Origin of the sequence: Brevibacterium casei CIP 102111 (genome assembly GCF_900169275.1) — a bacterium.
GTDB lineage: Bacteria > Actinomycetota > Actinomycetes > Actinomycetales > Brevibacteriaceae > Brevibacterium > Brevibacterium casei.
In genome coordinates this window covers 55803-170618 of record NZ_FXZC01000005.1, presented here as the reverse complement: position 1 = coordinate 170618, position 114816 = coordinate 55803, and the positions used below count along the sequence as shown (strand labels likewise).

At 67.4% G+C, this 114816-nt stretch carries 97 protein-coding genes (1 of these 97 cut by a window edge); 39 read left to right on the top strand and 58 right to left on the bottom strand.

What is annotated here, in order from left to right; all coding sequences use genetic code 11:
• The first annotated feature begins 17 nt into the window (after positions 1 to 17).
• On the top strand, positions 18 to 755 hold the full coding sequence (locus tag BC102111_RS13005) for an MgtC/SapB family protein (protein WP_009374787.1): 738 nt from the start codon (positions 18 to 20) through the stop codon (positions 753 to 755).
• A 24-nt stretch (positions 756 to 779) separates the two neighbouring features.
• Here the strand turns inward: BC102111_RS13005 and BC102111_RS13000 are convergent, their stop codons facing one another.
• The 3 genes from BC102111_RS13000 to BC102111_RS12990 all read right to left on the bottom strand — a co-directional run bounded on the left by BC102111_RS13000 (position 780) and on the right by BC102111_RS12990 (position 4017).
• Positions 780 to 1970: a M20 metallopeptidase family protein gene (locus BC102111_RS13000; RefSeq protein WP_101624549.1), complete on the bottom strand. Its 1191-nt coding sequence runs from the start codon at positions 1968 to 1970 to the stop codon at positions 780 to 782.
• Between the two features lie 73 nt (positions 1971 to 2043).
• Entirely contained in the window at positions 2044 to 3345 is a 1302-nt protein-coding gene (locus BC102111_RS12995) for a metal-dependent hydrolase family protein (protein WP_180960645.1), read from the bottom strand.
• Between the two features lie 51 nt (positions 3346 to 3396).
• Positions 3397 to 4017: a TetR-like C-terminal domain-containing protein gene (locus tag BC102111_RS12990; RefSeq protein ID WP_101624548.1), complete on the bottom strand. Its 621-nt coding sequence runs from the start codon at positions 4015 to 4017 to the stop codon at positions 3397 to 3399.
• A gap of 493 nt (positions 4018 to 4510) precedes the next feature.
• Here BC102111_RS12990 and BC102111_RS12985 point away from each other — a divergent pair, with 493 nt between their 5' ends.
• Positions 4511 to 5212 (top strand): MBL fold metallo-hydrolase, encoded by a 702-nt coding sequence (locus tag BC102111_RS12985; RefSeq protein WP_180960644.1) that lies wholly within the window; start codon positions 4511 to 4513, stop codon positions 5210 to 5212.
• 225 nt (positions 5213 to 5437) lie between these two features.
• On the opposite strand, the gene BC102111_RS12980 is transcribed toward BC102111_RS12985, so the two are convergent.
• Complete coding sequence (locus BC102111_RS12980; RefSeq protein WP_180960643.1) at positions 5438 to 7459, bottom strand: HNH endonuclease signature motif containing protein; 2022 nt, start codon at positions 7457 to 7459, stop codon at positions 5438 to 5440.
• A gap of 1387 nt (positions 7460 to 8846) precedes the next feature.
• Between BC102111_RS12980 and BC102111_RS12975 the strand changes: the two genes are divergently transcribed.
• Entirely contained in the window at positions 8847 to 10220 is a 1374-nt protein-coding gene (locus BC102111_RS12975) for an SLC13 family permease (RefSeq protein ID WP_009374773.1), read from the top strand.
• A 4-nt stretch (positions 10221 to 10224) separates the two neighbouring features.
• On the opposite strand, the gene BC102111_RS12970 is transcribed toward BC102111_RS12975, so the two are convergent.
• From BC102111_RS12970 to BC102111_RS12950, 5 genes are all read right to left on the bottom strand, one after another.
• Entirely contained in the window at positions 10225 to 11160 is a 936-nt protein-coding gene (locus BC102111_RS12970; RefSeq protein WP_223289843.1) for an SDR family NAD(P)-dependent oxidoreductase, read from the bottom strand.
• Between the two features lie 133 nt (positions 11161 to 11293).
• On the bottom strand, positions 11294 to 12343 hold the full coding sequence (locus BC102111_RS12965) for a helix-turn-helix domain-containing protein (protein ID WP_101624545.1): 1050 nt from the start codon (positions 12341 to 12343) through the stop codon (positions 11294 to 11296).
• A gap of 120 nt (positions 12344 to 12463) precedes the next feature.
• On the bottom strand, positions 12464 to 13438 hold the full coding sequence (locus tag BC102111_RS12960; RefSeq protein ID WP_101624544.1) for an alpha/beta hydrolase: 975 nt from the start codon (positions 13436 to 13438) through the stop codon (positions 12464 to 12466).
• 125 nt (positions 13439 to 13563) lie between these two features.
• Positions 13564 to 15069: a succinyl-CoA:acetate CoA-transferase ScpC gene (gene scpC / locus BC102111_RS12955; RefSeq protein ID WP_101624543.1), complete on the bottom strand. Its 1506-nt coding sequence runs from the start codon at positions 15067 to 15069 to the stop codon at positions 13564 to 13566.
• Between the two features lie 78 nt (positions 15070 to 15147).
• The gene (locus tag BC102111_RS12950) at positions 15148 to 15837 is read right to left on the bottom strand and encodes a FadR/GntR family transcriptional regulator (RefSeq protein WP_101624542.1); all 690 of its coding nucleotides are present in this window, start codon (positions 15835 to 15837) and stop codon (positions 15148 to 15150) included.
• 190 nt (positions 15838 to 16027) lie between these two features.
• Here BC102111_RS12950 and BC102111_RS12945 point away from each other — a divergent pair, with 190 nt between their 5' ends.
• On the top strand, positions 16028 to 17878 hold the full coding sequence (locus tag BC102111_RS12945; protein WP_101624541.1) for an FAD-dependent oxidoreductase: 1851 nt from the start codon (positions 16028 to 16030) through the stop codon (positions 17876 to 17878).
• A gap of 30 nt (positions 17879 to 17908) precedes the next feature.
• Positions 17909 to 18616 (top strand): DUF998 domain-containing protein, encoded by a 708-nt coding sequence (locus BC102111_RS12940; protein ID WP_223289842.1) that lies wholly within the window; start codon positions 17909 to 17911, stop codon positions 18614 to 18616.
• Between the two features lie 12 nt (positions 18617 to 18628).
• Here the strand turns inward: BC102111_RS12940 and BC102111_RS17825 are convergent, their stop codons facing one another.
• Together BC102111_RS17825 and BC102111_RS12935 are read right to left on the bottom strand one after the other, a co-directional pair.
• Positions 18629 to 18775 (bottom strand): GPGG-motif small membrane protein, encoded by a 147-nt coding sequence (locus BC102111_RS17825; RefSeq protein ID WP_180960642.1) that lies wholly within the window; start codon positions 18773 to 18775, stop codon positions 18629 to 18631.
• A gap of 33 nt (positions 18776 to 18808) precedes the next feature.
• On the bottom strand, positions 18809 to 19816 hold the full coding sequence (locus tag BC102111_RS12935; RefSeq protein ID WP_101624539.1) for a hypothetical protein: 1008 nt from the start codon (positions 19814 to 19816) through the stop codon (positions 18809 to 18811).
• Positions 19817 to 20018: 202 nt separating this feature from the next.
• Here BC102111_RS12935 and BC102111_RS12930 point away from each other — a divergent pair, with 202 nt between their 5' ends.
• Genes BC102111_RS12930 through BC102111_RS12920 form a run of 3 tightly spaced genes read left to right on the top strand, consistent with a single transcriptional unit; the run spans position 20019 to position 22283 of the window.
• On the top strand, positions 20019 to 20924 hold the full coding sequence (locus BC102111_RS12930; protein ID WP_101624538.1) for a macrolide 2'-phosphotransferase: 906 nt from the start codon (positions 20019 to 20021) through the stop codon (positions 20922 to 20924).
• Between the two features lie 12 nt (positions 20925 to 20936).
• Positions 20937 to 21485 carry a GNAT family N-acetyltransferase gene (locus BC102111_RS12925; protein ID WP_101624537.1) on the top strand — a complete coding sequence of 183 codons (549 nt, stop codon included), beginning with the start codon at positions 20937 to 20939 and terminating at the stop codon, positions 21483 to 21485.
• A gap of 9 nt (positions 21486 to 21494) precedes the next feature.
• Positions 21495 to 22283, top strand: coding sequence for a fructosamine kinase family protein (locus BC102111_RS12920; RefSeq protein WP_101624536.1), 789 nt, complete (start codon positions 21495 to 21497; stop codon positions 22281 to 22283).
• Between the two features lie 8 nt (positions 22284 to 22291).
• Here BC102111_RS12920 and BC102111_RS12915 read toward each other — a convergent pair whose 3' ends face one another.
• The 10 genes from BC102111_RS12915 to BC102111_RS12870 all read right to left on the bottom strand — a co-directional run bounded on the left by BC102111_RS12915 (position 22292) and on the right by BC102111_RS12870 (position 32312).
• Positions 22292 to 23710 (bottom strand): TRAP transporter large permease subunit, encoded by a 1419-nt coding sequence (locus tag BC102111_RS12915; RefSeq protein WP_101624535.1) that lies wholly within the window; start codon positions 23708 to 23710, stop codon positions 22292 to 22294.
• On the bottom strand, positions 23707 to 24939 hold the full coding sequence (locus BC102111_RS12910) for an NAD(P)/FAD-dependent oxidoreductase (protein ID WP_180960641.1): 1233 nt from the start codon (positions 24937 to 24939) through the stop codon (positions 23707 to 23709). The genes BC102111_RS12915 and BC102111_RS12910 overlap by 4 nt, the downstream gene beginning before the upstream one ends.
• Positions 24936 to 26204, bottom strand: coding sequence for an NAD(P)/FAD-dependent oxidoreductase (locus tag BC102111_RS12905; protein WP_101624533.1), 1269 nt, complete (start codon positions 26202 to 26204; stop codon positions 24936 to 24938). The genes BC102111_RS12910 and BC102111_RS12905 overlap by 4 nt, the downstream gene beginning before the upstream one ends.
• The gene (locus BC102111_RS12900) at positions 26201 to 26536 is read right to left on the bottom strand and encodes a (2Fe-2S)-binding protein (RefSeq protein ID WP_101624532.1); all 336 of its coding nucleotides are present in this window, start codon (positions 26534 to 26536) and stop codon (positions 26201 to 26203) included. Before BC102111_RS12900 ends, BC102111_RS12905 begins: the two co-directional genes overlap by 4 nt.
• A complete protein-coding gene (locus BC102111_RS12895) occupies positions 26533 to 26835 on the bottom strand; it encodes a (2Fe-2S)-binding protein (protein ID WP_101624531.1) in 303 nt (100 codons plus the stop codon). The genes BC102111_RS12900 and BC102111_RS12895 overlap by 4 nt, the downstream gene beginning before the upstream one ends.
• A gap of 125 nt (positions 26836 to 26960) precedes the next feature.
• Positions 26961 to 27962 carry a LysR family transcriptional regulator gene (locus BC102111_RS12890; protein ID WP_101624530.1) on the bottom strand — a complete coding sequence of 334 codons (1002 nt, stop codon included), beginning with the start codon at positions 27960 to 27962 and terminating at the stop codon, positions 26961 to 26963.
• Positions 27963 to 28149: 187 nt separating this feature from the next.
• Positions 28150 to 29454, bottom strand: a complete 1305-nt coding sequence (locus BC102111_RS12885; protein ID WP_101624529.1) for an MFS transporter — start codon at positions 29452 to 29454, stop codon at positions 28150 to 28152.
• Between the two features lie 9 nt (positions 29455 to 29463).
• A complete protein-coding gene (dgoD, locus tag BC102111_RS12880; RefSeq protein WP_101624528.1) occupies positions 29464 to 30612 on the bottom strand; it encodes a galactonate dehydratase in 1149 nt (382 codons plus the stop codon).
• An 87-nt stretch (positions 30613 to 30699) separates the two neighbouring features.
• On the bottom strand, positions 30700 to 31332 hold the full coding sequence (locus BC102111_RS12875) for a 2-dehydro-3-deoxy-6-phosphogalactonate aldolase (RefSeq protein ID WP_101624527.1): 633 nt from the start codon (positions 31330 to 31332) through the stop codon (positions 30700 to 30702).
• Complete coding sequence (locus BC102111_RS12870) at positions 31329 to 32312, bottom strand: 2-dehydro-3-deoxygalactonokinase (protein WP_101624526.1); 984 nt, start codon at positions 32310 to 32312, stop codon at positions 31329 to 31331. The genes BC102111_RS12875 and BC102111_RS12870 overlap by 4 nt, the downstream gene beginning before the upstream one ends.
• Before the next feature lie 76 nt (positions 32313 to 32388).
• Here BC102111_RS12870 and BC102111_RS12865 point away from each other — a divergent pair, with 76 nt between their 5' ends.
• Positions 32389 to 33198 (top strand): IclR family transcriptional regulator, encoded by an 810-nt coding sequence (locus tag BC102111_RS12865; RefSeq protein WP_101624525.1) that lies wholly within the window; start codon positions 32389 to 32391, stop codon positions 33196 to 33198.
• 21 nt (positions 33199 to 33219) lie between these two features.
• Here BC102111_RS12865 and BC102111_RS12860 read toward each other — a convergent pair whose 3' ends face one another.
• The gene (locus BC102111_RS12860) at positions 33220 to 34092 is read right to left on the bottom strand and encodes a DUF4352 domain-containing protein (protein WP_223289841.1); all 873 of its coding nucleotides are present in this window, start codon (positions 34090 to 34092) and stop codon (positions 33220 to 33222) included.
• Positions 34093 to 34567: 475 nt separating this feature from the next.
• On the opposite strand from BC102111_RS12860, the gene BC102111_RS12855 reads away from it, so the two are divergent.
• A complete protein-coding gene (locus BC102111_RS12855) occupies positions 34568 to 35911 on the top strand; it encodes a sensor histidine kinase (RefSeq protein WP_232252565.1) in 1344 nt (447 codons plus the stop codon).
• Positions 35912 to 35978: 67 nt separating this feature from the next.
• Positions 35979 to 36671, top strand: coding sequence for a response regulator transcription factor (locus BC102111_RS12850; protein WP_009374749.1), 693 nt, complete (start codon positions 35979 to 35981; stop codon positions 36669 to 36671).
• Positions 36672 to 36852: 181 nt separating this feature from the next.
• Here the strand turns inward: BC102111_RS12850 and BC102111_RS12845 are convergent, their stop codons facing one another.
• Positions 36853 to 38202: an MFS transporter gene (locus BC102111_RS12845; protein ID WP_009374748.1), complete on the bottom strand. Its 1350-nt coding sequence runs from the start codon at positions 38200 to 38202 to the stop codon at positions 36853 to 36855.
• Positions 38203 to 38317: 115 nt separating this feature from the next.
• Positions 38318 to 41386 (bottom strand): cytochrome P450, encoded by a 3069-nt coding sequence (locus tag BC102111_RS12840; protein ID WP_101624522.1) that lies wholly within the window; start codon positions 41384 to 41386, stop codon positions 38318 to 38320.
• Positions 41387 to 41500: 114 nt separating this feature from the next.
• Here BC102111_RS12840 and BC102111_RS12835 point away from each other — a divergent pair, with 114 nt between their 5' ends.
• A complete protein-coding gene (locus BC102111_RS12835; RefSeq protein WP_101624521.1) occupies positions 41501 to 42421 on the top strand; it encodes a LysR family transcriptional regulator in 921 nt (306 codons plus the stop codon).
• A gap of 145 nt (positions 42422 to 42566) precedes the next feature.
• On the opposite strand, the gene BC102111_RS17820 is transcribed toward BC102111_RS12835, so the two are convergent.
• The 3 genes from BC102111_RS17820 to BC102111_RS17815 form a co-directional block, all read right to left on the bottom strand.
• Complete coding sequence (locus BC102111_RS17820) at positions 42567 to 42728, bottom strand: hypothetical protein (RefSeq protein ID WP_180960640.1); 162 nt, start codon at positions 42726 to 42728, stop codon at positions 42567 to 42569.
• Between the two features lie 159 nt (positions 42729 to 42887).
• Positions 42888 to 44150 carry a Na+/H+ antiporter NhaA gene (nhaA, locus tag BC102111_RS12830; protein ID WP_219618476.1) on the bottom strand — a complete coding sequence of 421 codons (1263 nt, stop codon included), beginning with the start codon at positions 44148 to 44150 and terminating at the stop codon, positions 42888 to 42890.
• Positions 44151 to 44293: 143 nt separating this feature from the next.
• Positions 44294 to 44455, bottom strand: coding sequence for a hypothetical protein (locus BC102111_RS17815; RefSeq protein ID WP_162909073.1), 162 nt, complete (start codon positions 44453 to 44455; stop codon positions 44294 to 44296).
• An 86-nt stretch (positions 44456 to 44541) separates the two neighbouring features.
• Here BC102111_RS17815 and BC102111_RS12825 point away from each other — a divergent pair, with 86 nt between their 5' ends.
• From BC102111_RS12825 to BC102111_RS12785, 9 genes are all read left to right on the top strand, one after another.
• Positions 44542 to 44952, top strand: coding sequence for a VOC family protein (locus BC102111_RS12825; RefSeq protein ID WP_101624520.1), 411 nt, complete (start codon positions 44542 to 44544; stop codon positions 44950 to 44952).
• On the top strand, positions 44924 to 45433 hold the full coding sequence (gene rraA / locus BC102111_RS12820; protein WP_101624519.1) for a ribonuclease E activity regulator RraA: 510 nt from the start codon (positions 44924 to 44926) through the stop codon (positions 45431 to 45433). The genes BC102111_RS12825 and rraA overlap by 29 nt, the downstream gene beginning before the upstream one ends.
• Before the next feature lie 277 nt (positions 45434 to 45710).
• The gene (locus BC102111_RS12815; protein ID WP_009374741.1) at positions 45711 to 47021 is read left to right on the top strand and encodes an enolase C-terminal domain-like protein; all 1311 of its coding nucleotides are present in this window, start codon (positions 45711 to 45713) and stop codon (positions 47019 to 47021) included.
• 63 nt (positions 47022 to 47084) lie between these two features.
• The gene (locus BC102111_RS12810) at positions 47085 to 48473 is read left to right on the top strand and encodes a sugar porter family MFS transporter (protein WP_101624593.1); all 1389 of its coding nucleotides are present in this window, start codon (positions 47085 to 47087) and stop codon (positions 48471 to 48473) included.
• A 26-nt stretch (positions 48474 to 48499) separates the two neighbouring features.
• On the top strand, positions 48500 to 48916 hold the full coding sequence (locus tag BC102111_RS12805; protein ID WP_101624518.1) for an RbsD/FucU family protein: 417 nt from the start codon (positions 48500 to 48502) through the stop codon (positions 48914 to 48916).
• Positions 48913 to 49806 carry an amidohydrolase family protein gene (locus tag BC102111_RS12800; RefSeq protein WP_101624517.1) on the top strand — a complete coding sequence of 298 codons (894 nt, stop codon included), beginning with the start codon at positions 48913 to 48915 and terminating at the stop codon, positions 49804 to 49806. The genes BC102111_RS12805 and BC102111_RS12800 overlap by 4 nt, the downstream gene beginning before the upstream one ends.
• Positions 49803 to 50795: an aldo/keto reductase gene (locus BC102111_RS12795; RefSeq protein WP_095375659.1), complete on the top strand. Its 993-nt coding sequence runs from the start codon at positions 49803 to 49805 to the stop codon at positions 50793 to 50795. The genes BC102111_RS12800 and BC102111_RS12795 overlap by 4 nt, the downstream gene beginning before the upstream one ends.
• A gap of 63 nt (positions 50796 to 50858) precedes the next feature.
• The gene (locus tag BC102111_RS12790) at positions 50859 to 51740 is read left to right on the top strand and encodes a fumarylacetoacetate hydrolase family protein (RefSeq protein WP_095375658.1); all 882 of its coding nucleotides are present in this window, start codon (positions 50859 to 50861) and stop codon (positions 51738 to 51740) included.
• 68 nt (positions 51741 to 51808) lie between these two features.
• Complete coding sequence (locus BC102111_RS12785; protein WP_197907841.1) at positions 51809 to 52570, top strand: SDR family NAD(P)-dependent oxidoreductase; 762 nt, start codon at positions 51809 to 51811, stop codon at positions 52568 to 52570.
• A gap of 10 nt (positions 52571 to 52580) precedes the next feature.
• Here BC102111_RS12785 and BC102111_RS12780 read toward each other — a convergent pair whose 3' ends face one another.
• The 5 genes from BC102111_RS12780 to BC102111_RS12760 form a co-directional block, all read right to left on the bottom strand.
• On the bottom strand, positions 52581 to 53288 hold the full coding sequence (locus BC102111_RS12780; protein ID WP_101624516.1) for a FadR/GntR family transcriptional regulator: 708 nt from the start codon (positions 53286 to 53288) through the stop codon (positions 52581 to 52583).
• 100 nt (positions 53289 to 53388) lie between these two features.
• A complete protein-coding gene (locus BC102111_RS12775; RefSeq protein WP_101624515.1) occupies positions 53389 to 54357 on the bottom strand; it encodes an ABC transporter substrate-binding protein in 969 nt (322 codons plus the stop codon).
• A gap of 70 nt (positions 54358 to 54427) precedes the next feature.
• Entirely contained in the window at positions 54428 to 55474 is a 1047-nt protein-coding gene (locus BC102111_RS12770) for an ABC transporter permease (protein ID WP_101624514.1), read from the bottom strand.
• Positions 55475 to 56998, bottom strand: a complete 1524-nt coding sequence (locus BC102111_RS12765) for a sugar ABC transporter ATP-binding protein (RefSeq protein WP_101624513.1) — start codon at positions 56996 to 56998, stop codon at positions 55475 to 55477.
• A gap of 153 nt (positions 56999 to 57151) precedes the next feature.
• Positions 57152 to 57874 carry a VIT1/CCC1 transporter family protein gene (locus BC102111_RS12760; RefSeq protein WP_009374730.1) on the bottom strand — a complete coding sequence of 241 codons (723 nt, stop codon included), beginning with the start codon at positions 57872 to 57874 and terminating at the stop codon, positions 57152 to 57154.
• 182 nt (positions 57875 to 58056) lie between these two features.
• On the opposite strand from BC102111_RS12760, the gene BC102111_RS12755 reads away from it, so the two are divergent.
• Positions 58057 to 58977, top strand: coding sequence for a VOC family protein (locus BC102111_RS12755; protein ID WP_063250236.1), 921 nt, complete (start codon positions 58057 to 58059; stop codon positions 58975 to 58977).
• Positions 58978 to 59002: 25 nt separating this feature from the next.
• Here the strand turns inward: BC102111_RS12755 and BC102111_RS12750 are convergent, their stop codons facing one another.
• Positions 59003 to 61210 carry a heavy metal translocating P-type ATPase gene (locus BC102111_RS12750; RefSeq protein WP_101624512.1) on the bottom strand — a complete coding sequence of 736 codons (2208 nt, stop codon included), beginning with the start codon at positions 61208 to 61210 and terminating at the stop codon, positions 59003 to 59005.
• Between the two features lie 179 nt (positions 61211 to 61389).
• On the opposite strand from BC102111_RS12750, the gene BC102111_RS12745 reads away from it, so the two are divergent.
• The 4 genes from BC102111_RS12745 (at position 61390) to BC102111_RS12730 (ending at position 66129) form a co-directional block, all read left to right on the top strand.
• Positions 61390 to 62853 (top strand): GntP family permease, encoded by a 1464-nt coding sequence (locus BC102111_RS12745; protein WP_009374727.1) that lies wholly within the window; start codon positions 61390 to 61392, stop codon positions 62851 to 62853.
• Complete coding sequence (locus BC102111_RS12740; RefSeq protein WP_095375651.1) at positions 62850 to 64238, top strand: four-carbon acid sugar kinase family protein; 1389 nt, start codon at positions 62850 to 62852, stop codon at positions 64236 to 64238. Before BC102111_RS12745 ends, BC102111_RS12740 begins: the two co-directional genes overlap by 4 nt.
• A gap of 53 nt (positions 64239 to 64291) precedes the next feature.
• Complete coding sequence (pdxA, locus tag BC102111_RS12735; RefSeq protein WP_095375650.1) at positions 64292 to 65338, top strand: 4-hydroxythreonine-4-phosphate dehydrogenase PdxA; 1047 nt, start codon at positions 64292 to 64294, stop codon at positions 65336 to 65338.
• Between the two features lie 65 nt (positions 65339 to 65403).
• Positions 65404 to 66129 (top strand): DeoR/GlpR family DNA-binding transcription regulator, encoded by a 726-nt coding sequence (locus BC102111_RS12730; RefSeq protein ID WP_095375649.1) that lies wholly within the window; start codon positions 65404 to 65406, stop codon positions 66127 to 66129.
• A gap of 6 nt (positions 66130 to 66135) precedes the next feature.
• On the opposite strand, the gene ligD is transcribed toward BC102111_RS12730, so the two are convergent.
• The 4 genes from ligD to BC102111_RS12710 form a co-directional block, all read right to left on the bottom strand.
• A complete protein-coding gene (gene ligD, locus BC102111_RS12725) occupies positions 66136 to 67047 on the bottom strand; it encodes a non-homologous end-joining DNA ligase (RefSeq protein WP_095375648.1) in 912 nt (303 codons plus the stop codon).
• Positions 67048 to 67125: 78 nt separating this feature from the next.
• Entirely contained in the window at positions 67126 to 68022 is an 897-nt protein-coding gene (locus BC102111_RS12720; protein WP_009374722.1) for a hydroxyquinol 1,2-dioxygenase, read from the bottom strand.
• A 55-nt stretch (positions 68023 to 68077) separates the two neighbouring features.
• Positions 68078 to 69157 (bottom strand): maleylacetate reductase, encoded by a 1080-nt coding sequence (locus BC102111_RS12715; RefSeq protein WP_095375647.1) that lies wholly within the window; start codon positions 69155 to 69157, stop codon positions 68078 to 68080.
• The gene (locus BC102111_RS12710; RefSeq protein WP_101624511.1) at positions 69154 to 71043 is read right to left on the bottom strand and encodes an FAD-dependent oxidoreductase; all 1890 of its coding nucleotides are present in this window, start codon (positions 71041 to 71043) and stop codon (positions 69154 to 69156) included. The genes BC102111_RS12715 and BC102111_RS12710 overlap by 4 nt, the downstream gene beginning before the upstream one ends.
• Before the next feature lie 155 nt (positions 71044 to 71198).
• Between BC102111_RS12710 and BC102111_RS12705 the strand changes: the two genes are divergently transcribed.
• The 5 genes from BC102111_RS12705 (at position 71199) to BC102111_RS12685 (ending at position 77162) form a co-directional block, all read left to right on the top strand.
• Positions 71199 to 72164 carry an AraC family transcriptional regulator gene (locus tag BC102111_RS12705; RefSeq protein WP_176472436.1) on the top strand — a complete coding sequence of 322 codons (966 nt, stop codon included), beginning with the start codon at positions 71199 to 71201 and terminating at the stop codon, positions 72162 to 72164.
• A gap of 106 nt (positions 72165 to 72270) precedes the next feature.
• The gene (locus BC102111_RS12700; RefSeq protein ID WP_009374718.1) at positions 72271 to 73149 is read left to right on the top strand and encodes a VOC family protein; all 879 of its coding nucleotides are present in this window, start codon (positions 72271 to 72273) and stop codon (positions 73147 to 73149) included.
• Between the two features lie 44 nt (positions 73150 to 73193).
• Positions 73194 to 74036, top strand: coding sequence for a fumarylacetoacetate hydrolase family protein (locus BC102111_RS12695; RefSeq protein ID WP_095375644.1), 843 nt, complete (start codon positions 73194 to 73196; stop codon positions 74034 to 74036).
• Positions 74037 to 74156: 120 nt separating this feature from the next.
• Positions 74157 to 75323, top strand: coding sequence for an acyl-CoA dehydrogenase family protein (locus BC102111_RS12690; protein ID WP_101624510.1), 1167 nt, complete (start codon positions 74157 to 74159; stop codon positions 75321 to 75323).
• Positions 75324 to 75437: 114 nt separating this feature from the next.
• Positions 75438 to 77162, top strand: a complete 1725-nt coding sequence (locus BC102111_RS12685) for a class I adenylate-forming enzyme family protein (protein ID WP_095375642.1) — start codon at positions 75438 to 75440, stop codon at positions 77160 to 77162.
• A gap of 78 nt (positions 77163 to 77240) precedes the next feature.
• Here BC102111_RS12685 and BC102111_RS17580 read toward each other — a convergent pair whose 3' ends face one another.
• From BC102111_RS17580 to BC102111_RS12675, 3 genes are read right to left on the bottom strand one after another with little or no spacing between them, the layout of a single operon-like run.
• Positions 77241 to 78419 carry a hypothetical protein gene (locus tag BC102111_RS17580; protein WP_141236329.1) on the bottom strand — a complete coding sequence of 393 codons (1179 nt, stop codon included), beginning with the start codon at positions 78417 to 78419 and terminating at the stop codon, positions 77241 to 77243.
• 17 nt (positions 78420 to 78436) lie between these two features.
• On the bottom strand, positions 78437 to 81115 hold the full coding sequence (locus BC102111_RS12680; protein WP_095375641.1) for an AAA family ATPase: 2679 nt from the start codon (positions 81113 to 81115) through the stop codon (positions 78437 to 78439).
• Positions 81112 to 82236, bottom strand: a complete 1125-nt coding sequence (locus tag BC102111_RS12675; RefSeq protein ID WP_095375640.1) for a metallophosphoesterase family protein — start codon at positions 82234 to 82236, stop codon at positions 81112 to 81114. Before BC102111_RS12675 ends, BC102111_RS12680 begins: the two co-directional genes overlap by 4 nt.
• 152 nt (positions 82237 to 82388) lie before the next feature.
• Here BC102111_RS12675 and BC102111_RS12670 point away from each other — a divergent pair, with 152 nt between their 5' ends.
• The 3 genes from BC102111_RS12670 (at position 82389) to BC102111_RS12660 (ending at position 86523) form a co-directional block, all read left to right on the top strand.
• Positions 82389 to 83294, top strand: coding sequence for an ABC transporter ATP-binding protein (locus BC102111_RS12670; protein WP_176472435.1), 906 nt, complete (start codon positions 82389 to 82391; stop codon positions 83292 to 83294).
• 71 nt (positions 83295 to 83365) lie between these two features.
• Positions 83366 to 84403 carry an ABC transporter substrate-binding protein gene (locus BC102111_RS12665; protein WP_101624509.1) on the top strand — a complete coding sequence of 346 codons (1038 nt, stop codon included), beginning with the start codon at positions 83366 to 83368 and terminating at the stop codon, positions 84401 to 84403.
• Positions 84400 to 86523 carry an iron ABC transporter permease gene (locus BC102111_RS12660; protein WP_095375637.1) on the top strand — a complete coding sequence of 708 codons (2124 nt, stop codon included), beginning with the start codon at positions 84400 to 84402 and terminating at the stop codon, positions 86521 to 86523. Before BC102111_RS12665 ends, BC102111_RS12660 begins: the two co-directional genes overlap by 4 nt.
• 87 nt (positions 86524 to 86610) lie before the next feature.
• Here the strand turns inward: BC102111_RS12660 and BC102111_RS12655 are convergent, their stop codons facing one another.
• Together BC102111_RS12655 and BC102111_RS12650 are read right to left on the bottom strand one after the other, a co-directional pair.
• The gene (locus tag BC102111_RS12655; RefSeq protein ID WP_095375636.1) at positions 86611 to 88008 is read right to left on the bottom strand and encodes an SLC13 family permease; all 1398 of its coding nucleotides are present in this window, start codon (positions 88006 to 88008) and stop codon (positions 86611 to 86613) included.
• Between the two features lie 87 nt (positions 88009 to 88095).
• The gene (locus BC102111_RS12650; RefSeq protein ID WP_223289791.1) at positions 88096 to 89244 is read right to left on the bottom strand and encodes a PrpF domain-containing protein; all 1149 of its coding nucleotides are present in this window, start codon (positions 89242 to 89244) and stop codon (positions 88096 to 88098) included.
• Between the two features lie 113 nt (positions 89245 to 89357).
• On the opposite strand from BC102111_RS12650, the gene BC102111_RS12645 reads away from it, so the two are divergent.
• Positions 89358 to 90278, top strand: a complete 921-nt coding sequence (locus BC102111_RS12645; protein ID WP_063250222.1) for a LysR family transcriptional regulator — start codon at positions 89358 to 89360, stop codon at positions 90276 to 90278.
• On the opposite strand, the gene BC102111_RS12640 is transcribed toward BC102111_RS12645, so the two are convergent.
• Positions 90275 to 91180 (bottom strand): LysR substrate-binding domain-containing protein, encoded by a 906-nt coding sequence (locus BC102111_RS12640; RefSeq protein WP_095375635.1) that lies wholly within the window; start codon positions 91178 to 91180, stop codon positions 90275 to 90277. The genes BC102111_RS12645 and BC102111_RS12640 overlap by 4 nt on opposite strands.
• A 113-nt stretch (positions 91181 to 91293) precedes the next feature.
• Between BC102111_RS12640 and mqo the strand changes: the two genes are divergently transcribed.
• A complete protein-coding gene (gene mqo / locus BC102111_RS12635) occupies positions 91294 to 92862 on the top strand; it encodes a malate dehydrogenase (quinone) (protein ID WP_095375769.1) in 1569 nt (522 codons plus the stop codon).
• On the opposite strand, the gene BC102111_RS12630 is transcribed toward mqo, so the two are convergent.
• Positions 92819 to 94231 (bottom strand): APC family permease, encoded by a 1413-nt coding sequence (locus tag BC102111_RS12630; RefSeq protein WP_095375634.1) that lies wholly within the window; start codon positions 94229 to 94231, stop codon positions 92819 to 92821. The genes mqo and BC102111_RS12630 overlap by 44 nt on opposite strands.
• 38 nt (positions 94232 to 94269) lie before the next feature.
• The gene (locus BC102111_RS12625; RefSeq protein ID WP_095375633.1) at positions 94270 to 95961 is read right to left on the bottom strand and encodes an amidohydrolase; all 1692 of its coding nucleotides are present in this window, start codon (positions 95959 to 95961) and stop codon (positions 94270 to 94272) included.
• Positions 95962 to 96088: 127 nt separating this feature from the next.
• Between BC102111_RS12625 and BC102111_RS12620 the strand changes: the two genes are divergently transcribed.
• Positions 96089 to 96688 carry a TetR/AcrR family transcriptional regulator gene (locus tag BC102111_RS12620; protein ID WP_095375632.1) on the top strand — a complete coding sequence of 200 codons (600 nt, stop codon included), beginning with the start codon at positions 96089 to 96091 and terminating at the stop codon, positions 96686 to 96688.
• A 74-nt stretch (positions 96689 to 96762) separates the two neighbouring features.
• On the opposite strand, the gene BC102111_RS12615 is transcribed toward BC102111_RS12620, so the two are convergent.
• Positions 96763 to 97692 carry a helix-turn-helix domain-containing protein gene (locus BC102111_RS12615; protein WP_223289790.1) on the bottom strand — a complete coding sequence of 310 codons (930 nt, stop codon included), beginning with the start codon at positions 97690 to 97692 and terminating at the stop codon, positions 96763 to 96765.
• An 18-nt stretch (positions 97693 to 97710) separates the two neighbouring features.
• On the opposite strand from BC102111_RS12615, the gene BC102111_RS12610 reads away from it, so the two are divergent.
• On the top strand, positions 97711 to 98121 hold the full coding sequence (locus tag BC102111_RS12610; protein ID WP_009374580.1) for a VOC family protein: 411 nt from the start codon (positions 97711 to 97713) through the stop codon (positions 98119 to 98121).
• A gap of 63 nt (positions 98122 to 98184) precedes the next feature.
• Here BC102111_RS12610 and BC102111_RS12605 read toward each other — a convergent pair whose 3' ends face one another.
• The 10 genes from BC102111_RS12605 to BC102111_RS12560 form a co-directional block, all read right to left on the bottom strand.
• Positions 98185 to 99333, bottom strand: coding sequence for a DUF8462 domain-containing protein (locus tag BC102111_RS12605; RefSeq protein WP_176472434.1), 1149 nt, complete (start codon positions 99331 to 99333; stop codon positions 98185 to 98187).
• Positions 99334 to 99427: 94 nt separating this feature from the next.
• Positions 99428 to 100009, bottom strand: coding sequence for a hypothetical protein (locus BC102111_RS12600; protein ID WP_095375629.1), 582 nt, complete (start codon positions 100007 to 100009; stop codon positions 99428 to 99430).
• Positions 100002 to 101540, bottom strand: coding sequence for a sodium/proline symporter (locus BC102111_RS12595; protein ID WP_009374575.1), 1539 nt, complete (start codon positions 101538 to 101540; stop codon positions 100002 to 100004). Before BC102111_RS12595 ends, BC102111_RS12600 begins: the two co-directional genes overlap by 8 nt.
• Positions 101537 to 101752: a hypothetical protein gene (locus BC102111_RS12590; RefSeq protein WP_176472445.1), complete on the bottom strand. Its 216-nt coding sequence runs from the start codon at positions 101750 to 101752 to the stop codon at positions 101537 to 101539. The genes BC102111_RS12595 and BC102111_RS12590 overlap by 4 nt, the downstream gene beginning before the upstream one ends.
• A 271-nt stretch (positions 101753 to 102023) precedes the next feature.
• Positions 102024 to 103670, bottom strand: coding sequence for a molybdopterin-dependent oxidoreductase (locus tag BC102111_RS12585; protein WP_095375627.1), 1647 nt, complete (start codon positions 103668 to 103670; stop codon positions 102024 to 102026).
• Positions 103671 to 103673: 3 nt separating this feature from the next.
• A complete protein-coding gene (locus tag BC102111_RS12580) occupies positions 103674 to 104003 on the bottom strand; it encodes a hypothetical protein (protein WP_095375626.1) in 330 nt (109 codons plus the stop codon).
• Positions 104004 to 104044: 41 nt separating this feature from the next.
• Entirely contained in the window at positions 104045 to 104830 is a 786-nt protein-coding gene (locus BC102111_RS12575) for a Bax inhibitor-1/YccA family protein (protein WP_095375625.1), read from the bottom strand.
• Between the two features lie 203 nt (positions 104831 to 105033).
• Complete coding sequence (locus BC102111_RS12570) at positions 105034 to 106617, bottom strand: AbgT family transporter (protein WP_009374565.1); 1584 nt, start codon at positions 106615 to 106617, stop codon at positions 105034 to 105036.
• A 236-nt stretch (positions 106618 to 106853) separates the two neighbouring features.
• Positions 106854 to 107939: an inositol-3-phosphate synthase gene (locus BC102111_RS12565; protein ID WP_009374563.1), complete on the bottom strand. Its 1086-nt coding sequence runs from the start codon at positions 107937 to 107939 to the stop codon at positions 106854 to 106856.
• Between the two features lie 131 nt (positions 107940 to 108070).
• Positions 108071 to 109663 (bottom strand): peptide chain release factor 3, encoded by a 1593-nt coding sequence (locus BC102111_RS12560; RefSeq protein WP_009374561.1) that lies wholly within the window; start codon positions 109661 to 109663, stop codon positions 108071 to 108073.
• A 155-nt stretch (positions 109664 to 109818) separates the two neighbouring features.
• On the opposite strand from BC102111_RS12560, the gene BC102111_RS12555 reads away from it, so the two are divergent.
• Entirely contained in the window at positions 109819 to 110193 is a 375-nt protein-coding gene (locus tag BC102111_RS12555) for a hypothetical protein (protein ID WP_101624508.1), read from the top strand.
• A gap of 39 nt (positions 110194 to 110232) precedes the next feature.
• Here the strand turns inward: BC102111_RS12555 and hrpA are convergent, their stop codons facing one another.
• Both hrpA and BC102111_RS12545 read right to left on the bottom strand, forming a co-directional pair.
• A complete protein-coding gene (hrpA, locus tag BC102111_RS12550) occupies positions 110233 to 114534 on the bottom strand; it encodes an ATP-dependent RNA helicase HrpA (RefSeq protein WP_223289789.1) in 4302 nt (1433 codons plus the stop codon).
• A 146-nt stretch (positions 114535 to 114680) separates the two neighbouring features.
• Positions 114681 to 114816, bottom strand: the final stretch of a protein-coding gene (locus tag BC102111_RS12545; protein ID WP_101624507.1) for an Nramp family divalent metal transporter. The gene runs 1172 nt beyond the window's last position; 136 of the gene's 1308 nt are visible here — the last part of the coding sequence; its start codon lies off the right edge, out of view — the gene reads right to left on this strand; it ends in the stop codon at positions 114681 to 114683.

Genomic DNA, 114816 nt, shown 5'->3' with positions numbered 1-114816 from the left:
CTAAGGTGAGTTCCATCATGGGCTCCTACACCGATTTTCTGGGACCGACCGCGCTCACCGAGGCAGTGCTGCTGCTGGCGAGCTTCGTGCTCTGTTCGCTCATCGGCTTCGAACGCCAGTTCCGGCAGAAGAGCGCGGGCTACCGGACGCATGTGCTCGTCGGCATCGGCACGTGCGCGTTCACGCTCGTCTCCGCCTACGGTTTCTCCGGTGTCCTCGACAGCGACGTCCAGCTCGACCCCTCGCGGATCGCCGCGCAGATCGTCTCTGGCATCGGCTTCCTCGGCGCAGGTGTGATCTTCAAAGGCCGGAACATGGTCCGCGGGCTGACGACGGCGGCGACGATCTGGGTGGCTGCTGCCGTCGGCATGGCGTGCGGGGCGGGAATGCTCGGGCTCGCGACGATGCTCACGGCACTCCACCTCCTCACGCTCTTCGTCGTCGCGCCGCTCATCCGCAGGATCCCCGACAGTGATCACGGGAAGCTCCTGCGCATCGTCTACCGTGACGGCGGTGGGATCCTCCGAGAGATCCTCGCCGTCGCGAGCTCGATGGGATTCAAGAACACGATCCTCGACTCCCAGCGGTTCGAGGACGAGGACGGGGTGACGATGGTGCGCATCGATGTGAGGTTCGACGGCAAGCGCCCCCTGCACATGCTCATCCCGATGATCATGGAGCTCGACGGGGTGGACAAGGTGAGCATGCGCGAGGACCGTGTCCACTCCGTCGATTCCGACGGCGACCCGTTCTGAGCCGACTCCGACTCCGGGGACTGCTCAGCCGCGCAGCGACCGTTCCCACGCGAGCGTCGCCAGAGCCGCTGCCTGGTCGGGAAGGTGGGCATCGTCGAAGAGGACCTCGGGCGAGTGGTTGACCGCCGCGGTTTCGGGGTCGACGCCGTCGGGGGTGACGAAGAGGAAGACGAAGGCACCCGGCACCTCCTCGAGGACATACGAGAAGTCCTCCGAGCCCATGACCGGATCGGGAGCTTCGACGACGCGGTCGGGCCCGAAGGCCCTCTGCAGGGTCTCAACGGTGAAAGCGGCCTCAGCGGCGTCGTTGACGGTCACCGGGTACTGCTCGTTCCACACCACCTCGGCGGTGCAGCGATGGGCGGCGGCGATCGATTCGGCCAGTCGCGTGGCGAGCTCCGGAAAACGCTTCGTCGTCTCGGCGGAGAGCGTGCGCACGGACATCGCCAGGGAGGCGGTCCCGGGGATGATGTTGACGGCGGATCCGGCGTTGAGCTGGGTCACCTCGGCGACGATGGGGTCGAAGACGCTGAACGATCCGGTGACCATCGAATAGATGGCCTGCCCGAACTCGAGGAGAGGCCGGATGGGGTCGACGGCGTCCTGCGGACGCGAACTGTGCCCGCCTTTGCCGTGCATGGTCAGGTGGAAGGTGTTCGCTCCGGCCATGATCGTGCCCGGTCGGGTGACGAAGGTGCCGGGCTCACCGGGGGCGACGTGGATCGCGTAGGCGGCGTCGGGGGTCGATCCGATGGTGTCGAACATGCCCTCGTCGATCATGTCCTTTGCGCCGCCGAGGCCCTCCTCGCCGGGCTGGAACATGAATGCGACGGTTCCGGCGAGCTCGTCCTGGTGCGCAGACAGGAGCTTCGCGGCTCCGACGAGGCCGGAGACGTGGAGGTCATGACCGCACGCGTGCATGTTCCCGTTGGTCGAGGCGTAGTCGAGGCCGGTCGTCTCGACGACCGGAAGGGCATCCATGTCGCCGCGGAGCAGGATCGTCGGGCCCGGCCGTCCGCCGCGGAGGACGGCGATGACCGAGGTCAGCCCTTTTCCGGTCGTGATCTCGAGCGGCAGGCCGTCGAGTGCGTCGAGGATGGCGCGCTGGGTGCGGGGCAGGTCGAGTCCGAGTTCGGGGTTGCGGTGGAGGTCGCGGCGGAGCTCGATGAGCTCGGTGCTCAGGGCTGCGGCTTCGGTGGTGAAGTCGATCGTCATGGTTTCGTGGTCCCTTCTGCGGTGATGTGGGTGGTCATCGGGTTGTTCGGTGCCGGTCGGCGGGGTGCGTCGGTCATCCGGCGAGGAGCGGGCGGGAAGGTTCGTCGCCGAACCACCCGGCGCTGTCCTTGACGACGGCACCACCCTGGACGATGGCGGTGACGTTGTCAGGATCGGCGAGCGGGGTGATGTCCGTGACCGGATCGAAGTCGACGACGAGGAGGTCGGCGAGCTTGCCCGACTCCACTGTGCCGAGGTCGTCGTCGAGGCGGAGCAGCGCGGCCGCGTTCTTCGTGCCAGCGACGATCGCCTCCATCGGAGTGAGACCGAGTTCGACGGCGTGGACGGGTTCGCGGAGGTTCTCACCGTGGGGGCAGACACCGGAGTCGGTGCCGAGTGCCACGCGGACGCCGGCGGCGAAGGCGGCGGCGAGGCGTTCCCGGGCGATCGCCGACCAGGTCACCTTCTTCTCGTACAGGTAGCCGGGCACCAGGGCGGGGTCGGGCACGCGCAGTGCGCTGCTCAGGGTCGGGACGAGGAAGGTCCCGTGTTCGAGCATGAGGTCGATGCCCTCGTCGTCGATGCCGTAGCCGTGTTCGACCGAACGCACTCCCCCGCGGATCGCCGCCTTGATCCCCTCCGGGCCTTGAGCGTGAGCGGCCACCGGCTGACCCGCGCGTTTGGCGGTCTCGGCGACGATGAGGCGGACATGCTCCTCGGGGACGCCGAGGTCGTCGGGAGTGTCCGAGGGGCTCGAGACGCCGCCCGTCGTGCACACCTTGATGGCATCGGCACCCCCGCGGATGAGGAGGCGTACGGTGCGGCGGACGTCGTCGTCGGTGTCGATGATCGGGTGGACGGGCATCGGCATCGGGACTTCGCGTCCGTTGGGCAGGGTGAAGTCGGTGTGCCCGCCGGTGGGTGAGAGCGCTGAGACGGCGATGTGCAGACGGGGCCCGTGGATGAGCCCGGCGCTGATCGCATCGCGCATTCCGCGGTCGATGCCGCCGAGGTCGCGCGCCGTCGTCACTCCCGCCATGAGCGTCCGGCGGGCGTTGAGCGCGGTGCGCAGGGTGCGTTCGGAATCGAAGCGGGCGGCATCGGCCGCCTGGTCCTCGATCGAGAGCCCGAGGTGGACGTGGGCGTCGATGAAGCCGGGCAGGATCGTCCTGCCCGTGAGGTCGACGATGCGTGCGGCTGGAGGCCGCTGCTCGTCGTCGGCCCGGCGCGGACCGGCGTAGACGATGCGCCCGTCGGCGATCTCGAGCTCGGCGTCGGGAAGCGGCGGACCCCCGGTCCCGTCGATGAGGGTGGCTCCGCGCAGGAGGAGTCGGTCGTCACCAGGAACAATGGGTGGGACGAGTGCCGCGGCCATGGTGTCCTTTCGTCGGTCGTGCATTCGTGATCGCAGGTCGAGTCGTGATGGTCAGGGGTCGGTGGTCCGGGCCCGCGCGCCGGTGGCTCCGACGAGCGACCTCACGAGCGTGCGGTAGGTGTCCTGGATCTCGGCATCGGTGCCCTGTGGTCTGTCGGGACGGAGCGTCAGCCGGAAGAGGGTGATACCGGCGAGAGCGTCGAGGATGAGATCGTGATCGAGGTCGGGGCCGATCTCCCCGCGATCGACGGCGCGGTCGAGGATCGCCGTGCCCATCGCGTGTCGTCGCTCCATGAAGCCCTCCGAGATGAGCGGGATGACGTCCATGTCGAACATCGCGAGCAGGAGACCGTTGCCGCGGGCGCGGGCATCGTGTGAGCGGCGGACGTTCTCGACGTTCTGCCACGCGTGGGCGACGAGGTCCTCGACGACGTCTCCCGTATCTGGTTGCTCGCCGAGGTCGAACGTCTCAAGGATCGCTGCGGCGACGAGCTCGGGCTTGGTCGGCCAGCGCCGGTAGATCGCGGTCTTGCCGCACCCGAGTGTCGAGGCAAGCTGCTCGATGCGCAGGTTTGTCAGCCCGTTCGCCTCGACTTCCGCGCGCACGGCGGCGAGCACTCTGGCAGTGAGCTCGGCGTCGAGCGGCCGCCCCTTCGTTGTGGGCTGCGTCATGGTCGGAGCCTCTCACGTCCACGTCGCTTTACGCAACACAGCGTTTCGTTTTGAGACGGTGGCAGATTCCCAGAAGCCGACTGGCTTCAAGACTCTGGGCAGGCCTCGAAACGCCGACAAGCTCCCCAACGCTGACGAATTTCCAGACGTCGGCTGCCTGAGTTCCCGTCGACTCGAAGCGGAGAGGTCGTAGGCTGGGTTGCGAGAAAGGATAACGATGACGACTCCCCCGAACAGCGCCAACGGCAGCAGAGCCGACCGCTCCTTTCGTCGAGACGATGCCAGACGTCATCGCAGCGGTGAGGGGCGCCGTCACAGCGATGCCGGGAGCCGACAGGACGGAGTCAGCGGCCATTCCGGAGGCGACAACCACCGCCTCGCTGATGTCCTGATCTGCCGCAACTGTGGCGTGGAGACCGGCCCCACTCCCCCGCCGATATGCCCGATCTGCGATGACGAACGGCAATGGGTGCCGTCATCGGGGCAGGAATGGGTGAGCCGATCGCAGCTCGCCGCCGAGGGCCACACGGTTGTCATCACCGAACGCGAACCGGGGCTTCATGCTTTGCGGGTCGAGCCCCGTTTGGCCATCGGCCAGACGTGCTATCTGGCTGCGACCGACCAGGGCAATCTGCTCTTCGACGTTCCGCCCTTCATCGACGACGAGGCGGTCTCAGCGATTCGGGAACTCGGTGGGATCGCCGCGATCGCACCGAGTCATCCGCACATGTTCGGCATGCAGCTGGCATGGAGTGCGGCGTTCGACGATGCCCCGGTCTATGTCTGCGAGGCAGATTCGGAGTGGGTACAGCGGCATGGCCCGGCGATGACCTACTTCGACGCCGATGCCACTCCCCTCCCGGAGATCCTGCTGCGCAGAGTCGGCGGTCATTTCCCCGGCAGCGCAATCGCATTGTGGCCCGGTCACGACGGCCACGGAGTGATGCTCAGCGGCGATTCGATCGGCCCAGTCGCGCGATCGGGGTGGGTGACATTCATGCGGAGCTTCCCCAACTACCTTCCGCTCTCCGGCGCGGTCGTCAGGAGGATCGCCGCCTCGGTGGCCGATCTCGACTTCGACAGGATGTACGGCAACTTCGGGCAGACCATCCCGGCCGGCGCGTACGATGCAGTGCAGTCATCGGCGGACCGGTACGCCAGGTGGCTCTCCGGGGAGTTCGATCATCTGACGTAACTTCGATGACCTGCCGTGAGCGGCACTGTTCTGCCGTAAATGGAGCTGCCCTGCCGTGCACGATGTGAGTCTCGGTGATCTGAGGCGAACATCGACAGCGAGAGTCGAGACCCGACAGCCAAAGGCGAGGTCTGATGGCCAGAGCCGAGGTTTGATGGCCTGAATTGAGTATCGATGGGCTGTGATGCGGTCGAGGCCGGTCGCCCAGCCCGGTCCCCCGAGGTATCAGAACGGCGGCGGGTCGTCTTCGTCGTGATCCCATTGCACGCAGGTCGCCGTCCATGCTCGCGAGCTTTCCCAGAACTGGTCGAGCGGCTCCGTCCACTCGTCTCCGGCCTCGTCCCTCCGCCGCCAGATGGAGTATGCCGATTCCCGTTTCCCCGGCATCAGTCTCTTCATCGTCACCGGATCCGTTCCCGGCGGCAGGCACGCCTGGTGAGTGACATTCGGCCAGTCGAAGCAGTCCAACAGCCTCTTCCGTCGTCGAGCGTCGATTGATCGCGCGATGCTCTCTGCAAGGAGCCGGTCACGCTCCGCCGCCTCTTCAGCACGACGGATCGCGTCATCCCGTTCACGCACGGCGTCCTCATCAGGTGGGACCTCGACCGTGTCCTTGGCTGGTGGAATCAGATGTTCGGGGATCGGAACTTCTCCGGGGCTGAGGCAGCACAGTTCGCTGAATTCCAGCGCGTGGGCGACATCAATCGGCTGGTCAGGTGCCCGGGATCGGGTTGTGACTCCGTGTCGGAACTCGTATTCGACGGTTCCCGTGTCGAGCATGCGCACGCGGAACCGGTCGGCCGTCTTGATGGCGTGGTGGCGTTTGCACAGTGGGTGGAGGTTGCCGAACCTCGTCAGCCCGCCTTTGAGCGGATCGAGGTGGAAGAACGGAATGATGTGATCGATCTCCGAGGTGACCGCTTTGCGAGTGCACCCGGGAACGGAGCAGACTGCCCATTTGGAGATGAGTGTCCTGCGGACGTTGTTCGGAATCCGGTACGTCGTCGCTTTCGCATCAAGTGGAGTGCCGGTGGCGGGATCGGTGAGGATCCTCGTCATCGTCGAGCTGTAGCCGGCGATACGTCGAGCGGTCTCAGCCGGAATCGGCGATCCTTCGGGGAGAACGCCCGGAAGATCCGACTCACCGCAGACGGTGAGGAACGGAACGGTGACGACCACGCCGGCCTGCCAGTAGAGCCACCAGTGATGCGTGGGCATCGCGATGACGACCCTGCTGTCGATGATCCGCGAACCGTTGAGCGGGGAGGCTGAGAATGCGCTCCCCCGCCGGGAGTCGTCAGTTCCGACCGCATCCCCAGCGACGCCAGATGCGGCGGCGCGGAGGCTCCCATCGCCTCCGGCGCCGGTGGCGGCCACCTGCCCGTCGTGCATGACGATGGCTCCGTCGGGGTCGATGTCGAAGAGCAGATTTCCCTTGTCGTCGAGGAGCGGCTCTTCGCGTTCGGTTTGCACCCCGGTGACCGGATCGATCGATCGCACTCGGATGCAGAGTCTGGGCTGAGGCCGGGACAGGATGTCGTACTCGAGAGCCTGGATCGAACGCTCATCGGCGATCTCCACACCAGGTGGCAGGTCGAATGCAGCCCCACGACGTGCTCGCACTGCCCGCGCCATTGCTTCGACTCGTCGGTAGCAGGCGTAGAGCTCATCCGTGGGACCGATGAGTGACAGGCACGCCGATCCGTTCTTGTAAGCCTGGAAGTCGACGCGGCGGCGTTCGGCGGCCGTCTTCGACCGGTCCTCGGCCGGCTGGAGCACTGTGATGAATTTGCGCAGCGCCGTGCGCAGCCGGTCGCAGGTCACGTCTGCGCGTCGTTCGGCGAGATGTTCGTCGATCCGTGGAAGATACCGGAACGCGACGGTTCGGCAGAGATCGGCAGCCGCCTGGACATGGGCCATCGTGAACTCGCCTGCCCGGACGCGATCGGCGAAACGCGGCAGTCCGTGGATGATCGTCATCGCGATGCCCAAGTGACGGTAGGTCTTGGCGATCGAGAGGCCGAGGATCGAGGCGGTCTCAGCGACATCCTCGGCGGGCACGTTGTCGCTGATCCAGACCGACATGTCCGTGTCGAGGCCGAAGTCCGGGAAGTCGAGGCGATCACTGTCGGTCTCGGCTTCACCGTCGCTCTCGCATTCGGCGTCCGCGTCAGTAATCGCCGACGCGCCAGGACGGTCCGATTCTCGACCATCATGCGCCTCATCGGCCGCGCTCTCAGTCGACACTGACTGCATCGTTGCGAGCAGCGACCACTGTGCGCTGAAGTCGGCATCGAATGAGAGCAACTCGGTCGGCGACTGACGGATGATGACAAGCTCGGTGGATGCCGCAGGCGGGGAGGCCTTACCTGTACACACCAGACATTCGGGGTCCGCGCAGGGGCCGAAAGGGTCACGGCGAGATTCGGACGAACTCGGTGAAACGGGACGGCCCAACGACGAGGAAGCAGCGCCGTCCGATGAGGAGGCTAAGCGGTTCGACGACAAGGTGGACGTCGACACAGCGTCGACAGTCGAATTGCGAAGGTCACCTGCAGCAGGCTCGCCCTGGGAATCGCGTGGGGAGGTAAGTTTGCCCACGCCGTCGATACCGTCGCCGTCAGCACCCTGATCGATGGCCGCGGGTCCGACGATGCCTTCGTCGACGCTGCCGTCTTCCTGACCGCTATCCTCATTGTCACTCTCGCCGCGGCCGTCACGCTCGAGACTGCACGCGACAGAGGCGGCGATGGTCGCGATCCGGAACGGCGAGTCACCGTCGGGAACGGCGTTGCCCCACGCACGGACAGCTCGTTCAAGGGTCAGACCGGCGGTCGCTTCGAGGACCTTGAGCTGCACCTGGTCCGATTCCGCTGAGATCACAGCGAGCGCACTCGAGCTCGAATCGAGGCGGACGGTCGTCTGAAAACGGGTGTGCGAGCCGTGCTCCGCGCCCTCGTCACCACCGGCAGGTCCGCTGCCGACGCGGGCATCACGAGGTGAGGCCGCTGCGCTGTTCGCAGACTGCCCGTTTCCTGTCGGGATGCCTTTCACGGTGGTTCACCTGCCTCGGACGCCATTGTCGAGAAGTGTTGGTCGCATCGAACTATCTAGTACGTCAATAATAACTGATTCGAATAGAGTATGTGAATACCTGATTGCGAAATACTCTCAAGTATTTTCACTCCATCGGATCCCTACTGTTGTTCCATGTCACCCATTGTTGCAGTCAGCACTGACACGGAATCGGCGCGTCGGGCGCAACGTGAATGTCGAGTGAAACCGAGGCGCAGTGAACCGCCGGACGAGTGTCGGCCGCGGCGTGCCGAGGGGGATAGTCGGGGTCGACCGCGGCAGTCCGAGCGGCAGGGTCGGCGCCGGCGGACCACAGAATAGTCACGGCCGGCGGCAAACCGGAACACGCCGGTGATGAGACTCAGGCGCAGGTGGTCGCGGTGCGCGGCTAGTCTCGAACAAGCAGGTTCGGTCGAGACCGCTCTGCGGATGTGTGCCCGCCGGCGATGCCGCCCTCGGCGCACGTGCAGCTCTCGACCGAAAAGCGTGCACCGCTGCGCCGCATCCCGGCGCACGGCCGACACAAGGCAAAGGGCCGACACAACGCAAAGGAACGGCAATGAGCGTCGAACTCGTCTGCGTCATCGTCCTCGGTCTGATGTTCATCATCGGAACGTGGCGTGACATCAACATGGGACTGCTCGGTTTCATCGCGGCAGCCGGCGTCGGAGGACTGCTCCTCGATCAGGCACCGGAGGAGTTCCTCGCCGGGTTTCCCGTCGATCTCTTCCTCACGCTCGTCGGCTTGACCTATCTCTTCGGCTTCGCCCAGAACAACGGCGTCATCGAGGTCATCGTCAACTGGTGCGTGAGACTCGTCGGGGGTCGAACCGCGCTGATGCCATGGATCTTCTTCCTCCTCACCGCGGTCCTCATCGCGCTCGGCGCACTCTTCGCCGTCGCCATCATCGCCCCGCTCGCCCTCGACTTCGCCAGACGCCAGAGGATGAACCAGTTCATGGTCGGTCTCCTGGTCGTCCACGGCGCACTTGCAGGCGCCTTCTCCCCCATCAGCGTCTACGGCATCTTCATCAACGACTACCTCGCCAAGAACGGCCTGACACCCGCCCCGCTCACACTCTTCCTCGCACCGTTCGTATTCAACTCGGTCTTCGCTCTCGTCGTCTATCTCGCCCTCAGGCATCGTCCGGGCCTCCGCGCCGACGCGGACGAAGCCCGCGCCCACGCGGACAAGGCCCTCGCTGACGGACAACGAGCTTCCCAACGCAGGCCCGCAGCAATCGGCACCTCCGGCGAGGATCCGGCAGAACGGGACGCCGCGATCACCCGGGCGACCACCTCGGCGAGGGCGACGGAACGGAAAGTGCGGCTCACCCCGCGCCAGGTGCCCACGCTCATCGGACTCATTGCGATGACCCTGGCGGTGCTTCTCTTCGGATGGGATGTCGGACTGGTCACGATCACGATCTCGATCGTGCTTGCCGCAATCAACCCGACGGCCGGCAAAGCGGCGATGTCGAAGGTGTCGTGGCCGGTCGTCATCCTCATCTGCGGTGTGCTCACCTACATCGGCGTGCTCCAGGCGGCGGGCACCGTCGAGTGGGTGTCGACTGGGATCTCGGCGATCGGGATCCCCCTGCTCGCCGCGCTACTCCTCTTCTACCTGGCCGGGTTCGTCTCCGCGCTGGCATCATCGCTGGCGATCATCGGCGTCGTCATCGCCCTGGCAGTACCTCTGCTCGAATCCGGAGACATCCACGCCGGCGGATTCGTCGCAGCCCTGGCGATCGCGTCGACGATCGTCGACATCAGCCCGTTCTCTACGAACGGCGCCATGCTCCTCGCGAACGTCCACTCGTCGATCCGCGACCGCTACTACCGGCAGATGATCGGCTACGCAGGCCTTATGTGCCTCCTCGGCCCCGGCCTCGCGTGGCTCATCGCCGCGGTGCCGACGTGGTTGGGCGCCTGAGGGCTCACGTGCTCACCGGGTTCCCACCCTGGACGAGAAGGGCCGCAGCCGCATCGGAGCCGTGACGACCGTCGAAGTCCTCGAACGCGGCCTCGATCTCGTGGTGCAGGCGGCGCACGATGGGCAGGAACTCCTTGTGCGTGACGATGAGGAACTGTCCGTCCGCCATCGCCTCGACGACCTGCCGCCCCACGGCGTCGGGGTCGGCCCCGCCCGAGAGCATCCGCGTGTTGGCCTCGACCGCCCGAGCGTCGGCCCCGACACCGAGCCGCTGCGCCTGCTGCACCGCCGCAGACTCCGCGATGCGCGTCGCAACGGTTCCGGGACAGAGCACGGAAACCCCGATGTCCGTACCCTCGAGGTCGGCGCGCAGCGACATGGAGAATCCGACGCTCGCGAACTTCGACGCCGCATACGCCGAGACATCGGGCATCGGGATGATCCCCGCCATGGACGCGGTGTTGAGGATGTGCGCCCGCCTGCCGAGGCGGCGGAAGCGCGACAGGAAGGTCGTAGCTCCGAGGAACTGCGCATCGACATTGATCGACTGGACCCACCTCCACATCTCGAAGGTCGTGTTCTCCGCCGAGCTGCCGCCGTTGACGCCGGCATTGCCGCACAGGATCGACACCGGACCGAGCTCGGCCTCCGCCGCGACTGCTGCCGCCTCCCAGCCCTCGGGGCCGCTGACGTCGAACCGGACCGTCGTGACGACCCCGCCCGCATTGCGCAGCTCCTCGGCGGCCGCGTCCAATCGGGCGTCGTCGATATCGGCGAGGGCGACGCGTGCACCGGCTCTGACCAGGGCTCGGGCGATCCCGAGTCCGATCCCCGAGGCGGCGCCCGTGACGAAGGCGACCTCCCCGCGGGGCCATTCGTCTGCGTGCGTCCCATGTCCGGATTGTGCCGGAGCTTCGGTTTCTGCTGGGATTTCGGGCATGACTGTGCCTGCTCTCTGCATCGGTGGTGATCCTCAGGCGACGAATGTCGCCGAGGTGGTGGTGCTCAGACGGCGAATGCCGCCGAGGTCGTGGTCCTCAGATGGTCGTGCTGCTCATGCGCGGATGAGCCGCTCACCCGCCGAGGCGGCGGAGGAATTCCGCGCACATGTACCGCAACCGCCCCGCCGTCGACCGCGGGTCGTAGCCGAGGCGCGCGGTGAGGCTCTCGTGCCTGGCCTGCACGGTCGAATGGTGCATGCCGAGCGTCGCCGCCGCAGCGCGGATGCTCTCGGCGTCGACAAGCGTGCGCAGGATCTCGGCGGTGAGGTCGTCGAGTTCGGTGAGTGCGATGACATCGGGATGCGGATCGGTGGGATCGTAGGCGCGGGCGAGGAGGAGCATGCCCCCGAGGTCGGTCGCATCGAGAATGTGCTCCGGTCCCTCGCCGAGGAGGCGGTGCGCAACGAGCGCAGCCTCCCACGACTCCGGTGCGCGGTCGGCACGCACCCATGTGCCGATGCCGACCCGTGACTGTGCGCCCGCGGATGAACGGGAAGCCCCCGGCGCCGAGGTGGGCCCGGCTTCCGTGCCCACCTCGGTCGCCCGCCCGGCGGTGCGTTCGCCGCCGCGGCTGACCTCGAGCGTCGTGTGGAGGATGCCCGACGGGGTCGCCGTCGGCGCCGTCCACCGCGATTCGGGTCCGAGCTCGTCATCGCTGACGATGACGCGCACGGAGTCGGTCGGGTCAATGCCGAGGCGAACGAGCGCGGTCATCCTCTCCGCCTGGGTCCGCTCCCCGTCGACGACCACTTCGACCTCACGGGTCGATCCCTGCCCGGAGTCGAGCGCTTCGATCGCGAGGGCGAGCCGCTCGGTGATCATCGCGTCGCTCGCGTTCCCCTTCCCGGCCCGCTCGAGCCAGACCGAACCGAGGCGGAACTCGACGAGGGATCCGAGGTTCTCATCGGCCGCCTCGGCGAGGCGATGACCATCGGGATCGTACGCGGTGACCTTCCCTCGGATCTCGGCCGCGGCGGGCACGCCGGCGAGGACGGCGGCGGCGCGCAGCAGTCCGCCGAGGCCGACCCCACGCGAGGTGAGGGCATCGAAGTACCCGACGACCCGCAGCGACTCCCGCACATCAGGGTCGAGGGAGGTGAGCTTTCCGAGCAGATCGCGCATGTCCCCTCCCTTCGGTTACCTCATGTTAGGACTCGGCGACGCCGGGCTCAACGCCCGGCACAGACCGAGGCTCAACGCCGCGGCTCACCGCCGCGCCGGAATCCGCGCCGACACCCCGCCTCACCGCTGCCCGATGACGCGCTCAACCCAGGAATCCCGAGCGGCGATCGCCGCGCGGCTGACCGCGGCATAGGGGGCGAGCATGTCGAAGCCGTGGAATCCGCCGGCCCACACGTGCAGCTCCGCGTCGACGCCGGCCTCCCACAGCTTCGCGGCGTAGGCGACGTCCTCGTCCCGGAAGACCTCGGCGGCGCCGCAGTCGATGAAGGTCGCAGGCAGTCCGGTGAGGTCCTCGGCCCGGGCGGGCGCGGCGTAGATCGAGACGTCATCGGTGCCGGCGCGCTCCCCGAGCAGGTTCGACCAGCCGAAGCGGTTGCTCCCCCGCGACCACGTCGTTCCCTCGGTGATCTGGGCGGAGGAGACGGTGCGGTCACGGTCATCGAGCATCGGACACACGAGGAGCTGCCCGATGAGCGCTGGCCCCTGCCGGTCACGGGCGAGCAGCGCGGTGCCGGCGGCGATCCCACCGCCGGCGCTCGCTCCCGCGATGAGGATCGACGCCGGGTCGACGCCGATCTCGTCTGCGTGCTCGGCCATCCAGACCAGCCCCGCATAGGCATCCTCGACGGGATAGGGGTCGGGGAATTCGGGGGCGAGACGGTAGTCGACGGTGAGGACGACCGCGTCATGGTCGACGATCCACGGCAGGCAGACGTCGACGCCGAGCAGACGATGTCCGGAGACCATCCCACCGCCGTGGACGTAGTAGATGCCGGGTCCGGTGTCGGCGTGGTCGGTGCGCTTGAGGATCGTCGCCTTCGCCTCGCCGCCGTCGGAGACGGGGATGGTGAGGTCGGTCCGGACGATGCCCATCGACTCGAGCGCCTCGGGTTCGATGGCCGGCAGCGGGCTGCCGTTTTCGTCGCGCATCGCGATGACGGTCTCCATCGTCATGTCGCCGGGCGGCAGGGTCTCGAGCAGCACATCAAGTGCGGCACCGAGCTCCGGATCATGGGGCGGTCGGGTGAGAGTCATGGCTCCTCCTCGGGGAGTTCGTGGTGACGTCTCCATCGTCTCCTCGCCGAGGCGGCTGCCGGAACCGCCGAATGCGCCGAATTCATGTGTTCCGGACCCGCCGTTCGCGCGGTCGGACCGACCGCTCACATGTGCCCGGTCGCCTGGAACCTCTCGTGCCACGACAGCGCCTCGCCGAGGACGTGCGGCGTGTGCCTCCCGTGTGGGTTCGCTGCGATCGCCCGCTCGAGGTAGTCCTCGAGCCGGTCGCGGTAGTCCGGATGGGCGCAGTTGGCGATGATCCGCCTCGCCCTGGCCACCGGGGAGATGCCGCGCAGATCCGCGAGTCCCTGCTCGGTGACGAGGATCTGCGTGTCGTGCTCGGTGTGGTCGATGTGGCTGGCGAAGGGCACGATCGAGGAGATCGCCCCGCCCTTGGCCAGCGAGTTCGAGACGAAGAAGTTGAGGTAGGAGTTCCGGGCGAAGTCGCCGGACCCGCCGATGCCGTTGATGATCGACGACCCCATGACGTGGGTCGAGTTGACGTTGCCGTAGATGTCGGCCTCGACCATCCCGTTGATCGCCACCACGCCGAGGCGGCGGACGGCTTCGGGATGGTTCGACATCTCCTGGGTGCGCAGGAGGATCCGCCCCTTGTACGCCTCGATGTTCGCGTTGAAGTCCGCCGCCCGCTCGGCAGACAGCGAGAACGCCGTCGCCGAGACCGAGGTGAGCTTGCCGGAGTCGATGAGGTCGAGCATGCCGTCCTGGATCACCTCGGTGTAGGCGCGCATCCCCTCGAACTCGCTGTCGGCGAGATCGGCCATAACGGCGTTGGCGACATTTCCAACCCCCGACTGCAGGGGCAGCAGGGACGGCGGGAGACGGTCGGCGCGGATCTCGTGGCGGAGGAAGTCGACGAGGTGGGCGGCGATCGCCTTCGAGTCCTCGTCGACGGGTTTGAACGGCAGGTTCCGGTCGGGGCTGTGCGTCTCGACGACGGCGACGACCTTGGCCGGGTCGACCCGCAGGTAGGGGTCGCCGATGCGCTGCATCGGCTCGAGGAGCTGGATCGGCAGACGCTCGGGCGGTCGCCGCGTGCCGTAGTAGACGTCATGGAAGCCCTCGTACGCGCGCGGGTGCCACGAGTTGACCTCGAGGATGACCTTGTCGGCGAGGTCGAGCCACGACTTCGAATTGCCCACAGAGCTGCCGGGCACGAGCAGTCCACCGGGCAGGATCGCCGCGACCTCGACGACGGCGACGTCGAGGTTGCCGTAGAAGCCGAACCACGCCTGCTGCGCGGAATGGCTGAGGTGGGTGTCGATGTACTCGGTGTTCCCGTCGTTGATCGACCGCCGCATCTCCGGATCGGATTGGAAGGGAAGGCGCTTGCTCACGGCCCCCGCCTCGGCGAGGACCCCGTCGAGCTCCGGAGCCGTCGACGCCCCGGTCCACAGTTCGATGCGGAAGTCCCTACCGGCGTCGTGTTCGGCCCGCGCATGCTCGGCGAGCGCGCCCGGGACCGCCTTGGGGTAGCCGGAGCCGGTGAAGCCGCTCATGGCGACGCGGTCGCCGTCGGTGATGTGCGTGGCCGCCTCGGCGGCGGTGACGACCCGTGGGGAGAGGGTCGGACAGGAGATCCTCGACATGCCAGCCAGTCTATCGAGGGGTGTGTTCCGGTCCGCCGTCAGCCCCGGTCAGGACCGGTGCGCTCGGTGCGGTGGCGCTCAGCCTCCCGCGTGCACCCGCATGAGCTCGGCGGTCCGATCACGGTCACGGGCCTCGATGGCCTCGACGATGTCGATGTGCAGCTGCAGGCGCTCGGCGATGAAGGATTCGAGCGGAGTGTCCGCGACGGGCAGGACGTCGAGCGTGTGGTCGTCGATGATCGCCATGAGGTTGAGGTAGATCGAGCGCAGCAGCTGGTTCGGGGTGATCTCGGCGATGCGCCGATGCAGCGCCCAGTTCGCCTCGAGGAACCGGTGGGCGTCCTCGGCCTCGACGGCGGCGCGCATGTGCTCGATGCGCTCCCAGAGGTCCCGGACGTCCTTGAGCGAGCCGTGGTCGACGGCGTCGGAGGCGAGCAGCGGTTCGAGCGAGTCGCGCACCCGCATCGCGTCCTCGACCGTCGTCGAGTCCGCGTCGAGGGCGAGCAGCGAGTTGCCCAGCCTGGCCATCGGCGTCGGCTCGGCGGCGAAGAGTCCGCCTCCGGGCCCGGGGCGCAGGGTGATGATCCCCCGATGCTGGAGCAGGCGCAGGGCCTCGTTGAATGTCCCCTTCGAGACGCCGCACTCGACCTGGAGGGCGCCCTTCGTCCCCAGTCGCTGTCCCGGCTCGAGGCGACTCGCGCGGTCCGAGACCAGCGCGACGGCCCTGTCCACCGGCGAGGTCGTCAGGGCTCTGGTCTCGCTCGTCATTGTCCTTCTCCCCTCTGCTCGACAGTGCCTGGCACGAGGTTACCCGACGTGCTTGACATCACGGTCCCTGACCGGGCACTCTTGAAGCCACAAATTCATCATGATTAATTATACCGAATTGGCGCGACGGTGTCCCGCCCTCGCCGAGGCGGTCGCCCCGTCCGCATTCTCGTCCGAAGGAGAACGAGCAATGACCCCTCCTCCCGCTCCCTCCCGCACCGATGTCCTCGTCGTCGGGGCCGGCCCGACCGGACTCACGCTCGCGGCGATCCTCGCCCGCGACGGCATCGACGCGATCACCATCACCCGCTATCCGACGACCGCGCACTCGCCTCGGGCGCACATCACCAACCAGCGCACGATGGAGGTCTTCCGCGATCTCGGCATCGAGGACGACGTCATCGCCGTGGCCACCCCGAACGCGTTCATGCGCAACAACGTCTGGGCGACGAGCTTCGCCGGGCAGGAGATCGCCCGTCTCGAGACGTGGGGCACCGGCAGCGCCCGCTCGGGTGACTACGAGATCGCCAGTCCCAGCGCGATGTGCAACATCCCTCAGCACATCCTCGAACCCGTCATCGCCGAGGCGGCCCGCAGTTTCGGGGCCGACCTGCGGTTCTCCACGGAGCTCGTCTCCGCGGTCGAGACGCCCGAGGGCGTCGAGGCGACCGTGCGCAACCGCGACACCGGGGAGGAGTCGCTCATCCTCGCGCAGTACATCGTCGGCGCCGACGGCGGTCGCTCGACGGTCGCCGAGGAGTTCGACTTCTCCTTCACCGGCGAGTCGGGGCTCGGCGCGGCGCTGAATATCTGGCTCGACGCCGACCTCACGCAGTACTGCGACTACCGGCCCGGCACCCTCTACTGGATGGCGCAGCCGGGCAACGACTACTGGGTGGGCTCGGGGACGTGGATCAACGTCAGGCCCTTCACCGAGTGGGTCCTCCTGTGCATGTACGACCCCGCCGAGGGCGAACCTGACACGAGCGACGAGGCGCTCGTCTCGCTCGCCCAGTCGACGATCGGCGACCCCGAGGTCGAGGTGAGCATCAAGCAGGTCTCGAAGTGGCAGATCAACCACGTCGTCGCCGACGAGTACCGGAAGGGCCGGGCCTTCCTCGCCGGCGACGCCGCCCACCGGCACCCGCCGGCCAACGGCCTGGGAACGAACACCTCGATCCAGGACGCGTACAACCTCGGGTGGAAGCTCTCGGCGGTGCTGCGCGGGGAGGCCGAGGTGGGACTGCTCGAGACGTACAGCCAGGAGCGTCAGCCGGTCGGGCGGCGCGTCGTCGACCGGGCGATGAAGAGCGTCGTCGACATGGGACCGATCGCGCAGGCGCTCGGCTTCGCCCCGGGTCAGACCGCCGAGGAGGGGTGGGCCAGCCTCAACGGACTCTTCGACGACCCGGCTCGGCGCCGCGAGCTCATCGAAGCCGTCGAACTGCAGAACTACCAGTTCAACGCCCTCGGCATCGAACTCGGCCAGCACTACGTCTCCGATGGCATCGTGCCCGCCGAACCCGGCGACGAGGAACGGGGCCGGTCCGACTCCGAGCCAACGACCGCCTCGGCGGGGGCTCGTTTCTCAGCCGCAGCACCCGACCCTGACCTCGACCACGTACCCTCGACCCGACCCGGGTCGCCGCTGCCCCACGCCTGGGTCGATCGCGACCGGCAGCGGCTCTCGACGCTCGACCTCGTCGGCTCCGGCGGGTGGACGCTCATCACCGGCCACGACGACGCCGGCTGGGCGGAGGCTGCCGAGACGGTCGCCGGCGAGCTCGGGGTCGCCCTGCGCACCGCGCAGGTGAGCATGGGCGGGGAGTGCAACGACGTCCTCCACCGGTGGGCGGCGATCAGCGACCTCACGGACTCCGGCGCCCTCCTCGTCCGACCCGACCGGATCATCGCGTGGAACTGCCCGGTCCGCCCCGCGGACCCGACCTCAGCCCTGCGGACGGCGATGATGACGGCGACAGGGCGCGGTCGTCCGGACGCCTCGGCGGATCCGGAGACTCTGGCCGCAGCCACACGATAGGGACGCGCCGGCAGGTCTACCATGGTCGGCATGAGGGAAAGTCTCCTTGTGCCGGAACGCCGACTGCGGATCGCCGGAATCTGCTGGGCGGGGGCGGGTCTGGTCTATCTCCTCGCCGAGGCGGCCGCAGCGTCGGCGTTCCCCGACTATTCGTACGCGGTCAACTACGTCAGCGACCTCGGCGTCCCCGATGTCGAGGTCCTCGCTGGTCGTCGCATCGACTCCCCGCTCTGGCCGGTGATGACGCTCGCCTTCGTCGTCCAGGGCGTGCTCTTCGCGCTCGGGGCGGTGCTCGCCGTCCGCAGTTCCCGACAGCCGCTGGGTCGTGTGTTCGTCGTCTTCGCGCTCGTCCATGGGCTCGGGATGGTCGTCATCGCCGCCGTCCATGGCGGTCAGGCGACCATCGCGGCCGGGCTCGGGTGGGTCCACCTCCTCGGCGCCGGGCTCGCGCTTCTCGGCGGTCAGGCAGCGGTGATCGTCGCCGGCGCAGCACTTCTCCGCCGTCGCGGGCGGACCTCCACCGACGTCCGCCTCGGCGCGGTGAGCATCGTGCTCGGAGTCGTCGGATTCCTCGGGATCGTCATGCTCGAGGTCGACGTCAGGGCGGTGGCGGGCACGATCCTCGCCGACGGGGTGTGGGAGCGGATCGGGTTCTACGCGATAATCGCGTGGGAGCTGCTCATCGGTGTCGCGCTCACAGCACGGCGCCCCGATCCGAGGGGAATCGGGGCGCCGTGAGCGGAGGACCGGCTAGGCGAAGATGCTCACCCCGCCCGGTCCGACGAGGAGTCCGACGACGATGAGGACGACACCCCAGAGGATCTGCTTCCTGAAGATGGCGAAGATTCCTGAGATGACGAGGATCGCGGCGATGATCCAGAGGATGGTGGCGAGCATGATGACTTCCTTTCGTTGGGGTGGTTGGGGGTCTCAGTGCCTGGGGGCATTCGGGTTGCGGCCGTCGAAGTCGTCAGGCTGATTCGGGTCGAGCCGGCGCGGACGGGTCGGGTCGACCGCGTTCGGGTCGCCCTGGTTGGGGTCGTAGTTCCCGTTGACATCGCCCTGATTCGGGGCGAACCGGCGGTCGGCGTCCTGATCACCGGAGTATCGGTTCGACTCGTACGGGTCGGCGCCGCGCGGGTCGCGGCCGTCGTAGCGATCGGAGCCGACGCCCTGTGCTCCGCGGGGATCACGACCATCGACGCCGTCGGCGGCGAGGCCGTCGGTGCTGCCGTAACCTGCGTTGCGGTCGTACCTGCCGGCACCGCCCGCGTCGCGGTCGTACTGGTCGTCGCGATCGCTCACACCGGCAGATCCGACGCCGCGGCCGTCCTGATCGCGGTCGCCCCAGCCGCGTCCGTCGCGGCCGTCCTGATCACGATCGTCCCAGCCGCGTCCGTCGCGGTCACGGGTGCTCTGGTCGTCCCAGCCGCGTCCGTCTCGGTCATTGAGATTGCGACCGTCCTGATCGCGGTCATCGACGTTCCGGTCGCGAGCGTCGGCGTCGCGGTCGGTCCTGCGCTCTCCTGTGCGCTCATCGACATCGGGGTCGAGCTCGTCGGCGCGGCGGAGGTCGCGCTCCTGCTCGAGCCGCGACTTCTCTGCGGACTGTTCGAGGTGGCTGGCCGAGACGTCGTACTGCTCGGCCTTTGCCGCGGCCTCCTGTGCCTCGGCTTCGCGCTGACGGGCCTCCGCCGCCTTCGCCTCGGCCTCCGCGTATGCCTGATCTGCGCGGGAGCGGGCGGTTCCGGCTTCAGCTTCGTAGGCCTCGGTGCGCGGGCTGGACTCGGCGACATTCTGGCGGATCTGCGCTGCCTCCTGACGCTGAGCTTCGCGCTTCTTCGCCGCCGCCTTCCGGCTCACCGCGACGATGACGATGATGGCGACGATGACGACGACAGCTGCGACGACGATCCAGAGGATTGTGGATCCATTCATGCGCCCAATTCCTTTCAGTGCGGTCGACCCTCTTCGGCCGGCTCGACTACTACATCGGTGCTCCTCTCATCGTTGCACGGCACCTCCATACCGGCAAGCGTATTTGCGAATATGTCTTGCCGTATGACACAACTTCGTCACAGCCAGGCATCTTTCCGCCAGTCTGCTGTACTTCGTGTCGCGGGTCGGCGACAGTGGTGGGATGCACCCCAGCCCCGCCCCCACCATCCCCATCAGCGACCTGGCCGCCGCCCACGGCCTCGAGATCGACCCGTCGACGATCGTCGTCAGCGAACTCGGCCTCGACTTCCGTGTCGCCATCGCCGAGGCGGCCGACGGCCGTTCGTGGGTGATGCGGATCCCCCGCCGTTCGGATGCCGCCGACCGCGCCCGCGTCGAAGGACGCCTGCTCGCTGCCATCGGCCCTGAGCTGAGCTTCTCGGTCCCGGATTGGAAGATCCACACCGACGACCTCATCGCCTATCCCCTGCTCCCGGGTTCTCCGGGGCTGTCAATCGATGACTCGGGACAGCCTCGATGGCATTTCGACCTCGAATCCGCGGACTATGCACGCTCCCTCGGCGACGTCCTCGCCGAACTCCACGCCGTCGATGAGGAGATCGTGGCCGATTCCGGCATCCCCATCGAATCCCCCGCGGAGGTGAGGGCGCGCAAACGCGAGGAGATCGCCGCCGTCGCCGCGGAGTTCGAGGTCTCGCCAGAACTCCTCGACAGGTGGAGGGCATGGCTCGCCGACGACCGGTACTGGCCGACGTGGACGACCGTGACTCACGGTGAGATCTATCCCGCACACCAGGTCATGGAGGGCCCGACGATCCTCGGACTCCTCGATTGGACGACGGCGGCCGTCGGCGACCCCGCCCGCGATTTCGCCTTCCACCAGGCCAGCGTGTCGCCGGAGGCCTTCGACCTCACGGTCGACCGCTACGTCGAGAACGGCGGGAAGGTGTGGCCGAAGCTCGCCGAACACTGCGCGCACCTGTTCTCGACGGCGGCCGTCGACCTCGGACTCTTCGCGCTCGAGACGGACGATGAGGAACATCTGGCGGCGGCGCGGGAGCAGTTGGGCACCGGGCCGAGAGGATGAGGGATAGCGTCGATGGCCGAGGAACTGCTCACCGCTCGTCTGCGCCTGCGGCGACTGGTACCCGGCGACGCAGCCGTCGTTCGGCGCCTGTGGTCGGAACGTGATCCGCGAGTCCCCGCACGGCGTCGCCTCGACGACCGGGGACATCCGACGGTGGCCGAGCTCGCCGAGTCACTCGCCGACCGAGGCAGCGAGACCGAAGACTCGACGCTCGGGCTCATGGCGCTCGAGACGCGTGCGACGGCCGAGTTCGTCGGTTACTGCGGCACCGTGATCGGAGGGGCATCCAGGGCAGAGCCTGAGATCGCCTTCGAGATCGCCGCCGAGTTCCAGGGACTCGGCTATGCGACCGAGGCGGCCCACGCGATCGTACAGGTGGCGCGAGCAGCGGGGACGGCCCGACTGTGGGCATCGGTTCGCGAGTGGAACGCCCCATCGTTCCGCGTGCTGGAGAAGGTCGGGTTCGTCGACAGCAGCGTTCGCACCCCCGACACGGTCCACGGCGATTCGATCTGGTGGAGCATGGATCTCTGTCCGGGCCAGCAGGACCGTGGCCGTTAGCCTGGGGCCATGAGTGATTTCCTCAAACAGCGCTCAGGTGCCCCTCACGGGTTCTTCGCCGCCGAGGCGGCCTGCCTGAAGTGGCTCTCCGCATCCGGGGTCATTCCCGTCGTCGACGTCATCGACGTCGGCGAGGGATTCCTCCGGCTCGAACGCCTCGGTTCGGTGCCGCCGAGTCCCGATGATGCCGCGGAGTTCGGCCGCCGGCTCGCCCAGCTCCACGACTCCGGAGCACCGGCTTTCGGATGGGCGCCGGCGGAACCCGCATGGTTCGGACCCCTGGACTCCCCCTTCGAGGTGTCGGTGGAGCCGACGTCGTCGTTCTCCGACTTCTGGGTCGCCCAGCGCCTGCAGCCGGTGGCCGACGACATCGCCGCTGAGCTCACGCCCGAGGAGAACGCCACGGTCGCCTCGGCGATCACAGCAGTCGGGACAGGAGCCTTCGACGGCATCGCCGGCTCCGGCACGGAATCCCCCTCTCGAGTCCATGGCGACCTCTGGTCGGGCAACCTCATGTGGACTCCAGCCGGCGGGACGCTCATCGACCCGGCGGCCCACGGTGGGCACCGCCTCGAGGATCTCGCGATGCTCGCGCTCTTCGGCTCTCCGTTCCTCGACGAGATCTTCGCCGGGTACGAAACAGTCCATCCGATGCCCGAATCGTGGCGCGCGGACCTTCCGGCCCACAACCTCTTCGCTCTGCTCGCCCATGTCAGGCTCTTCGGCCGCGGCTTCCTCGGTCAGACGTTGAGTGCTGCCCGCGCGATCACCGACCGTGCAACAGCGTTGGGGTCGTGAGGCAGCGGTCAGCTGAGCAACAGGAAGAGGAGACCCAGGAATATGAAATAGAGAGAGTTCGGCAATGCCAGGACCATGACTTTGATCGGATCGACCTTCGTTTTCAATGTGGCGCCGACGAGCCCACAGATGACGAAGGCAGTGAGACCGACTGGCGGAAGGTTCTGCGATGCAGCTGCGATATGACTCATTCCGACCGCGATATTCGTCGGGTCGACGCCCGCGTTTTCCAGGATGGGCGCAGCGAAGGGCACCACAATGGTCTGTGCCGCCGTCTGTGATCCCACCAGCATTCCGAGGACCATGAGCGCGATCGTGCTGATCACCGCGACGCCAGAGCTTGCGACGTTCTCCGCGAGTCGGGCAACAGTGTCGACGGCCCCACTGGCATAGAAGCAACCGACGAGGAACGCCGCGCAGAGTTGGATGACGACGGTCTGTCGGACGTTCTTTAGGCCGGCGCTGATCGTCGCTGCCGGAGCACTGCGTACCGCAGGATAGAATAACGCGACAACAGTGGCCACGATGATCGCAAGCACCACGGGGAAAGCGATGCCGTTGAGGATCGGCACCGTAGCCATCCATGCCGTCATTTCACGAACACCTGGAATCTCAGCGAAGACGTCAAAGCCCAATGCCGTACGCAGCAGCACGATGACGACGAGCACTGCCAACGGCATCATGCTCGCCCACCTTTTCCGAATCAACGACCGGAGCTGACTGACGCGACTGCCCTCGCGCTTTTCGGTGAGCGCCCCTCCGTCGTGTCCGCTGAACAATACGTCCTCGCTAGTCTCAAGACGTTCCAGTCGGCGCCTGCTTACGAACCGGAACGACTCGACAATCGCGAGGACGAGTCCGATCGTCACCGTGATGTAGGAGATGAGGGTGACTGGGTCGGGGTTCGTATCGACGAGGGAAGCTGAAAGATAGACTGCCTGGCTGATCGGCGGCATAAGCGATCCAAGCGAAGCTCCGAGGAGGATGATCATGCCGATCTGCACGGGAGACAGCTTCATCTGCGCAAGTGCATGGATGACAAGGAACCCGATCACTGTGGCAGCGGCGATTGCGTCTCCGAGCAGAGATCCGGCGAGTGTGAGTGTGACGAACGTCGCTGCGATCAGTCCCCGGGGAGACTTCCCGAATACGAGTTGAAGGAACTGCATGGTGGTCGTCATGGCACCGATGCGGACCTGAGTCTCGGCGTAGATGCTGCCGAAGATGCTGAGCGCGATCACCCACGCCAGTTTGTCGAGACCGTCAACAGTTGCCGTGAGATAGTCGATGGGGGCCATTCCGGAGAGCAATGCGGCAGCGAGTCCTCCTCCGACAAGGGCCGCAGGGATGTTTCCACCTACAAACGGGGTCTTTTTGATCAGAGCGATGGCGAACAGCACCACAAGGGATCCTATGACGATCATCATGACGTATGTCTCCGTGTTGTTGGTGCCGAACCGGCGCTTGGAGCCTCCGCCATCGGAGGCGCGGGAAGAGTGTCCCTGTCACCAGACAGGTGCGGTAGGAAGTCGCCGGTCGTTCGTTCGCCGGTGACAAGGTCGCGAACGAGGACTCCGGTGATCGGTGCGAGAGCGATGCCATCGCCTTCGTGGCCGGCCGCAGTGATCCACCCTTCCACCTCAGGTGCTCGGCCGATGATCGGAAGCCCGTCTCCTGTGTAGGGGCGCAGACCGGTCATCGCGCGGATGATCCGAACGTCTTTCAAGGCCGGAACGATCCTGGACGCGTGAGACGCGATATGTGCGAGAACATCCAACGAGGGACGTTTGTCGAAGCCCGCGAATTCACGGCTGCCTCCGATGAGCAGAGTTCCCGACGCAGTCTGACCGAGAGAGAGTCCGATGCCATGTCGCGGTTCGGTCCCTCCGGGCAGAGCCCCGAGGTGTTTTGAAGCGACGTACTGGGCGCAGAGCAGATTGCCCGCGACCATCTTCGGCTGCGGTTCGGAGATGAGAATGGTGCCGCGCCTTGGCCGGATCGGCGTGCGCACACCGGCTCTGTCACCGACGACACCGGCATACGGTCCCGCGGAGTTGATGACCAGCCTGCAGGTGATCGACCCAGTCGATGTCTCCACCGATTCGATGCGATCACCTCGGCGCGTGATCGCGAGGAACTCGCAGTGGCGCCGAACGTGCACGCCAGCACGAACAGCGGCGTCAACCAATGCGGCATTGAGCGCCAGCGGGTCGACTTCTGCATCATCAGGACTGTAGCTTGCGCCGAGGACATGAGGAGCAAGCTCTGGCTGCCGTTGTCTGGCGCTGTCACCGTCAAGCAGTTCGACACGGATTCCAGCTGCCCGCTGTGCGCTGATGAAGGTCTCCATGAAGGCTCTGTGCGCTCCGGTTTCGATTGCCACCATGCCGCCGCTTGGATGGAAGTCGATATCGGCGTCGAGCTCGTCAGCAAGTGTCGCGTACATGCTCCGGGATTCCCGGGCAAGATGCATCGGCACTCCGGGACGCTTGGATTGAAGGAATATCGCCTTGTCGCACGAACCCGACGCGCCGGCACCCGGAGCCGACGCGTCGATCATCGTCACGCGTAGACCCGCTTGTGCGAGTCGCCACGAGATACAGGCGCCAATGACACCAGCCCCGATGACGACGACGTCGCACTTTTCAGTGTTCACGACCCAACTACCGAACCGGCGTAGGACTGCCAGAGCTCATTCATTCTTCGGCGTCCCTCGATGATCCCGGGAAGGAACGAGAGCGGAGCTGATCGTCGCGCAGAGTCGACTTGCGACCTGGCCTCCTCGAGGTCGTCAGTGCCTTTCCCACCCAGAAGGTCACGGGCAATGGCCGCACCGGCAAGGAACCCCTGCTTCTTCGCCACCTCGGCGGACTCGACTCCCGTGACGTTCCCCGCAAGATGAAGTCCATCGACTGTAGTCTCGAGATCGGGACCGACCAGCGGCACACGACCTCCGAGCTCGGGGATGTCGACGTGTTCGCATTCGCGGGTGAGATCCAGCAACGGTGTCAACCCTCCGCTGATGCAGACCGAATCAACCGGTAAGAATCGCTCTGTGCCACTGGGCATACCCAGTGAGTCGACCGTCGCGGTGCGGACGCCTGTCACTGCATCGTCACCGTCGATGGCCACCACGCACTCACGCAGATGTAGAGGCAGGCCGGCGATCGTGACTCCCCGGTGCGGCCAGACGCGTGCGGCGAACTCAGCGAATCGAGGCAGAGCCAGGGCGCCCATTCCCAATGCGGCCAATCGAGTCGGCGCGAACGCTCGCAGCGCGGCAAGCCGTTCGATGACTGCATGCGGAGGTTCAGGGTCGGGTGACGTCGGTGGCGGGAGATATATTCCCGAGACCGACACTCCGGCAGCGGCAAGCTCATCCGCGATCGCCAACGAGAGCGGGTCGACCCCGATGACCGCCATGCGTTCGCCGGGTAGGACTCGGTGAAGGTTGATCATGGATTGGACGGCACCGACTGCGAGCACTCCTGGAGTCGTCCATCCTTGCATGCCGATCGGGGTTTCCGTGGCCCCCGTCGCAATGACGAGATAGTCCGAGGTGAGAACATCTCCTCCCTCCAGACCAAGAGAGAATCGCGCAGAATTCCCGCCAATCGATGGCCCTGATTCGCTCGGTGGCGACGGGCGGTGGAAAGTTCGACTGGTGACCGACCAGACCTGTACTCCGGAGAGAATTCTCACGCCCAGATTCTCAGCACGTTCGCTCAGAATGCGAGCGTGGTTCGAGCCGATGAACCAGTTGCCGTTCTGGCGATAGAGTTGTGCCCGAAGCCGGCCCCCGGCGATAGGCCCTTCGTCGACCACGGTCACCGACGAATCAGTACGTTCGCTGATGCTGATTGCAGCGCCGAGACCCGCCGGTCCACCTCCGACGACAGCGACATCGACATGGCACTTCATTCCGTGTTCAGTTCTCGTTCGGGCGCTGCGTGCACCGATGATGTCCGGACCCTCAGACCAGGTTCGACAGGAGTCAGACACGTGCGAACTTCGGACTCGCTGCCTTCATCACCGACGACGATCATGCGGCATTCCCAGCAGTGCCCGATCCCGCAGTACATTCCCCTTGGCATCCCCCTGCGACTCCGGCGCAGTACCCTCTGTCCGTCTGCCCACAGCGCTGTCGCCACGGTTTCGCCGGCGCGCGCGCTGACCGTGCGTCCGTCGACGACGAATTCGACGACTTCTCGGTCGTCTTCTCCCAACGCGGGGTGGCCCTCGATGCGGTTCATACGCGGTTTCTCCCCGATCCACCATCGCCGGCGGAGGTCTCGTCCGAATTCTGCGCTGCTGCCATATCGGCCAGCAGAATCGGACGCACGACGAAACTGCGATCAAGTGATCCCTTCGCCGCAGTCCCAAGGCTGCGTTTGAGAAGCAAGCCGCACGTTCGCCCCTGACACATGCCCATACCGAGACGTAGGCGGCGCTTGGCTTCAGCGAGATCGACGATTCCATCCTCGTCGACGCACTCTGTGATCTCGCCGAAAGTGACATCCTCACACCGGCAGACGATGACGGCGGAATCCATGGTCGATCCTCTCCTTGCAACCCTGACGACGATGTCGGGACTACGTACGGTGTTGACTCACCATTCAAGCGCAATATCGACCCCGGAGCATGATTCCGGAGAGTTCGAATTGCTCGAAGCGAGCTTCAGCGCTCCTCAATCTCAGGTCTGACGCTGAGCATCGGAGTGGTGAAAGAGACCTGAAATGCCGTCAGGGACCACGTGAGGAAGTCTTCGGCTGCTCTGTGGAACGCTGAGATCGCGTGAGAGATGAGCGGGTTGTCGTCGGTGCTCCGGTGGATCAGCAGCACCCGCCGGAATGCGGGGACCTCTCGTAGTCGATAGAGCTGAATTGAGTGGTCAATCCCGAGGGCGAGGATCGGAACGAGAGCAATGCCCAACCCTTGACCTACGAATCCCCTGATCACATCGAGGTCGTCGCTGCGGTGAACGATACGGGGATGGAACCCGAAGGCATCGCCGAGGCGACATAGCAGCTCGTCCTGCACACTTCCGACGCTGCCACACACCCAAGGGGAACCAGCGAATTCGCGAATGGACTCCCGTTCGCCGGATTCTCCAGAGTCCCGGCCGAGAATCACCATCTCTTCGCGCAGCAGCGGAATGCGAACCAACCCGACTGCGTCGTCCTCGGGAAGAAGACTGTATTCATAGGTGACACCCAGGTCTGCTGACCCTGTCCGCACAGCTTGCACGATGTCGTCGTGCGCTCCGGGGACGACAAGGCTGACATCGGCAGAGGGGTGAGTCTGAACGATCCTTGCTACCGCGCGCGGCAACAGTTGAGCCGCCGCGCTGCCGACAGCCGTGCATCGCAGGCGCCCTGCATCTCCTGACGAATAGGTCTGCATGGTGTCCGCGATGCCGGCGAGCGACTGAAGCAGTTCGCCACTGAGCTCATACAACCGACTACCGGCGGCGGTGATTGTGATGCTGCGAGGTCCTCGTTCGAAGAGGCGGACACCCAGTGCCTTCTCCAACGCTGAGATCTGCAGCGAGATCGCCGAAGTCGTATAACCGAGCTCTTTGGCGGCCCCACTGAGCGAACCGTGATCGACGACTGCCCGCAGTGCTCGAATATGGAGGAGGTTCGGGTTCAGCGCGGGAACCGGTTGGCGTTCAGTCAACGTCGCCGTCCTGCACAGTTGACCGGCTGGAAGCGCCGACCGGCTGTCGAATCCGAGTGGCTTCGCTTCGTACGGTTGTCATCGCCGATCAGTCTCCTACCCCACGAGGAGGGCACAGCTGTCGTAACCATCAGTCCGAGATCGGCCGACTGCTGCCGGGTGTGGTGAAGTCAACGATAGTCGAGAATTACTCCTCGACCCGTTCGACCCGACCGACGAGGAAGATATAGGAGAGGACTCCGACCAGTGTCACGACGGCCATGTAGACGAATGCCGGAGCGAAATCCGTTGCCGAGACGAGGAAGCCGATGACGATCGGTGTGGCGATCGACGAGAGATTGCCGATGAAATTGAACATCCCTCCGGTGAGTCCGAGCAGCCGTGCCGGAGCCAGTGCGGAGACGAGCGACCACGTGATCGAAGCGAAGCCGTTGCCGAAGAAGGCGATCGACATGAAGACGATGACGAGCCCGCTCGAATCCGTGAAGTTCGCGCCGAGCATGAACACCGTCAAGGCGAGGCCGGTGATGATCGGAATCTTCCGCGCGGCACCCAAGGAGCGTCCGCGCTTGACCATGAAGTCGGAGACCCAGCCGGAGAGGAGAACGCCGACGAGGGCGGCGATGAACGGCAGGGACGCCATGAAACCGGACTGCACGTAGTCCATTCCGCGGTAGTCGACGAGGTAGGTGGGGAACCAGGTGAGGAAGAACCACAGTGTCGAGGTCAGGCAGAACTGTCCGATGTAGATGCCCCAGAGCTTCCGCTTCGACAGGACAACAGCGATGTCCGCCCACGACAGCTTCGGCTTCGCCTTCTGACTGGTGCTCCGGTCGGCATCGACGAGGCCTCCGCCTGCGGAGATGAAGTCGATCTCGGCCTGGTTGATGCCCGACTTGTCTCGAGGCTCGCGGTACACCAGCCACCAGATTCCGGCCCACACGATGCCGACGACTCCGGTGAGGATGAACACCCAGTGCCAGGTGAGAACGGTCTGCAACCAGGAGAGCACCGGAGTGAGCAGAGCCAGCCCGATGAACTGACCTGACGTGTAGAACGCGATGACGCGTCCGCGCTCGCTCTCAGGGAACCAGGTCGTCGCGACCTTGTTGTTGATCGGGTATGCCGGTGCCTCGAAGCCACCCACGAGCAGACGGAGGATGATGAGCGCGGCGAAGCCTCCCGCCATGCCCATGAAGAGCGTCGCCAGTGACCACAGCACAAGACACGATGCGTAGAGTACCCGCGGTCGGATCCGATCGACGAGCCACCCGCCGGGGAGCTGCATGACCGCATAGGTCCACCCGAACGCTGAGAGCAGCAGTCCCTGCTGCCCGGTGGTGAGGTTGAGTTCGTCGGAGAGCGCAGGCATCGCAATCGACAGGTTCGCTCTGTCCATGTAGTTGATGACGACAGTGATGAAGAGCAGGATCGCGATGATGTAGCGCATCCGCGTCGGACGCGCGTGGGTGACAGCGGTGAGTTTCGACATCAGGGCACCTCACCACTCTGCGAAGGAGCCGTCGGCATGGCGCCAGATCGGGTTGCGCCACCGGTGGCCTTCGGCTGCGCGTTCGAACACATATTCCTCGTTGACCTCGATACCGAGACCGGGACTGTCTGGGATGGCGAGCATTCCGTCGCTGTAGTCGAACACGGAAGGATCGGTGACGTAGTCGAGGAGGTCATTGCTCGTGTTGTAGTGGATGCCCAGACTCTGCTCTTGGATGAAGGCGTTGTAGCATCCCGCATCGACCTGCAGACAGGAGGCGAGCGCGATCGGTCCGAGCGGACAGTGCAGCGCGAGGGCGACATCGAAGGCCTCCGCCATATGCGCGATCCGCCTGGTCTCGGTGATGCCGCCTGAGTGCGAGACGTCGGGCTGGATGATGTCGACGGCACCTGAGGCTACGATCTCGCGGAAGTCCCACCGAGAGTAGAGACGCTCCCCCAGGGCGATCGGTGTCGACGTCGTCGCAAGCACGTCCTTGAGGGATCCGACGTGCTCGGACAGAACCGGCTCCTCGATGAACATCAGCCGGAAGAACTCGAGCTCTCTGATGAGGATCTTCGCCATCGGTTTGTGGACGCGACCGTGGAAGTCGACTCCGATGCCGAAGTCCTCGCCGACGGCGTCGCGCACGGCTTGGACGTTCTCGATGACCTGATCGATCTTGCGATGCGAATCGATGTACTGGAGTTCTTCGGTCCCGTTCATCTTCACCGCGGTGAAGCCCCGCTGCTTCGTCTCAAGAGCTGCTGCGGCCGTATCAGCCGGCCGGTCGCCGCCGATCCAGGAATACGTCCGGATACGATCCCGCACCTTTCCGCCGAGGAGCTGGTGAACCGGTTGACCGAGCGACTTGCCCTTGATGTCCCACAGGGCCTGATCGATTCCCGCGATCGCGCTCATGAGGATCGGTCCTCCGCGGTAGAAGCCACCGCGGTACATGATCGTCCAAAGGTCCTCGATGTTCGAGGGGTCCTTTCCGATGAGCAGATCCGAGAGCTCCTCGACGGCGGCAGCGACGGTCGCTGCCCTGCCCTCGACGACAGGCTCTCCCCAGCCGACGATGCCCTCGTCGGTCTCGATCTTGAGGAACAGCCACCTCGGCGGCACCATGTACGTCGTCATCGACGTGATCTTCATTGTCTTTCCGTCTCTGTAGTTCGGTCAGGGGTGGTGGGGTTCGAGTGCGCCGTCCCGCACCTCGTCGGAGAGGGCCGGCACGGTGGATCAATCGGCTGAGGATCGGTGGACGGCTGCCCACGCCGAGGCGATCGCCTCCGCCCGAGCGCGCACGGACTCCGGACTGTCGCCTCGGCGATAGACGGCGGAGCCGATGCCGAAACCGGCCGCGCCGGCCTCGTGCCAAGCGGCGATGTCCTCGGGCCCGACTCCCCCGACAGGAAGGAGACGGACGTCCGGGGGCATGACCTCGCGCCATGCCCTCATTCCGCTGATGCCGACGGCCGCAGAGGGGAACACCTTGATCCTCCGAGCGCCCGCCTTCAGGGCGGCGAAGGCCTCCGTGGGTGTGGCCGCTCCCGGGTACGGGGTGAGGCCGCGGTCGAGCGTCCGCGCGATGACGGCAGGGTCGACATCCGGGGAGACGATGATCTCGGCACCCGCGGCAGCGCATTCATCGACCTGGTCAGCGGTGAGCACGGTACCGGCACCGACCTCGACGCGGTTGCCGAACTCCCTTACGAGGGAAGCGATCGAATCCAGCGGATCGGGTGAGTTGAGCGGGACCTCGATGGCGGAGAATCCTGCCTCGACGATTCCCGCCGCGACGTCGACGACCTCATCGGGTCGGACGCCGCGAAGGATCGCGATGAGGCCTGCGGGGATGTCGTGGGCGGTCATGAGCTGGGATGCTCCTTCCTGCGCAGCAGTTCCGTCTGCGCTGCGATGCGGTGGAGTCCTGAGGCGCTCGCCGAGGTGTCGGCGGCTGCAGGTGAAAGTCCGTGCCGTCTCAGAGCACGGCTGTAGCGTTCGGTCAGCGTCGGGCTGCCGCAGACGATGAGGGGGGAGCTGACAGGGATGGGATGCGACTGCAGATGGCCCGCGACTTCGGCTCCGATGAGGATGCCCGAGAGGTAATCGGCGACTTGGTTCCCGGCGAGTCTGCCCTCGAGCGCCCACGTGCGTGCACTGAAGATCGACGCGATCATGCCTGCGGGGTCGCGCTCCCCAACGCTCAGACCCCAGTCGAAGGCCGCGACGTCGAAGGCCGTCGTGGGGACAATCGAACGGCCGAGGATCGACGAGGAGGCAAGCAGTCCGAAGACCTCTCCGGTCATCGTCGTGATGAAATCGGTGACCGTGCAGCCGTCGAGAATCGCCCATTTCGTGTGGGTTCCCGGTAGGACGACGTGCTGACGGACATCCGCATCCGCGGCGGCAAGCCCGGCCAGCTGTGTCTCTTCACCGCGAATGACGTCCGGCGCGGTGTAACCCGATCCGTCCTTGCGGATTCCCGGCACGATATGGAGCTCGCGCTCCCCCAGCCGGGCTGTCGTGAGGTGCTCGGCAAGTCCGGCCAGATCGGTAGGCAGGTCCAGGTATCCTGCCTCGGCGAGGCCCTGATCCGAGCCGATCATGCCGCATGCGAAGAGCGGCAGATCGCCGTATGCCTCGAGCCATGCGCCCACCATCGTCTCGGCCGTTTCGGCGAACGCGAGGCCGGCATCGTCGCCGCCCGGGGCCACAGAGAGGATCCCTCCCGGGCGCTGGCGGCCATCGAGGACTCGACCGTCGTCGCCAATGAGAAACGCTCGCAGCGAACTGGTGCCCCAGTCGAATCCGATCATCGCCGGATCCGCGACTGTGCTCTGTGTCTCCATACCAGCCACTATGAGCGGGAGTGTTCACATGTGCCACTCACATCCCTATATGTGGGATACGTGGCATACTGGGGTGATGACGACGACCCCGCAGACAGACCGTGCAGGCGACAATGACGACATTCCGCGCGGCACACAGACCTTGGATCGCGGTCTCGACATCGTCGCCGCGGTCGCGTCCGGCGCCTCGAGCCTCAAGGAGGTCGTCACGGCGACGAGCATCGGACGCTCGAGCGCACATCGGATGATCCAGCTGCTCACGCAGAGGGGGTATCTGCGCTTGGGTTCGGACCAGGAGCTTCTCCTCGGCCCGACTCTCATCGAGTTCGGATTCACCGCGCTCAACCAGAACCCTCTGCCGGTGGTGGCCCGCGAGAGTCTCGAGCGGCTGTCGGCCAAGACACAGGACACGATCCACCTCTCGATCGAGGATGGCGGATCCGTGCTCTACCTCCACAAGATCCCCGGCACGCGTGGGGCCGAGATGCGATCGCGGATCGGTCACCGGATGCCGATGACCCGGACCGGCGTGGGCAAGGCCCTTCTGCTCGGGCAGGACTCACGATGGGAGAGCATCTACCGCGCCGAGAATCCTGGCACTGATGACGCGGCCGTCGCTGCGTTCATCGGACGGATGGAACGGTACACCCGCGACGGCGCGTCATTCGACATGGAGGAGAACGAACCCGGCATCAGATGTGTGGCGGCTCCCGTTCGGGACGGCAGTGGGAGCATCGTCGCCGGAGTCTCGCTCTCGGCGACGAGGCCATTCATGCCGCAGAGCAGGATGCGGGCCCTGGTGCCGGTGATGAAAGCGACTGCCCACGAGATCTCGGTCAACCTCGGCTATTCGGGGCCCAGCACACAGCTGCGGTCCGACCACTGATCGGACCGCAGCTCGCTCGCTCTACTTCAGCGAGATCTCCACGGGATCGGAGAAGATGCCGCCTTCGAAGGTGAGTCGGTCCGGGGTGACGTCCTCAGGGACGTCGAAGACGAGCACGCCCTCAGCGGTGTTGCCCGGGTTGATCTCCTCGAGGAAGAGGATCGAGTCCTCGTCGGCGTAGATGCCCGCCTCCGAGTCCGAGGAGTACGTATTGCCCTTGTCGTCGCCGAGTTTGATGTTGTCCTCGAAGAAGTACTCGGGTGAGCTCTTCGTGTTCTTCACCGACAGGGAGACCGTGACGAACTGCCCCTGCGCCTCGGTGTTCAGATACTCCGAACCTACGCTCGAGACTCCGTCCTCGACCTTATTCACGGTGATCTCCCACCCATCGGCGGTGACGGCATCGCCGATGCCGTACTCGGGGGCGGCCTCGGCCTTCTCCTCGGCGGGCTTGTCCTCCGCAGGCTTCTCACCGGTGTCCTGCTCCTCTGCCGCACCACCGTCGGAGCCACCCTGCGACGAGGTCGAGCCTGTGTCCTCGGTCGAGTCTCCGCCGCCTCCGGAGATCGCACTGAAGAAGATGATGACGACGAGGACGACGAGGAGCCAGAACCACCAGCGCTTGAGCAGGGGCTTCTTCTGCTTCGGAGGCTTCTGCCCCGGGTGCATTCCCGGATAGCCGCCGGGGCCGGCCGGCGGCTGCTGGCCCCATTGGGGAGGCTGACCGGGCTGCGGCTGACCGGGCTGCCTGGCGTACTGCGGTGCCGCGTACTGCGGCGACCACTGAGTCTGACCTGATGGCTGGGGACCTGCCGGATGCTGGGGACCGGGCGGCTGGGGAGAGTTCTGCTGAGGACCGGACTGCTGGGGATATGGGTCGGGCGGATTCGACATGATGCTCCTTGCAGGGGCGAATGATTCTGACCCGTTCAGCCTCGGGGAATTCTCAGGATTGCGCGTCCGCCCATCGGATCGAACAGGCGAGCCGATCGGTTGATGCTCTTCACCCGATCGGTGGACTACGCGTGTCAGACCCTGCCGATAGGATTCATCTGTGTCAGGTCAACCACCCCCGCCGGAGCAGCACCGGCCGCAGCCGGCCCGGGCTCCGCGCGCTCCTCAGCACCCCGGCAGCATGCTGCCGAGCGGTCAGCGCCCCGCGATCCGACAACCTGCGCTCAGCATTCCTCCGCGGCCACCCCGGAACCCGGGCCCGGAAGCACCCAGCCTGCACGGATCCCCCATGACCGGCGCACAGCAGCCCCGGGTGACCCCCACCGGTTCAGCGTTACGCCGAGGCGCGCCCGCCGGGGCACCCCTCCCGACGCCGTCTCACCGCAGCCCGATCCCGCGCTGGCTGCGAGTCACCGTGAGCATCCTCGTCGGCATCGTCATGTTCGTCGTGGGAAGCCTGCTCTCGATGATGGCGACGACAGCGAATCCGCTGGCGTTCAACGACAGCGGTGCCATCACCCTCTTCGGAATCTTCGCCGTCATCCTCCTCCTGCCGTTGTGGGCAACCGTGTTCGTGCGCCAGAGATGGCCCTGGGTGCCCTTCCTCGCCGGGCTTGCTCCCGCGCTGCTGTGGGGTGACTGCCTCCTCCTGCTCATCGGCACCTTCCACCTCATCGCCCGCGGTTCCCGCCGCAGCGCGATCATCGCCTCGGTGACCGGCACGGTCGTCGTCATCGGTTCGATGGTGCGCCACTGCCTCTCACCGGCGGACCTCAACCCCTTCGGCTTCTTCGTCGTCGCACCGATGGGACAGCAGAGCGGTCCAGGTCAGGCCGCCCCTCCTGCCGACTCGATTCTGGCAGCCAATCTGGTCACGCTGTTCATCGGCACCATCGCTCTCGGTCTCAGCCTCGGACTGGGGTATCTCATCCGACGCACCCAGCGGATGAGAGCTGTCGAAGCCCGCGCCGATCGAGAGGCACAGCGCAACGAATCGCTCTCGGCCGAACTCGCCCGCCAGTCCGAACGCGAACTGCTTGCGCGCGAACTCCACGACACGCTCTCCCACCGTCTCTCCGTCATCTCCCTCCACAGCGGTGCCCTCGAACTCGGCAGCAAGGACGGCGCCGATGTCGCGTCGACCGCCTCGGCGCTTCGGCAGGAGGCGCACGCCTCCCTTGAGGATCTGCGCGAGCTCGTCGGCGGAGTCCGTGAGGGCACGCTGGCCGGCGCCGGCCCGCACAAGGAGCAGTCGACTCCCCCGAGCCTGGCCTCGATGCGCTCGATCCCCCAGCTCATCACGTCGGTGCAGGCCACCGGCACGATCGTGCGCCCCTCGATCATCATCCAAGACGTCGAGAGCGCATCGACGAGCTTCGACCGGGCGGTGTACCGGATCGTCCAGGAGTCACTGACGAACGCGATGAAGCACGCCCCCGGAGCGCCAGTGACGGTCGAGGTCTCGGTCTCCGCCGACCGCGGGGGCCATCTCATCATCGTCAATCCGGCGCCTGCGGCGGGTCCTCGTCACGGCCATCGCGACACCGGCGCCGAGGTGCTCCCTGCCCGACCGTCGGCCCCGCCGTTCTCCCGCGGTGGTGCCCCGGCGAGCCGTCCACTGTCCACGTCCGGTTCGGGATCCGGCCTCGAGGGCATCCGCGAGCGGGCCGCCATGCTCGACGGCGAGGCGCACATCGGTATTCGTGACGGCGACTTCGTCGTCGAGGTGATCCTCCCGCCCTTCCCCCGCCGAGGCTGAAACCGACTGACCCGGCCTGATACCGCAGTCGTCACCGGTGTCATCACCCTCCGGTAGTCTGTCGTCCATGACCCAGACCGCCGATCCCATCCGCGTCATCGTCGTCGACGACGACCCGATGGTCGTCACCGGGATCAAGGGGATCCTCAGCACGACGGACGACATCGAGACGGTCGGGTCGGCGCTCAGCGGTGAGGACGCCCTCGACCAGGTCGCCCTCCACTTCCCCGACATCGTCCTCATGGACATCCGGATGCCCGGCATCGGCGGGATCGAGGCGATCGAACGGCTCACCAACAGCGTCCGCCCGCCCAAGGTCGTCGCGCTCACGAGCTTCGACAGCGACGATTACCTCTATCGTGCCCTCGAGGCCGGAGCCGCCGGATACCTCGTCAAGGACATCGGCCCCTCCGCCCTCGCCGAGGCGATCCGCAGAGTCCACGCCGATGAGCCGTTCGTCTCCCCTGTCGCCCTCAGACGGCTGATCGGCAACGCCACGTCCCGCTCAGCGCGCACGATGCAGCGCGAGGCCGAGGAGCTGCTCGCCGACCTCACCGAACGTGAGCTCGAGATCGCCGTCTACGTCGCGCAGGGCCTGTCGAACCAGGAGATCGCCGACACGATGTTCATGAGCCAGGCGACCGTGAAGACGCATCTCAATCGGATCAACATCAAACTCGACACGAGCAACCGCGTCCACATCGCCGTCATCGTCGAACGCGCTCAGCTGCCGGCGATGCGACCGCCGTCGACCGGCTGAGCCCCTCCGCCGGCAGCAGGCCCCTGATTCCTCGTCATGGCGCGGACCCCCGACTGGCGACACGCAAGTCGTTGATTCTGCGCACGCATCGATGCCCCGAGCAACCTGCCCAGGGCACCGACGAGGCCTCCGAACTGACCGGCGAGGCGACCGTCGATGTCCGACGGCCGCCTCGGCGAGGTCAGCCCCGGCGCCACACCCCCACAGTCTGGGCGTCTTCGTTGTTCACTGACAGATCGATGCCGCGCCGGTCCTTGACCAGGGAGACGGCGAACAGCGAGATGCCAGCCATGATGACGAGGTAGAGCGACACCGAAGCGGTCGTCCCGGTCGCCTCGAGCAGAGCCTGAGCGATTGTCGGGGCGAACGCTCCGCCGATGACCGCACCGAGGGCATAGGAGATCGCGACGCCGCTGAAGCGGATCGAGGCGGGGAACAGCTCGACGTAGAGGGCCGCCTGCGGCCCGTACGAGAGGCCGAGCCCGATGGAGAAGACACCGAGGGCAAGGTACATGAGCCCGAGGTTGCCGGTGTTGATGAGCCAGAACAGCGGGAACGCAGCGACGATGAGGATGATGAAGCCCAAGACGTAGGTCTTCACCCGCCCGATGGCGTCGGCGAGGTAACCCGAGACGGCCGTCGAGAGCAGCCACACGAACGACCCGAAGGTGATCGCCAGGAGCACGTCGGTGGGGGCGAAGCCGACGGGATCGGTCGCGTACTTCGTGACGAAGCCGCCGGTCGTCATGTAGCCGCTCGCGTTGTTGCCGGCGAAGATGAGGGCCGCGACGATGACGAGGGGAAGGTGCTTCTTGAAGAGGACGAGGATCGGCGCCTTGCGCTTGGCCGACTCCTCCTGGATCTCCTGGAACACCGGCGTGTCCTCGACCGTGCGGCGCACCCAGTAGCCGACGCCGATGAGGACGACGGAGAGGAGGAACGGAATCCTCCATCCCCATTCGAGGAACGCATCCCCGGGCGAGATGACGCCGGTCATGAGCGCGATGACGCCCGAGGAGAGCAGCATGCCCAAGGGCACGCCGAGCTGCGGGTAGCACCCGGCTCGGCCGCGCCGGGTCACCTCGGCGTGTTCGACGGCGAGCAGCGCGGCACCGCCCCATTCGCCGCCCGCGGACAGCCCCTGGATGATGCGGAGCAGGATGAGGATGATCGGAGCGGCGACGCCGATGGCCGCATAGGTGGGGATGAGGCCGATGAGCGCGGTCGCCACACCCATCGTCACAAGCGTGACGACGAGGATGAAACGACGTCCGAGCCGGTCTCCGAAGTGCCCGGCGAGGAACGCGCCGAGGGGCCGGAAGAGGAACGAGATGCCGATCGTCGCGAAGGAGAGCATCTGGGCGCCCGCCTCGCCGGCGGGCGCGAAGTAGAGCTGGGCGAAGACGAGGGCCGCGGCGGTCGAATACGTGAAGTAGTCGTACCACTCGATCGTCGTGCCGATGACGGTGGCGAAGGCGACCTTCCGCTGAGTCCGCTTCGCCTGCGGCGTGGTTCCGTGAGTGACAGTCATGAGAACGTCCTTGTTCGATCGTGATTGCAGTGCTGTGGTCGTGGAGTGGAGCACAGCGCCGGCGGGCAGGGCTCGTGGAGCGCGGTCGTGGAGTGAGCCCTGCCCGCGGCGCGGGTCAGCCGGGAGAGTGTTCTGTCGTCAGATTCGAGAGCACTCCTTCCGCCCATTCGCATGCGGCCTCCCCCGCGGGGACGGTGCCGCCGGCATCGTGGCGACCGTACTCGCCCACCCGAGTCGCGCCTCGGGCCTCGAGGGCCTCGGTGAGGAGCTCGCTGCCGCGCGAGTACGTCTTCGTATAGCTCGCATCGCCCATCCCGAACACCGCGAACCGCACCCCGGTGAGGTCGACGTCGCCCTCCTGCAGCTGGGCGTAGAACTCCCTCGCCGAGCTCGGGACCTCCCCGTCGCCGTAGGTCGAGCACACGACGAGGTGGAAGCGGTTCGGGTCGAGGTCGGCGGGGCTGAGCGTCGCGAGGTCGGCGATGACGAGGTCGTCGCGCTCTCCGATGAACGCCCCCAGCTCCTCGGAGACGAGCTCCGCATTGCCCGACTCGGTGCCGAAGAGGATCGTCAGCGGAACGTCGGGGGCAAGGTCGTGGCCGACGCTGCCCGAGGAGGTCTCGAGCTGCGCGTCGAGGCTCTCATCCCGCGCGGCGGAGAGCAGTTCCTGTCGGTCGGTGATCTTCGACCGGCAGCGCCCGACACCCGCGCCGAGGCGCTCGCGGAGGTCGATGCGACGCCAGCCGTCGAAGTCCGTGGACTGCGCACCGGGGTCGAGCCCCGCAGCGCCGGTCGAGATCGTCCCGGCGTTGACCTCGGCGGCCATCGACGCCGCGAGCGTCTTCGCCTCGGTGCGCTGGTCGGGAATCGTGCCGCGGCCGTTGCCCTTGAGCCAGCCGATCGCGAAGAGACCATCGCTGATCCGTCCGTCGCCGGGGATCGGCGAGACCGGGCAGATGCCCTGGCGGGCGACGGTGGCCGTGTCGCGGACGAAGCCGATCGCTGTGATCACCGAATCGACCTCGAGGTTGACGGCTTCCCCGGCGACGTCGATGTCGATGCCGGACACCGCGCCGTCGGTGCCGGTGATCGCTTCCGGAACGGCGGTGAACCACCAGTGGACCTCGATCGATGCACCGGAGGCATGGCCGTCGATCGCGGGATCGAGGAGGTCGCGCAGCGCGTCGAACTTCGCGTCCTTGCCCGGGGCGGTGGTCTCGAGGTCAACACCGTGGAGGACGTGACGGAGTCCGCGGACGCGGGCGAGTTCGCGGATCATCACCGGATCGAACTTCGCCGCGCTCGGACCCGACCTGCCGATGACGTCGAGGCGGGAGATGTCGGCGCGCAGCGGCCGGTAGACGCGGTCGTCGAGGTCGCTGCCCTCGAGTGTCTCGTCCTGACTGGTGAGGAGGCGGACGATGTCGACGGCGACGTTGCCCTGGCCGACGATGGCGACACGCGAGCCGAGGGTCACGGCAGGAGCGGCCGCCTCGTCGGGGTGACCGTTGAGGATCCGGGTGAGGGTGCCTGCCCGATAGACCCGGTCGAGGTCGGCTCCGGGCACCGCGAGGTCGCGGTCGTGGGAGAGTCCGCTGGCGAGGACGACGGCATCGTAGTTCGACCGGAGGTCGTCCATCGAGATGTCGCGGCCGAGTTCGGTGTTGCCGATGAAGCGGGCCCGGGGGTCGGCGAAGAGTCGGTCGAACTGCGTGGACACGGACTTCGTGCCCTGGTGGTCGGCGGCGACACCGTAGCGCAGCAGTCCGTACGGTACGGGAAGTCGGTCGAAGACGTCGACGGAGCTGCCGGGAACCTGACGGAGGATCTCCTTCGCGGAGAAGCAGCCCGACGGTCCGGAGCCGACGACGGCGACCTTGGGTCCGGGTCCGCGGTCAGTGCCCGACTCCCCCGCCGAGGTGGTCCCCCCGGTGACGGCGGAACCGTAGTCGGGCCCGGCGGTGGCCCCGGTCCACGTCACCGGCAGCGTGAGCATGCCGCGGAAGACCCATCCGCCGATCGTCGTCTCCTGCGTGGTGTCGATCTCGAGGCCCTTCAGGCTGTTGAAGAGCAGCGGCAGGGCGACGTCGGCGATCTCGGCTCGGGCCGCCCAGTTGCCGAGGCAGACGTGGACGCCCTTGCTGAAGGCGAGGTGGGGCTTGACCTCGCGGTGGATGTTGAACTTCTCGGCCTCGGCCCAGACGGTCTCATCGCGGTTGGCTGAGAGCACGCAGATGCCGAGCTTCGCACCCGCCGGCAGAGGGGTGCCGGCGAGGACCGTGTCGCGGGTGACCTGGCGGGAGTACATGCCGATGGGGGCGATCCACCGGATGGTCTCCTCGAAGACCGTCGCCCACAGAGCAGGGTTGGCCATGGCCGCGGCCCGCTGTTCGGGGTGTTCGAACATCGCCAGGGCTGCGACTCCGAGGGCGTCGCGGGGTTCGTTGAGTCCCCCGCCGATCGTCATCTTGATGTTCGCTCGGATCTGCTCGATCGGCATCCTGTCCCCGGGCATCGAGAGCAGCCCGGAGAGGAGGGAGTCGTCGCGGTGGGTGAGGTGGTGGTCGAGCATCTCGTCGAGGGCGAGGTCGACCTCGTTGAAGGACCGTTCGGCCTTCGCCCAGACGACGGGGTCGTCGGAGTAGTTGCCGACGCCGTCGATGAGCGTCTGGGACCAGCGCTGCATGTCCTCCTGGTCGACGTTGTAGAGCCCGATCATCCGCCGCAGCGTCTCGGCGGCGTACGGGGCGGCGAAGTCCCAGATGAGGTCCGATCCCGGACCCTTCTCGATGAGCTTCGCGAGGAGGTCCTCGGCGACCTCGCGATACATCTTCGTCCAGATCCGCTTGACGTAGCCCGGCTTGAGGACGGGCTGCCAGGCGCGGCGCTGCGCATAGTGCTCGGGATCGTCACGGCGGAGCATCGAGTGGCCCATCGCACGGATCTGCAGTGAGTCCTTCTCGTTGGCCGAGTAGACCTCCTGGTCGTGCTCGGTCTCGCTGACCGCTTCGTAGCTGGTGATGAGGTAGCGGTTGACCGACGGCACCCAGTGGACTCCGCCTTCGGCGCGCAGTCGTTCGTAGATGGGGAACGGGTCCGCGTAGAGGTCGGGGATCGTCACCCAATCGGCGACCGGAACCTGGTCCGCGGTCTGCGGCGCGTCGGCGTGGAGCTGAGAAGTCATCGTTGTCTCCCCCTCATCTTCGAGATCTGTGATGGCGTTCACAGACCAGTATGTGGAGAATGGAAGAAAAGGAAAAGCGGAATTAATCGCATTACTAGTTCGGAAAAGTCGAATATGCATGCAGACCTCGTCCCCAACTTCAGCCTGCGCCAGCTCTCCTACCTCGTCACGGCAGCCCGCCTGGGCACGATCTCAGCCGCAGCGGCGGAACTCCATGTCTCCTCCTCGGCGATCTCGGACGCCATCACCGCGCTCGAGCATCAGCTCCAATCCCATCTGTGCGTGCGGAGGAAGGCGCAGGGACTCGTCCTCACGGCCGCAGGAAAGCAGGTCGTCGCCCGCGCGCAAACCCTCATCGCCGAGGCGAACGAACTGCAGCGCGAACTCACGACCACCGACGGCGAACTCGCGGGGCCGGTGACGATCGGCTGCTATCCGACCCTGGCGCCGGTGATCCTCCCCGTCCTCCTCGCCGAGTTCGGCGACCAGCACCCGCGGGTGAGCCTCGAGATCGTCGAGACCACGCAGGACCGCCTCGCGGGACGTCTCGAATCGGGTGAGATCGACGTCGCCTTCGTCTACGAGACGCTCATCCCCGGCACCCCCAACCACGCACGCCTCTTCGACCTCCCCGCCCATGTCGTCCTCGCCGCCGACGATCCGTTCGCCGACCGGGAGACGGTGCGCCTCGAGGACCTCGTCGAGCGCGACATGATCCTCCTCGACTCGCCCCCGTCGAGCCAGCACACGCTCTCGATGTTCCATGACCGCGGCCTCCAGCCGAAGGTGCGGCACCGGACGACGAGCTACGAGGTCGTGCGCACGCTCGTCGGTCGCGGGCTCGGCTACGGAGTGCTCGTCCAGCGCCTGCGCAACCCCGCCAGCTATGAGGGCTACCCCCTGGTGATCAAGGAGATCGAGCCGGCGGTCGAGCCGGTCGGCGTCGAGGTCATCTGGCCCTCAGGCATCACCCTGCCCGCACGGGTGGAGGCCCTCATCGAGTTCGCCCTCGCCCGGGAGTGGGGGCACGGGTGACGAATGCCCTCGACGCCGCCGGCCGGTGGCCGGTGACGGTGCGCCGCCGCCCGCCCAGCCGCCTCGACGACAAGACCGACCCGGTTGCCGGTTCGGCCCAAAAGACAGAGCCGCCCCCGTCCGACGACGAGAGCGGCTCATCGGATCAGTAGTTCTCCGGCGGGTCGCTGGCTGGGAACGACTCGTCTCCCCATTCCTCGACGAGTTCGTCCTGGTGGGCGCGGTCGGCGGCCTGGGCGTCGAGCTCCTCGGCCGTGAGGCCGGTGGTCTCGGTGGGCTCGCCTGCGGGTTCGGAAGTCTCGGACATGATCGCGTGCCTCCATCGGTGATGAGTGTGTCATCTCCATTTTGCCCGGTGAGAACGGATTCGGATACAGGAAGCCCGGCCGATTCGGGAATCGGCGCCCGACACGCCGTCGGCGTAGGCGACCGGTGACCGGTCACCTCCGCGAGCGCACCGTCGTCGTCAGGCGGACGAGCGCGTCATACCGCCGTCACGGACGAGATCGTGCGTGCGACCGGCCAGACGGTAGTGCCGGTTGCGCACGGCGAGCCAGACGGCCCCGATGAGCGCGGCGAGAAGGGAGCCGCAGAGCACACCGACCTTGACGATCTGCGCGCGGTCGTCGCCTTCGCCGAAGCTGAGATCGCCGATGAGCAGGGACACGGTGAAGCCGACTCCGGCCAGGCACGAAACGCCGATGAGGTCGACCCACCGGAACGTGGGGTCGAGGGAGAAACCTCGGATCCGCGTGACGACGAAGGCCGAGACCGCGATGCCGACCGGCTTGCCGAGGACGAGTCCGAGGATGATCCCGACGGCGACCGGGCTCACCAGTGAATCGGCGAGGCCCGAGAGTCCGCCGACGTCGACCCCGGCGGCGAAGAACGCGAAGATCGGCACCGCGATCACCGCGGAGGGGATGCTCCAGGCATCGGCGAAGCGGGCGGCTGGCCCGTGCCCCTCGGCGCCGTGGATGCCGTCATGGGCGTGGAATCCGCGCTCAGCCGCCTTCCCGCGACGCGCCTTCGCTGCCACCGGCACGGTGAATCCGAGGAGGACGCCGGCGATCGTCGCATGGATGCCGGAGGCATGGACGAGGGTCCAGGTCGCGAACGCGAGCGGCATGAGGATCCACCACGCGTGGATCCCCCGCTGCACGGCGAAGCCGAACGCGAGCAGCGGAAGCAGCGCGAGGCCGAGCGGGGCCCATGCCAGATCGTCGGTGTAGAAGACCGCGATGATGGCGATGGCGAGGAGATCGTCGACGACGGCGAGGGTGAGGAGGAAGGTCCGCAGCGCGGGCGGCAGGAATCTGCCGACCATCGCGATGATCGCCACGGCGAACGCGATGTCCGTGGCCGCGGGGATCGCCCAGCCGTTGAGTGCACCGCCGCCCGAATCGAGGTTGACGAGCACGTAGAGCAGCGAGGGCACGGCGACGCCGCCGATGGCAGCGGCCACCGGGATCGCCGCGGTCCTCGGGTCGCGCAGCCTGCCGGCGACGAACTCCTCTTTGAGTTCGAGGCCGACGACGAAGAAGAAGATCGCGAGCAGCCCGTCCGAAGCCCAGCTGTTCACCGAGAGGTTGAGCTTGAGGGACTCGGGGCCGAACTTCGTCGAGCGGAGGCTCTCGTACCAGTCGGCCGCCGGGGAGTTCGCAAGGACGATCGCGGCTGCGGTCGCAGCGAGCAGGAGGATGCCGCCGACGGCGTCGTGCTTGAGCACACGGGCGATCGTCTGGCGGAGGGAACGAGCAGGGGCAGAGGAATCAGGGGTGGCCGAAGACATCGGTGAGGTCGCTTTCGCAGAGATGGGATGAGGGCGCGCGGGCGCGTCGATCCACCCCGAGGCGGGGTCGGATCCGCGTGTCAGCGGCGCGGCGGCGGGCAGCCGGCGATCTCACCGTGGGCGTTCGTCCCCCAGGAACTCATCCACCCGTTCGTGCCGTTCGACAGAGTCGTCATGAGCTTCGACTTCGGGAAAACGGCGTCGCGGACGGACTGCCGGAGGGTCGAAACGGAAGAAGGCACCCCTCTACTCTATCGACAACGCTGGGACCTGGGCCAATCACGCCGGGCCCCTGTGAGGGGGTTCGGTCCCGTGCTACGGTGCTGGCATGAAACCCGCTGCCGTCGTCGTCTGCCTGCCCGCCGCCGACCTCGATCGCTCTCAGCGCTTCTACCAGGAGTGCTTCGACCTCGAGCCCTCCGACGCCGACGACATCATCGTCGCCTTCGAACTCCCCCACCTCTCCCTCTTCCTCATCGCCGAGGCGGAGTACCGCACCTACCTCGATCGTGCGGGTGTCGGCACCGCGGCCGTCCCCGCTCCCGGTGCGGTCATCGTCTCGTGCGCGATCACCTCCCCCGGCGAGGTCGATGTCGTCGCCCAGCGGGCGGCAGCCGCCGGTGGTCGCGCCGACCCGCCGGTCGACCTCGATGGGTCGCACACCGCCTACATCCACGATCCCGACGGTCACGTCTGGGAGCTCGTGAGCAATGAGCAGACCGCCCGCGCCGCCGAATGACTGTGGAGGACATGTGACCGTCTCGACCGCCGACCTCTGGGACGAACGAGGTCCCGAACTCCATTCCATCGCGCTCAACTTCACCGACTTCGGAGACAAGGTCGCGTTCTCGGGGCCGGCCCGCACCGTCCGCTGCTTCGAGGACAACGCGCTCGTGAGGTCGGTCCTCTCGGGCCCGGGCGACGGCTCCGTCCTCATCGTCGACGGCGGCGGATCGATCGCAACCGCGCTCATGGGCGACATGATCGCCGAACTCGCGCTGAGCAACGGGTGGGTCGGCGTCGTCATCAACGGCGCCGTCCGCGACCGTGAGGTCCTCGCGACCCTCGACCTCGGCGTCAAGGCCCTGGCGAGCAATCCGCGCAAGAGCGGGAAGACGGGCGCTGGCGAGCAGGACGTCGTCGTCGAGTTCGGCGGGGCGACGATCCGTCCCGGAGCGATGGTCTTCGCCGATGCCGACGGAGTCGTCGTCGAACGCTGACTCAGCCGTGTCCCGGAGGCCCGGCCGAGGTCGCTCAGTGGCTCATCGCACCGGCCGGTCCGATCGTACAGTCGTGACCTCGCGCGCAGACATCCGATCACTCGTCACTGCGGTCACTGCCCGCTCCCCTGCTCATCGGCCGCAACCACACCATCCTCACCCTTGACCACCTAAACATCCTATGTTTACACTCGAGTTGATGAGCGTGACCGAGTATCTGGACGATCGCCCCGTTCAGACATCCGATCACAACACCGCAGTTGTGTGAAAGGACGCAATGTCTACCATCTCCTCGATCGACGTCGTCGACCTGCGATTCCCCACCTCGGCGAGCCTCGACGGCTCCGACGCGATGAATCCGGACCCCGACTACTCCGCGGCCTACCTCATCGTCTCCACCGACTCAGCCGACGGCCATGAGGGACACGGGTTCGTCTTCACGATCGGGCGCGGCAACGACATCGAGACCGAAGCCGTGCGCGTCATCGCCGAGACCCTCATCGGCCGCGAGGTCGAACCGATCCTCGAGGACATGGGCGGCTTCTGGCGCGAACTCGTCCACGACTCGCAGCTGCGCTGGCTCGGACCCGAGAAGGGCGTGAGCCATATGGCCATCGGCGCCGTCGTCAACGCCCTCTGGGACCTCAAGGCGAAGCGGGCGGGCCTGCCGCTGTGGGAGCTGCTCTCCGCCATGAGCCCGGCAGAGATCCTCGACCTCATCGACTTCCGCTACCTCTCGGACTTCATGACCAGGGACGACGCGCTCGCGATCCTCGAACGCGCAGAACCCGGTCGGGCCGAGCGGATCGCCGAGCTCCGCGAGACCGGATACATGGCGTACACGACGACACCCGGGTGGCTCGGCTACTCCGACGAGAAGCTCGCGCGGCTGTGCCGGGAGGCCATCGCCGAGGGCTTCGACCAGATCAAGCTCAAGGTCGGAGCCGACCGGGACGACGACATCCGCCGCCTCGGCATCGCCCGGGAGATCTGCGGGCCTGACTTCCCCATCGCCGTCGATGCCAACCAGCACTGGGACGCCGCCGAGGCGGTCGACTGGATCGACGACCTCGCTCCGTTCGGTCTCCGCTGGGTCGAGGAGCCGACCTCGCCGGACGACATCCTCGCCCACGCCCACATCCAGAAGCACATCGCCCCGACCCCCGTCGCCACGGGTGAGCACTGCCAGAACCGGATCGTCTTCAAGCAGATGCTCCAGGCCGACGCACTGCGGGTCATGCAGATCGACGCCACCCGGGTCGCCGGGGTGAACGAGAACATCGCCAACCTCCTCCTCGCCGCTCACGCGGAGGTCCCCGTCTGCCCGCACGCCGGGGGCGTGGGGCTGTGCGAACTCGTCCAGCACCTCTCCATGTTCGACTTCGTCGCCGTCTCCGCGACCATGGACGACCGCTGCATCGAGTTCGTCGACCACCTCCACGAGCACTTCCTCACCCCCGTCGACGTCCACGACGGTCGCTACTGGCCGCCCACGGCACCCGGTGCCGGCGCCGAGATCCACCGGCGGACGCTCTCCGACTACGCGTTCCCCGGCGGTCCTGTGTGGCACGCACGCGAGATCGCCTGACCGCAGCCCGCGTCCCGGCGCACAGACTCCGAGCACCGAAACCGAACAATGAGGATCGACGACGTGACCGACCGCACCACCACCGACACCCCGCTCACCCGCAGCCACGACAGTGAGCCGATCCCCCGCCGGATCATCCTCATCGCCGTCCTCGCCGGATTCTCCGGTCTCCTCTACGGCTACGACTCGGGTGCGATCTCCGGCGCCCTGCCGCTGCTCATCGACCAGATGGACCTCGACGCCGGCGAGCAGGGGCTCATCACCTCTCTCCTCCTCTGGGGCGCCCTGCCCTCGATCATCGGGGCCACGCTCGCCGCCCGCCGCTTCGACCGCCGCCACCTCCTCATCGTCGCCGCCGTCATCTTCTTCGTCGGCTCGCTCGCCTGCGCCTTCGCACCGACACCCGCGGTCCTCGGGGCCGCCCGCTTCTTCCTCGGCCTCGGCGTCGGGATCGCCAACATGTTCGGCCTCATCTACCTCTCCGAACTCTCCCCCACTCGCATCCGCGGACTGCTCACCGGGCTCTACCAGCTCGCCGTGAACTTCGGCATCCTCGCCGCCTACATCGTCGGCGATGCCTTCCAGGCGTCGGGTCTGTGGCAGTGGATCCTCGGCGTCGGAGCGATCCCCGCCGTCGTCTTCTTCGTCGGCATGGTCCTCTCCCCCGCCAGTCCGCGCTGGCTCATCACCCGCGGACGCGACGCCGACGCGCTCAGGGTGCTCGGCGCCCTGCGCGGAACCGAGGAGATCGCCCGCCTCGAGTTCACCGACATCAAAGACAGCCTCGCCCAGCAGGAGGCCGGACTGCGCGGACTGACGACCTCGGCCCGCCGCCCCATGATCGTCCTGCTCGTCCTCACGTTCTTCCAGGTCTTCACCGGCATCAACGCCGTCGTCTACTATGCCCCGATCATCTTCGCCCAGTCGGGCATGGGCGATCGCGCCGGAAGCTACGCGAACTACGGCGTCGGCATCGCCCTCGTCGTCTCCACGGCCATCGCCCTGCCGATCATCGACCGGCTCGGCCGCGTCCGCCTGCTCGCGATCTCCATGCTCGGGCAGACCGTGGCGATGATCGCCCTCTGGCTCCTGCCCGACGCCGGCTGGGTGTCCATCGCTGCCGTCTTCGCCTACACATTCGCCTTCGGCATCGGCATGGGGCCGGTCTTCTGGCTCCTCGTCCCCGAGGTCCTCCCCCTGTCCGTGCGCGCCATCGGCACCGGCGTCATCACCTTCACCCAGTACCTCTTCAACGCAACGTTCGCCTGGGCCTTCCCCGTCGCCCTCGACGCGATCGGTCCGCTCGTCTTCCTCGTCTTCGCGCTGCTCTCGGCCGCCGCCCTGTGGTTCGTCCTCACCCGCGTCCCCGAGACGTCGGGGCGCTCCCTCGAGGAGATCGAAGCATACTGGAGGACGAGAGGGGCATCCGCCTCGGCGACCGACCAGGACTGACCCCGCACCGACGCAGAGGAGAGCCCATGCTCACCACCCCGATCACCCACCCCGAACTCCTCGCCGCCCTCGCCCGGTGCGGTCACGGGACGACGATCCTCCTCGCCGACGGCAACTATCCCCACCTCACCGGCTCAGCGGAGGGCGCGACCCGGATCGCCCTCAACGTCGCCCCCGGCCTCCTCACCGTCGACCAGATCCTCGCCCCGCTGGCACAGACGATCCCGATCGAAGCATGCGCGTTCATGCTCACCGCCGAGGCCGGCACCGCTCCCGCAGTGGTCGGCTATACGGAGATCCTGCCGGACGTGCCCTTCACCGGGCACGAGCGCTTCGCCTTCTACGACCTCGCCCGCAGCCGGGACCTCGGCCTCGTCATCGCGACCGGGGACCAGCGCCAGTACGCGAACCTCCTCCTCACGGTCGGAGTCGTCGTGCCATGACAGAGCTCATCGACTCCCATCTCCACCTCTGGCACCGCGACCGCTTCACCTACCCGTGGATGGCCGGCCTGCCGGACCTGCCGCACACCTCCCGGCCCGGCGAGCTCGAAACGGCGGCGACCGGGGCGATCGTCATCGAAGCCGGCGCCGCCCGTGATGAGGCCTTCGCCGAGGTGGAATGGCTGACCCGGATCGCCTCCGGGTCCCCGCTCATCCGCGGCATCGTCGCCGCCGTCGACTGCACCGATCCGGGCCTCGCCGAGGCGGTCGACCGGCTCCGCTCCCACCCCCTCGTCGTCGGGGTGAGGGACAATTTCGAGGGTCGGCCCCCAGGCGACCTCGCCGTCGGAGCCTCGGAGACCGCCGACACGCTGCTCGCCGGAACCCTGACCGCCCTCGACGCGGGGCTGAGCATCGACCTCTGCGTGCGCGCAGAGCAGCTGAGCGAACTCGAGACATTCGTCTCCGCGATCGCCAGCGCCCGCGGCTCGGCCGACCGGGTCGTCATCGACCACCTCGGCAAGCCCCTGCCCGCCGATCGGGCCTTCGCGCACGGCGTCTGGGCAGCGGCGATGGCTTCGCTCGCCCTGCACCCCGGCCTCCACGTGAAGTTCTCCGGACTCCCCGGTCAGGTGCCCGGGTGGGTGAGCGACGAGGCCGCGAACGCCCTCGCCGCACGTTATGCGGCCGACACTCTCGCGGCCTTCGGTCCGGCCCGGACGATGTACGGCTCGGACCACCCCGTCTCGACGACCGGCCACGGTCTCGGACTGCCCGTGTGGGAGGAGGCTGCGACCTCCGCGCTGCGCACCGTCCTCGACGAGGCGGACCTCGCCGCCGTCCTGGGCGGGACCGCCGCCGACTTCTATCTCTCAAGGAGGAGCGAATGACTCTGAGGAACTCCGTCGTGCAGCGCCTGCACGACATGCGCACGCTCGGATTCGGAGGCGCCCCGATCGGAAACCTCTACCGGCAGATCGACGACGAGACCGCCCATTCAGCGATCGAGGAAGCCTGGTCACTGGGAATCCGGTACTACGACACCGCACCCCACTACGGTCTCGGGCTGAGCGAGCGCCGCCTCGGCGACGTGCTGCGGACCAAGCCCCGTGAGGAGTACCTCGTCTCGACGAAGGTCGGTCGGCTCATCCGCCCCGCAGAGGACCCGCAGGAGTGGGACGACGAGGGCTTCGCCGTGCCCGGCGACCAGGCCCGTGTGCGCGACTACTCCCCGGACGGCATCCGCCGCTCCCTCGAGGAGTCCCTCGAGAGGCTGGGCCTCGACCGCATCGACATCGTCTACATCCACGACCCCGACGACCACTGGACCGAGGCGATCGACGGGGCCGTGCCCGAACTCGCACGCCTGCGCGACGAGGGGATCATCGGCGCGTGGGGTGCCGGGATGAACCAGGCTGAGATGCTCACCCGCTTCGTCACCGAGACCGACATCGACGTCGTCATGCAGGCGGGCCGGTACACGCTCCTCGAACAGGGAGGTCGCGAGGACCTCATCCCGGCGTGCGCCTCCCGCGGGGTCGGTATCGTCAACGTCGGCGTCTTCAACTCCGGAATCCTCGCCAACGCCGACCCGGGCAGGCAGGCGAAGTACAACTACGAGGACGCACCCCGAGAGGTCCTCGACAAGGCCGAGGCGCTCGCAGCATTGGCCGCGGAGTGCGGGACGACGCTGCCGGCGGCAGCCGTCCAATTCAGCCTCCGGGACCCCGCGATCACCAACGTCACCCTCGGCATGCGCACACCTGACCAGGTCAGACGCAATGTCGAGCTCGCCGCCCACCCCGCGCCCGAGGACTTCTGGGCCCGCGCGGTCGCCGCGGGACTCCTCACCGCCGACCCTGCGACGCTGGGCCCGTGAGGCCCCGCGACCACCGACCGCCCATCCACTCGACCCGACCCTGACAGCACAGAGGAGTTGCGAATGAGACTCATGAGAATCGGCGACCGCGATGCCGAGACCCCCGTCGTCGACGTCGACGGCCGACACTTCGACCTCAGCGCCATCGTCACCGACATCGACCCGACGTTCTGGCCCGACGGTCCCGCCGAGGTGGCCGCGGCGCTCGAGGCCGGCACCCTGCCGGAGATCGACATCAGCGGGCAGCGTATCGGCGCACCGATCGCCCGGCCTTCGGCCGTCATCTGCATCGGCCAGAACTACGCCGCGCACGCCGCCGAATCCGGTGCCGCGGCACCGACCCAGCCGATCATCTTCCTCAAGACCCCGAACACGATCACCGGACCCTATGATCCGATCGGCATCCCGCCGCGTGCGACGACGTTCGACTGGGAGGTCGAGCTCGGCGTCGTCATCGGCGCCCGGGCCGCCTACCTCGAGAGCCCGGAGGCCGCCGCCGAGGTCATCGGCGGCTACCTCGTCGCCAACGACCTCTCCGAACGCGACTACCAGACGGTGCATTCGGGAGGGCAGTGGTCGAAGGGCAAGGTCGTCAAGGACTCGATGCCGCTGGGACCCTGCCTCGTCACCGCCGACGCGATCGACCCGCACCGGCTCCGGCTCGCCAGCTGGGTCAACGGGGAGCCCCGGCAGGACTCGAACACCTCTGACATGATCTTCCCCGTCGAGGACATCGTCTGGCGGCTGAGCCAGTACATGCAGCTCGAGCCCGGCGACGTCATCTCCACCGGGACCCCGCAGGGCGTCGCCCTCTCCGGCCGCTTCCCCTATCTCGAACCCGGGGATGTCTCCGAGGTCGAGATCGAGGGACTCGGTCGTCAGCGGCAGGCCTACTTCCGGGTCGACGCTCCCGCCGGGACCGGCGCCGACCTCCTCCTCGACTGACCGGCCGACGTCCATCGGCCTGTGACGTCGACCTCCACCATCCGACTCCAGAGAGAAAGCTGCACAGCATGAGCACCATATCGGAATTCGCCGGTCTCACCGCCCTCGTCACCGGTGGCGCATCGGGCATCGGCAGGGCCGTGACCGAGCTCCTTCTCGACGGCGGGGCGAACGTCGCCGTCCTCGACCTCAACCCCGCAGGCGCTCCGGACGGCGCACTCGGGCTCGCCTGCGACGTCTCCGACCGTGCCTCCGTCGCGGCCGCCGTCGAGGCGGCGGCCGCGGAGTTCGGCGGCATCGACATCGTCGTCAACAACGCGGGGATCGGGGCACAGGGGCAGGTCGATGCCAACGACGATGCCGAATGGGAGCGTGTGCTCAGCGTCAACGTCGTCTCCGTCGCCCGGGTCACCGCCGCCGCCCTGCCCTACCTGCGCCGCTCGGAGCACGCAGCGATCGTCAACACCTCGTCGGTCGCCGCCACTGCGGGACTGCCCGACCGTGTCCTCTACTCGGCGAGCAAGGGAGCGATCTACTCGATGACGCTGGCCATGGCCGCCGACCACGTCCGTGAGGGCATCCGCGTCAACGCCGTGTGCCCGGGCACCGCGAACACCCCGTGGGTGATGACCGGGCTGATGGCCAGGGCCGAGGACCCCGAGGCGGAGCTGCGGGCGCTCAACGCCCGCCAGCCGCACGGTCGCCTCGTCGAACCCGAGGAGGTGGCGCGCACGATCGTCTTCCTCGCCAGTCCCCTCCAGGGATCGACGACGGGCACGGCCGTCGCCGTCGACGGTGGCATGCAGGGACTGCGTCTGCGTCCCGAATGAGACGGCTTCCTCAGGCTTCGGCGATGTCGTCGAGATCCTCCTCGGTGACGACATCGACGTGGTCGACCCAGCGCTGGACGCCGGAGACGTGAAGGATCATGATCGACTGGGCCAGCCTGGCGTCCCCGGCGGCGAGCGCATCGATGATGAGCCGATGCTCCTCGAGCGTGCGCTCGACGGCTCCGGCCTCGGTCATCCCCCGCCACGTCCTGGCCCGGGTCGTCTTCATCGACACGGCCTCGAGCATCGCCGCCAGGTAGGCGTTGCCCGAATGCTTCGCGATCGTCGAATGGAACTCGAAGTCGTGGGCGACGAGGGACTCGACCGAGGCGGGATCCGTGTCGCTGATCGTCTGCCGCAGCTGAGCGAGACCCTCCTCGTCGATCCGCTCGGCCGCCCGATACGCGGTCTCGGCCTCGAAGATCCGACGGACCTCGAGGATCTCCTTGAGCGACCCGGAGGCGTGGACGTCGACGAGGAAGGACACCGCCTCGGTGAGGTCTTCGGCCGAGAGCGAGGTGACGTAGGTGCCCGATCCCCGGCGGACGTCGAGGACGTTGATGAAGTCGAGGGCCTTGACCGCCTCGCGCAGCGAGTTCCGTGACAGGCCGAGGCGTTCAGCGAGCTCGGCCTCCGGCGGCAGTCGGTCGCCGGGCCGAAGCTCGCCGGAGACGATGAGGTCCTTGATCTTGTCGAGCGCGTCGTCCGTCAGTGCCATGGCCCCAACCTAGTACACGACCGCCTCGGCGGAGACGACCGCACCCCGGCGAGGTGGGAGTCCGTCCTCGCCGAGGCGGTCGCGCCGTCCTCCGAGCGGATCATTCGTAGAGCAGCTCGGCGATCTTCGGGTCCCCGATGTTCGACTTGTCGTACCAGTAGAAGCTCGTCGGGATCTCCTTCTCGAGCTCTTTGCCGTCGATGGCGTCGACGGCGGCCTGGACGGTCTTTCCGCCGATGTCGAGCGGGCTCTGCGTCACCGCTCCGAGCATCGAGCCGTCCTTGATCGCATCGATCTGCGCCTTGCCGGAGTCGAATCCGACGACGGTGACATCGGTGTTCCCGAGCTCCTTGACGCCCTGGACGACGCCGATCGCCGCGCCTTCGTTCGTGCCGTAGAGGCCGGCGAGGTCCTTGTTCGACTGGAGCATCGCCTTCGTCGCATCCGCGGACTTCGCCTGGTCGCCGTCGGCGTTCTGCTCCGCGACGATCTCGATGCCCGGTTCGTTGGCCTCGAGGTACTCGACGAAGCCGTCGCGCCGGTCGACACCGGTCTGCGCGGTCTCCGAATGGGTGACGATGCCGACCTTGCCCTTCCCGTCGAGGGCTTCGGCGAGCTTCTTCGCATCCTCGGCCGCGGCCGCCTTGTTGTCGGTGGCGACCGTGGTGAGCGGGATGTCGCTGTCGACGCCGGAGTCGAAGGCGATGACGGGGATGTCACTCGACTGCGCCTGCTGGAGCAGAGGGATGACGGCCTTGCTGTCGAGCGCGGCGATGGCGACGGCGTCGGGCTGCTTGTCGAGGGCTCCCTGCAGCTGGGTGACCTGCTGTTCGACGTCGGTCTCGCTGTCGGGGCCCTCGAAGGTCACGGTCACCCCGAGCTCCTTCGCCTTCTCCTCGGCGCCCTTCTTCACGGTCTGCCAGAACTGGTGCTGGTAGCCCTTGGAGATGATCGCGATGGTCCGTTCGCCCTCACCTCCCCCACCTGATCCGCCCGACCCGCAGCCGGTGGCGATGAGCGCTGCGGCAGAGAGAGCCGCGAGCGAGGTGAGCAGCTTGCTGGTCCTCATGGTGTTCTCCTTCGAATGATGAGGCGGTGTGTGGGTGCCGTGGTGGAACGTGATGGGACGGTGGGCCTTCCTAGGTCGAGGACCCGCTCGCCGAGTTCTTCTTCCGGACGATGTCGAGGTAGACGGCGAGGAGGACGACGACGCCGATGGCGACCTGCTGCCATTCCTGGGCGACCCCTGCCATCCGCAGGCCGTTGTCGAGGACGGCCATGATGAGCGCGCCGATGACCGTGCCGATCATCGACCCCCGGCCGCCGGCGAGCGAGGTGCCGCCGATGATCACCGCGGCGATCGCCTGCAGCTCGATGCCGGCGCCGCCGGTGGGCTGAGCCGAGCTGAGACGGGAGGCCGAGAGCACCCCGGCGAGGCCGACGAAGAGGCCGCAGAGGACGTAGACGGAGATGAGCCACGCCCGGACGTTGACGCCCGAGAGCCGGGTGGCCCGCTCATTCGATCCGATCGCGAAGGCCGTGCGTCCGATGAGGGTGCGCTGCAGGATGATCACGGAGACGACGATGAGGACGAGGAAGAGCACGGTGCCCAGGGGCAGGCGCATCCCCGGCACGAGCGAGGCATTCATGATCGCCCCGAACCCCGGCTCTTCGGTGAAGTAGATCGGCTTCGTGCCGCTGATGACGAGGGAGAGCCCCTGCGTGACCATCATCATCCCGAGTGTGGCGATGAAGGACGGGAGCCCGAGGACGGCGACGTTGAATCCGTTGATGAGCCCGATGAGCCCGCCGAAGCCGATCGTCAGGGCGATGCCGACGGGCAGCGGCAGGCCCATGTTCGTGATGAAGACCCCGGCCATGACTCCGCAGAGGATCATGCCCGTTCCCACCGAGAGGTCGATGCCGCCGGTGATGATGATGAACGTGACGCCGAGGGCGAGCAGCCCGACCGTCGTCACCGTGGTGAGGATCGTCGAGAGGTTGGTCAGGGTGAGGAACGAGTCGGGATTGATGATCGCGAAGACGATGACGATGATGACGAGACTGGCGACGGCGAGCAGCTGCTGCAGCGAGTTGCGCCACCGGCTGCGGGTGCCCGCCGGCCGACTCGGCGACGACGCTGCGGTCGTCTGCGACGCGGGGGCGGAGGCGAGTTCGGTGTTCATTCAGGCCACGATTCCCATCGATTCGGTGTACCGGGTGGCGAGTTCCATGATCGAGTCCTGCGTCGCCTCGGCGGCGTCGAGGATGCCGGTGAGGTGGCCTTCGCTGAGCACCGCGATGCGGTGGGAGAGCAGGAGGACCTCGGGCAGTTCGGAGGAGATGACGATGATCGACTTGCCCTGCCGGCTGAGTTCGCGCAGGAGCGCGTAGATCTCCGCCTTCGCCCCGACGTCGATGCCGCGGGTGGGTTCGTCGAAGATGAAGACGTCGCAGTCGCGCACGAGCCATTTGGCGATCGCGACCTTCTGCTGGTTGCCGCCGGAGAGCCGCTCGAGGATCTGCTGGATCGACGGGGTCCGGATCTTCAGGGTGGAGACAAAGTCACGGGCAGCGGCGTCGATCCGCCGTTCGTCGGTGAAGCCGGCGCGGCTGAAGCGGCGCAGACTCGGCAGGGCGATGTTGTCGCGCACGCTCTGTCCGGTGAGGACGCCGAGCTGCTTGCGGTCCTCGGAGAGATAGCAGATGCCCATCCGTGCCGCGGCGGCGGGATTGGGGATGCGCACGCGCCTGCCTCCGAAGCGGATCTCGCCCGCCGAAAGCGGGTCGGCACCGATGATCGCCCGCGCCGTCTCCGTCCGCCCGGCGCCCATGAGCCCGGCCAGACCGAGGATCTCTCCGCGCCGCAGGCCGAAGCTGATGCCCTTGAGTTTCGCCTTCGTCGCCAGGTCGCGGACCTCGAGGACCACCTCGGCGGTGCCCTGATAGCTCGGGACCTCGGTGACGGCGTCGAGTTCGCGTCCGACCATCATCCGGATGACTTCGGGCATGTCCGTCGTCGCTGTGGGCACGGTTCCGATCTTCTCTCCGTCGCGGATGACGGTGATGCGCTGAGTGATCGCCTTGAGCTCGGGCATTCGGTGGGAGATGTAGATGACCCCGGTCTCGGGCGTGACGAAGCGGCGGATGAGGCCGTGGAGGATCTCGACCTCCTCATCGTTGAGGGCGGCGGTCGGCTCGTCCATGATGAGGATCCGCGCGTCCTGGTTGAGCGCTTTGGCGATCTCGACCATCTGCTGCGCAGCCACGGTGAGGCGACCGACGACCGCCTTCGGGTCGAGGGTGAGACCGAGCCTTGCCAGGAGCGCCGCGGCATCCCGGTTGAGCCGACGTTCGCTGATGAAGGGACCGATCCGCGGTTCCCGGCCGAGGTAGATGTTCTGGGCGACGGTGAGGTCGTCGACGAGGTTGAACTCCTGGTGGATGATCGCGATGCCGAGGCGTTCGGCCTCGGTCGTCGATCCGATGCACACCGGCTTCCCGTCGATGCGGAACTCTCCGGTGTCGGGCGTGTAGACCCCGGAGAGCAGCTTCATCAGCGTCGACTTCCCGGCTCCGTTCTCCCCGACGAGTCCGAGGACTTCGCCGGGGCGGAGATCGAGATCGACATCGGCAAGGGCGCGGACGCCGGGGAACGACTTCCCGGCGCCGCGGATGTCGAGCAGCGGGGTGCTCGCGGTATCTGACATCTGGCGGGACTCCTCATTGAATACCTAAGACATCCTATGTCTGTAGTTCAGACTAGATGCCTCGATCGTCAATGACAAGAATCTTCGCCAAACGTTTCCCATCCGATATGAGAATTACCTTCAATACATTGGATGACTTGCCGGACAAGGGAGTCAGCCCGTCGCGACTCCGAAGAGCAGGCCGATGAGGTAGGTCGCGACCATCGTCGCCGATCCCATGAGGACGTTGCGAATGACGGCGGGCCGCCTCGGTGCCCGTCCGAGGCCCGCACTGATCCACCCGGTGAGGAAGAGACCGACGACGACGGCCGCGGCCGCCACCCACACACGGTGGGCGCCGACGGGCAGGAGGATGAGGACGAGCGGGATGAGGGCGCCGGCGGTGAACGAGACGAACGAGGACGCCGCCGCCGCCCACGGATTCGTGAACTGCTCTGGATCGATGCCGAGCTCGACCTCGGCGTGGGCGGCCAGCGCATCCCGCTTCGTCAGCTCCACGGCGACTTCGCGGGCGAGCTCCGGCGAGAGCCCCTTCTCCTGGTAGAAGCCGGCGAGCTCGGCGAGCTCGTCGTCGGGCATCTCCGTGAGCTCCTGCTTCTCCTTGGCGATGAGCGCCTTCTCGGTGTCGCGCTGCGTGCTCACCGACACGTACTCTCCCCCGGCCATCGAGAACGCGCCGGCGACGAGGGCCGCGACGCCGGCGGTGGCGATCGCGGCGATGTTGTCCGGTGTCGCTGCGGCGACACCGATGACGACACCGGCGGTCGAGACGATGCCGTCGTTGGCACCGAGCACGCCCGCGCGCAGCCAGTTGAGCTTCTGACCGGTGCCGCGCTCGTGGGGTTCGTGGGGATGGGGCTGCCGTTGCGCTGTCATGTCCCCATCATCGTCTCCCCTCGCAGGCCCGGCAAGGATGCGCACGCTCCCCTACCCCGGGCGTGACCCGTCTGCGATGGGACCCCTCTCGCCCTGCGGGACTACGATGAGACTTCAGCGCCTCGGGCGACGTCAGCACCTCGGGCACAGCGGAGTCCGCCGGAGACAGCAAGGAGCAGGCCATGTCCACCGATCCCACCTCCGAGACGGCGCTCAGCGCCGATCTCGGCATGGACGCCGTCACCCTGCGCGTCGGCGACCTCGAGACGATGACCGACTACTACGCCGACGCACTCGCCCTCGAACCGCTCGAGGAGTCGAGCCGGGGGCGTGAGGTCCACCGGGCGCTCGGGCGCGGCAGGACGCCCATGGTCAAGTTCGTCGCGACGCCCGGTCTGCCCGGTGTCGACCCTCGGCAGGCGGGGCTCTTCCACACCGCGTTCCTCTTCGAGACACCGGAGTCGTTGGCCGCGACCGTCGCCCACGCCGCGGAGAACACGCGCAGCCGCTTCGTCGCCTCCCAGGACCACCTCGTCAGCCAGGCCTTCTACTTCACCGATCCGGAGGGCAACGGCATCGAACTCTACGTCGACCGCGATCGCGCCACGTGGGGCCACTCCCCCGACGGTGAGGTCGAGATGGATTCGATCCGGTTCGACCCCGACGCGTTCCTCCGTGAGCACCTGACGACCGACGCCCTCGCGCACACCTCGGAACTCGCAGGCACCGTCGGGCACGTCCATCTCCAGGTCGGCGACATCGAGAGGGCGCGGGCCTTCTACGTCGATGCCCTCGGGTTCGGCGTCACGCACTCGACGATGCCCGGGGCGCTCTTCGCCGGCGCGGGCGGCTACCACCACCATGTCGCGATGAACACGTGGAACAGCCTCGGCGCCGGACCGCGGGCGGCGAGCCTCGGCCTCGGGGACCTCGCGATCACCGTGCCGGGCCGCGATGACCTCGACGCCCTCGGGCAGCGTCTGCGTCGCCACTCCCTCGACTTCGCCGACGACGGACGCTCCCTGCGCCTCACCGACCCGTGGGGCACCCAGGTCACGGTCGCCGCCGGAGCGAGTGCGCTCGACGAGGTGCTCGAGCGCTGAGGCCCGAGCGCTGGGGCCGGGCGGTTCACCGCTCCGCGGCGGCGACCGCGGCCTCGGGGCTGAGGTCGAGGCGACGCAGCAGCTGCGCGTTGAGGGCGACGACGATCGTCGAGGCGGACATGAGGATCGCGCCGACGCTCATCGGCAGGACGAAGCCGATCGGGGCGAGGATGCCCGCGGCCAGCGGCACCGCGATGAGGTTGTATCCCGCCGCCCACCAGAGGTTCTGCTTCATCTTCCGGTAGCTGGCCCGGGAGAGCTCGAGGACGGAGAGGACGGACCGCGGATCGTCGGAGGCGAGGATGACGCCGGCCGAGCCGATCGCGACATCCGTGCCGGCGCCGATCGCGATGCCGACATCGGCCTGCGCGAGCGCCGGGGCGTCGTTGACGCCGTCGCCGACCATCGCCACCGTCTTGCCCTCCGCCTGGAGTTCGGAGACCTTCGCGGCCTTGTCCGCGGGACGGACTCCCGCGAAGACCCGGTCGATGCCGAGGTCACGGGCCACGGACCGGGCGACCGCCTCGGCGTCACCGGTGATCATGACGACCTCGATCCCCTGGTGGTGGAGTGCGTCGATTGCCTCCCGTGACTCCTGCCGGATCTCGTCGGCCAGGCGCAGGGCACCGACGACGGAGCCGTCGACGAGGACGTGGAGGATGATCGCGCCCTCGCTGCGCCACTTCTCGGCGACCTGCGCCTCGGCGGCTCCGCGTTCGGTGAGCAGATGCGGTCCGCCGACCTCGACGACGGACCCGTCGACCTCGGCGCGCACGCCCACGGCCGGAGACGAGGAGAAGTTCTGCGCGCTCGGCACGCGCAGCCCCCGGTCCCGGGCGGCCCGAACGATGGCGCGGGCGAGCGGGTGCTCACTGTCGGTCTCGGCCGCTGCTGCCAGGGCGAGCACCTCGTCCTGGCCGCGCTCTCCCGTGGTCTCGACGGCGGTGACGGTCGGCTCGCCCTTGGTCAGGGTGCCGGTCTTGTCGAAGAGGACGGCGTCGACGGTGCGCATCGTCTCGAGCGCGAGACGGTCCTTGATGAGGACGCCGGCGCGGGCGGCGCGCTCCGTGGCGATCGAGACGACGAGCGGGATCGCCAGACCGAGCGCATGGGGGCAGGCGATGACGAGGACGGTGATCGTGCGGACCACGGCGGTGTCGGGCATGCCCACGAGCGTCCAGACGATCGCGGTGATGACAGCGGCGCCGAGGGCGAACCAGAACAGCCAGGCGGCGGCCCGGTCGGCCAGGCGCTGCGCGCGGGACGAGGAGTTCTGCGCGTCGGCGACGAGCTTGCGGATGCCGGCGAGGGCGGTGTCGTCACCGGTCGCGGTGATCTCGATGCGCACCCCGGAGTCCGTGGCGACGGTGCCGGCGACGACGGTGTCGCCGACGCCGCGGCGCACCGGGCGGGACTCGCCGGTGATCATCGACTCGTCCATCTCCGCGGTGCCGTCGACGATGCGGCCGTCGGCGGGAACCGCGGAGCCGGGACGGACGACGACGATGTCGCCGACGACGAGGTCCTCGGGTGAGACCGTGACCATCTGCCCGTCGACGACCTTGACCGCCTCGTCGGGCAGGAGGGCTGCGAGGCTGTCGAGCGCCGAGGTGGTCTGCGCGAGCGAGCGCATCTCGAGCCAATGGCCGGCGAGCATGATGACGATGAGGAGGGCGAGCTCCCACCAGAAGTCGAGCTCGGGGTCGAGGAGTCCGAGCGACGAACCCCATGAGGCGAGGAAGGCGACAGTGATCGCGAGCGCGATGAGGAGCATCATGCCCGGCTTGCGCGACCGCAGCTCGCTCAGCCCGCCGGTGAGGAAGGGCCGACCGCCCCAGACGTACATGACGGTGCCGAGGATCGGCGCGATCCAGCGCAGCCAACCCCACGGTCCCGACTCGGGCACCATGTAGCCGACGAGGTGGCCGAACATCGGGCTGAACGCGACGACGGGGACGGCGATGATGAGATTGACGACGAAGAGGCGGCCGAACACCGCGGCGTGCCCGCCGTGACCACCGTGGCCGGAGTGGTCGCCGTGGCCGGCGTGCTCGCCATGGCCCGCGTGATCGGAATGATCGCCATGGCTGGCGTGGTCGCCATGATCGCCGTGTTCCATACCGGAGTGGTCCATGTGCGAATGGTCCTCGCCGTGGTCCGTCGGAGCGTGGTCCATGTGCTCGTGACCGGCGTGCACATCGGTGCCCGTGTTGTCCTCGCGCTGTGTGTCCATACCTCGAACATATACCCCCCACGGGTATTATTCAAGGGCCAATCCGAGGTGATCTCGAGAAATTTTCTTTGCTTTCATGCGCATCTATGGCCCATACTTGCTCATACTGTGCAACTTCTGAGCCGGTTCAGTCGGCTCCCTGACCGGATCCCCCGGCCAGCCTCAACGTGGAGGAACCCATGGACCTGCAGCTCATCGCGGCACTCGTCGCCGGGATCGCGACGATCGTCATCATCGTTCTCGCGACCCGCCTCGACGCCTTCATCGCCCTGCTCATCGCCGCTCTCGTCACCGGCGTCGTCGCCGGTCAGGACCTGCTCTCCCTCATCGACGCGGTGACAACGGGCTTCGGCACCACGCTCGCGAGCATCGGCATCGTCATCGGCCTCGGCGTGGGCATCGGCAAGATCCTCGAGGTCTCCGGAGCCGCCGACTCCCTCGCCCGCGCGTTCCTCCGCGCCTTCGGCAAGGGACGCGAACCGTGGGCGATGGGATCGGTCGGCTCGCTCGTGTCGATCCCCGTCTTCTGCGACTCCGGGTACGTCATCATGAATCCGCTCGCCCGGTCGATCGCCCGCGTCAAGCGCGGCGGCTACATCACGCTCGCTCTTGCCCTCGGTGCCGGCATGACGCTCACCCACCACATGGTTCCGCCCACCCCGGGCCCGCTCGCTGCGACCGGCATCCTCGGTGCCGACATCGGCGGAGTCATCCTCACCGGCCTCGTCTTCACCGTCCTCCTCCTGCCCGTCGTCGTCATCTACGCGCGCTGGATCGGCCCGAAGCTCGAGCCGTACCTCAACGCCAAGGTCAGCCGCGACGTCTACGCAACGGCCGGCGTCGGAGCGGCGACCGCCTCGGCGACCACCGTCGACACGGTCACCGGGGACGAGGTGACGGTCACCGAGGAGACGACGACGGAGACTCCCGCAACCGCGGCCGGCGGGAAGAAGCCCGGGGCGTTCCTCGGCTTCCTCCCCCTCATCATCCCCCTCCTCCTCATCGTCGCGAACACCGTCTCGACGGCGATCGACCGCAACGCCCAGGGCGTGCTCTCCGGGGATGACTACGAACCCTCGAGCTGGGTCGCTCCGCTCGCATTCATCGGCAACCCCGTCGTCGCCCTCATCATCGGCCTCGTCCTCGCCGTCTACACCCTGCTGCCGCGGTTCACCCCGCGCTCGCAGGTCCAGAGCTGGCTCGCCGACGCCGCCGCCTCGGCCGGCCTCATCCTCCTCATCACCGGTGCCGGCGGCAGCTTCGGCATGGTGCTGCGCGAGTCGGGCGTCGGCGACGCCCTGGCCGAGGCGATCGCCTCGATCAGCCTGCCCGCGCTCCTCGTCCCGTTCATCATCGCCTCCCTCGTCCGCCTGGCCCAGGGGTCGGGTACGGTCGCGATGATCACCGCCGCCTCCGTCACCGCCCCGCTCATCGAGCCTCTCGGGCTCAGCCCGCTCGTCGCGGTCATGGCGTGCACGGCCGGGTCGATGGTCTTCTCCTACTTCAACGACTCGTACTTCTGGGTCGTCACCCGCTTCGCCGGGCTCGACGGCATCCAGGCGATCAAGGGCTGGTCGGGGATCACGACCGCCGTGTGGCTCGGTTCCATTCCGCTGCTCTTCGTGCTCGACTTGGTCGTATGAACAGCGACCCGATCGAACCGGAGCATGCCCGGATCCTCATCGTCGCCGACGACCTCACCGGTGGGAACGCGTGCGGTGCCCTCTTCGCCGAGGCGGGGCTGCGCACGATCACCGTGACGGGGACGAGTCCGCACGAGAGGGTCGACCTCGACGTCCTCCTCGACGACTACGACGCCGTCGTCCTCAACGCCGACTCGAGGCACCTTCCCGCCCGAAAGGCCGCCGAACTCACCGATGCCCTCATCCGCGTCGCCGGCGACGTCGACCTCCTCGCGTGCCGGATCGACACGACCCTGCGCGGCAACGTCGGCGTCACCGCCGAGGCGGCGCTCGAGGCCCGCCGACAGCTGGCTCAGGCGGCCGGCGGGGTGCCCCGCCGGGTCATCGGTCTGTGCGTGCCCGCCTTCCCTGCCGCCGGACGCACCACGGTCCAGGGCCTCCAGCTCCTCGACGGCACGCTGCTCGAGCACACCGAGCTCGCCCGAGACGTGCGCTCGCCGATGCGGACCTCGGAGGTCGACCGGATCCTCGAGGACGGCACCGACCTCGAATGCCACCTCATCGAGCTCTCCCGGGTCCTGCAGGGCCGACGGTCCGTTCGCGCCGGGGTGATCTCCGGCATCTCCTCCGGTGCCGACGTCATCGTCGTCGATGCCCTGACCACCGAACACATCGAGCTCGTCGGGTCCGTCGTCGCCTCGGTGACACGCGAGATCGCGGACATCCCCGCAGACGCCCCCGGCGAGCACGCTCGGCTCCACGCGAATCTGCGCCACGGCGAGGTCCTCGACTGGGTGACGATCGATCCCGGTCCCGGCAGCCTCGCGCTCGCCAGGTCCCTGCTGCCCACCCGTTCCCGCGGGGTCGTCTTCGGGATCTCCGGGTCGGCGACCGAGGTCACCCGGGCACAGCTGGCGACCCTGAGCGAGGATCCGTCCGTCTGCGTGGTCCGCACGGTCCTCGACGGCGAGGGCCTACCCGACGTCGAGGCCACACTGGCACGGATCGGGTCGGTCACCTCGGCGAAGGCGATCGTCGTCGCCACCGTCACCGAGGCCTCCGACGTCGTCGACCTCACCGATGCCGCGGCGGAGGAGACGACGCGCAGGCTGGCTGAGATCGCGGGGATCGTCATGGAGGCCCCCGAGGTCACCGGCCTCTACACCACCGGCGGGGACGTCACCGCCGCGGTGATGTCCGCAGTCGGGGCGGTGGGGATGGAGATCGAGAAGGAGATCATCCCCCTCGCCGTCGGCGGTCGCCTCGTCGGAGGCCGTGCCGACGGAATGCCCATCGTCACCAAGGGCGGGCTCATCGGCGACTCCGGCACGGCCGCGCTCTGCCTCGACTACCTCATGGCGACCTCGCGGGTCGGTGCGGGATGAGACCCCGTCCACCCGACCTCTCACCCCTTTCGCCCCCAGAGAAGGAGCATGACATGTCCGCACCCGTCCTCGCCGTCACCGTCGGAGACCCCGTCGGGATCGGTCCCGAGATCACCGCACAGGTGCTCGCCGAATTCGCCGGGCAGGGCGACCAGCACGGCATCGCCGTCGCCGACCTCGCGGTCATGCGGCGCGCCGTCGACGTCCTCGGACTCGACGTCGAACTGCGGGCCGTGAGCGACTGGTCGACCGCCTCGGCGGGGGAAGGCGTCATCGACGTCTTCGACTTAGGCGTCCTCGGTGACGATCTGCCCGACTGGGGCGTCGTCGACGCCCGCGCGGGACGAGCGGCGGTGACGGCGATCGAAGTCGCGACGAAGGCGGCGATGGACGAGGAGATCGCCGGCATCGTCACCGGCCCGATCAACAAGGAGGCCGTGTGGGAGTCGGGGTCGGTCCACCTCGGGCACACGGAGATGCTCGGTGAGCTCACCGGGGTGACGAAGCAGGACACGATGTTCGTCGTCGAGGACACGAAGATCCCCGATCACAGGCTCCAGATCTTCTTCGCCACGCGGCACATGTCCCTGCGGCGGGCCATCGACGCGCTCACGGTCGAGACGCAGGTCGACTCGATCGAACGCGCCCACCGCGCCCTTCAGCTCTACGGGGTGACCGAGCCCCGGCTCGCCGTCGCCGCCCTCAACCCGCACGGCGGGGAGAACGGGGCGTTCGGGGATGAGGAGATCGAGATCCTCCGCCCCGCCGTCGAGGCGGTCAACGCCTCCCGCGGCTTCGACGTCGCCGGCCCCATCCCCGCCGACTCCGTCTTCCATCAGGGGCTGAGCGGACGCTTCGACGGGATCCTCTCGCAGTACCACGATCAGGGCCACATCGCCGCGAAGACCTACGACTTCGACGGGACGATCTCGGTCACCGTGGGCCTGCCGATCCTGCGCACCTCGGTCGATCACGGCACCGCATTCGACATCGCCGGGCAGGGACTGGCCGACGCGGGCACGATGCGCTCGGCCTACCGGGCAGCGATCGGCTACGCTCCCTTCGTCGACGGGATCCGCGCGGAGTACCTGCCGAAGTGACAGAGTCCGCGGCAGGTTTCACCGACCTGCCGAGGTGAGGGCGAACGAGAAGGGAGGGGTGCGCGATGGCGATCCGCACGGGCACGCAGCGGCGACGTGACGACATCATGTCCCTGCTCAAGACCGGGTCCTGGTCGATTCCGCGCCTGGCCGCCGAACTCAGGACCTCGGAGTCGACGATCCGGCGGGACCTGCGGGAGATGGCCGAGGCCGGAGAGGTCATCCGCACGATCGGCGGAGCTGCTGCCGCCGGCTACGTCGAACCTCCTCTCGGTGAGCGGATGGAACTCAACGCCGAGGCGAAGGACGTGATCGCGGCGGCCGCGGCGGACCGTCTCACCGACCCGAGCGTGCGCACGGTCTTCCTCGACGCTGGGTCGACGACGGTGCGCCTGGCCGAGCGCATCCGCGATCGCAGCGACCTCACCGTCATCACCCGCGGGCTTGAGATCGCCCTCACCCTCGCCCACCCCGAGGGCCCGACGGTCGTCATGGTCGGCGGCGAGGTCTCGACGATGTCGCACGGCACGACGGGAGCGCTCTCCGACCATGCCCTGTCCCGGATCCACGTCGACTTCGCCTTCCTCGGCGCCGACGCCGTCGACCCGGCCGTCGGCCTCGGTGAGCCAACTCTGGCCGAAGCGCGGACGAAGGAGCTCATCGCCGAACGCGCCCGGCAGGTCGTCGTCCTCGCCGACTCGTCGAAGGACCGCCGTGAGGTCGCAGCGTGGGCACCGATGCCCGCAGGATGGATCTGGATCGACGAGACGGGTGGAGGCACGACCGGCTGAGGGGGCTCAGGTGCCGCTCAGCCGCTCGAGCCTTTCCATCGCCCTGCTCAGGCCCTGCCGGTGCCGGGCGATGCCCGCCCACGGATCGCCGTGGGTCTTCACGCGCCGGGCGGCGGAGGCGATCGTGAACTCCTGCGGTGCGACGGTGTCCACCTCGTCCCAGGTGATCGGCATCGACACCGGCGCTCCCGGACGCGCGCGCACCGCGAAGGGCGGCACGGCCGTCTGCGCGTACGCGTTGCGGGCGACGTCGAGGTAGACCCGGTCACCCCGCTTCGCTTTGCGCGCCGCTGTGGTGAGCAGGTCGCGGTCGCGGGCGACGAGGACCTCGGCGAAGCGGTGGGCGAAGTCGCGGACGGCGTCGAAGTCGTGGTCGGGGCGCAGGGGAATCATGGCGTGGTAGCCGCGGGACCCGGTCGTCTTGACGAAGGCCGTGAGTCCGAGGTCCTCGCAGAGGTTCCCGACCATCGTCGTCGCCCGGCGCACCGCCTCAAGTCCCGGCACAGTCGGGTCGAGGTCGACGAGGAGCTGGTCGGGCCGCTCGAGGTCGGCCGCGGTCGAGAGCCACGTGTGCGGAGTCAGGCACGCCTGGTCGGCAAGATAGACGAGCGTCTGCGTGTTGTCGATGGCCACCTGGTCCTGGCTGCGGTGCTCGGTCTCGACATCGACCCGCACCCGGTGGACGAAGTCAGGGAGGTACGCGGGTGCCCGCTTCTCAAAGAACGATTCCCCGTCGATGCCGTGGGGGAAGCGCTCCATCGAGATCGGCCGGCCCCGGGTGTGAGGCAGCATCGCCTCGGCGATGTCGGCACAGTACCGGGCGAGATCGGCCTTCGTCACCGGTGGGCCGTCAGGGCCGAAGAGCACCTTGTCCGCGTGGTCGATCCTCACCTGTGCGATCCGCACCGTCTCGCCCATCACCGCTCCTCTGTCGCCGAGTCACCGTGCCTCGCAGTATTCGCGCTCGCGGCCTCCCTGGCAACCCCACGTGCCGGGTCACGCTCCTTCGGGGGCGAGGACGATGTCGAAGCGGGCCCGCGACCATGAGGCGTCGCCGAGATCGCGCCCGTCGGGCGTCGGCGTCCCCGGCTCCTGCTGTTCGAAGTCCTTGATGAGCGACTCCTTGACGCCGAACACCGAGTCGGTGGCGAGCAGTTCGTCGCCGGTGACGAAGATGTGGGTGACGAGTGTGCGCAGTCCGGGGGCGGTGACCATGAAGTGGAGGTGACTCGCGCGCATCGGCGACCGGCCGGTGGCCGCCAGCAGTGCGCCGACCGGGCCGTCGTCGGGGATGGGATACGGGGTGGGGGTGAGTCCCCAGAACCGGAACGATCCGTCGTCCTCGGAGAAGAGATGGGCGCGTCCGTAGACGCGCTCGTCATCGTGCTGGACGTCGTAGAGGCCGTCCTCGTCGGCCTCCCACACCTCGATCCGCGCTCCTGGCACCGGGTTGCCGTCCGTGTCCCGGACGACGCCCTCGACCCAGGCCGGCTGCCCCACTCCCCCGCCGGCGATGTCGCCGCCGTTGTCGATGCGCGGGGCGTCGTCGACGAAGAACGGGCCGAACACCGTGGCCTCGGTCGCGTCCTTGTACGGAGTGTTGCTCACGTTGATCGTCTGCATCGACGCCCCGAGGACGTCGGAGAGGAGGATGAATTCCTGCCTGCGGTCATCGGTGATATGGCCGACGGCGGTGAGGAAGGCGATCGCCTGGTTCCATTCCTCCTCGGTCAGCCGCACGTCGCGGATGAAGCCGTGGAGGTGGGTGACGAGGGAGGTCATGAGCTCCTTGAGCCGCTCGTCGGAGGTGCCTGAGAACGAGGCGATGACCGTCTCGGTCAGGCGCTGCTCGACCTCTTCGGGAGTGAGGTTCGAAGGGGTGGTGCTGGTCATGGTGTCGCTCCTTCGTTTCGGCGGCGCTCGTGCTGTGCGCCGCAGCGGGTTCGCATCAGGCTCTCTTCGCAGCGGACGTCGGTTCGTCACCGCGGAGGGCCGCGGTGAGCAGGGCGGTGAGGTTCTCCTTCGTCACTGCCCGCGGGTTGTCCTCGGGGATCGCGTCCAGGGACAGATCGACCGCCTCGGCGATGTCGGCCTCGGTGAAGCCGAGCCCGGACAGGGCCCGCGGGGCACCGACGGCCTCACGGAGGCGTTCGAGTCCGGCGACGGCGGTCGGCGCCCCGAAGGCCTTGGCCATGCGGGTCTCGGCCTCGGGGACGGCCGGGGCGTTGAAGGCGAGGACGTAGGGAAGCAGGGTGGCATGGGTCTGGGCATGAGGGAGGTCGAAGGTGCCGCCGAGGACGTGGGCGATCTTGTGGTGCATGCCCGACCCCGCCGAGGCGAAGGCCACGGCGGCGAGGTAGGCACCGTAGAGGGTGTCCTCGAGGCCGGTGAGGTCCTCGCCGTCGGGGTCGAGTTGGGGAAGCCCGAGGGTCAGTGCCCGGATTCCCTCGAGGGCGAGCGCACGGTTGATCGGGTCGGCTCGCGGGGCCCACATCGAGTCGATGCAGTGGGCGAGCGCGTTGAGCCCGGAGGCCACGGCGAGGTCGTGGGGCAGATCGGCGAGCAGGGTGGCATCGTAGACGACGGTTCTCGGCAGCACGGCGTCGTCGGTGCCCGTGCGTTTGCGGGCGTTCTCCGTCCTCCCCCACACGTTCGTCGCCTCGGAACCGGCGAAGGTCGTGGGCACGGCGATGATGGGGATCCGGGTCTCGAGGGCGACCGCCTTGGCCAGCCCGGTCGCCGATCCCCCGCCGACGCTGACGACGAGGTCGATTTCGGCCGCCTGGGCGGCGGCCACGGCCCGGTCGGCCACCTCGGCGGGGACGTGCATGACGACCTCGCGGTGCCACAGCGCGACTGGGAAGTGGGAGGAGAAGTCGCTCACCTTGTCGGCGGCGGATCCGGAGACGATGACCATGATGCGTTCGGCACCGAGGCGCTCGATCTCCTCGGCGATCCGGGCCGCGGCCTGTCCGGGGGCGAAGACGACGCGCTGGCCGAGCGTCGTGTGGGTGAAGTCGAGGCTCATGCCGGTTCCTCCTGCTTCTCGAGCTGTTCGGCGGCGGCAGACTCTGCCGCCTCCGGAGCACCGGCGTCCGCGGCACTCGTGCGCACTGAGCTTCCGCTGCGGGAGAGGACGGCGGTGAGTGCCGCCTCGAGGTCGGCGGCGGGGTCGGCGGGAAGGCTCTCGACCCGCCACGCGATGTGCTTGTCGGGACGGACGAGGATCGCGCCGTCCTCGGCGGTGCCGCGCACCCGGTCCCAGTCGAAGTAGAGGTCGGTGATGTCGCGGTCGGGTCCGATGACGACGGTCTCGACGTCGACGCCGAGGCGCTCGCTCACCTCACGTGCCGCATCCTCCCAGGCCGCGCCCGTGGTGCCGGTGATGAGGGTGAAGCGGGAGTAGGGCGCGAGGTCGTGGGTCGAGTGCTTCTCGATCCAGTTGCCCACCCACGCGCGCGGCAGACGGACCCCGGGGTCCGTGCACGCTTCGTAGTAGAGCTCGGGGTCGCGCGGGTTGGGGGTCTGCGCGCGCCCGTCGGCGACGACGGCGGTCGAGGCGTAGCGCTGCCCGAGTTCGACCCCGTGGGCGTTGAACTCGTAGTTCTTCAGCTCCATCGCCGCTTTGACCTGTCGGCGGCGCTCGGCACCGGCAGGGGTCGCGTCCTTGCGGGAGGCGATCGCCGCGGTCATCTCCTCCTCGGACTGTCCCGGTTCGAGGCCGAGGGCTGCGAAGAGCTCACCGAACTCACGCCCGGACTGGTTGGCGCGGGTGACGATCTGCTGGGCCACCGGAGCCCGTTCGCTCGAGTAGGTCTCGAGCAGCTCCTCCCCCGCCGTGCCGCGCAGCACCGCCGCGAGCTTCCATGCGAGGTTGTAGGAGTCCTGGATCGAGGTGTTCGATCCCAAGCCGTTCGACGGCGGGTGCTTGTGCACGGCGTCGCCGGCGCAGAAGACGCGCCCCGACTGCAGGCGGGAGGCGCACTGCTCGTTGTTTCCCCACAGGGAGATGCCGGTGATCTCGGCGTCGAGTTCGGGGTCGCCGATGAGGTTGCGCACGATCTCGAGGGCGTCGGCCTCGGTGACCTCCGGCACCCCCTGGGTGATGTCGAAGCCCCAGACGATGAGCCATTCGTTCCACGGCCTGACCATGCGCACGAGCCCCGCACCGATCCCGCCGATGTTCGAGCCGGGTTGGATCACCCAGTAGAGGACAGAGGGACGGTGACCGACGAGCTTCTCGAGGTCGGCTGTGAACGTGATGTTCATCGACCCGGCGATGTCCATCTCCCCGACCATCGGCAGGTCGATGTCGGCGGCGACCTTCGACCGGGCTCCGTCGGCGCCGATGAGGTACTTCGCGCGGATGAGCTGGGTGCGACCGGTCAGTCGGTCGAGGACGGTGACGTCGACGTGGTCGGGATGCTGGACGTGGGAGAGGTACTCGGTGGAGAAGCGGGTCTGCGTCCCTCGCATCGTCGCGTTCTTCACGAGGATCGGCTCGAGGTAGGTCTGCGGGATGTCGCAGTTGAGGGAGGGCGAGGCGAGTTCGTAGTCGGCGTGCCGGGCCGGATGGTTGCCCCACGTGAGGATGCGTCCGATCTCCTCCCCGGCGATCGAGGTGCAGAAGACGGTGTCGCCGATCATCTCGTACGGGGTCGCCTCGGCGAGCACCTGATCCTCGATGCCGACGTCGCGGAAGATCTCCATCGTCCGCTGATTGGTGATGTGGGCGCGTGGGGTGTTCGCCGTCCAGCGGTACTTCGTGATCATGACGTTGTCGACGCCGAGGGTCGAGAGGAAGAGTGCGGCGGAGGCTCCGGCCGGTCCCGAGCCGACGATGAGGACGTCGGTGTCGACGGCATCGCCGTCGGGGGTCGCGGTCTCTGCGACGCCGTCGTTGAAGATGACCATGATGGTGCTCCTTGTCTTGCTGCTGCGGTGGAACAGGACAACTGAGACCGAGCGTGGCAGGTGGGGTGCTCCCCGTCACCCCGCCGAGGCGATCGTGGCCGAAATCGTCAAAAACGTGAGAGCGGCGTCACACTCCGGCGTCTACCATGGTGTCCATGTCTGCAGGAGCTGAGACAGGGAGCGTGCTCGCACGGTTCTCGACCGGGTCCGTGCCTGCGCACCAGCGGGTCGAGGGCTGGGAGGCGTACCACGCCTCGACGCTCGTGGGCCTGCGCACCGAACACGCTGTGGGCGCGCGGTTCCGCGCGCAGACCTCGACGCTCGAGCTGCCGCGGATGCGCATCGCCAGGGTCACGGGAAGCCCGCATACGGTCCGGCGGGAGTCGGCCGACATCGCCGCCCACCCGGTCTCCGGGGCACTCGTCTACCTGCCGCTGACCGGGTCGAGCAGATTCTCCCACCGCTTCGGACGGCTCGAGATCGGCCCCGGGCGCGGTGTCGTCGTGAGCGGAGACACTTCGTTCACCCGCGAACTGAGCACCGGAGTCGATGAGATCGTCGTCAGGCTTCCCCGCGAATCGCTCCTCGAGCTCACCGGCGCGGCCTCGTGGCGTCGACCGACCCCGCTCGTCACCGGGCACGAGTCGCCCCGCGATGCCGCAGGCCGCGAGTTCGCCCACATCGCCGATGCCCTGGCGGCCCGCGGACTGCGCGGAGGCTCCCGCCTCGACGAGCGGATGCTCGACCTGCTCGCCACCCTGCTCACCGATGCCACGGGAGACGCCGGAGCTCTCGACGAGGCGCGAGCGCTCATCAGCGAGCACCACCGCGATCCCGGACTCACGGCCTCCCGGATCGCCCGGCGCGTTGGACTCTCCGAACGCCACCTCTCACGACTCTTCGCCGAGGCGGGCCACAGCGTGCCGCAGACAGTGCTCACCTACCGACTCGAGACGGCTCGGGACCTGCTCGCCGACCCACGTGCCCAGGAGATGAGCATGGCCGAGGTCGCCGCTGCCAGCGGATTCCGCTCGCAGGCGCAGTTCTCCCGCAGCTACCGGCACCGCTTCGGCTCAAGCCCTCTGCGGGACCGGAAAGCCCTGGTCAGCCTGCCTTCGTAACGTCGAGTTCGAGCACATCCGCAACCGCACCCTTGATTGTCCGGGATTCACTGCTATCGTATTGAGCATAATCATTATGATTTATTGACTCGAAGAGGAGTGGACCATGTCGGCAGAAGGATCAGTCTCGGAGATCGGGTACGTCTCCCTGCACACCCGCGACCTCGGCGCAACACTGACGAACGCGATCGACGTCTTCGGGCTCGTCGAGTCGGATTCGTCGGGGAAGAAGGCGTTCCTCACGGCACAGAACAAACACCACGAGATCGTCTACACCCAGTCGGACAAGGACGCCCTCGACCACACCGGGCTCATCGTCGACAGCACCGCCGAACTCGAGGCGATCCGCGAGAAGGTCGCCCGCGGCGGCTACCAGGTCATCTCCGAGCAGCCGATCGAAGACCACATCGAAGAGGGCTTCGCCTTCGTCGGCCCTGAGGGCTTCACATGGCAGATCTACACCGAGAAGCTCGACTACAGCATGCTCAAGCGCGGATCGAGCGCTCCGGACCGCCTCGGACACACGAACATCCAGGTTCGGGATGCCCTCACGCAGCGCGACTTCCTCCACGACGTCTTCGGCTTCGTCGTCTCCGACCAGATCGGCAATGAGAACTTCTTCATGCGCTGCAACAACGATCACCACGGCATCGCGATCTTCACCTCGAACAAGACCGGGATCCACCACCACGCCTGGCAGGCAGGCAACGTCTTCGACCTCATGCGCCTCGGCGATCGCCTGGCACGTCGCGGTGCCCGGCTGGCATGGGGACCGGTGCGCCATGGTGCCGGCGACAACGTCGCCGTCTACTACGTCGAACCCAACGGCACGGTCATCGAGTACTACTGCGACATGGAGACGATCCGCGACAAGGGCCGGCCGGCCAGGCACTGGGATCCCGACGACCTCTACTGGATCAACCAGTGGGACGGCCAGGTGCCTCCCGGCATCCTCGATCACGGGGTCGCCAACGTCGACCGCTGAGGCCCTCCTCCCACCCACCCCACCACTGACAGACAAGGACAACCATGAGACTCGCCAATCACAGCTCCCGCGCCGTCATCCTCACCTCCGACAGTGAGGGCATCGACGTCGCGACCGCCAGCGAGGGCCGCTTCGGCCCCGACATCCAGGACGTCTACGACCAGTGGGACGACTTCCTCGCCTGGGCACCCGATGCCGCCGGGGAGACCGTGAGAATCGACCCCAAGCAGCTCGGGGCGGTCTCGCCAAGACCCCTGCAGTCGATGGGGGTCGGCCTCAACTACGACGAACACGTGACTGAGAGCGGCTTCGACCGACCCGACTCGCTGCCGCCGGTGTTCCCGAAGTTCCAGTCCTCGATCACCGGGCCGTACACGACGGTGGCCCTCGTGCCCGAGGGCCGCAACGACTGGGAGGCCGAACTCGTCATCGTCATCGGGCGCGAAGCCCATGACATCCCGACGGGCACCGGCTGGGACTACGTCGCCGGTGTCACCGTCGGCCAGGACATCTCCGAACGGACCACCCAGCTTGAGGGTCCGGCCCCGCAGTTCGGTCTCGGCAAGTCTTTCCCCGGTTACTCACCGCAGGGGCCGTGGCTCGTCACGCCCGACGAGCTGCCCGATCGCGACGACCTCGCGATCACCTGCACGCTCGACGATGAGGTCGTCCAGTCCGGCCGCACGAGCCAGATGATCTTCGACGTCCCCGCCCTCGTCGAGAGCCTCTCCCGCATCCTCACCCTCTCCCCCGGCGATGTCATCTACTCCGGCACCCCCTCGGGCGTCGGGTTCACCCGCGAACCGCCGAAGCTCCTTCAGCCCGGTCAGGTCCTCGTCTCCACGATCGAGGGCATCGGTGAGATCCGGCAGGAATTCACCGGCTGAGCCGCCGCTTGACCGTCCCCGACCCCGGTGCGAGACTGAACGAACGATCAGTGATCGCGGTCACCGCCTCGGCGAGGATGCCGAAGGCCTGCGATCCGGCACCCTCGGAGGACGGACTCAGTGAAGCGGAACCTGTACGACGACGACCACGAAGCCTTCCGCGCGACCGTCGCGGCTTTCCTCGACCGTGAGGTCGTCCCCCACGTCGAGGAGTGGGAGGAGAACCACCTCGTCGATCGTGGGATGTGGGTCAAGGCCGCCGAGGCGGGCGTCATCGGCCTGGCCATCCCCGAGGAGTTCGGGGGTGCCGGAGTAGCGGACTTCCGGTTCGAGATGGTTCGGTCCGAGGAGATCGCCCGCCGAGGCGTCGGCGGGGTGACCGGCGGATGGGGCGTCTCCGACGGCATCGTCCCCGGCTACCTCATGGCCTTCGGGACGCAGGCCCAGAAGGAGAAGTACCTCACCGGTCTGGCCTCGGGGGCGATGATCGGGGCGATCGCGATGACCGAGCCTGGCGCCGGCTCCGACCTCCAGGGGATCACGACGAAGGCGGTCCGCGACGGTGACGAATGGGTGATCAACGGCGCGAAGACGTTCATCACCAACGGCCACCACGCCGACTTCGTCATCGTCGTCGCTCGCACGAACCCCGACGTCAAGGCCGCGCGCGGGACTTCGCTGTTCATCGTCGACGCCGACACCCAGGGATTCGAGCGCGGACGCAAGCTGGCGAAGCTCGGCCTCGAGGCCCAGGACACCGCGGAGCTCTCCTTCACCGATGTCCGTGTCCCCGCCGATGAACTGCTCGGGGAGCTCGACGGGGGCTTCGTCCACCTCATGGTCAACCTGCCCACCGAGCGCCTCCTCATCGGGTCGGGAACGCTCGCCACGGCACGCGCGGCCCTCGAATGGACCGGCGAGTACGTCTTCTCGCGCCCGGCCTTCGGGCAGACGATCGGCGACTTCCAGAACACCCGGTTCGAACTCGCCGAGCTCGAGACCCGCGTCGACGCCCTCGAAGCCTTCGTCGATCGCTGCGCACTCGCCCTCAACGCCGGCGAGCTCACCGCGGTCGATGCGGCGAAGGCGAAGTACCTCGGCTCCGACCTCTCGATCGAGGTCATCGACCGATGCCTGCAGCTCTTCGGAGGCTACGGCTACATGCTCGAATACCCCATCGCCCGCGCCTTCAAGGACAACCGGATCCAGGCGATCTTCGGCGGCGCCAATGAGGTGATGAAGGAGCTCATCGGGCGCGACATCGCTCAGCGGCACCGACACCGTTGACTCCCTCGCCCCGGGTGAATAGGGTGAGAACCACTGAACGAATGTTCACTCGGAGGGTCAGCGCAGACTTCCCGACGACGCACCCCCACCGACGACGCTGGAGGAAGTGACGCAATGAGCTCATGGTTCGACGCCCGCCCGTGGCTGCAGACGTGGGGCGACATCGCCCCGATACCCCACACCCTGGAGACCTCGACACCTTTGCGAGACCTCGCGGCGACCGTCGCCGCCCGCGGCGAGAAGACCGCGGTGAGCTACTACGGCTACGAGCCGACATGGAACGACTTCGATCGGGACTCGACGGCGTTCGCCGCGTATCTGTCCGAGCAGGGCATCGGGCGCGGGGACCGGGTCGGGATCTACGACCAGAACACGCCGGCGTTCATGATCGCGACCTACGGGATCTGGAAGGCCGGCGGTGTCGTCGTTCCCCTCAACCCGATGTACCGCGGGGAGCTCGAGCACGTCTTCGCCGATGCCGATATCCAGGCCCTCGTCGTCTCGAAGGCGGCCTACCTCGATCGGGTGAAGCCGTATGCGGAGTCGATCCCCACGGTCGTCCTCGCCGACGACCGCGGCTACCAGGTCACCGGCCCGGAGTCGATCTTCGGAATGTTCGACGGACTTCCTGGAACGCCTGGGGTGAGCGGGGATCCGGAGGCCGGCGACGACCTCGGCGGCCCCGATTTCCAGGCGGTCGTCGAAACGCATCTCGCCACCGGCGTCATCCCCGCTGATCCGGCTCCGGAGGACGAGTCGATCGTCGTCTACACCTCGGGCACCTCGGGTCGGTCGAAGGGGGCGTCGGGGTCGCACGCGTCGGTGTCGAGCAACTCGCGCTACAACGTTCGCAATCCGCTCTTCGAGCCCGGCGACGGCTACCTCACCCTCGCCCCGGTCTTCCACATCACCGGGTTCATCTGCCTCTTCATCGCCGGCGTCTCAGGGGGCGCGAGGCTCATCCCCAACTATCGGTTCGAGCCCTCGTCGTTCCTCGACCTGCTCGTCAATGAACGGCCGACGTACATGGCCGGGCCCGCCACGGTGTTCACGGCGATGCTCGCCCACCCGGCGGTCACACCGGACCACTTCGCTTCGTTCAAGCGTGTGATGTCCGGCGGCGCGCCCCTGCCTGAGGGGCTCGTGCGGAAGTTCGAGGAGAGATTCGGGGTCGCCATCGGTCAGGGGTACGGCCTCACGGAGACGGTCGGTCAGGCGGCCGCTGTGCCTGCGGGTCTGCAGGCTCCTGTCGATCCCGACAGCGGGAACCTCTCGTGCGGTCTGCCCCAGCCGGACACGATGATCCGCATCCTCGATGACTTCGGCAACCCAGTCGGCCCCGGGGAGGTCGGTGAGGTCGCGATCTCGGGTCCGGAGGTCGTGTCGGAATACATCAACAATCCTGCGGCCACCGACGAGAACCTGCCCGGCGGCGAGCTGCGCACCGGCGACGTCGGATACATGAACGAGCACGGCTGGCTCTTCATCGTCGACCGGAAGAAGGACATGATCAACGCCTCGGGCTACAAGGTGTGGCCGCGTGAGGTCGAGGATGTCCTCTATACCCATCCGGCCGTCCAGGAGGCTGCGGTCGTCGGGATCCCCGACGAGTATCGCGGGGAGGACGTCGCCGCATTCGTCACCCTGCAACCCGGCGCCGAGGCGACCGCCGAGGAGATCATCGCCTACTGCCGCGAGCGGCTCGCCTCCTTCAAGGCACCCCACCAGGTGGCGTTCATCGACGAGTTGCCGAAGACGAGTTCGGGCAAGATCCTACGCCGCACGATCCGCGCGGAGGCGGCGGAGGCCGCCGCAGCGGCGCGGAACAAACTCGGGTGAATAGCCCAGACACCAAGTCACATACAATTATCAAAACTATCAACAACGGTTAGCAAGCGCTTGAGGGTAAGGTCGATATCAACATGATCGCCAAACCTTCGTAGTGCTTAGCCGCTTGCGATCCAACTCACAAACTCGACCGCCGCCGACTGGACTCAACCAGTTTCTCTGGCCACCAATGGCTTTGTCTAGCCCAACGATAGCTTCGGAGATCTGTCTACCCTGTCGCGCGTAAACGAGGTCACCGAACCGACCAGACCTCCTAATGTAAATCGCCGAAGCCGATAGAATGACAATTACCATAACGGTAACAGCCGTCGCTGCGCTGGACTTGCTATAAGAACCTAAGTTTAAAGAAAGTTCGGATACAATCACAGCAGGCGTCAAAACGGTGGCCAACCACAACAGCACACTTAAAAAATAGAAGTTTCCTCGATTCAACTTTGAAAAGGTGGAAGTTGACCACTTCGATATCCCATTTCGAACAAACAGACATAAAGAAAAAGCGCCGTAAGTAACAGTTAAGATAGCCCCAACCAGCACTGCATAAACCGGGACACCGGCCATCACTGCAATAGACCCGACCACGGCGGTGGAAATTAGGATCTGACCGACTACCGCGGGATATGGGTTGCTGGCACGATACACCGATTTCCTTCCGGCCTCCATTGCCACCAGCTCGCTTCTATAGTTCTTGTTGTATACCAGCGAGTCCCTAACCCGGGCGCGTCCTGCGCTCAACAAGCTCGCCACCGCCGCGGAAACTAGAAATCCAAAAATACCCACAATCAACGAATTAGGATTAACCTCAAACGACGCGCCGAGAATTTTAAGCATTAACACTGCCAGCAATTGCAACAGAAAAAAGAAAGAAAAGCACGAGTTAATCACTCGTGCACATTTAGTAATACTCTCCGTCTCCAGCACTTCGCCTTGGAGTTGCCTCTCGGATTGCTTCACCGCCACAGCAAATAATGTTAAACCAGCGGCAAGGACTACGGCAGAGACTCCTTGAAATCCGTCGCCTTCAGCCCTAAAAGGGCTGGAAATAAACACGTTCCAGTCGAACAGAGTTGCGAGGAAGAATTTGCCGGAAAAGACGGAGTACAGAAACGGCGGTATTGACGTAATTGAAAGTGTTACAATCGAAATAGCGATGAGGATCAATGCAAAATCTTTAAGGAATCCGCGTCGAGGACGGTCGAATCTATTGTCTTCCTTCTGGCGGCTCGTATCCGTTGCCGAACGCAGGGACATTTCCTGACTCCCTTCAGCTATCCCAAGCTCACGGTGGTCGCACCGCCGACGGAGGCGAAGCGCTCGGGCTGACAGGTGAGCAGGATGACCTGCGCGGACTCGCCGATGGTGCCGAGAACGACGTTGAGGGCGACCAAGCGCTCGGGGTCGGCGAAGCCGAAGGCATCGTCGAGGATGACCGGGGCACCCGCCGACGGGTCGACGAGGGCGGCGACGGCGAGCCGACCGATGAGGGCCAACTGCTCCCGAGTTCCGCCCGAGAGCGATTCGAACGGCACCGTTGTCCCGTCGAGTGTCCGTGAGGCTATCGCGAGATCCTCGGACACCTCGACCGAGAGATCGGGACCGAAGATCGGTCGCCCGAGACGCTCGATCTGCGCCTTGAACGGCGCGACGTACTTCCGTTGGGCCTCATCGCGATGCGCGAGCACCGTCGAGCGGAGCAGATCGATCGCCCGCGCACTGCGCTCGAGACGAGCTCGTCTCCTCTGCGCTGTCTCGAGTGCTTCCTCGGCGCTCGTGAGCTTCTCGTAGATGCCCTCACCGGCCCGGTCGTCAATGAGCGCGGTGAGTCGATCGACCTCCTGCCGTTCCTTCTCCCGCTGCGCCTCCTTGCTCACGACGAGCTGCCGGACGTTGTTGACCTTCATCTCCAGCGTCTGCGGATCGGCGGCGTCATAGGCGGACCGGGCCTCGGCCACTCGCGCCTCGGCAGCACGTGCCTGTTCGGTCGCGGCACTCACCGCCGACCCGAGCGCTTCGTCCGACTCTGCCGCCCTGGCCTCGGCGAGCGCCTTCTCCAGACGTTCGGCCTGCGTCCGCGCCTCCTGCAGGGTGGTCTGCGCGCGGACGGTCTCGACGCGAGCGTCGTCGCGGTTCGCTCGCGCGGTCTCGAGTCGCGCAGTCGCCTCGTCCATGTGCGCCTGGGCATCATCGACGGCCGTGTCAGCGTCGGCAAGAGCCGTTTCGAGATCGGCGACCGTCTCAGCAGAATCGTCGTCGTTGCCCGCGCCGTCCGTCCGCGCGCCGTCCGCCGACTCTTCGTTGCCCGATGCTTCGTCACCGGACTCCCGGTCGTCTCCGCTGCCGGCGATGAGCGCCTCGGCCCGCGCGAACGCCGCTTCGAGGTCCTCGCGCCCGTCCGCTCCGAGCAGGGCTGTCAGCGTCGATACGGCCTCCGCTGCCTCAGCCTCGGCGTCCGCGCGGCGGTGTGCCCGCTCCCGTGCCTGAGCGACCGAATCGACCTGCAGGCGCTCGAGCTCTGCCGAAAGCGCCGACTGCGCGGCCTCGAGCGCCCGGTCGAGTTCGACCGGGGAGGCGCCGGGGCGCACGGTGATGTCGGCGACCCCGTCGACGACGATGCGCACATCGCTGACCACGGCGAGCTCGGTCTCACTCGTCTCTTCGAGCTCCGCGCCCTCGATGCGGACCGGAGTCTCACCGAGGCGGCGGGCGACGATCTGCGCCGCAGCGGAGGTCTTCGCGCTCTCGGCGATGCGCACGTCGGTCTCAAGCGAGATGAGACGGTCGACATCGGCGGCGGTGACGGCGATCGACCGCACCGTCGCCGCAGCAGTGGCCCGCCGCTCCTCCTGCACCCGGATCTCACCGAGGCGACGCCGGAGGTCGGCATAGTCACCGCGCGCCCGTGTCCGGGAGAGACGCTGCGCCGTACGCTTGGCCTCCGCCCGAGCCGCCTCGAGCACCTCACGGGCAGCGGTGACCTCACGCTGTGCCTGCGCGAAGGACTCGTCCTTCTCCGCCTGCGAAGTCTCGAGGTCGTGGGCACGCTCGCTCGCGGTGATCACCGTCTGTGCCGCAGCATCGGCATCGTCGACGAGGGCAGTCCGTCGCTTCCGCGCTTCCTCGGCCAGCGAGACGTCGCGGGCGATCGCCTCGGCGCGCTGCTCGGCGTCGGTGAGCGCGGACTTGAGTGCGTTCAGCGCCGCGAACTCCTCCTCAGCGGCATCCTTGTCCGCGACTGCGGCAGTCAGCTGCTCGCGCACGGACTCGAGTCGGGCAGAGGCCCGAGCATGCCTCTCGACGAGGTCGTCCATCTCCGTGCTGCGCACGGTGAGCTCACGGTGGGCCTCCTGGGCCGCCGTGACCTCGGCGCCGATGTCCCGGTACTCCCCCGTCGGCCTGCCCGACTTCGTGAAGTACTTCAGGTACTCCTCCTCGACCCGGTCGAGGAACGCATCGTGATCGGCGACCTCCGCCCCGGTCTCGCTGAGCGCGGACTGGAGCGCGCTGATCTGCGCCATCGGAGCCTGGGCGAGGCTCTCGCCCTGCGCGACATCGAGGGCGACGAGGAGGTCGACGTCGACGGTGTCGGCGAGGACGGAGAGGAAACGCTCGTGGGCCTCGTCTCCGCTCAGCTGCTCGGGGCGCGGCCGGAGGATCTCCAGAGTGGTGTACTGTCCGCGCAGCCACCGCTTCGCATATCTGAGCTCGATGTCGCCGGTCGTGAGGTGAAGGGAGACCTCGGGTCCTTCGTCGACGCCGATCGGCTGAGTGTCCTTGACGCTCGCCTTCTTCGAACTCGATTTGTCCTCTCGCAGGTGGGCGATCGCCTCGTGGATCGAGGACTTCCCCACTTCGTTGGGACCCTCGACGATGGTCACCCCGTCGGCGAAGTCGACGGTGGCATCGACAATGCCGCGGTAGTTCTGCAGGCGGATCGAATGCAGTCTCATGTCCCGCTCCTCGCGAATCGGTAGAGGAGGCCCAGGGCATCCTGTGCGGCGGCGTCGTCGCCGGCGGCCCGCTCGGCGAGGTCGTCGAGGGACTCCTGGAGGTACCCGCTCAGCCCGAGACCGGCGAAGTCCTCATCGGCGGCGATGACGGCCACGTCGGTGTGCCGCTCCCACAGGGAGACGAGGGCGAAGAGGTCCCCCGCGTGGTCGAGGATCTCGTCGAGCCTCGCCTTGGCCGCCGTCGAGAGGGTGCCGCGGAGGATGAGCCAGAGCGCGGTGCGGTCCTTGTCGGCGATCGCCGCAAGCCGGGACTCGAGCGCGGTGACGTCTTCAGCAGAGTCGATGTCCTCCTCGACGACGACGAACGACCACTGGCCCACCGCTACCTTCTCGACATCGAGAGCATGGGTCTGTGGGTCGATGTCGACGACGAGGACGTTGCCCGGATCGTCCTCGCGCCGCGAGGTCACTTCGGGCGCGCCCGGATACCAGATGCGCTCGGCGACCTCGAAGGTCGCGTGCCTGTCGCCGAGGGCGACGAACTGCGCGCGGTCCGCGTCGAGGACGCGGCGCAGATGCGCCTCGTCGATCGTCGCCACTGACTCCCGGTCGGGATCGAGGCTGCTCACCGCCCCGTGTCCGGCGATGATGCGGATCCGGCCGGGAGCCACCTCTGCGAGGTGATCCGTGGCGGCCGCGACGAGGTCGTGGAGGGGGCGCTTCGAGAACCACGGAGCTCCGACGACCTCGGTGCCCGGCACCACCTCGACGGGAGCGGAGTCGCGGAGAACCCGGACGTGCTCTGGCTGCCGGGACGTGAAGGCCGGGGAGTCGTAGATCGACGCGGCATCGAGCGGATCGTGATTGCCCGGCAGGAGGACGACAGGCACGGTGAAGGCTGAGAGGACCTCGAAGGTCCGGGAGACGATCGCACGATCGAGCTGGTTCGACTCGAAGACGTCCCCGCAGACGAGGACGAACTCCGCGCCCCGCTCCTCGGCGAGCTCCCCGATCCGGCGGATCGCGTCGAGCCTGGCCCGGTGGAAGCGGGGCCTGGCCTCGGCGCTGAGGAAGTGCGCGGTCATGCCCAGCTGCCAGTCTCCGGTGGCGATGAATCTCATCGGTGCCCTCCTCACGTCGTCACCATCCTATGTATGGGCCCCAGAGTACGAGTCGGCACGGACACGGCCTGTGATGCTCGCCATATCTGCGCGGATTGCGGTCGATTCGCGCCGCCGCCCAGGAACTTAGGTTAGGCTATGCAATTGTGAAGATGACAGCTCAGACGCAGCCGTCCGTCCTCGATGCGCACGACGGGGCGACGCTCAACGCGGCCCGCCTCCGTCTCGGCTACGAACGCCGTACGGTCGTCGACGACGTCTCGCTCTCGATCGCCTCCGGACGGGTCACTGCGCTCGTCGGGCCCAACGGCAGCGGCAAGTCGACCGTCCTGCGGTCCCTGGCCCGCCTCCACCCCATCGACTCAGGTGCCGTCTCGATCACGGCGGGCGGGTCGACGACACCGTCCTCGGCGCTGTCCTCGCGGGAGTTCGCCACGGTCGTCACCCTGCTCTCGCAGTCGCGCCCGCACCCCTCAGGGGTGAGCGTCCACGACGTCGTCGTCTACGGCAGGCACCCGCACCGCAAGCGCTTCGCCGCGCTCACCGAGACCGACCACGCGGCGATCGACAAGGCGCTTGCCCTCACCGGCACCGCGCACATGGCCGAGCGTCCCGTCGACCAGCTCTCCGGCGGGGAACTCCAGCGCGTGTGGCTGGCCACCTGCCTGGCCCAGGACACCGGGGTCCTCCTCCTCGACGAACCGACCAACCACCTCGACCTGCGCTACCAGGCCGAGATCCTCGACCTCATGCGCGAACTCGCCGACGACCACGACACGGCGATCGGGGTCGTCCTCCACGACCTCGGCCACGCCGCCGCCGTCGCCGACCACGTCATCCTCCTCGATGCGGGACGAGCGCGCGCGGTCGGGACCTGCGAAGAGGTGTTCACCGCCGAGATGCTCACCGAGGTCTACGGCCTGCCGATCACCGTCACCACCGACGAGGACACAGGCCTCGTGCGCGTCGAGGCTCTGCCGCGCCGACGGCGCCGACCCGCCGCGCCCCGATCGCAGCGATCATCGGCGCAGCCGACCGCGGTCACCCCCGCCCCCTGAATCGCTCTCCCCCGCCCTGTCACAGCCGGCACTCGTCCCCGGAGTGCGCCCACGAGAAGGAAGACCCACCCATGGCCACACTGCCACGCACCTTCGCCCTCGCCTCGGCGAGCGCGATCTGCGCCCTCGCACTCTCCGCGTGCGGGACCACCGACACCGACGCCTCGGCGGATGACGCCGCACAGAAGTCGACCTCGGCGTCGTGCGCCGACGACCAGACCGCGACCTCGACGGACCCGGTCTCGGTCACCGACGACACGGGCACGACCATCGAACTCGACAAGCCCGCGGCGAAGGTCGTCTCCCTCGAATGGCAGTACACCGAGGACCTGCTCTCCCTCTGCGTCGACCCGGTCGCCGCCGCCGACGTCAAGGGCTACACCGCGTGGGACACCGCTGAGAAGCTGCCGGAGACGACGACCGACGTCGGCACCCGTCAGGAGCCCAACGTCGAGTCGATCCTCTCGGCGAACCCCGACCTCGTCATCATCGAGAAGGAATCGCGCGACGACAAGGTCATCCAGCAGATCGAAGACCAGGGCGTGCCCGTCATGGTCATGACCGGCGCCGATGCGAAGGATCCGATCGCCTATATGAAGGACACGTTCTCCCTCGTCGCCCAGGCCACGGGACGCAGCGAACGCGCTCAGACGGTGCTCGAGGACTTCGACGCGAAGGTCGAGGAGTCGAAGCAGGCCATCGCCGATGCGAAGCCCGAAACGACGGACTTCGTCTACTTCGACGGCTGGGTCAACGGCTCGAACGTCGCCATCCGACCCTTCGGTCAGGGCTCGCTCATCGGTGAGCTCGGGGAGACGATCGGGCTGACCAACGTCTGGACCGGTGAGGTCGACCCCGCCTACGGGCTCGGCCAGACCGACATTGAGGGCCTCTCCAAGGTCGGCGACGCGAACTTCTACTACACCGGCACCGAGGATCCCGAGTCCGAGGACTACGTCGAACTGCTGAAGAAGAACGACATCTGGGCGAACATCCCCGCCGTCAAGGAGGACAGGGCCACACCGTTCCCTGCCGGCATCTGGACCTTCGGCGGCCCGAAGTCCTCCGCACAGGCCCTCGACGCCTACGTCGGCGCCCTGACGAAGTGACCCAGACGTCCACCGACGCCGCTGAGACCGACGTCCGGGACGGTGCCGCGGCGCCGTCCCGGGGCGTCGGCCTCCTCGGTGCGCTCACGGCCACCGGGGTCCTCGTCGGTCTCGCCGTCGTCCTCCTCGTGCTCTCGGCGTGGCACATCACGCAGGGCACCTCGGGGATCGGTCTGCGCGACCTCCTCGGAGCGCTCACCGGTGCCGCCTCCCGCGCCGAGGCGGGTCCCAGTGTCCGCGACATCCTCATCGGATCGCGGCTGCCGCGCGTGAGTGCCGCCGTCCTCGTCGGCATCTCCCTCGGCGTCGCCGGCGCCCTCTTCCAATCGCTGGCCCGCAACCCGCTCGCCTCCCCGGACACGCTCGCGGTCACCGGCGGGGCCTACTTCGCCGTCACCCTCGTCACCGCCTTCGGGCTCGCCGTCCCGGTGTGGGCCTCCGGTGGTGTCGCGTTCGCCGGCGGCCTCCTCGCCGCCGCGCTCGTCCTCGGACTCGCCGGCGGGGCCGCGGCGTCGACGACGAGGCTCGTCCTCGCCGGCACCGCCACGGCGCTGGCCCTGCAGGCGGGCACGTCGACGCTGCTCATCCTCTTCGCCGAGGAGACGACGAGCCTCTTCTCCTGGGGCTCCGGCACTCTCAATCAGCTCGACGGCTCGGCAGCCCTGCGCAGCGCCCCGGTCATCGCCGTCATCGTCGCAGCGGCCCTCCTGCTCGCCCGCCGCCTCGATCTGCTCAGCCTCGGCGACGACACGGCTGCGGTGCTCGGCGTTCCGATCCGCTCGACGCGGGCCATCGGCGTCATCCTCGCTGTCCTCCTCACCGCCACCGCAGTGACGCTGGCCGGGCCGATCGGCTTCGTCGGCCTCGCCGCGCCGGTGATCACCCGCCTGCTCGCGCGGTTCGTCCCGGTGCTCGCCAAACATGTCGTGATGATCCCCGCGACCGCACTCATCGGGGCGATCATCGTCGTCCTCGCCGACGCCGTGCTCCGCGCGATCGTCGGAGCCACGGCCGCGATCACCCTGCCGTCCGGGGTGACGACGACCATCCTCGGCGCGATCATCCTCGTCCTGCTCGCCCGCCGGATGCGCACCACGGGTCCGGCACAGCCGACCTCGGCAGCGCGGAGCACGGTGCACGGTGGCCGTCGCGCCGCGCTCGTCATCACTGCCCTCACCGTCGGCATCCTCGTCGCCACCGTCCTCGCCCTGCTCACCGGGGAACGGTTCTACCTCCTCGGCGACGTCGCCCTGTGGCTGCGCGATCAGGCGGCCCCGGTGATCGGCTTCGCCTTCGACTCCCGGGCACCGCGGGTCGCCGCTGCCCTCCTCGCCGGTGCCGCGCTCGCCCTCTCGGGCACGTTCGTCCAGGCCAGTGCGCGCAATCCGCTCGCCGAGCCCGGGCTTCTCGGCATCACCGGCGGGGCCGGGCTCGGCGCCGTCATCGTCGTCACCCTCGTTCCCGGCGCCACGGTCGTCCTCATCTCCACCGTCGGCATCATCGGGGCACTCGTCGCCTTCGCGATCGTCTACGGCCTGTCGTGGCGGGGCGGGATGAACACCGACCGCCTCGTCCTCATCGGCATCGGCCTGTGGTACGGCTTCACGGCTCTGACCACGCTCTTCCTCATCCGCGCGAATCCGTGGGACACCCCGGCGATCTTCACGTGGCTGTCCGGGTCGACGTACGGGCGCGTGTGGGCCGATGTCGCACCCGTCGTCCTCGTCCTCGTCATCGCCATCCCGCTCGCCGCGGTGTGGAGTCGGGAGCTCGACCTCCTCGCCCTCGACGACGACACGCCGAGGCTCGTCGGAGTCGCCCGCGAACCCGTCCGCCTCGGTGTGCTCATCACCGCGGCCGTCCTGGCAGCGGTGAGCGTCTCCGCGGTCGGCGTCGTCGGCTTCGTCGGGCTCGTCGCCCCGCACGCGGCCCGCGCCCTCGTCGGCAGCCGCCATTCCCGGGTCATCCCCGTCGCGATGCTCCTCGGCGGCCTCGGGCTCGTCGTCGCCGACGCCCTCGGGCGCACCGTCATCGCCCCCGCACAGATCCCCGCCGGCCTCATCGTCGCCCTCATCGGCGCTCCCTACTTCGTGTGGCTGCTCGCGCGGTCACGGGCCTAGGGGACGACCGCCTCGGCGAGGACGGCCGGCACATGACAACGGGTGGGCCCCTCCGTTCGGAGGGGCCCACCCGCGTCTGTCACGTCGTCACATGATGCCCGAGACGACGAGGAGCAGCCACGTGAGAAGCGGGGCGAGGAGAACGACGATCGCACCGTAGATGATGAGGTCGCGCCAGATCGTCTTCGCCGCACTGCCCTTCGCGTTGGCGATGATGAGGGCGCCGTTCGTCGAGAACGGGGAGACGTCGACGATCGTCGCCGAGATCGCGAGTGCGGCCATGACCGCGGTCGCGCTGAGCTCGCTCTGCTCGAGCAACGGGATCGAGAGCGGGATGAACGCGGTGAGCAGCGCCGTCGACGAGGCGAAGGCGGAGCTGATGCCGATGACGTAGCAGAGGACGACGGCGACGAGGAGCGGGATGCCGATCGAGACGGCCATCGTCGAGAGCGAATCGATGACGCCCGCCTTCGTGAGCAGGGAGATGTAGACGATCATGCCCGAGACGAGGAGCACCGTCGACCACGAGATCCCCGAGACGAACGTGTCCGAGTGCTTCATCGAGGTGAACGCGAGGACGAGACCGCAGGTGAGACCGAGGAACCCGATCGGCAGCTCGAAGCCGACCGCACCGATGACCATGACCGCGATGAGGGAGAGCGTCAGCCACACCTGCGGGGTGAGGACGGAGCGTCCCACCGGCGCCGAGGCGGGTGCCGGGTCCGCGAGTGTCGTTCCGCCCTTGCCCCACGACGTCCCGGTGCCCGCGGGGGCCGCCGTCCCGCCGAGGCGGCCCGCGGGCGCGCCCGCACCGCTCGAGGGTGTCGCCTCGGTGGGGCCGTCGTCCTCATCCACGGCCTCGGGTTCCGGTGTGGTGCGCAGACGACCGAAGACCCGCATCACGGCGACGGTGAGGATCGTGACGATGACGTTGATCGCATACGAGGCGGCGAAGAGGGCGCCCTGGTCGATGTCGAAGCCGTTCTCCGCGGCGATGTCGCGGACGATGATGCCCGAGACGGAGATCGGTGAGAACGCTCCGGCGTGGGCGCCGTTGATGATCATCGCGCCCATGACCACGCCGCTGTAGCCCGAGGCGGCACTGAAGCCCATCGCTGCGGGAGCCAGCAGGGCGACGGCCGCCGGGGAGAACGTGCCGAGGGAGGTGAGGATCGAGGCGATGACGAAGAAGATCCACGGGACGATGCCGAGGCGTCCGCGCACGGCGCGCACGGCGAGGTCGACGAGCATCTTGATGGTCCCGTTGCGCTGGGCCATGCTGAAGAAGAACGTCACTCCGACGATGGTGAGGACGATGCTCGCGGGGAACTCCTCGAGGATCTCCTTGTCGTCCATGCCGAAGACGAAGGTGCCGAAGAGGAACGCTCCGACGAACCCCATGATGCCGATGTTGATCGGCCACTTTGTGGCGGCGATGAACATCACCACCAGTACCACCAGGATGAGAATCTGGACGAGGGTCATGGGAGGTCCTCCAACTTCATTGTCAGTGTGATTGTCTCTGATTGCGGGTGCGTGGTGCCGTCCGGTCCGATGACCGAGCGGGTGGGGTCAGCCGACGAGCTGCAGTGCGGTGTCGGCGTGCGGAAGATCGATGTCGGCGGCGGCGATGCGCCTGGCCACGCGCCTGACCCCGAGTCGGGCGACGTCGCCGGCGGGGTCGAGCTGCACTTCGCAGGTGATGACCCCGGCGGGAGTGCCGATGCGGATGCTCACCTCGCCGCCGCGCGAGAGGAGTCGGTCCGGGCCGATGAGTGAGCGGACGAGGCTGCCGTCGACGAATGCCGCCCGGGCGAGGGCGATCGCCGCGGTGAGGCCGATCGCCGGGTGCGGGTCGAACATCGAGACCATCCGCACCGAGAGGTCGTAGGAGGCGGCGGCGACCCGCTCTCCCGTCGTCGTCGTGAAGTCCTCGGCAGGACCGATGATGCCGACCTTCGGAACGGCGGGGCTGGGGTCCTCGCCGGGCAGGGTCAGCCCCATCGCCTGGGACGCCGACTCGCGGATGGCGAGGAGTTCGGGCAGGCGCAGGCGCACCTCGGGAAGGGTGTCGCTGCCGGTCATCCCGAGGTCGGCTGCGGAGACGAAGCATGCGGGAGCTCCGGCGTCGATGGCGCTCACGGTGACCGTGCGCCCGGCGGCACTGAGCACCGTCGTCGCCGCACCCGTGGGCAGAAGCTCCCCGGTCGAGGTGCCGTCGACGTTCTCGAAGAAGACGTTGACGGGCACCCCGGGCATGGCGCTGCCGGGGATCGTCTCGTCGCCGTCGGTGGGGATCGCCCGGCCAGGGGTGGCCACCTCGGCGACGAGGACGGATCGGGTGTTCTCGTTGATCATCCTCACCTCGGTTACGTCTCCGCCAGCACGGACGAGCCCGTTCTGGATCGCGAAGAGCGCGACGGCCGAGGCGCAGTTGCCGCAGTTCGACGTGAACTCGACCGCGGTCTGCCCGATCCCGACCTGGGCGAAGAGATAGCTGATGTCGATGCCCGGGATCGCCGAGGGCGAGATGATCGCCGCCTTCGACGTCGTCGAGGAGGCACCCCCGACCCCATTGAGCTGCCGGTCGTCGCCCGACCCGAAGGCCGCCGCGAGGGCGGTCGCGATCTGGGCTCGATCCGCGGGCATCTCATCGCCCATGAAGAGCCAGCACTTCGATGTGCCGCCCCGATACCACTGTCCGTGGAGTTGACCGTTCACGTGTGTCTCCTGAATCCGACGCCGCGGTGATGCGGCTTTCGATTCACGGTGTCACGCAGCATGATTAAGTTCAATCAACACTTTGTTACCTCGATCTAAGCTATGCTTAAACCATGAGTTCAGCGCCGTACAGCGTCGATCGACTCCTCCTCCTGCTTCTCGTGTTTCGGACAGGCAGCCTCTCCGCGGCCGCCGATGAGCTCGCGCTCTCCACCTCGGCGGTGTCGCAGCAGATGAGCAAGCTCGAACGCGAAGTCGGCCTTCCGCTCGTCGTCCGGCACCCGAAGGGGATGCGCCTGACCGATGCGGGTCTCAAGCTCGCCGCGCACGCGATGACGATCGACAACGCACTCGCAGCCGCCTGCAACGACATGGAGGCCTTCGCACAGCTCGACCGCGGCGAAGTGCGGATCGCGACGTTCCCGACCTTCGCCGCCTCGGTGATGCCGAAGGTCCTCCTCCACTTCCATGACCTCCACCCCGATGTCGAGGTCACCGTGCGCAGCTACCGCCTCGACCGCATCGGGGAGGCACTCGAGCGCCGGGAGGTCGACCTCGCGACACTCTGGGACTATCCGTGGGCGCCGATCGGACAGGACATCCCCGTGCAGACCACACTGCTCAAGGAGCCGACGATGCTCCTGCTGCCGGCCGGGCACCGTCTGGCGCGCCGACGCATCGTCGATCTCGAGGAGGTCGCCGACGACCGATGGATCACCCGATCCTCGCACCCGGTCGCCTCAGTGCTCGAGCGGATCTGCCGGGATGCCGGGTTCGACCCGGACATCGTCTTCGAGGCCAACGACTACCCGGAGCTGCTCGGCATGGTCTCGGCAGGTCTCGGCGTCGCAGTCGCCCCGCGGCTGGCGGTGCGCGCGCACGGACCCGACGTCAGGGTCGTCGCGATCCGCGGCAATCCGGCACCGCGGCGGATCCTCCTCGCCAAACTCGCTGAACGCGTTCAATCCCCTGCCACTCTCGCCCTCGTCCGGTCCTTCCGCACCGTGAGCGCGGCGAAGGAGTGGCGGGGCTAGGACGCAGACCCCTCTCCCCACTCCTCTGCCGCCTCGGTGATGTAGTCGCGCAGCCGCGCGACGACCCGGCTGGGCCGGCGGACGGCGGAGACGAGCGCGATCTCCCGGACGTACGTTCCCTTCAGCTCCACCTCGGTGAGGCCCTCGATGGGGCGGACGCTGCGCGGGATGAGGGCGATGCCCATGCCCCGACTGACGAATTCGCGGATCGTCGAGAACTCCGTCACCTCGGTCTTCACCTCGGGGACGAATCCGGCGGCCAGGCACCACGCGTCGGTGAGGGTGCGCAGGTTGTACGGCTCGGGGTTGGCGATGAACCGTTCGTCGGCGAGTTCGGCCAAGGAGATCATTCGGCGCCGGGCCAACCGGTGGTCGGCCGGGACCGTCGCGACGACGGTCTGACGTGCAAGGACCTCGTGCGCGAGCTCCGTCGGCGGCGGGATGATGATCGCGAGGTCGAGCAGACCCGCCCGCAGGTCGTCGACGAGGACGGCGCCGTGGGCCTGTTTGAGGTCGAGGCGGATCCCGGGATGGGCGTCGCTGAAGGCGGCGAGAAGATCGGGGATGACCCCGGCGCCCATCGTCAGGGGGAAGCCGAAGCGGATGACGCCGCGATCGGGATCGGCCGCCTCGGCGAGGTCGGAGATCGCGATCCCGATCTCCCGCAGCGGAGCCCGGATCTCCGCGACGAGGTCCCTGGCCTGCTGAGTGAGACCGACCGTGCGCCCCCGCGGGACGACCATCGGGACGCCGAGGTGGTCCTCGAGGCCGTGAATGCGTCGACTCATCGTCGATTGGGGGATGCCGAGGACCGCGGCCGCGTCGGTCATATGACCGTCCTGATCGGCGAGTTCGACGAGTGCCCTGAGATGCGGGACGAGGGCGTCGAGATTTTCATCCATATTCGGATCATACTCATCGATCCACTCATTGGACGGATGATTCGCTCGGGAGGATCGTGGTGGTACGGGCCTGGAACACCCGCCCGTGACCTGCATCCGACATGGAGGACACCATGCCCCGCACACCGCGAACCGAGACTCTCCCCTATGCCGATGTCGTGCTCATCGGCGGCGGCATCATGTCAGCGACCCTCGGGTCGTTGCTCGCCGTCCTCGAACCGTCGTGGCGGATCGTCGTGCTCGAGAAGTCCGGCGACCTCGCCTCCGAGAGCAGCGACCCCTGGAACAACGCCGGCACCGGTCACTCGGGGTTCTGCGAACTCAACTACATGCCCGATCCGAACGACGGGACGAAGCCGGCCGCCATCGCCCGGCAGTTCCAGCTCAGCCGACAGTGGTGGTCGCATCTCGCCGAGGCGGGACTCATCAATCCCTCAACGTTCGTCCACCGCACGGCGCACATGAATCTCGTCTTCAGCGACCGCGACGTCGCCTACTTGCGCCGGCGAGTGGATACGCTGCGGACCGATCCGCTCTTCGCCGATATGGAGTACTCGGAGGATGCCGAGGAGATCGCCGCGTGGGCACCGCTGACGATGGAGGGCAGAGGGCCCGACGGCTCGGTCGCGGCCTCTCGGGTCCGCCGTGGCACGGACGTCGACTTCGGTGCCCTCACCCGGGCATTGACGTCGGTCATCACCGCTGAAGGCGGGGGCGAGGTGCTCACGGGGCACACCGTCACCGGTCTGAGTCGAGACGGTGACGGCTGGATGGTCACGGGGACGATCGGCGAGACGCCTGCGACCGGTGGCAGCCGGTTCGCGATCCGGGCGGGAACGGTGTTCGTCGGCGCGGGCGGCTTCGCGCTGCGGCTGCTGCAGAAGGCCCGTGTTCCTGAGGTCAAGGGCTATGCGGTGCTGCCGGTCGGTGCCGCGTTCTACCGGTGTTCTGTCCCCGCCGTGGTGAGACGCCACAATGCCAAGGTCTACGGGCAGGCCGATGTCGGCGCTCCCCCGATGTCGGTGCCGCATCTCGACAAGCGTGTCGTCGACGATGAGGAGCATCTCCTCTTCGGACCGTTCGCGACCTTCAGCACGAAGCTGCTCAAGCGCGGTCGCCTCAGCGACTTCTTCACCACCCTGCGACCGGGCAACCTCCACGTCGTCGCCGCTGCGGGCCTGCAGAATCTCAGCCTCGTCCGCTACCTCATCGGCGAGCTCGCTGCGAGCCCAGCGAAGAAGTTCGCACAGCTGCGCAGGTACTACCCGAATGCACGACCGAACGAATGGGAGCTCATTCCCGCCGGCCAGAGGGCGCAGCTCGTCACCCCCGATCCGAAGCGGGTCGGAGTCCTGCAGCAGGGCACCGAGCTCGTCGTCTCCGCCGACGGATCGATCGCCGGTCTCCTCGGCGCCTCCCCCGGTGCCTCGACCGCAGTGCCGATCATGGTCGACCTGCTGCGGCGGTCGTTCCCAGCCCAGTGGCGTCGGTCCTGGGAGGAGCGCATGATCGACGCCGTGCCCGACCTCGCCCGGCAGGACTGGAGCGCCGAGGCGGTAGCGGCGAGTGAGGTCCGCACTGACCGAGCACTCGGGCTCGGCCGAGACGAAGCATCTGCCGCCGGAGAGTCCGAAGCGTTCAGTCGAGTTCCGGCTCGGCCATCGTCGGTGCCGAGACTCTGAAGGCGCGGGTGCGCACAAGCAGGAAGACGAAGCCACCCAGGGCCCAGACAACACCGACGATCTTCGCGTTCGCGTCAAGACTCAGCCACAAGGCGACATTGATGACGAGGCCGACTCCGGGAAGAACATATCCTGCCCACACGCCGATTCTTCCTGCGGGTCGCAGATACTTGAACGTGGCCAGGATCAGCGAGAGGTTGACCGCTCCGAAGGCAACGTAGGCACCGAAGTTGATCAGCGAGGCCGCCGATTCCAGGTCGAGGAACATTGCCGTGGAGGCGAGCACGGCGATGATGACGATATTGACCACAGGAACTCCTGACCTGCGATTGATCCGTCCGAACACCCGCTCCGGCAAGGTCCCGTCTCGTCCCATGGCGTAGAGAAGGCGGGCCGCACTCATCTGTTGGGTCAGCCCGCAGCCGAGGACTGCGAACATGTACCCGCCGACGAACAGCGCCTGGAACGCCGCACCACCGATGTACTTCGCGATCTCCGGCGATGCACCGACGATGTCACCGACCGTCGACACATCAGGGAAGAGCACCTGCATGGTGTAGGTGACCACGACGAAGAACACGCCGGCAGAGATGACGATGACAATGATCGCGCGAGGAATGTCGACCGTGGGTCTGACCGCTTCCTCTGACATCGTGGTCACCGCATCGAACCCGAGGAACGACAGAGCGAGCAGAGATGCGCCTCCCAGAAGGGCTCCGGTCGGCACTCCGCTGGGATCGAAGGGCATCAGACTCAGCTCGCTTCCTCCAGCACCCACGATGATGTTCCGGACGGCGAAGAAGACGAATGCGGCAGCGACAACGAGCTGAACGACGACGAGGATGACATTGACCTGGGCCGCGAGTTTGACTCCGACGACGTTGAGGATCGTGCAGATCACGATTGTCGAGATCACCCAGATCCACGACGGCACCTCTGGCAGGACAGCGCCCATGTAGATCGCAGCGAGGAGAGCGTTGAGCATCGGCAGCAGAAGGTAGTCGAGCGTAGCGGCCCACCCCACCATGAATCCAACGTGAGGATTGATCGTCTCCCGGGCGTAGGTATATGCGGATCCGGCTCGCGGATAGTACTTCGACATCTTCGCGTAGCTCAGCGCAGTGACGACCACCGCGGCGAAGATGATGATGTATGCCAAGGGCACACGTCCGTCGGTCGCTTCGGCAACGATGCCGAAAGTGTCGAACACTGCCAAAGGGGCCATGTACGCGAGTCCGAGGAAGACGATGTGTCGCAGTCGCAGGCGTCTGCGCAGTCTGCGGGCACCGTCTGCTTCAATCTCTTTCCTCTCACCGGGTTCGTACTCTTCGGCGTTCGTCGAACGGTTCTTCGTTGAATCGGTTCGCATTGTTCTGCCTTCCAGATGATTCGTCGGATGGAGCTTCGTCAGTCGTGTACGTGGCCAGAGCAGCTCAGTTCCTTGCCTCGGGTCTTGGCAGCGGCGTCGACGCGAAGATCGGACGCGGATCGACCCTCCGCGTCGTGGACGATGGCGCCGCCGACAATCGTCAGGTCGGCTCGCTGCTCAAGGATTCCCGCCGCATCGAGAGAGTAGAGATCGGCAGACCAGCTGACCAGATCCGCCTTCGCCCCGACCGTGATCACTCCGAGATTCTGCTCCTCATGCCAAGCCCAGGCGCCCTGCCGCGTGTAGCCTTCCAGCGCTCGATCGAGCGTGATGGCCTCGGCAGTCGTCCACGACGTCCTGCCGTCGAGACCTGCACGGGTGAGCGCAGAATAGATGCCGACCAACGGATCCATCTCCCCGACCTGCCAGTCGCTCGAGAGCGCGACATGAGCACCGGAATCCATGAGCGACCGGACTCTCCAGGCGCGGTCCCATCTCGCCTCGCCGACATTCTCCATCCAGGTTCCCTCGATGAGATCGGGAGAGGCGTGGCGCGGCTGCATCGCTGCTGTCACCCCAAGAGACGCGAATCGAGACAGATCGTCTGAGTGGAGGCACTCGACGTGGACGATTCCGTGACGACGATCCTGTGTCGAATTGGCCACCGTGGCGGCTTCGATGGCGTCGAGCGCGAGCCGGACTCCTCCGTCACCAGTGGCATGAGTGTGCGTCTGGAAGCCGAGCCGGTCGAGCTCCGTGATGATCTTGCTCAGTTCGCCGATCGGTGCCGAGGGGTGTCCACGGTGGCCCGGCCGGTTGGCGTAGTCGTCCAGCATCCACGCGGTGTGCGGCTCGATGACATCATCGGCATAGAGCTTGACCGGCCCGAAGCGGAGACGGTCAGTTCGTGGGGCATCGTGGACTGCGGTTCTCAGGTCCTGGCGAAATTCCGGTGCGGCACCGACCGGGTGGAAGAGAGCGGCGATGACCCGCGACGAGAGCCTGTCCTCACTCAGTGCTCGTTCGAACAACCCGATCTCCGCAACAGGAACCTGCGGTTCGACGACGGTGGTGATGCCTGACCGTGTCGCCATCTCGAGGCTTCCGAGCAGCTTTCGGTACCGCCGATCGGGCGAGTACATGGGAATGTCGCGTTGCAGCGCTTCGAGTCCTGCGCTGGTCATCGCCGAGGTATAGAAGTCGGTGACCCAACCGGTTGGGCGCCCGTCGGATCCGAACTCGGGGTTTCCCCACGCGATGTCGCGCCCATCGCTGATTCCGAGCGCTGCCAACGCGGCGTCATTGAGCCATACTGAGTGCTGATCGTAGGTGGTGACGAAGATCGGTCGGTCCGTGAGGCCGGCAAGGTCGGCCGCGTTGGGTCGTCGGTTCTCCACCACTGAGTAGACAGCGTTCTCGGCACACACCCACGACAGCTCCGGACGCTGCGAGGCGAGTTCGCGAATTCGACGGCGAACCTCCGACAGCGTCTCTGCACCCTCAAGGCTGACGGCGTCTGGGTCGAACCCGAGCAGCAGGTGATTATGGCTGTCGATGATGCCCGGCGTGAGCAACCGCCCTTCGAGATGCCTGACCTCTCGCGCCTTCGGAGCCTCATCCGCTGCCCCGACGAATGCGATTCGACCACCGAGAATCCCGACGGCTTCCGCCCAGGGGAGATTCGGATCGAAGGTGCGGACTTTGGCGTCGGTGAGCAGAAGGTCAAGCATGTGCGGCCCCGTTTCGATGCATCGTTGCACGGTCAGTTCTATTCTTTGACGCTAGTGTCAAAGAATTGGTTCCAGGCTCACACCGCGGTCCGACGATGTCAAGAGCGGAACGCGATAGTCTCATCCCATGGCACGGACCAAGAACCAATCCCAACGGCGTGACGCGCTCATCTCGGCGACGCTGAAGACGGTCGGCGAAACCGGTCTGAGATCGGTCTCGCTCGCTGATGTGGCACGGCGAGCAGGCCTGACTCGGGGTGCGATCCTCTACTACTACGATGACCTCGATGCGCTGCTGCTCGAGACGCACCGCGCAGGCGTCGAGCGATTCTGCGATGCCAGAGAAGCTGTCATCGCTGCACTCGACGATCCCCGTCGGCAGCTTTCCGCCGCGATCAGCGAAGGACTGCCGACCGGTCCTGACGACGCGCTCATGCGGCTTCTCTATGAGTTCGATGTCCTCGCGGGCACGTCAAGTGCTCACGACGAAATGGTCGAACACATGTTCACCCGGCAGCTCGACATCTATCGCAGGGTCCTCACCGCAGGCACCGATTCAGGAGACTTCTCCCCTGCCATCGGCATCGAGCAGCTCGCACTCAATCTCGTCGCACTGGAAGATGCCTACGGTTTGCACATCGTTGCGGGCAACTCCCTGCTCACTGTCGCGGACGCCGAAGCCGCGATGCGCTCCGCGGCCAGCGGACTCGGAGCGGCTCCCGCTTGACCTTCTCGCGTATGAAGAATCCGGACTGACGCAGGAACATCGCGGCTGAACTGGGCGCTGGAACGCGGTCGCAGTCACCGTTCCACTGTTGGAGCATCCGAACCGCTCCTGCCGGCTCGGGCTCGGTTCCGCAGCGCCAGGTACTCGGTGGGCCGGTATCCGGTGACGCGGAGGAAGTCGGCGGTGAAATGGGACTGGTCGAACCATCCCAACCCGGTCGCGAGGTCCCCGAGCGAACCGTCCCAACCGCGGTCGAGGGCGGCGACGGCGTCGATGACCCGTGAGCGCACGAGGATCCGCTTCACCCCGACCCCGCAGTGGTCGAGGAAGAGCCTCTGCAGGCCGCGTTCGCTCATCGCGACCGCCTCGGCGAGTGCTCGCAGGTTCGTCACCGCCCGATCGGACATGGCCGCCAGTGCCAGACGCACGCGTTCGTACCCCGTCGTCATCTCCGGTGCCTGGGAGAGCAGCCAACGATCGAGCACCTCGGCGGCGGAATCGAGGTCATGCGGGACGGCGAGCTCCGCGTCGATCCCGGGGAACCACCGCTCCGCTGCGACGGTCGAGTCGCGGATATCGGCGGGCCGCCCGGTCGTGAACGCACGCGTCCCGCCGAGGCGGAACTTCACCCCGACGACGCCTCCGACACCGGAGAGCTCGACGTCGAAGCGCGTGCGCGTCACCGGCCCCGTCACCCACAGTCCCGGGCCGGTGATGCCGGCTCGGCGCAGATCGCCCCATTCGGCGGTGAGATTGACTGCGGGTTCGGACACCGTCGCCGCACGGTAGCGCTCCCCCGGCTCGAGGTCCCACCTCACCGACCAGTAGCGTTCGATCCACGGCTGCAGCGCCTCGGCGGGATCGGCGACGCGGTAGCGCGCGTGATCGAGCAACTCACTGGGCCGGAGCACTCGACCGAGCATGTGCTCCGGCGGCCCGGGATCGGCGACACCGACGCCGGCCTCCGCACCTGGCGGGTTTTTCCTAGCGGCGACGTCGTCCATGACACAAGAATGGCAGACATGACCGACACACAGACAGACACAGCCTCCTCCGATTCTTCGACCTCACCGGTGGCCAGCCTCGCGATGGTCACCCTCGACGCTCCCGACGCCGCCGAGCTCGGGAAGTTCTGGACCGCCGTCCTCGGCTGGCCCATCGTCTACTCGGACGAGAACTACGCGATGCTCAAGGGACCGAGCCACGCCCTGGGCATCGGAACGATCCCCGACTACAAGCGACCGGACTGGCCCGACGACGGGCACAAGCAGTTCCACCTCGACCTCGCCGCCGACGACATCGAGACCGCCGTCGCCAGGTGCGTCGAACTCGGTGCCACCCGCGCCGAACCGCAGCCGGGCGAGACCTGGACGGTCCTCATCGACCCGGCCGGCCATCCCTTCTGCGTCACGGACGCGAAGAACTGGCAGTAGGTCGGTACTTCGCTGGTCCGGGGCGGCCCGCCCGCTCTGCCGACTCCCTCGGTCGGCGCGGGCTCAGTGCTCGCGAATCTGCTCGAGGAGGTAGTCGCGCAGGTGCGGGATGACGATGCGGACGAGGCCGTGGGCGGGAGACTCGATGACGCCGTGCGCAAGCAGCATCCGCCGGTAGTCGTTGGCCGTCTGCTTCTTCGACCCGAGCCGTTCGGCGATCTCCCCGGTGTGAGAGATCCGGTCGTCGGCGGCCATCGCGTTGAGATAGCGCCGGGCGCCCGGAGTGAGGGCGGCCAGAGTGGGTTCGTAGATCTGTTGGATGAGAATCTCCTTGGCCTCGCCGATGATGGCCTCGACGTGGTCGGCGGTGATCACCTCGGCGTCGGCTGACTCCCGCCAAGCCAGATCCCCGATGATCTGGACCATGTACGGATACCCGAGCGAGGCCTCGGTGCCGAGTGCGAGCGCCTGCGCGTCGAACCTCTTGCCCGACTCCTCGGCCGGCAGGCGGAGGGCGAGCTCGGTCTCCTCGGGAGTGAAGCTGCCGAGGTTGATCCGACTCGCGCGTCGGAGGAAGGTCGAGACCTCGTCGTTGACGATAGTGTCGATGCTCGCCGGCAGGCCCGCGGCGACGAACGCGAGCGGCGCCTCCTGCGACATAGCATAGGCGACGGCATCGGTGACGGCGCGGAACTCGTCGAGGTTCGAGCGGTGGACCTCGTCGAGGGAGATGACGAGCCCGGTGCCGTGCGCGTCGAGGAGTTCGAGCACCTTCATCAGGTGGTGCCGGAAGTCCGGCTGCAGGGCGCTCGTCGTCTCGGTCCGAGTCGTCAGTCCCCCGGCCCCTGCCGGCAGGGTGATGCCGACGACCTTGGACTTCGTCGTCTCATGGGCATCGTGCGCCTCGAGCGCCTCAGGCAGCCTCGCCCCGGTGAGCCTGCCGACGAATCCGGGCGAGGCCTGTTCGCGCACCGTGAGCCACTGCCGCGACTCGGCGACGTCCTCGAAGATGTTGAGCAGCACCGTCTTGCCGACTCCGCGCTGACCGGTGACGAACACGGTCCGTCCCGCTCCCCCACGCTGGTCGAGCGCCCTGGCGAATGCGTTGACCTCAGCTTGGCGTCCGACGGCGACGGGCGGCGTCGTCCCGAACCCCGGGCGATAGGGTGATTCGCCGCTGCTCGCCGAGGCGGGAGGGATGGTGATCGTCATGACTGACCTGCTCATCGTCGGGAGTTCGTGACCGCACTCCGTATATTACCGTATTTTCCGTATTTGGCGTATCTATCTTTACTCACTGGCCGCTTCAGGCCTTCTCGACCCTGACGACGTAGTGCGAGCCGTCGAGTCCGTCGACGAGGATCGTCGCCGCATGCTGATGGTTCTCCCCGCGGACGAGCCAATTGGGTTTGAGGACACCGCGCACGGGTCCGGCCTGTCGCACGCGCACGCTCATGCCGAGCCGGAACGTCCGGATCGCCTTCGTCCGCACGAGCGCCCGTGCCGATTGGACCACCGCGTCATCCGGAGTCGCCGGACCGGTCCACCGGGCGGAATCGACGGTGAGGCCCCGCGGTGCGAAGTCGGCGATCGACGCCTTCCCCGTCGCCGCGTCGACGAGGACGTTGGCTCGCGACGCAGCGGTCCCCCGATGGAGCGGACCGCTCGTCTCCACGTCGAGGGCGACCCACCAGAACGGGTGGAGTGCCTCCGTCGCCTCCGCGGCAGCGTCGGGAAGCTTGCGTCCGAACACGGCGACCGCCTCGGCGGGGGTGATGTGCGGGGTGAGCCGGAGGATCTCCGGGGGCTGTTCCGACCTCCCCACGGTCGACTCCCTTCTCGGGTCGGCGGGGCGGCGGTCGGCGTCGGGACCCGTGCGCTCAGACATCCTTGGGCACCTGGGAGGCGAGCGCGTCGTTCTGTCCGGTGAGCATGCGCGCGGGGATCGGACCGATCTTCGCCGTCTCCTCGAGGGCTGCGACGATGTGCGCAGGCACGGGGTGGGACTTCTGGGTGGCGAGGGAGACGACGATGATTCCCAGGGTTGAGGCGACGATGCCGACTCCCATGGGGTCGATCGCGGTGACGTCGACAAGCCCGCTGAGTTGCCATCCCACCGAGGAGACGGTGCCGAGCAGCATCGAGGCGATCGCACCGGGCACGTTCGCCTTCTTCCACCAGGCGGCGGCGATGTAGACGGGGACGAAGGCGGCGCCTAGGACGGTCGTGGAGAAGATGACCACCTCGGCGACGGCGGGCGGGTCGCCCACGGCGACGACGTAGCCGATGATCGCGAGGAGGAGGACGGTGAAGCGGGAAACCCACACCGACTGCCGGTCGCTCATGGTCGGGCGGACGAAGCGCTGGAAGAGGTCCTGGCTGGCGATCGTCCCGGACTGGAGGAGCAGGGCGTCGGCGGTGGACATGATCGCCGCCATGATGCCGGCCATGACGATGCCGACGGCGAAGTCGGGCAGGACAGTGTCGGCGACCTGGAAGACCGCGAGCTCGGGATTGTCGAGGCTGGGCAGGATGATGAGCGCCATGATCCCGACGATGTACGGGGCTGGGATGAAGAGGAGGTTGAACCCGGTGGCGTAGAGGCTCGCCGTCCTCGCCACCGACGGCTTCCGCATCGCCATGTGGCTGACGTTGACGTGCGGCCAGCCCATGTAGCCGATCGAGAAAACGAGGACGGCGCCGATGATGATGCCCCACTGGACGTCGGCGAATCCTCCGGGACCCCACATGGTCAGCAGGTTCGGGTTGATCTGTCCGACCGCCTCGTTGCCGGCGGTCCACCCGCCGACGGCCTGGAGGGTGCCGATGAGGATCCACACCATGCCGATGCACATGATGATCGCCTGGACGAAGTCGGTGTAGGCGACGGCGAGATAGCCGCCGAGGAACGTGTAGAAGACGATGACCCCGACGGCGACGAGCAGCGCCCACGCGTACGGGATGCCAGTGACCATTTCGAGGCCGCGACCTCCTGCGATGAACTGGCTCATGACGTAGAAGAAGATGCAGAAGAGCGCGATCGGGGCGGCGATCGCCCGGATCCACTTCGACGGGTACCGCTGCTCGAGATACCCGATCGAGGTGAGCGAGCCGAGGATCTGGGAGAGCTTGCGCATCCGCCGGCCGAGGATCGAGAGGTTGAGGACCCCGCCGCCGATGTCGCCCATCGCGTACCACAGCGAGAAGTACCCCTGCGTGTAGCCGAGCGACCCGGCGCCGAGGAACATGTACCCCGACATCGACGAGGACTGAAGGCGCAGCGCGGTGACCGCGGGGCCGAGGCTGCGTCCGCCGAGGAGGTAGCCCTCTGACCCCTGCGAGCCGATCCGCATCGTCCACACGCCGATGCCGGCCATCGCGACGAAGTAGATGATGAGGAACCACGTCTCGATGTTCATGGCCGTCCCCCGTTCTCCGGTCCCACGCTGCGGTCATGTCCGGCGGTGGGGTCTGTGCCGGTTACGGATCCGCTCGCCGAGGCAGCGCCCGGGTCGTCGATATCCTCCGCCGACCAGCGTCGAGAGAGGAAGACGAAGACTAGGGTGTAGAGGACCCAGAGGGCGGGGATGCCGAAGATGATGACGACCGTGGTCATCGGCAGGCCGAACATGAAGATCACCTCGCTGTGACTCTCAGCGCCAGCGCTCAGACCGGCAGGGTACCGCTCGACAGCTTCGGAGTCGGGCTGTCCCTCCGAGGATACAGCCGAGGCGGCGGGGAAAGCCGGAGGGGCCGACCGCAAGCTTCGCCACTGCCTCGGCGACGATTTCGGTAGCAGGACGGCCATCGACGCGGTGAACCGACAAAAACGCGGTGTGCTAACCGCGTTTTTGTCGGTTCACCGCGTCGGTGCCAAGAGGCCCGCCCGCGGCCCGCCGCTCTCACTCGACGGTGAAGTCGCGGTCGTGGAGGCCCGTCGCACTGCCGGGGATCGCGGGCCTGCGGTCGGAGATCTGCACGGTGCCGTCCTTGTCGATGGCCCGCACGGTCACCGTGTGGCTGCCGGGTGCGACGTCGGTGAAGACGTGCCGCCACTGCCGCCACGTGTCGACGCTCAGCTCTTCGCTCAGCTCGGCCGTCTGCCAATCGCCGTTGTCGAGACGCACCTGCACCTGCCCGATCCCGGTGTGCTGGGCCCAGGCCATGCCCGCGGTGACGACCTGCCCGTTGCCCGCCGGCACCCGGGCACCGGCGCGCGGCACGTCGACCCGGGAGGCGACGAGCACGGGCCCGTGCGTCGACCAGCCCCGGGTCGTCCAGTACGCCTGCTTGTCGGCGAACCGGGTGACCTCGAGACTCGTCACCCACTTCGTCGCCGAGACGAACCCGTAGAGGCCGGGGACGACGAGGCGCGCGGGATACCCGTGGTCGCGGGGCAGCGGCTTTCCGTTCATCCCCACGGTGAGCAGCGCCGCGCGGTCGTCGGTGAGCAACTCGAGCGGCGTCGAGGCGGTGAAGCCGTCGTCGGAGCCCGAGAGCACCATGTCCGCCCCCTGCTTCGGCCGGGCCCGGGCGAGGAGTTCGCGCACCGGATAGCCGAGCCACTTCGCGTTGCCGACGAGGTCCCCGCCGACCTCGTTCGACACACAGGTGAGCGTGACGTAGTGCTCCTCGAGGGGCAGCGCGAGCAGTTCCTCCATCGTCAGCGTCACCTCCCGCTCGACCATTCCGTGGATCCGCAGCGACCACGTCGCCGCGTCGACGGCGGGTGGGACGAGCGCAGTGTCGATCCGGTAGAAGTCCGCGTTGGGTGTGACGATCGGGGCGAGATCGTCGATCTCGAGGTCCGCTCCCGCGGGGATGGGTGGCGCCGAGGCGGCCGGTCGTGGCAGCACCAGGTTCGCCACCGTACCTGCCGCGTTCCGCGCGAGGACCGCTGCGGACTGTCCGGCCGCGATCGCCGCGACCCCGATCGCGCTCAGCCCCGCGGCAATGCCGAGGAACAGCCGCCGGTCGGGACCGTCGGCCGTGTCCGCCTGTTCGACGGCCCCCGAAACCTCGGCTGTGTCCGTACGCTCGACGGTCTCCGCGGGCCCACCGGTCTTCGCGGATGCCGGGACCATGGCGGGAGGCACAGAAACCCGTTCGGTGCGGTGGTCCGCCCTGCCGAGGCGGAGCAACCCGAGATACGTCGCACAGCCGAGACCGATCCCGACGAGCGCAGGCAGCGCGCCGACCAGCGTCCCTCCGGTGGTGAGCTGCAGGACGACCGGCAGGGCTCCGAACCCGATGAGGAGGATGAGGGAGAGGCTGCGATGGTGCGCGCCGAGCCACCCGATGAGACCGCCGAGGAGGACGCCGACGACGGCGATGGTGATGACGAGGGCGAGTTTGTCACCCGTCCCGAAGAGCGCGATGGCCGCTTTGATGAGGGCTGTGGGCACGAGCGGGATGACCGTCTGCCCGAGGACGAGCAGCGGCGCCGAGGTGAGCGAGAGGATCCCGGCGAGGAATTCCGAGGAGCCGAAGTAGGTCAGCGCGGCGACCGCTCCGGCCAGCGCGAAGACGAAGGGTCGGCGATCGGTCATGGCCTACGCCAGTCTCCGGCGCAGGTCCACTGCGGCGTCGAGGAGGCGGCCGAGCAGCTGTTCGCGCGATGCGGAATCGAGCATCTCTGCTCGCCGTCTGCCGGTCTCGATGAGGACGACGACCTGGTCGGCGAGACTCTGGTCTCCGAGATCGGGAACCGCGCGACCATTCGAGCCGATCGCTGAGAACTCGGCGAGCGCCGCGGCGATGGAGTCCCGACGCGACGTCGTCGACTTCTCCCCTGGCGCGGCGAGCTGGGCGGAGGTGAGCCCGATGATGCGCACACGCAGACGGCGGACCTCGGTGTCGAGGTCCGCCGTCTGCGTGTTCATGGCTCAATCATAGGCGCCGCAGGCACTGCGACGCCCCTGCGTCAGTTCCTGAAGTAGGAGATGAGGCGCAGGATCTCGATGTAGAGCCAGACGAGGGTGGTCATGAGGGAGAACGCGCACAGCCACGAGTACTTCTCGGGAATGCGCTGCTTGACGCCCTCTTCGACCATCTGGAAGTCGGCGATGAGGGTCATCGCGGCGAGGATGGTGGCGACGATGCCGATGACGACACCGAGGGGCATGCCGAAGACCTCGATCGACCGGGCACCACCGGTGCCGGTGAACATCGCGAAGCCGAAGTTGATGAGCGAGAAGATCGCGTAGCCGCCGACGGCGATCATCATGAACTTCATCATCTTCGAGCCGTAGCGCACGCCCTTGAACTTGAAGAGGGCGAGCATGACGCCGAAGACGCAGAGTGTCGCGAGCACCGCCTGAAGGACGATGCCGGGGTACCGGGTCTCGAAGAACATCGAGATGCCGCCGAGGAAGACTCCCTGGAACGCGGCGTAGCCGATGATGAGGCCCTTGTTGGGTTCGCGCTTGAACGCGTTGACGAGGCCGAGGACGAGGCCGATGAGCATCGCCGGGAAGGCGAGCACGGGCACGAACCAGCCGAGGACGGCGCCGGCGAGGAGGATGGCGAAGAGGACACCCGTCTTCATCATGACGTCGTCGTAGGTCATCGCCCGGTCGTCGACGGGGCGGCCGGTGTTGCGGTTCTCCGCTGCCGGCTGGTTGAAGAGGTCGTTGAGCTGCTGGTCGGTCATGACGGGCTGCTGGTTGCGTCCCGCCTGGACGCCTTCTCTGATGGTGCGGTCCATCATGGGGTTACTCACGGTCGAGATCCTTTCGATCTGAGTATGCGGGTCGCGCAGACCGGTCGTCGCGCGAATCGAACATCACGCTCAAGTCTAGCCGTCACACCTGGATGGCAACTGTGACCGCAGGGTCGGGCGACAGAGCGTTGTGTGATTGTAACGCTGGGCGATTCGGCCGTATTCCGCGACTTCTCCCTCTGCGGGGGACGTCAGTTCATCTGGTAGTGCATGGCCGCACCGGGTCCCCATGGGAGGCCGGTGAACCACCAGAGGAAGAAGAGCAGGCCCCAGAAGAGGAACATCGTGAACGAGAGCGGGATCGTGAACGACAGGAGCGTGCCGATGCCGGCGTCGCGCTTGTAGCGCTGGATGAAGCCGAGGACGACGACGAAGTACGGCGACATCGGGGAGATGATGTTCGTCGTCGAATCGCCGATCCGGTAGAGGGCCTGCGTCGTCTCCGGGGAGATCGACAGGAGCATGAACATCGGCACGAGGACGGGAGCCATGAGCGTCCACAGACCGGAGCCGGAGGTGAGGAAGAGGGCGCCGAGGGCGACGAGAAGCCAGCCGCCGAGGAGGATGACGAACGTCGAGGTGTCGAGCGAGCCGAAGAAGTCCGCCCCGCGGATCGCGAGGATCTCGCCGAGGCTCGACATCTTGAACAGGGCGAGGAACTGGCTGGCGGCGAAGAAGAGGACGATGACGGGGACGAAGGGCAGCAGGCCCTTGCCCATCATCTCCGGGATCTCGGTGATCTTCGTGATCGAACCGGTCGCGTAGCCGTAGACGATGCCGACGATGAAGAAGCCGAAGCCGATGATCGCGGCGATGCCTGCCATGAGCCCGGATTCGGGTCCGAAGCCGCCTGCCTCGTCGCGGAGGAACGAATCGGCGGGCAGGGCGAGGAAGAAGAGGATCGCGGCGCAGACGACGATGGTGATGACGGCGAAGAGCACACCGCGCTTCTCCTTCGCGTCGAGGGCCATCTTGACATCGAAGGCCTCCGGATCGTCCTCATCGAGGGGGTCGAGCTCCATCGCGTCGGCGCGCTTGGACAGGAGGAGCTCGGTGACCAGGGTGATCGCCCCGGCGACGACGAACATCGAGATGAAGTTGAAGTAGAAGTTCGCGACCGGGCTGACGACGTACTCGGGGTCGATGATCTGCGCCGCCGAGGTGGAGAGACCGCCGAGCACGGTGTCCATGGCATTGACCATCGGGGCCGCGGAGTACCCGCCGGAGGTCGCGGCATACGCGACGATGCAGCCGAGCATCGGGTTGCGGCCCACGGCGCGGAAGGCGAGCCCGCCGAGCGGGATCATGATCATGTACGAGGCGTCGGAGGCGATCGACGAGGCGGTGCCGGCCAGGGCGACGATGAAGGTGATCCACCTCGGCGAGGCGCCGGCGATGGTGCCGCGAAGCATCGCCGGGATGAGCCCGGACTGCTCGGCGACGGCGACGCCGAGGAGGACGATGATGACGAGACCCAGCGGTGGGAAGGTGACGAAGTTCATCACCGCTCCCCCGACGATCTCGCGCAGGGATTCCGTGGTGAAGAGGTTCGTCACGGTCACCGTCTCCCCGGTTGCCGGGTTGACCGCGTTCAGCCCGGTCGCGGAGAAGATCGCGGAGAGGATCATGACGATGACGGCGAGCGAGAGGAAGAGCCAGAACGGGTGCGGGAGCTTGTTGCCGGCCTTCTCGATGACGACGAGGACCTTCATCAGCCAGCTGAGGCGGTCAGGGCTGCCGGCTGCCTTTCCGGTGTCGGCGGTGGTGGTCGACATGGGGTGCTCCTCGGTCGGTCGGCGGTGCTCGGCGCGGGTGCGCACGGTCGGTTACCGTGATCGGCGGCCGGTCGGCCACGTGATCGCGGTCACTGAGAAAGATACCAGCCCACCGACAGCTTCCGTTGTTCCCACCGGGTCTCGCATGGCGGGTGGACGGGGCTGAGACGACGAAGCCGGCCACACCCGTGGTGTGACCGGCTTCGGCCTCGCGCCCCGTCCTTCGGGGGCTGCGGTCAGCGTTCGATGTCGCCGCGGATGAACGCTTCGACCGCCTCGTGGGCGGCATCGTCGTTCTTCTGCTCGGGCGGGGACTTCATGAAGTAGGAGGAGGCGGAGATGAGCGCTCCGCCGATGCCGCGATCGAGGCCGATCTTCGCCGCACGCACTGCGTCGATGATGACGCCTGCCGAGTTCGGCGAATCCCACACCTCGAGCTTGTACTCGAGCGAGACGGGGGCATCGCCGAAGTTGCGGCCCTCGAGGCGGACGAACGCCCACTTGCGGTCGTCGAGCCATTCGACGTAGTCGCTCGGTCCGATGTGGACGTCGCGGGCTGAGAGCTCGGCGCCGGTGTTCGAGGTCACGGCCTGGGTCTTCGAGATCTTCTTCGACTCGAGGCGCTGGCGCTCGAGCATGTTCTTGAAGTCCATGTTGCCGCCGACGTTGAGCTGGTAGGTGCGGTCGAGGACGACGCCCCGGTCCTCGAAGAGCTTCGCCATCACCCGGTGGGTGATCGTCGCACCGATCTGGGACTTGATGTCATCGCCGACGATGGGCACGCCCGCGGCCTGGAACTTCTCGTCCCACTCCTTCGTCCCGGCGATGAAGACGGGGAGAGCGTTGACGAAGGCGACCTTCGCGTCGATCGCGGCCTGCGCGTAGTACTCGGTGGCCTCCTGCGAACCGACGGGCAGGTAGCAGACGAGGACGTCGGCCTCTGCGTCACGCAGCGCCTGCGCCACGTCGACGGGCTCGGAGTCGGATTCGACGATGGTCTCACGGTAGTACTGGCCGAGACCGTCGAGGGTGGGACCACGCTGGACGGACACACCGGTCGGGGGAACCTCGGCGAGGGTGATGGTGTTGTTCTCACTGGCCGTGATCGCCTCAGCGATGTCGGCGCCGACCTTCTTGCCGTCGACGTCGAAGGCCGCGACGAATTCGATGTCACCGACGTGATAGTCCCCGAATTCCACGTGCATGAGCCCGGGCACCTTCGTCCCCGGGGCCGCATCGCGGTAGTACTCCACACCCTGGATCAGGGACGAGGCACAGTTGCCGAGACCGGCAATGGCGACTCGAATCTTCTTCGTTCCCACGAATTCTCCTTCAGTCCTCTCGGGTCTCCCCGGGTGCCGGGTGAGCCCGGCGGTGTCCGCGTGCGCGCGGACTCGATTGTCAATCTTAGTGACTTCGTCAAAACCGCGGAGTCGGCGTCCGCGGTCCTCGATCAGCTGACGACGAGCGGTTCGAGGACGAGGTCGGGATGGTTCTTCTCCACGCCCTGGAGGCGCCAGCGATCGGAGAACAGGGCGAGGAGTTCGCCGTCGGAGCGGCTGAGCACCTCGACGTTGCGTTCGCGGGCGAGCGTCGGCACGCATTCGGGTGTCGTGCGCCGGGCGAGGGAGAAGTTGAGTCGTTCGAGCGAACAGGGGGCGTTGAACTCGTTCGTCATCCGGTCCTCGGCGACTTCGAACTGCATCGGTCCGACCGCGCCGAGCACGGGTGCCTGGTCACCGCGCAGGTCCGAGCGCAGAACCTGGATGACGCCTTCGTGGTCGAGCTGTTCGATGCCGCGGCGGAACTGCTTGTACTTCGAGGAGTCCTTCGCGCGGATGACCATGAAGTGCTCGGGCGAGAACGTCGGGATCCCGGGGAACTCGACCTTCTTGTCCAGGTAGAGGGAGTCGCCGACGCGCAGGGCGCTCGCGTTGACGAGGCCGACGACATCACCGGGGAAGGCTTCGTCGACGACGTCGCGGTCGCGGCCGAAGACCTGCTGGGCGTACTTCGTCGCGAACGGCTTGCCCGTGGCCGAATGGGTGAGCACGCTGCCGCGTTCGAACACACCGGAGCACACGCGGATGTAGGCGAGGCGGTCACGGTGGTTCGAATCCATGCCGGCTTGGACCTTGAAGACGAATCCGGAGAACGGGGCGGCGACGTCGCGCGGGGCGCTCTCCTTGTCCTCGCGCGCCTCGGCGGCGGGGGCGAGGTCGACAAGGGTGTCGAGCAGCTTGTGGATGCCGAAGTTGAGCACCGCCGAGGCGAACATCACCGGGGTCGACTTCCCCGCGAGGAACGTCTCCTGGTCGTGGTTCTGATCCTCCATGTCGAGGAGCTCGGATTCGTCGACGGCCGTCGTCCACGCCTCGCCCTCGAGCTCGGCTGCGGCCTCGGGGGCGAAGGTCTCCTCGCCGGCGATCGTCGCGCCGCCGTCGGTGCGGGTGTACTTCGTGTACTCGCCGGTGATCCGGTCGAGGACGCCGCGGAAGTCACCGGACTGGCCGACGGGCCACGTGATCGGGGTGGGAAGGAGGCCGGTGCGCTGCTGGACCTCGTCCATGAGGGCGAGCGCATCGAGTCCGGGACGGTCCCACTTGTTGACGACGGTGATGATCGGGATGTTCCGGTGGGCGCAGACTTCGAAGAGCTTCATCGTCTGCGACTCGAGGCCTTTGGCGGCGTCGATGAGCATGACGGCGCAGTCGACAGCGGAGAGCACACGGTAGGTGTCCTCGGAGAAGTCGGCGTGGCCGGGGGTGTCGACGAGGTTGAAGACGGCATCGCGGTACTCGAACTGGAGGGCCGCCGAGGAGATCGAGATCCCGCGGTCCTGCTCCATCTGCATCCAGTCGGAGACGGTGGCGCGGCGGCCGGCCTTTCCGTGGGTGGCGCCGGCCTGACCGATCGCCCGCGCGTGGAGGGCGAGCGCCTCGGTGGTCGTCGATTTGCCCGCGTCGGGGTGGGAGATGACGGCGAACGTGCGGCGGCGTGCCGCCTGCGTCCGGATCTCTTTGTCGGAATATCGGCCAGAAGTCACCAAAATATCCTACCGCCGATCGCCCGCCGAGTCCCTGTCCGATCAGTCACAGTGGCGCCGAGGCAGCGGTGGCGTCGTTGAAGCTCACCGCGGAAGCTCGGATGCTCGGTCTGCTTCCAGCGAGTTGCCGAACTGGGTGTCTATGCTGAGTGTCGATGACTGAGGAATACGTTGACTACGCCGGCCGGTCGGAACCGAAGGAGCGGTGGCTCAAAGCCCTGCCGCTCATCATCGCAGGGGTCCTCGGAGTGCCGCTGCTCGGCATGGCGATCCTCTTCTCCCTGTCGATCGCCCAGATCACGAAGTACGTCTTCGACCTCGGGACATCGGGATGGGAGGCTGCCGGACTCGTCCTGCTCAGCCTCTCCGGCGCATTCTGCGTCATCGTTTACCTCGTCTGCCTCTTCGTCGGTTCGCGGCGACGGACGTGGCGGTGGCGCATCTGGTGGGCGGCGGGCGCCTTGGTCTCCGCCGGTGCCCTCCCCCTCTGGTGGCTCTTCGGCGGGTTCTTCGACGGTGCCTCACTCTAGAACGTCCTTCCCGGAGCTTCGCCCCCGCCCCGCAGTGACCTAGAGCTGGGCGAGGGCCTTCGCGATCCGCTTCTCCGAGACCGGGTGCGTGGTGCCGAGCGCGTTCGCATAGAGGCTGACTCTCAGCTCCTCGAGCTGGACGAGGACGTCGCGCCAGGGGCTCGGCACAGAGACGAGCCACCGGTCCCACGCCGCCTGTCCCAGTCCGGGGAAGCGGTTGGCGATCTTCTTCGCCACCGCCTCGGCGCTCCCGGTGACCCGATCCATGAGCTGACGGTCACGCATCGGCGAATCGACCATCGCCCCGATCCGCACCTTCTCCGCCTCCACCCACTTCGGCAGTGCTGCCACCATCTGCGGGGTCATCGCCGCGATCGCCGCCGCACTCACCCGCGAAGCCGCCCACGCTTGGACGTCGGCGAGGTTGGACAGGATCGCCAGCGACGAGGAGTTCGAGACGAGTCTGTCCAACTCCGTCGCTCGCCTCAGCGCCGTGATGAGGGAGGGCAGGAGCTTCGTCGTCGCTTCGATGAGCTGCGCATTCACCGCCGTCTCGACCCGAGCGAACTCCGCCTCGTCGCCGACCCACGCGGACTCCGCCGGCCCGATCTCGGATTCGACGATTCCGCGCACCCCTGATCGGACGAGGGCGGTGAGCAGTTCGTCCGAGCGCTTCTGATGCCCGGCGAGGACGAGCTTCTCCTCCGTCGTCAGGCCGTCCTGCAGGTACTTCAGCGTCTCTCCTGTGCGTCGGGCGAGCAGCGTGATGACCGCTTCCCTGCTCGCGATCCGCGCCTGCAGGACCGTGTCGAAGGCGACAAGGTCGACGCTGTCTCCGCGGTCGGTCAGTCCGGGCACGACCCCCGCCTCGGCGGCATCAGGATCGGGCAGGTCGCCGACGCTCCACCCTGTCAGTCCCCGCTTCTCCGCGAACGGCGACGCCTTGGCTCGGGCCTTCCTCACAGCCGGTTTCGCCTGCGTCGTCAGGGCGCTGAGGTCGTCGCCGAGCCCGACGGTCGTCGTCCCGTCGACGAGGCGGAAGCGGATGCGCAGATGGGCGGGGATCCGGTCGCGGTCGAAGTCATCGGCACTCACGGTGATCGGGACGAGGTCCTGCAGCCCTCCCCCGCCGGCGCGTTCGCTCAGATGCGCGGCGAGGACCTCGGGCAGGCTGCCCTGATACGGCGTGAGCGAGGGCAGGATGTCGCGGGCGACGTCGGGCGCGGGCACGAAGTAGCGCCGCTTGGCCTTCGGCAGCGACCGGATGTAGGCGGCGACGAGCTCTTCGCGCAGCCCCGGAACCTGCCAGCTGAACTCGTCGGGGTCGACGACGGGCACAGCGCTCGCCGGGATCTCGACGGTCACCCCGTCCTCGCTCGAGCCGGGATCGAACGAGTACCGCAGCTTCGCCGTCGTCCCGTCCGCGAGCTCCCATTCCATCGGGTAGTCCTCGGCCACCGAAGCGGTCAGCGATTCGCTGTCGTCGCTGAGCAGCACCGAGGTCGTGAGGTCGAGCAGGTGCGCATCGCGGCGCTTCTGACCCTTCCACCACGACCGGAAGTCCGCCGCCGAGGTGATCGTGGCGGGAATGCGCTCATCGAAGAACTCGAAGAGGGCATCGTCCTGGTCGAGCACACGACGGTTGCGGGTGCGCGACGCGAGCTCCTCGGCCTCCTCGATGACGGCCGCGTTGTGGTCTTCGAACCCGAACCTCTCGCGCCAGTCGCCGTCGATGAGTCCCTTGCGGATGACCATGTCCCTCGCCGCTGCGGCGTCGATCGTCCCGTACCCGACCCGACGGTCGCTGATGAGCGTGACCCCGTAGAGCGCGATCTTCTCGTAGACCATCGCCGATCCGGCCTTCGTCGACCAGTGCGGGTCCGAGTGCTGACGGCTCACGAGGTCCCCGGCGGCCTCGACGACCCAATCGGGTTCGATCGCGGCGACCGTGCGCGCCCATAGGCGGGAGGTCTCGACGAGTTCGGCGGCCATGACGAAGTCCGGGTTGACCTTGAACAGGCCCGATCCGGGGAAGATCGCGAACCGCGTGCCGCGTGCCCCCTGGTAGTCCCCCAGCCGTTCCGACCGGGACCCGATCATCGAGAGCAGACCTGTGAGGAGAGCGCGGTGAATGGCCACGGCCGTCGGGTCGAGCTTCATCGCCGCGGCATCGGCACCGCGTCCGGCCTCGACCCCGCCGCTGGCCTTCTTCGCCTGCTTCTTCGCCGCCGTGAGCTCGGCGAACCCGATCTTTCCCTGCGCTGTCCGGGCGGTCGATCCCTGCCTCGCCGAGGCGGTCCCTCCCCGGTGTCCGCGCGTGTCCTCGGTCTCCCGGCCTCCGCCTCGGCGGGAGCCTGCGGGGATGTCCCCGTCGGAGTCGGCTCCGTCGGCACGCCGGCCCCCACCGGCACGACTGTCGTCGGCTGCGTGCTGGCGCCAGCTCGGACGCTCGACGCGGATGCCAGCCGAACCGAGCAGCGAACGGAGCTGACCGACGAGGTCCTGCCATTCGCGGATGCGGACGAAGTTGAGGAACTCGGCCTTGCACTGACGGCGGAACTTCGACGACGACATCGCCGCCTGCGAGTCCTCGAGGTAGTTCCACAGGTTGAGGTAGGAGAGGAAGTCGCTGCCGCGGTGGACGAAACGGGCGTGCTTCTCATCGGCGGCAGCCCGCACCTCGGCGGGACGTTCACGCGGATCCTGGATGGAGAGAGCCGCGACGATGACGAGGACCTCTCCCCCGACACCCGCCTCGGCGCCGGCGATGACCATGCGTGCGAGCCTCGGGTCGATGGGCAGGACCGAGAGCTTCCGGCCGGTGGGGGTGACCCTGATCGTGCCCGACTTCTCGGCCTCGAGGGCACCGAGTTCGGTGAGCAGTGTGCGCCCGTCGCGGACGGCTTTGGCATCGGGCGGAGTGAGGAACGGGAAGCCGAGGATCTCCTCGTCGCTCGAGGCGAATCCGAGGTCGGCCATCTGGAGGATGACGCTGGCGAGGTTGGTGCGCAGGATCTCCGGGTCGGTGAACTCGGGGCGGGATGCGAAGTCGGCCTCCGAGTACAGGCGGATGCAGATGCCCTCGCTCGTTCTGCCCGACCGTCCCTTGCGCTGGTTCGCGCTCGCCTGCGAGATCCGCTCGATCGGCAGCCGCTGCACGCGGGTGCGGTTCGAATACCGGGAGATCCGGGCGGTGCCGACGTCGATGACGTACTTGATGCCGGGCACGGTCAGGGAGGTCTCGGCGACGTTCGTGGCGAGCACGATGCGCGGCCTGGTGTGCGGCTTGAACACCTTCTGCTGCTCGCCGGCGGAGAGACGGGCGAAGAGCGGGATGACCTCCCAGTCGCGCAGTCGCTGCGATTTCCGCAGGTGCGCCTCGAGGGCGTCGGCAGTGTCGCGGATCTCCCGTTCCCCGGAGAGGAAGACGAGGATGTCACCGGGATCCTCAGCGCTGAGCTCGTCGACGGCTGAGATGATGCCCTCGATCTGGTCCTCGGCCCCGGCCTCATAGTCCCCGGATTCGCCGGGACCGTCGACGTCGTCGTCGGCGGTCTCGTCGGTCAGGGGCCGGTAGCGGACCTCGACGGGGTAGGTCCGGCCTTCGACTTCGATGATCGGGGCATCGTCGAAGTGGGCGGCGAAGGACTCGGGGTCGATCGTCGCCGAGGTGATGATGATCTTGAGGTCGGGCCGCTTCCTCCGCACCTCCTTGAGGTAGCCGAGGAGGAAGTCGATGTTGAGGCTGCGTTCGTGCGCCTCGTCGATGATGATGACCTCATAGTCGCGCAGGAGCTTGTCCCGCGAGAGCTCGGAGAGGAGGATGCCGTCGGTCATCACCTTGACGCGGGTCTCGTCGGCGACCTGCGCCGTGAAGCGGACCTGATAGCCGACCGTGCCGCCGAGGTCTTCGCCGAGTTCGTCGGCGATGCGCTCGGCGACGGTGCGTGCGGCGATCCGCCGCGGCTGCGTGTGGCCGATCATCCCCTCGACGCCGAGACCGAGCTCGAGGCAGATCTTCGGCAGCTGCGTCGTCTTGCCCGAACCGGTCTCACCGGCGATGATGACGACCTGGTTGTCGCGGATCGCCTCGGCGATCTCGTCCTTGGCCGCACTGACGGGCAGCTCCGGCGGGTAGGTGACGGTGACGGGGTGCGCCGCGCGGGCCTCGCGCAGGCGGGCGCGGCGCTCACGGTGCTCAGCGCCGGTGCGCCCCCGTCCGCGGCCGCTCTTCTTCGGCCCGCCGCGGCGTGGTCGACCTCTGCCCTGTCCCTGCTGCGCGTTCCGCGCTTCGGTGTCTCGTGTGTGCTGCTCGGCCCCTGCCGGGTTCTCTTCTGCCATGTCATCTCCCAGCTTAGCGGCAGACCTCCGCGCTCGAACCGGGGCACCGAAGCGCCGTCAGAGCCTCTGGTTGCCTGCGGCGTCGGTGGTGAGCGCCGAGGCGGCTGGGCGTTCTCGGATGAGATCGGCTACCGGTGCCGTCAGTCTCAGCTCCACAGAGGTGAGAGTGCGTCGATGAGCTGCTGGATGCCGAGGATGAGGAAGAGCAGGGCCGTGATGCCGAGGGCGAGGTTCGTGTGCCACTTGTTCGCCCATTCCTTGGGCACCCGCCTGCCGTTGAGC

What these genes read in the sequence shown, in the direction of transcription:
- BC102111_RS13005 (WP_009374787.1), top strand. Translation starts at nt 18, where the DNA reads ATGGGCTCCTACACCGATTTTCTGGGACCGACCGCGCTCACCGAGGCA.
- BC102111_RS13000 (WP_101624549.1), bottom strand. Translation starts at nt 1,970, where the DNA reads ATGACGATCGACTTCACCACCGAAGCCGCAGCCCTGAGCACCGAGCTC.
- BC102111_RS12995 (WP_180960645.1), bottom strand. Translation starts at nt 3,345, where the DNA reads ATGGCCGCGGCACTCGTCCCACCCATTGTTCCTGGTGACGACCGACTC.
- BC102111_RS12990 (WP_101624548.1), bottom strand. Translation starts at nt 4,017, where the DNA reads ATGACGCAGCCCACAACGAAGGGGCGGCCGCTCGACGCCGAGCTCACT.
- BC102111_RS12975 (WP_009374773.1), top strand. Translation starts at nt 8,847, where the DNA reads ATGAGCGTCGAACTCGTCTGCGTCATCGTCCTCGGTCTGATGTTCATC.
- BC102111_RS12970 (WP_223289843.1), bottom strand. Translation starts at nt 11,160, where the DNA reads ATGCCCGAAATCCCAGCAGAAACCGAAGCTCCGGCACAATCCGGACAT.
- BC102111_RS12965 (WP_101624545.1), bottom strand. Translation starts at nt 12,343, where the DNA reads ATGCGCGATCTGCTCGGAAAGCTCACCTCCCTCGACCCTGATGTGCGG.
- BC102111_RS12960 (WP_101624544.1), bottom strand. Translation starts at nt 13,438, where the DNA reads ATGACTCTCACCCGACCGCCCCATGATCCGGAGCTCGGTGCCGCACTT.
- scpC (WP_101624543.1), bottom strand. Translation starts at nt 15,069, where the DNA reads ATGTCGAGGATCTCCTGTCCGACCCTCTCCCCACGGGTCGTCACCGCC.
- BC102111_RS12950 (WP_101624542.1), bottom strand. Translation starts at nt 15,837, where the DNA reads ATGACGAGCGAGACCAGAGCCCTGACGACCTCGCCGGTGGACAGGGCC.
- BC102111_RS12945 (WP_101624541.1), top strand. Translation starts at nt 16,028, where the DNA reads ATGACCCCTCCTCCCGCTCCCTCCCGCACCGATGTCCTCGTCGTCGGG.
- BC102111_RS12940 (WP_223289842.1), top strand. Translation starts at nt 17,909, where the DNA reads ATGAGGGAAAGTCTCCTTGTGCCGGAACGCCGACTGCGGATCGCCGGA.
- BC102111_RS17825 (WP_180960642.1), bottom strand. Translation starts at nt 18,775, where the DNA reads ATGCTCGCCACCATCCTCTGGATCATCGCCGCGATCCTCGTCATCTCA.
- BC102111_RS12935 (WP_101624539.1), bottom strand. Translation starts at nt 19,816, where the DNA reads ATGAATGGATCCACAATCCTCTGGATCGTCGTCGCAGCTGTCGTCGTC.
- BC102111_RS12930 (WP_101624538.1), top strand. Translation starts at nt 20,019, where the DNA reads ATGCACCCCAGCCCCGCCCCCACCATCCCCATCAGCGACCTGGCCGCC.
- BC102111_RS12925 (WP_101624537.1), top strand. Translation starts at nt 20,937, where the DNA reads ATGGCCGAGGAACTGCTCACCGCTCGTCTGCGCCTGCGGCGACTGGTA.
- BC102111_RS12920 (WP_101624536.1), top strand. Translation starts at nt 21,495, where the DNA reads ATGAGTGATTTCCTCAAACAGCGCTCAGGTGCCCCTCACGGGTTCTTC.
- BC102111_RS12915 (WP_101624535.1), bottom strand. Translation starts at nt 23,710, where the DNA reads ATGATGATCGTCATAGGATCCCTTGTGGTGCTGTTCGCCATCGCTCTG.
- BC102111_RS12905 (WP_101624533.1), bottom strand. Translation starts at nt 26,204, where the DNA reads ATGAAGTGCCATGTCGATGTCGCTGTCGTCGGAGGTGGACCGGCGGGT.
- BC102111_RS12900 (WP_101624532.1), bottom strand. Translation starts at nt 26,536, where the DNA reads ATGAACCGCATCGAGGGCCACCCCGCGTTGGGAGAAGACGACCGAGAA.
- BC102111_RS12895 (WP_101624531.1), bottom strand. Translation starts at nt 26,835, where the DNA reads ATGGATTCCGCCGTCATCGTCTGCCGGTGTGAGGATGTCACTTTCGGC.
- BC102111_RS12885 (WP_101624529.1), bottom strand. Translation starts at nt 29,454, where the DNA reads ATGTCGAAACTCACCGCTGTCACCCACGCGCGTCCGACGCGGATGCGC.
- dgoD (WP_101624528.1), bottom strand. Translation starts at nt 30,612, where the DNA reads ATGAAGATCACGTCGATGACGACGTACATGGTGCCGCCGAGGTGGCTG.
- BC102111_RS12875 (WP_101624527.1), bottom strand. Translation starts at nt 31,332, where the DNA reads ATGACCGCCCACGACATCCCCGCAGGCCTCATCGCGATCCTTCGCGGC.
- BC102111_RS12870 (WP_101624526.1), bottom strand. Translation starts at nt 32,312, where the DNA reads ATGGAGACACAGAGCACAGTCGCGGATCCGGCGATGATCGGATTCGAC.
- BC102111_RS12865 (WP_101624525.1), top strand. Translation starts at nt 32,389, where the DNA reads ATGACGACGACCCCGCAGACAGACCGTGCAGGCGACAATGACGACATT.
- BC102111_RS12860 (WP_223289841.1), bottom strand. Translation starts at nt 34,092, where the DNA reads ATGTCGAATCCGCCCGACCCATATCCCCAGCAGTCCGGTCCTCAGCAG.
- BC102111_RS12850 (WP_009374749.1), top strand. Translation starts at nt 35,979, where the DNA reads ATGACCCAGACCGCCGATCCCATCCGCGTCATCGTCGTCGACGACGAC.
- BC102111_RS12845 (WP_009374748.1), bottom strand. Translation starts at nt 38,202, where the DNA reads ATGACTGTCACTCACGGAACCACGCCGCAGGCGAAGCGGACTCAGCGG.
- BC102111_RS12840 (WP_101624522.1), bottom strand. Translation starts at nt 41,386, where the DNA reads ATGACTTCTCAGCTCCACGCCGACGCGCCGCAGACCGCGGACCAGGTT.
- BC102111_RS12835 (WP_101624521.1), top strand. Translation starts at nt 41,501, where the DNA reads ATGCATGCAGACCTCGTCCCCAACTTCAGCCTGCGCCAGCTCTCCTAC.
- BC102111_RS17820 (WP_180960640.1), bottom strand. Translation starts at nt 42,728, where the DNA reads ATGTCCGAGACTTCCGAACCCGCAGGCGAGCCCACCGAGACCACCGGC.
- BC102111_RS12825 (WP_101624520.1), top strand. Translation starts at nt 44,542, where the DNA reads ATGAAACCCGCTGCCGTCGTCGTCTGCCTGCCCGCCGCCGACCTCGAT.
- rraA (WP_101624519.1), top strand. Translation starts at nt 44,924, where the DNA reads ATGAGCAGACCGCCCGCGCCGCCGAATGACTGTGGAGGACATGTGACC.
- BC102111_RS12815 (WP_009374741.1), top strand. Translation starts at nt 45,711, where the DNA reads ATGTCTACCATCTCCTCGATCGACGTCGTCGACCTGCGATTCCCCACC.
- BC102111_RS12805 (WP_101624518.1), top strand. Translation starts at nt 48,500, where the DNA reads ATGCTCACCACCCCGATCACCCACCCCGAACTCCTCGCCGCCCTCGCC.
- BC102111_RS12800 (WP_101624517.1), top strand. Translation starts at nt 48,913, where the DNA reads ATGACAGAGCTCATCGACTCCCATCTCCACCTCTGGCACCGCGACCGC.
- BC102111_RS12795 (WP_095375659.1), top strand. Translation starts at nt 49,803, where the DNA reads ATGACTCTGAGGAACTCCGTCGTGCAGCGCCTGCACGACATGCGCACG.
- BC102111_RS12790 (WP_095375658.1), top strand. Translation starts at nt 50,859, where the DNA reads ATGAGACTCATGAGAATCGGCGACCGCGATGCCGAGACCCCCGTCGTC.
- BC102111_RS12785 (WP_197907841.1), top strand. Translation starts at nt 51,809, where the DNA reads ATGAGCACCATATCGGAATTCGCCGGTCTCACCGCCCTCGTCACCGGT.
- BC102111_RS12780 (WP_101624516.1), bottom strand. Translation starts at nt 53,288, where the DNA reads ATGGCACTGACGGACGACGCGCTCGACAAGATCAAGGACCTCATCGTC.
- BC102111_RS12775 (WP_101624515.1), bottom strand. Translation starts at nt 54,357, where the DNA reads ATGAGGACCAGCAAGCTGCTCACCTCGCTCGCGGCTCTCTCTGCCGCA.
- BC102111_RS12770 (WP_101624514.1), bottom strand. Translation starts at nt 55,474, where the DNA reads ATGAACACCGAACTCGCCTCCGCCCCCGCGTCGCAGACGACCGCAGCG.
- BC102111_RS12765 (WP_101624513.1), bottom strand. Translation starts at nt 56,998, where the DNA reads ATGTCAGATACCGCGAGCACCCCGCTGCTCGACATCCGCGGCGCCGGG.
- BC102111_RS12760 (WP_009374730.1), bottom strand. Translation starts at nt 57,874, where the DNA reads ATGACAGCGCAACGGCAGCCCCATCCCCACGAACCCCACGAGCGCGGC.
- BC102111_RS12755 (WP_063250236.1), top strand. Translation starts at nt 58,057, where the DNA reads ATGTCCACCGATCCCACCTCCGAGACGGCGCTCAGCGCCGATCTCGGC.
- BC102111_RS12750 (WP_101624512.1), bottom strand. Translation starts at nt 61,210, where the DNA reads ATGGACACACAGCGCGAGGACAACACGGGCACCGATGTGCACGCCGGT.
- BC102111_RS12745 (WP_009374727.1), top strand. Translation starts at nt 61,390, where the DNA reads ATGGACCTGCAGCTCATCGCGGCACTCGTCGCCGGGATCGCGACGATC.
- BC102111_RS12740 (WP_095375651.1), top strand. Translation starts at nt 62,850, where the DNA reads ATGAACAGCGACCCGATCGAACCGGAGCATGCCCGGATCCTCATCGTC.
- pdxA (WP_095375650.1), top strand. Translation starts at nt 64,292, where the DNA reads ATGTCCGCACCCGTCCTCGCCGTCACCGTCGGAGACCCCGTCGGGATC.
- BC102111_RS12730 (WP_095375649.1), top strand. Translation starts at nt 65,404, where the DNA reads ATGGCGATCCGCACGGGCACGCAGCGGCGACGTGACGACATCATGTCC.
- ligD (WP_095375648.1), bottom strand. Translation starts at nt 67,047, where the DNA reads ATGGGCGAGACGGTGCGGATCGCACAGGTGAGGATCGACCACGCGGAC.
- BC102111_RS12720 (WP_009374722.1), bottom strand. Translation starts at nt 68,022, where the DNA reads ATGACCAGCACCACCCCTTCGAACCTCACTCCCGAAGAGGTCGAGCAG.
- BC102111_RS12715 (WP_095375647.1), bottom strand. Translation starts at nt 69,157, where the DNA reads ATGAGCCTCGACTTCACCCACACGACGCTCGGCCAGCGCGTCGTCTTC.
- BC102111_RS12710 (WP_101624511.1), bottom strand. Translation starts at nt 71,043, where the DNA reads ATGGTCATCTTCAACGACGGCGTCGCAGAGACCGCGACCCCCGACGGC.
- BC102111_RS12705 (WP_176472436.1), top strand. Translation starts at nt 71,199, where the DNA reads ATGTCTGCAGGAGCTGAGACAGGGAGCGTGCTCGCACGGTTCTCGACC.
- BC102111_RS12700 (WP_009374718.1), top strand. Translation starts at nt 72,271, where the DNA reads ATGTCGGCAGAAGGATCAGTCTCGGAGATCGGGTACGTCTCCCTGCAC.
- BC102111_RS12695 (WP_095375644.1), top strand. Translation starts at nt 73,194, where the DNA reads ATGAGACTCGCCAATCACAGCTCCCGCGCCGTCATCCTCACCTCCGAC.
- BC102111_RS12685 (WP_095375642.1), top strand. Translation starts at nt 75,438, where the DNA reads ATGAGCTCATGGTTCGACGCCCGCCCGTGGCTGCAGACGTGGGGCGAC.
- BC102111_RS17580 (WP_141236329.1), bottom strand. Translation starts at nt 78,419, where the DNA reads ATGTCCCTGCGTTCGGCAACGGATACGAGCCGCCAGAAGGAAGACAAT.
- BC102111_RS12680 (WP_095375641.1), bottom strand. Translation starts at nt 81,115, where the DNA reads ATGAGACTGCATTCGATCCGCCTGCAGAACTACCGCGGCATTGTCGAT.
- BC102111_RS12675 (WP_095375640.1), bottom strand. Translation starts at nt 82,236, where the DNA reads ATGAGATTCATCGCCACCGGAGACTGGCAGCTGGGCATGACCGCGCAC.
- BC102111_RS12670 (WP_176472435.1), top strand. Translation starts at nt 82,389, where the DNA reads ATGACAGCTCAGACGCAGCCGTCCGTCCTCGATGCGCACGACGGGGCG.
- BC102111_RS12665 (WP_101624509.1), top strand. Translation starts at nt 83,366, where the DNA reads ATGGCCACACTGCCACGCACCTTCGCCCTCGCCTCGGCGAGCGCGATC.
- BC102111_RS12655 (WP_095375636.1), bottom strand. Translation starts at nt 88,008, where the DNA reads ATGACCCTCGTCCAGATTCTCATCCTGGTGGTACTGGTGGTGATGTTC.
- BC102111_RS12645 (WP_063250222.1), top strand. Translation starts at nt 89,358, where the DNA reads ATGAGTTCAGCGCCGTACAGCGTCGATCGACTCCTCCTCCTGCTTCTC.
- BC102111_RS12640 (WP_095375635.1), bottom strand. Translation starts at nt 91,180, where the DNA reads ATGGATGAAAATCTCGACGCCCTCGTCCCGCATCTCAGGGCACTCGTC.
- mqo (WP_095375769.1), top strand. Translation starts at nt 91,294, where the DNA reads ATGCCCCGCACACCGCGAACCGAGACTCTCCCCTATGCCGATGTCGTG.
- BC102111_RS12630 (WP_095375634.1), bottom strand. Translation starts at nt 94,231, where the DNA reads ATGCGAACCGATTCAACGAAGAACCGTTCGACGAACGCCGAAGAGTAC.
- BC102111_RS12625 (WP_095375633.1), bottom strand. Translation starts at nt 95,961, where the DNA reads ATGCTTGACCTTCTGCTCACCGACGCCAAAGTCCGCACCTTCGATCCG.
- BC102111_RS12620 (WP_095375632.1), top strand. Translation starts at nt 96,089, where the DNA reads ATGGCACGGACCAAGAACCAATCCCAACGGCGTGACGCGCTCATCTCG.
- BC102111_RS12615 (WP_223289790.1), bottom strand. Translation starts at nt 97,692, where the DNA reads ATGGACGACGTCGCCGCTAGGAAAAACCCGCCAGGTGCGGAGGCCGGC.
- BC102111_RS12610 (WP_009374580.1), top strand. Translation starts at nt 97,711, where the DNA reads ATGACCGACACACAGACAGACACAGCCTCCTCCGATTCTTCGACCTCA.
- BC102111_RS12605 (WP_176472434.1), bottom strand. Translation starts at nt 99,333, where the DNA reads ATGACGATCACCATCCCTCCCGCCTCGGCGAGCAGCGGCGAATCACCC.
- BC102111_RS12600 (WP_095375629.1), bottom strand. Translation starts at nt 100,009, where the DNA reads ATGTCTGAGCGCACGGGTCCCGACGCCGACCGCCGCCCCGCCGACCCG.
- BC102111_RS12595 (WP_009374575.1), bottom strand. Translation starts at nt 101,540, where the DNA reads ATGAACATCGAGACGTGGTTCCTCATCATCTACTTCGTCGCGATGGCC.
- BC102111_RS12590 (WP_176472445.1), bottom strand. Translation starts at nt 101,752, where the DNA reads ATGTTCGGCCTGCCGATGACCACGGTCGTCATCATCTTCGGCATCCCC.
- BC102111_RS12585 (WP_095375627.1), bottom strand. Translation starts at nt 103,670, where the DNA reads ATGACCGATCGCCGACCCTTCGTCTTCGCGCTGGCCGGAGCGGTCGCC.
- BC102111_RS12580 (WP_095375626.1), bottom strand. Translation starts at nt 104,003, where the DNA reads ATGAACACGCAGACGGCGGACCTCGACACCGAGGTCCGCCGTCTGCGT.
- BC102111_RS12575 (WP_095375625.1), bottom strand. Translation starts at nt 104,830, where the DNA reads ATGATGGACCGCACCATCAGAGAAGGCGTCCAGGCGGGACGCAACCAG.
- BC102111_RS12570 (WP_009374565.1), bottom strand. Translation starts at nt 106,617, where the DNA reads ATGTCGACCACCACCGCCGACACCGGAAAGGCAGCCGGCAGCCCTGAC.
- BC102111_RS12555 (WP_101624508.1), top strand. Translation starts at nt 109,819, where the DNA reads ATGACTGAGGAATACGTTGACTACGCCGGCCGGTCGGAACCGAAGGAG.
- hrpA (WP_223289789.1), bottom strand. Translation starts at nt 114,534, where the DNA reads ATGGCAGAAGAGAACCCGGCAGGGGCCGAGCAGCACACACGAGACACC.